Consider the following 113977-nt stretch of genomic DNA (forward strand, 5'->3'; position numbering starts at 1 on the left):
TACAGTCCGCAATGGTTGCACAGGACAGCAGTTCGCCCGCATTGGCGATAACCTGATGGCCCGCGTTCAGAATGCGGATCTTCATGGTTTCATAGGCGTGCACCGCATCGGTGAAGGTCGCACCCACCGCATCCCAATCGGGGCGGCCCGCGCAGAAATCATCCTCGATCACCCACTGGCGGTAGGGCTCATGCGTGACCGGCGCCGTGTCGGCAACACCCATCGCAGCAGCGCGGGCGATTTCGGCCGGGCCGGTCGCCGGCACGATGCAATCCACCATGGAATTGGGAAAGCTGCACTGCGCGTCGATCCAGTCGGCCAGGTCGGCGTTGATCGCGCGGGCAAGGCCAAGCACGGTCTGACGGGTGATGTCCCCGTTGCCTTGCAGGTTGTCGCAGCTCTGCACGGTGAAGGGGCCGTGGCCCGCCGCGCGCCGTTGGCCAAGCGCAGCGACGATCGCGCCAAAGGCGGTACGCGGCGTGGCCGGGTTGGCGATGTCATGCTGGATATCCGTGTGGCCAAGATCAAAACCGCCGGCGTCGGGCTCCTGATAATAGCCGCCTTCGGTCACGGTCAGGGCGACAATGCGGATCTCGGGGCGGGCCATGGCGGCGATCAGCGCGCCGTTGCCATCCTCGATCGGCAGGTAGTCGATCATCGAGCCCACAATCTCCGCCGAGGTGGCGTCGGGCGACAGTTCGATCAGCGTGGTCAGGCAATCCTGCGCCAGCAGGCGGTCGCGCATGGCGGCGTCATAGGGGCGCACGCCGGCACCCAGGATCGCCCAGTCATGGGCCGCCCCCTGCTGCATGAGCCGATGCAGGTACCAGCTCTGATGGGCGCGGTGAAAATTGCCGAGCCCGATGTGGACGATGCCGGGTGTCAGGGCCGTGCGGTCGTAGGTGGGGCGGGCGATGGCCTCGGGGAGGGAGGCCAGCGTTGCATTCGAAAGAGACAGGGCGTTCATTAGCTCATCCAGTTCCCACCGTCGACATTATAGGTCTGGGCCACCACGTAATCGGCGTCCTGACTGGCCAGAAAGATAGCCATGCCGGTCAGATCGTCTGCGGTGCCCATGCGGCCGAAGGGAACGGCGGCGCCGACCTCTTGCTTCTTCTGACCGGGGGCCTTGTTTTCATATTTGGCAAAGAAGGCATCGACGCCGTCCCAATGTTCGCCGTCCACCACGCCGGGGGCGATGGCGTTCACGTTGATGCCGTGCTGGATCAGGTTCAGCCCCGCCGATTGCGTCAGGCTGATGATCGCCGCCTTGGAGGCGCAATAGACCGCCACCAGCGGCTCTCCCCTGCGCCCGGCCTGGCTGGCCATATTGATGATCTTGCCGCCGCCGCCCCGGGCGATCATGTGTTTTGCCACCGCCTTCATCATGAACAGTGTGCCGGACACATTGATATCGAAGGTACGGGCAAAATCCGCGCGGGTGATCTCGATCAGGGGGGCAGCGGTGAAGATCGCCGCGTTGTTGACCAGAATGTCGATGCGCCCCAGCGCCTCCGTCGTCCGCGCGATACAGGCGTCGATGCTCTCCTGCCGGGTCACGTCAAGCTCTACCGCAACGGCCTTGTCGCCAAGCTCGGCGGCGGTCTCGCGGGCACGCGCGGTGTCGATATCGGCGATGGCGACCTCGGCGCCCTCGCGGAGGTAGGCCTCGGCAAAGGCGCGACCGATGCCACGCGCCGCGCCGGTGATCAGGGCTTTCTTGCCATTCAGCCTCATTGCGCGATCCTCAGACCCTGGGCGTCGAAACGATGGATCACGTCACTGCGCGGGGTCAGGCTGACCCGGTCACCGTGGCGAAAGCCCACTTCGCCATCGGCCCGCACGGTGATGGTTTCGGCCAGGCCCGTGTCGTGGATGTGAAAGAACGTGTCCGATCCCAGGTGCTCGGACACCGAGACCACACCGGACCAGGGCCCGTCCCCATCGCTGATGGAGATATGTTCGGGACGCACGCCGATGGTGTCGGCATCGTGTTTCGCCGCCTCGGGGCCGGTGATGAAGTTCATCTTGGGCGAGCCGATGAAGCCTGCGACAAAGAGGTTGCGCGGGCTGTGATAAAGCTCCAGCGGGCTGCCGACCTGTTCGATGTGACCGGCACGCAGCACCACGATCTTGTCGGCCATCGTCATCGCCTCCACCTGATCATGGGTCACGTAGATCATGGTGGTCTTAAGCCGCTCGTGCAGTTCGGAGATCTCCAGCCGCATGCCGACACGCAGTGCCGCATCGAGGTTGGAAAGCGGCTCGTCAAACAGGAACGCCGCAGGTTCGCGCACAATGGCACGGCCAATGGCGACGCGCTGGCGCTGACCACCCGAAAGCTGACCGGGTTTGCGTTCCAGATAGTCGGTGAGATTGAGCGCCTTGGCCGCGGACTCGATCCGGCGGTTCTGTTCGGCTTCGTCGATGCCTGCCATTTTCATCGGAAAGGCGATGTTCTTGCGCACCGACATATGCGGATAGAGCGCATAGGATTGAAACACCATGGCAAGGCCGCGTTTGGCGGGCGGCGTCATGGTGGCATCCTGACCGTCGATGCGGATCTGGCCGGAGGACACGTCCTCAAGCCCCGCAATCAGCCGCAGAAGCGTGGATTTACCGCAGCCCGAGGGGCCGACGAAAACTGTGAATTCGCCGTCTTCGATGGTCAGGTCCAGCGGCGGGATGACCTCTGTTGCACCAAAGCTCTTGGTGACTTTGTCGAGTGTAATACGTCCCATAGTTCGTCGTCCTTATTTCACAGCGCCAAAGGTCAGGCCGCGCACAAGTTGTTTCTGGCTGAACCAGCCAAGGATCAGGATCGGCGCGATGGCCATGGTGGAGGCCGCGCTGAGTTTTGCGTAAAACAGGCCCTCGGGGCTGGAGTAGCTGGCGATAAAGGCCGTAAGAGGCGCGGCTTTGGCGGCTGTCAGGTTCAGCGTCCAGAAGGCCTCGTTCCACGCGAGGATGATGTTCAACAACAGCGTGGAGGCGATGCCGGGGATCGCCATCGGCGTCAGCACATAGAGGATTTCTTCTTTGAGGCCTGCGCCATCCATCCGCGCCGCTTCGAGAATTTCGCCGGGGATTTCCTTGAAATAGGTGTAGAGCATCCAGACGATGATCGGCAGGTTGCACAGCATCAGCACGATGATGAGGCCGGTGCGGCTGTCGAGCATTCCGAGGCGGATGAAGATCAGATAGATCGGGTAGAGCACACCCACCGCAGGCAGCATCTTGGTCGAGAGCATCCACAGCAGGATATCCTTGGTGCGTTTGGAGGGCACAAAGGCCATCGACCACGCCGCCGGGATTGCGATGATGATGCCCAGCACGGTGGAGCCGCCCGCAATCGCGATCGAATTCCACAGAAAGCGCATGTAGTCGGAGCGCTCCTGCACCACGGCGTAGTTTTCCAGCGTCCAGTCAAAGAAGAAGAACAGCGGCGGGTCGTTGATCGCCTGCGCCTCGGTCTTGAAGGAGGTCAGGATGGTCCAGAGGATCGGGAAGAAGATCAAAAGACCAACCGCCCATGCGGCGACGGTGTTGATCGCCTTGCGTTGTTGGGTCACGGAACGTGCCATATCGGTGGTCCTCCCTTACGCGTCGAGGTTCTTGCCGACGATGCGCATCAGGAATGCGGCAACGACATTGGCAAGGATGATGGCATAGACACCGCCGGCAGAGCCGAGGCCGACGTTCTGGCTTTCCAGGACACGCTGGAAGATCAGATAGGTCAGGGTGCGGGTGCCAAAGGAGCCCTGGGTGGTCACAAAGATCTCGGCAAAGATCGACAACAGGAAGATCGTCTGGATCAGAACCACAACGGTGATCGCCCGGCCAAGGTGGGGCAGGATGATATAGCCAAAGCGGGCGAGGGGGCTTGCGCCATCCATCTCTGCCGCCTCAAGCTGCTCGCTGTCGAGCGACTGGATCGCGGTCAGCAGGATCAGGGTCGCAAAGGGCAGCCACTGCCAGCTGACGATCAGGATGATCGACTGCATCGACGCCTCGGAGAGCCAGGAGATCGGTTCCGCGCCGAAGAATGTCCAAAGATGCGCAAAGAGCCCGTTCACGGGGTCCATGAACATGTTCTTCCAGACCAGTGCCGACACGGTTGGCATCACGAAAAAGGGTGCAATTACAAGGATCCGCACGATCCCCTGTCCCCACATCGGCTGGTCCAGTAGCAGCGCCAGCAACACGCCAAAGACGACGGTGATGGCCAGAACGCCGCCGACGATCACAAGCGTCGCCTGCACGCTGGGCCAGAAGGCAGAGGACGAGACAAAACGAACGTAATTGTCAAAGCCGACCCAACCCAGATCGCCGCCCCGCAGGGGGAGATACTTCTTGAACGAGAAAACAAGGGTCATTGTCAGCGGAACGAGCATCCAGCCGAGCAGCAGGATGACGGCCGGGGCCATCATGATGCGCGCGGCAGAGCGGGAATGCTGGGTTGCCATGGGGGACTCCTCATCAGACAGGCGGCACCCGTCCGAAGACTGCGATAGAGAAAAAAAGGGCCAGGGTTCGCGGGGTGCGAAAGCCCTGGCCGAGGAGGAGTGACGTTAGTAGCCTGCGGCTTCCATTTCGTCGGTGGTGAGGGCCTGTGCTTTTTCAAGCGCCTCATCCACGGTTTGCTGACCGGCCAGCGCGGCAGAGAATTCCTGACCGACCTGCGTGCCGATGCCCGCAAATTCCGGGATCGCCACAAATTGCACGCCGGTATAGGGGACCGGGTCCACAGAGGGGTTGGTCGGGTCAGCGGCGTTGATCGAGTTCAGGGTCATCTCGGCAAAGGGTGCTGCGTCGAGATACTTCTGGTTCTCATAGAGCGAGGTGCGGGTGCCCGGAGGCACGTTGGCCCAGCCTTCCTTGGAGGCGACCAGCTCGGTGTAGCCCTTGGAGGTCGCCCATTCGATAAAGGTCTTGGCCTCATCGGTGGCGTCGGATCCGGCCGGAACCGCCAGCGTCCAGGCCCAGAGCCAGTTTCCGCGTTTGCCCAGGCCGTTGTCCGGTGCCAGTGCAAAACCGACCTTGTCGGCCACGGTGGAATCATTTGGGTTGGTCACAAAGGATGCCGCAACTGTAGCGTCGATCCACATGCCGCATTTGCCCTGCTGGAACAGCGACAGGTTTTCATTGAACCCGTTGGTGGACGCGCCCGGAGGGCCGTAGTTCGTCATCAGGTCCATGTAGAAATCGAGGGTCGCCTTCCACGGCTCGGAGTCGAACTGCGGGGTCCAGTTCTCGTCGAACCACTTGGCGCCAAAGGAGTTGGACATGGCGGTCAGGAAGGCCATGTTCTCGCCCCAGCCGGCCTTGCCGCGCAGGCAGATGCCGTAGATGCCTTCGGCCTCGTCGGTCATCCCGGCGGCGGCTTCCCTGATGAACTCCCACGTGGGGGCTTCGGGCATCTCGAGGCCCGCTTTTTCCATCAGGTCGGTGCGGTACATCACCATGGAGCTTTCGCCGTAGAACGGTGCCGCATACAGCTCGCCGTCAACGGTCAGACCACCGCGGATCGCGGGCAGGATGTCGTCGGCGTCCCAGTCCGATGGCATGTCGTTGAGCGAGACCAGCCAGTCATTCTTGGCCCAGATCGGAACCTCATAGGTGCCGATGGTCATCACATCGAACTGACCGCCCTTGGAGGCGATGTCCTGGGTGACACGTTGACGGAGCACGTTTTCCTCAAGCGTGACCCATTCCAGTTTGATATCGGGGTGTTGTGCGGTGAAATCGTCAGCCAGACCCTGCATGCGGATCATGTCGCCGTTGTTGACGGTGGCGATGGTCACCGTGGTTTCGGCCTGAACGGCGCCAGCCGCCATGACTGCAAGTGCAGATGCCGCACAAAGTGCGTTTCTCAGGTACATCCGTTTCCTCCCTAGTGTCTGGATGTTGTGCAGATACGGTAGGGGGAAGGTCCGGGTTTCGTCAATGAAATTTTTACGCGCGTAAAAATTAAGCGGTGAGGTCGATTTCTCAACAGCTTAGCGGCATGACTATGCTGAGCTGCGTTGGATCAGAGTACCGGAGAACAGGGTCGTGATCCGCGTTTCGGCCCGCTCGCCCGATTCGATCAGGTTCAGAATCGCCTCGACGCTGCGGGTCGCGATGGCGGCGTAATCCTGCGCGACGGTGGTCAGCGGCGGGCAGGTGAAACGTGCGTAGGGGTGGTCGTCGTGCCCGGCCACACGAAGCGCGCTGCCGTTGCCACGCCCGACCCGAAGCCCGCATTCATAAGCGGCCGCCAGGAAACCGATGGCCAGGCGGTCATTGGAGCAGAGCACGGTGTTGGTGCCCAGCTCGCGCCCTTGTATGGCCTGCAACCCGCCCTGATACCCGATGTCCTCAAAGTTCCAGGTGTCGCCAGCCACCTGCACCAGCTGTGGCGTCTCGCCGAGGCGTTCCATCGTTTCGACATATGTGTTGCGCCGTTTGTAGGCGTTTGGGTTCGTAGGGGTCCGCATCTCGAAGAACACCGGCGGCTCTCCGGTGTCGCACAGGTATTTCACCATCATTCCAACGCTCTGCGGATTGTCCAAGCCAAAAAAGGCCTCGCCGAGGTCCCCAATGGAGTTGTCAAAGAGAACGGTCGGAACATCGGCGCAAAAGCGTTCGATCGCCTCCGCGTCAGAGGTGCGGCCCAGCGGTGCCAGCAGCACACCCGCCGGGCGGATCGAGCGCAGCGACTCCAGGTTGTCGTTTTCCTGTTCGGTTTCGCCGTGCGAACTGAGCAGGATCGGGCGGAAGCCCCCCGCGATGACCAGATTCTCGATCACGCGGGCGATTTCGGCAAAAAACGGATCAGCGAGGAATGGCACCACAATGCCGATGTTCTTGGTCAGTCGGCGGTTCTGGTTCATGGCGTAGATGTTCGGACGGTAGTCGTGCTTTTCCAGCGCCGCCTCGATCTTTTTGCGCGTGGAGGGACGCACACTGTCGGGATCATTGAAGTACTTCGACAGGGTTGGGCGGGAAATGCCGCTGACCGTGGCGAATTCTTCCATATTGCGGATTTTGGACTCCGACATGACATCATCTCCCGCTGGACGCCGCACTTCTTTCGGGCAATTTTGTGCTGTATGCCCGTTTAAAGTGCCGACAAATATTTACGGGCGCAAACTTAAGTTGCGCATCTAGTATAAGGTGATGTCCCTTTCCTGCAAAAAGCGCAAGCCGCGCGTGACCCCGGAGGGTCAGGCGGTGCCGCTGCGCGTATCGGCGCCCGCCTCTGCGTCGTCTTCGTCTGCGGGGGGCGTTGCGACCTCTTCCCATGTGGCGGGGGCGTCCGCGCTCATGGGGGCGTCGATCTGGAAACGCGCTGTCACCTGGGTCAGCGTGTTGGCCTCGCTCTGCAGCAGCTGGCTGGCGGCCGAGGCCTCTTCGGCCATGGCGGTGTTCTGCTGGGTCACGGCGTCAAGCTCGCGCATGGCGCTGTTGATATCCTCGAGCCCCTGAGACTGGTGCTGGACACCGCCGGCGATCTCGGACACCAGGTCGCTCACATCCGTGACCTGCTGAATGATGCTGGTCAGGGCGTGGCCGGCGCGATCCACCATCGAGACCCCGTTGGCCACATGTTCTTCGCTGGCCGTGGTGAGGGCCTTGATCTCGCCTGCGGCTTCCGACGCGCGGCGCGCCAGATTGCGGACCTCGGAGGCCACAACCGCGAATCCCGCACCGGCAGATCCGGCCCGGGCGGCCTCCACCCCGGCGTTCAGTGCCAAGAGGTTGGTCTGAAAGGCAATATCGTCGATCATGTTGATGATCTTGGAGATCTCGGCAGAGGCCTGCTGGATCTGGTCCATGGCCGCAACGGCAGAGCGGACGACCTCGTTGCTCTGTTCCGCTTCGCGCCGGGTGCCGCGCATGGTGGTATCGACCTCGGTGGCCTTTTCCGCCGTGTCGCGCAGGCGCTTGGTCAGATCCTGCATTGCGGTTGCGGTCTTTTCCAGCGTCGCGCCCTGGCTTTCCGTGCGTTCTGCCATCTCATTGGCGGCGGCGCGCTGCTCCTGCGAGAACCGGTCCACGTGCTGCGCTGCCTCGACCACCTCCCGTAGGGAGTGGCGCAGGTTCTGCAGGCTGCGATTGTAGTTTTCCCGCAGGGTTTCATAATGGGCGGCAAAGGGACGCTGGATTTCACAGACAAGATTGCCGTCTTGCAGGTCCGACAGGGCCTGGCTCATTTCCTCGACAACAAAGTCGGTCTCCTGCCGGGCTTCGATCTCGCGCGCGCTGGCCTCGTCCGCCGATTTGAGCTTGTCCCGGAAGGTATCCAGGCTGCGGGCCAGATCCCCGAACTCATCGCCGCGTCGCAGGCCGGTGATGTCGACGTCATAATCCTCACTCGCTAGCGCGTTGGTGACGTCCCGCAGGCTGTGGATCGGCCGTGTGACCCGATTGGCAGCCGCCCAGGACACGCCAATGGACACCACGATCGAGGCACCAATCAGTGTCAGCACCAGGGTGCGGATGCGATTCACCATGGCAAAGGCGGTTTCCGCATCGGTCTCCATGACCAGGGACCAGTCAAACCCCTCGAGTTCCATGGGGATGACCACCGCAGTCGCATGCTCGCCGGAGGCGGTGATGACATCTTCGAACTGTCCGGCGGTTCCGGCGCGCGCAGCGGCGATATGCGGTGCGTCGGGCAGGGGGGCCAGCATCTCGAAGGCGTCCGGAACCACGCTTGGGCTGCGGGCGACGCCATCCGGACTGACCAGGAAAATATTCTCATGCCCGCGATCACTGAGGTTTGCGGTGAGTGCGGCTTGCACCATATCGGTGGCGATCCGAACCGCAATCACACCAACCGATGCCCCGCGTTTGTTCAGAACGGGCGAGGCCAGGAAGGCATCGCTGCTGCCCACCGGGCTGTAGGGTTCAAAATCTGCGGCCACCACGGTGCCGGGGTCGGCGTCCAGGGCCGCGGCCGCCACCCGGGCCAGCGCGCTTCCTGACAGCACGTCCCCCGTGATCTCTTCGGCAAAATCAGCCTGCTTGCGGGTCGAATAGACCACAAGCCCGGCGGGCGTGATCAGATAGATATCGGCATAGCCATTCAGCTCGGCGGTTTGCACAAAGGTCGGGTGATAGGTCACATGGGATTGCGTGTAATAGGAGCCATCGCCCGGATCGACCAGATCTGCCCGCTGCTCAATGGCATTGGGGTTGTCGGCAACATAGTGCTGCTTGAGGAAGCCGATCGGGTCGTCATCCTCGATCATGCCGATCACACGTTCGAAGTTGTTCATGGCCCGGAATGTCGTCGGCTGGGCGGCAAGGTTGGCGACATCCCGTTGCGCCGCGCCAATGCTGAAGGCCAGGGCCTGGGCCCCCGCTTGCGCCTTGGAGGCCTGCGCCGTTGCGACATTCTCGCGAATGCTGCGATCTGCCAGTGTGTAGATCAGAAAAGAGACCGTGATCACAAAGGCGACCGTCAGCGCCACCATCAACAAGGGCAGTTTCAGCTTCAGTGACACGGTTGAGAATTTAGGCACCACGTTGGGGTCTCCTTCGTAAAAGGCAGCGCACGACGCAACTATTAATGCCGGAAAAACGCTAATTTTGTGTTCGCAGAGCGTTTTGTATATATTTCAGCTGCTTATGGAGATTTGACGGAATGTCGGATGGGGCGACGTGCCATTTTGCGACAGGCAGACCTGGGCGGGGGGGGGCACGCAAGCCGGTGGCGATCACGAACAGCGGTGCCACACAGCGAGAGCAGCGCTTTATGCCAGCTTTGCTCGATGCAATGCGATCAGCGATACCGTAGCAGCGGGCCTGATGCTCAGGTCGATTCAGATCGAGGATGCACAGCCATAGCACTGTCGGCGCCGCTGCGCCTCTGTCGTACCATCTGTCTGGTAAGGTATATCCGGGAAGGGTGGTAGCGGAGGAGGGACTTGAACCCCCGACACGCGGATTATGATTCCGCTGCTCTAACCAACTGAGCTACTCCGCCGCTCGCTGTGTGGAGGCGATTTACGGAATGCCGCCGAGAGGGTCAAGGGCGAAATCAGCCAGAACCGGATTTTTGCAGGTTTTTTTTATTGCCGCTGTGTTTTGTTCATATTTTACAAAAGGATGGCTATGGGGCTGCGCGCAGTTGTTCTGTTGGTGGCAAGGGGTCTGCGGCCTCCAGATCACTCAGGTCCGGGCGGTCGAGCCGATCAAGGAGGGCAAAGACCTTCTGGCGGCAGGCCTCTCCGGCCCAATCGGCAGGATGAAAGCGCGGGGGCAGGCAGGGGTGGCGCAGGGCGATGCGGCGCCAGCGGTGTACGATCAGGGTGCGCAGGCAGGCGCGGCGCAGGGGGTCCAGCTCCGGCGGCTGGCCGAGCGGTGCAAGCGCCGCGTTCAGCGCCGCGCAGCTGCGGCGCAGGGGGGCAGGGAACAGGTCATCCTGAAGCCAGGCGGGCACCTGCGCAATGTCGGCCCGTACCACAAGCATGTCCGACGGGGACGCGGTGTCGGCGCCGGAAGCAAGGCCAACCTGCCGATTGACCCGGATCAGGTGGTCGGGCGAGGTTTCCGAGAGGTGGTCCAGATGCTCCAGCCCTTCGGAGGTGCCGGCCACCAGAAGGTGCCAGTCCTTTGCGCTGCAGGGGGTGCGTGCATAGATGCGCGGCGTGACGCGGGCGGATTGGGCGCGACCATGCGGTGTCAACGCATGGCGAGACCCGCGGCCCTTGCGCTCGCTGTCGGTCCAGCCATCCTTGCGCAAGCGGTGCAGGGCGACGCGGATGGCCTCAGGCTTGATGCCGAGCGGGGTGATCACCCGGGTCAGCGCGGCGCTGCTGATACCGGCGTCTTCATCCTGCGCCATGTCACCGAGAAAGGAGATGATGATGGACCAGACCCTCTGGCCCTGCGGCTCTGCAAGCGCCGACAGCGCAGTGGAAAACCAGTCATGTGCGTCCAATGTCATGGGATTACGATAGGGGCTGGCGCGGTGCAGCACCAGCCCCATCACAACATGGTGGCCTCACATGCGGGCGGGTGCGCTCAGAACGCAACCATCGTCAGCAGCTCATATTCCGCCACCAGTTCGTCGTCCTGATTGGTGAGCGTCACGTGCCAGCGGATCTCGCCATATTCCTCGTTGCGCGGGGTCTTGGCCTTGACGGTGAGGCGCACCTTGATGCTGTCGCCGGGGACCACCGGTTTCATGAAGCGCAGGTTGTCGAGGCCGGTGTTGGCCAGAACCGGACCCTCGTCCGGCTGCACGAACATGCCCGCCGCAAAGGACAACAAGAGATAACCATGTGCGACGCGGCCCGGGAAGAACGGGTTCCGTTCGGCGGCGGCGTCATCCATGTGGGCATAGAACGTATCACCCGTGAACTGCGCAAAATGGGCGATGTCGTCGCTGGTCACGGTGCGCGGTGCGGTGTGCAGCGTCTCGCCAATGGCCAAGTCGCCAAAGCGCCGGGTGAAGGGATGCGCCGGGCCGGTGGTCTCTGGGCTGCCGGGCACCCATTTACCGGTAATGGCCGACAGGATCTCGGGCGAGCCCTGCACCGCGGTGCGTTGCATGTAGTGTTTCACCGCACGCACACCGCCCAGTTCCTCACCACCGCCGGCGCGACCGGGGCCACCATGCACCATATGGGGCAGGGGAGAGCCGTGGCCGGTGGATTCCTTCATGGAGGTGGCGTTGTTGATATAGACCCGCCCATGGAAGGCCGCGATATTCAGTGTCACCTCACGCGCCACCGCCGGGTCGGCAGTGATGAGCGAGGCCACGAGGGAGCCTTGGCCGCGATTGGCCAGTTCAGCGGCATGCGCAAGGTCGCGATAGCCCATCACGGTGGAAACGGGGCCAAAGGCTTCGGTGTCGTGCACGTGGTGCGCGGCGTCTGGGTCCGCGCAATGAAACAGCATCGGCGGCACAAAAGCACCCTTGTCCCTGTCGGCGCCCTCAACGGTGAAGTCGTCGGGGTCGCCAAAGACGCGGGTGGCTTCGGTTGCGATCTTGGCGGCTTGCTCCAGCACATCACGTTTCTGCGCGGCCGAGACCAGCGCGCCCATGCGGGTGCTGTCGGCGCGCGGGTCGCCAATGGTGATTTTTGCCAGCGCGGTGCTTAGTCCCTCGATAACCGCGTCAACCTGTGCATCGGGCACGATGATGCGACGGATGGCGGTACATTTCTGTCCCGCCTTGGTGGTCATTTCGCGCTGCACTTCCTTGAGAAAAAGGTCGAATTCCGCGCTGCCGGGCGCCGCGTCAGGGCCGAGGATCGACGCATTGAGGCTGTCTTGTTCCGCCACGAACCGCACGGAGTTTTCTACGATTGCAGGCGTTTGGCGCAGCTTTAGCGCGGTGGCGGCAGAGCCGGTAAAGCTCACCACATCCTGACAGGTCAGCCGGTCCAGCATGTCGCCAATGCCACCGCTTACCAATTGTAGCGCGCCCTCGGGCAGAAGGCCGCTGTCCAGCATCAGGCGCACGGCGGCCTCGGTGACGTAGCAGGTGGCGGTTGCGGGTTTTACAATGGCCGGAACACCGGCGAGCAGGGTGGGGGCGAGCTTTTCCAGCATGCCCCAGACCGGGAAGTTAAAGGCGTTGATATGCACCGCAACACCGGGCAGCGAGGTGCAGATGTGCTGGCCCATAAAGCTGCCGTGGCGCGACAGTTGCTCGACCGCGCCGTCTGCATAGACCGTGCTGTCGGGCATCTCGCGCCGCCCCTTGGAGGCAAAGACAAACACCGTGCCGATGCCGCCGTCCACGTCAATCAGATGATCCTTCTGCGTCGCGCCAGTGTCAAAGCTCAGGTCATACAGGTCCTGTTTGTGGGCGTCCAAATGCTGCGCCAGTGCCTTGAGCATGCGGGCGCGGTCATGGAAGGTCATGGCGCGCAGGGCGGGGCCGCCTGTATCGCGGGCATAATCGAGCATCGCTTGCACATCGAGCGTGGCGTTGCCTGCGCGGGCGATCACCTCTCCGGTGATGGCTGAGGCAATCTCGCGTGCGCTGTTGTCCGGTGCGATCCATTCTCCGGCGGCAAAGCTCGCCACATCTTTCGGGCACATGTCTCGGGTCTCCCTGAAGTCTGTTGTGCAACGCGCCTGCGCCCGGTTTCGGGGCGGCCCATTTTCCTGATCAGATATATTGACCGTCCGGTCGGTTTATGCAAGTCTTTTCCCAATCGGGCGCTGGATCGCCCGCCGCTGCGAGGGGAGGCATCATGGAACAGAGCATTCTGACACAGGATCACGGGACGTGGTGCGAGATCACGCTGAACCGGCCGGATCGGCTCAATGCGTTTACCGACGAGATGCATCTGGCCCTGCGTGCCGCACTGGAAGAGGCGCGCGATTCTGGCAAGCGGGCGCTCTTGCTGACGGGCGCGGGGCGCGGTTTTTGCGCGGGGCAGGATCTGTCGGCGCGTAACCCGGATGCGGCGAGTGATCCGGTGGATCTGGGCTACACGGTGCGCACGTTTTATGCGCCGCTGGTGAACCTGATCCGCGCGTTGGAGTTTCCGGTGGTCTGCGCGGTGAATGGCGTGGCGGCAGGGGCGGGGGCAAACCTGTCGCTGGCCGCAGACATCGTGCTGGCAGCGCAGAGCGCGAAGTTTATCCAGTCCTTTGCCAAGGTCGGGCTGATCCCCGACACCGCTGGCAGCTATCACCTGCCGCGCCTGCTGGGCGAGGCCCGCGCCAAGGCGCTGGCGCTGACCGGAGAGCCTCTGAGCGCCGAACAGGCCGCCGACTGGGGGCTGATCTGGAAATGCGTCGCCGATGATGTGCTGATGACCGAGGCACGCGCCCTGACGGCCAAACTCGCGGATGGACCAACGCTGGGGCTGAGCCTGACCAAATCGCTGATCCAGACCTCGGGGGCCTATACGCTGGCCGAGCAGCTGGAGCGCGAGGCGGATGCCATGAAAACCTGTGGCGAGAGCGCGGATTACGCCGAAGGCGTGCGGGCATTTCTTGAAAAGCGCCAGCCGGTGTTTCGGGGGGAATAAGCCATGACCATGACCGCAAAGACCCGCGCCGAGAAATCCGCCGCCGCCATGTGGGCCGACGATCAGGCGTCCAAATGGGCCGGTATGGGCATCGAACGTGTCGACGAGGGCAGTGCTGCGCTGGCCCTGACCGTCGAGGCGCATCACTGTAACGGCCATGGGATCTGCCATGGCGGTGTGATTTTCATGCTTGCCGACAGCGCCTTTGCCTTTGCCTGTAACAGCCGCAATCAGGCGACGGTGGCGCAGCACAATATGATCAGCTTTATCGCGCCGGGGCGCAAAGGCGACCGGCTGCTGGCTGAGGCCCGCGAGGTCTCGCTCACCGGGCGCAGCGGTCTCTATGACGTGAGCGTCAAAAATCAGGACGGACAGCTGATCGCAGAAATGCGCGGCTGCTCGCGCGCCATCAAAGGGCATCTGTTTGAGGAAACCGATGCGCCTTTGCCCCGCGATTAAGCGGCACCAGGACTATCCCGCGACGGAGGACGCCAATGATAGATTTGACACCCAACCGGTCAGACCTTGACCCGATCGAGATCGCGTCCATCGACGAGATCCGCAGCCTGCAACTGGAGCGCCTGAAATGGTCGCTGCGCCACGCCTATGACAATGTGGCGATGTACAAGGCGCGGTTCGATGCGGCCGGGGTACACCCGGACGATTTGCAAGAGCTGTCGGATCTGGCAAAGTTTCCCTTCACCACCAAGGGCGATCTGCGCGATGCCTATCCTTTTGGCATGTTTGCCGTCCCGCGCGAGCAGATCCTCCGGGTGCATGCGTCTTCCGGCACCACGGGCAAGCCCACGGTGGTGGGATACACGCAAAAGGACATCGACACCTGGGCGGACCTTCTGGCGCGATCCTTGCGTGCGTCCGGGCTGCGGCGCGGCGATATGGTGCATAACGCCTATGGCTATGGGCTCTTTACTGGCGGGCTTGGTGCGCATTACGGCATTGAGCGCCTCGGCGCGACGGTGGTGCCGATGTCAGGCGGCCAGACCGAAAAGCAAGTGACGCTGATCGAGGATTTCCGCCCCGACGGCATTATGGTGACGCCGTCCTACATGCTGAACATCCTCGAGCAATATCACCGCATGGGGATCGACCCGCGCAGCTCTTCGCTGAAGGTTGGCGTCTTTGGCGCGGAACCCTGGACCGATGCGATGCGCCGCGAGGTCGAGGCGGCCTTTGATATGCATGCGGTCGATATCTACGGCCTCTCGGAAATCATGGGGCCGGGTGTTGCCAATGAATGTGTGGAGACCAAGGACGGGCCGGTCATCTGGGAGGATCATTTCCTGCCGGAAATCATTGATCCCGAAACCGGCGCGGTGCTGCCCGATGGCGAGTTGGGCGAGCTGGTCTTTACCACGCTCACCAAGGAAGGCCTGCCGATGGTGCGCTACCGCACCCGCGACCTGACCCGCCTGCTGCCGGGCACGGCGCGCTCGATGCGGCGGATGGCCAAGATCACCGGGCGGTCTGATGACATGATCATCCTGCGCGGCGTCAACGTCTTCCCTAGCCAGATCGAAGAACAGATGCTGACGGTGGAGGCGCTCGCGCCCTACTACCAGATCGAGCTTTACAGCAAGGGCCGCATGGACGCGATGCGCATCCATGTTGAGGTCTTGCCAGCGGCCACCGCGCCTGAACAGCGCGAGGCTTGCACCAAGCAGTTGGCCAAGCGGATCAAGGATATCGTTGGCATCTCGGCAGAGATTTCGGTAGGCGAGCCCGGCAGTGTCGAACGCTCGCAGGGCAAGGCGCGCCGCGTCGTCGACAATCGCGAGAAAGGATAGGCGCCCTTGGCCCGGACCATTGCCAAAGACCACGACCAGAAGCGCGCGCTGATCCTGTCGGCCTCGGCGCGGCTGTTTGCCGAAGAAGGCTATGACCGGGCCTCGATGACCCAGATCGCGCGCGCCTGCGGGATCTCCAAGGCCAATATCTACCACTATTACGAGGGCAAGGACGCGCTGCTGTTCGACCTGTTGGACAGCTACCTGCGCAGGCTGCGGGATCGGGTCTGTCAGATGGATCTGAGCGATCTGGACCCGGTAGCGCGGCTGAGACGTATCCTGACAGAGGTGCTCTTGGCTTATGAGGGCGCGGATCACGAGCACAAGGTGCAGCTCAACGCGATCTCAGCCCTGCCGGACCCACAACAGGAGCATCTGCGCGCCTATCAGCGTGAAATGGTGAAATTCATGAGCGCCGCCATCCGCGACGCCGCGCCCGAGACGCTTGGTGCCGACAAAGGCAAGCTGCGCGCGGTCACCATGTCCGTGTTTGGCATGTTGAACTGGCATTACATGTGGAATGCCGATGCCGACACCGAAGACCGCAAAGGCTATGCCGATCTGGTCGCGCGCCTGACGCTGGAAGGGGTTGCGGGGCTTTAGGCTGCCGGCGATGTACATCGGCAAGAGCTTGCTTGCGCCATGGCTCTTCTGGCCAAAAGCTTGGGAACATTCCGCGCCGCCCTACGTTTAGTCAAGGACGATTAACCATCACCGGGGTGGGGTTGAGGCGTATGTGGCGGCGATGGCCCTGCGTGGTTTCGGCTCTGTCTCCCCGGGAAATCAGAGAGGAGATGGGATTATGTCTAAGACTTCTGGCGTTCTTGCGGCGCTCTTTGCGGCCAGCGTGTTTGTGGCGGGCTGCTCCGACAATCAGGACATCAATGCGGTGACCGGCGCCTTGGCCGGTGCAGCAGTGGGCAACCAGGTCGGCTCTGGCAGCGGCAAGACCGCCGCGACCCTGATCGGCGGCGCCGTTGGCGCGCAGGTGGGGGCAAACGCGCCGCGTCAATGTACCTATCGTAACAGTGCAGGTCAGACCTACAAGGCCGCGTGCCCGTAACCTGTCTGGACCAAGAGCACATGACAGCAGCCGCTCCGACAGGGGCGGCTGTTTTTTGTCGCCCGCTGTGCGAAGGCCTTTGCAGCGGAACAGGATTGCAACAGAAAAAGCCCCGGCGCAGTGCCGGGGCAAATTGTTTTCGGGGCTGGCCATCGCGGCTTACTTCCGGGACGCCAGCAGCGGTGTAATGCGGCGCACGGTGACACGCCGGTTGGCCCGTTCGGCGTCCAGCACCGGCACCGCCAGATCGCTTTCGCCATAGCCCTGGATCACCATGTTTTCCGGCGGCACGTCAAAATACTCGGTCAGGGCCAGCGCCACGGTTTCCGCCCGGCGATCCGACAGCGCGAGGTTATAGGTCGCCGCCCCCACCGCATCGGTGTGGCCCTCGATCAGGAACACCTCGGTTGGATTTTGCTCGACCATCTGGCGCAGGGCATTGCCAAGGTCCGTCAGCTCTTCGGCCTGTTCCGGGCGGATCACCGAGGAGCCGGTCTCAAACGTCACCTTGTCGACGTTGATTTCCGGCACCAATCGGCGCACCGCATCGATGTTGCGCACCTGTGCCAGCGAGAAACGACGGTCAACGCCTTCGGGCTGTTGCGCCGCAAGCGCGGCGGCGAGATCCTCGGCGGAGATGCTGCCATCGGTTGCGAAGGCGCTCCGGCGCGGCGCCGCCTCGGGCAGTTCGGTCACCACGACCTTTTCAGCCTGTTGCGTGTCGTCGAACAACACCACCGTGCGGCCATCGGTCAGGGTCTTGCTGCGGCGCAACACACGGCCATCGGCGGCGCGGATGGTTTCGACCTCAATACCGTCGTCGCGCGTGACCACGGTGCGGGTGGAGCCGTCCTTGAACTGGTAGGTCTTCACGTTCGACCCCGGCTGGCGCAGCAGGGCGTCGTCATTCTTGATGACGCGGAACTGTCCGTCCTGTTCGACAACCGCGCGGTCCCCGCTGTTAGAGACCACGGTTTCACCGGATTTAAGCAATTGCCCAACCGCAAAGGCGCCAAGCCCCAAGAGCGCGGCCTTTTCCAGTTTGGACAGGCCATCATCGGAGTCTGCTTCGGCGCTCGGTGCGGCAGGGGCGGCGTCTTCGGTCGCGGCGGTCTCGTTCACCTTGGTGTCGAATTCCTCCGCAGAGCTGCGCGCGGTGTCCTCAGTCACGGTCTCTTCGATCACCTCAGCTTCGGCCTCCGCGTCATCCCCTGCGGCGGCGGCTGCGGTGGTTTCAGTCTGCGTTTCCGCCAATGCGTCGGCTTGTTCCTGACTGTTGCGTTCGGTGACTTCGGGGTTGTCAACAGGAGCACTCTCGGCCACCTCAGCCTCAGCCTCAGCCTCAGCCTCAGCCTCAGCCTCAGCCTCAGCCTCAGCCTCAGCCTCAGCCTCAGCCTCGGTGGTGGCGTCGGCGTTTTCCGCCGCCAGTTCCTCCGCTAGGGCCTCAGCGGCCTCATCGGTGGTTGGTTCTGCTTCATCGGCCGCGTCTGCGTCAGTCGCAGCGCCTTCTGCTTGATCGGCCTCGGCAGATTGCTCTGCCTCTGCGGGCTCTGTTTCAGCGGTGCTGTCAGTCGTCTCGGCGGGGGCGGTGGTGTCTTCAGCCTCCGCAGCAGCGGCCTCATCGAGGGGCGCTTCTTGCACCTCTTCCCCGGCGCCTGCTTCTGGTGCGGGTTCTGGTTCAGCATCTGCCGCCTCTTCCAGCTTCTGTTCGAGGTCGCTCACCTCCTCGGCGGCCGGTGCCAAGGCCGACAGGATGGAGCCGGACTGCAACTCAACCGGCAGCGCCTCATCATAGGTGCCTTCACCATATTCTGCGCAGAACGCGGCAATCGGGTCAGCCCCTTCGGCCTCTGCATCCGCCTCAGCGCCTTCGCGGCAACGCTCCACCAGCGCCGCGATTTCGGTCTCGCTCATCTGGCTGAGATCGAATGCTGCGTCGCCATCAGTTTGGGCCACGACCGGCATCGGTGCCGCCAGCGAGGTGATGACGGCCAATGCGGTGGCCGATCTGAAGAATCCCGGTTTCATTGCGCGTCCTTTCCTGTGTCAGCACATGACTGTGCCTGAAGAACGCAGAAACCGGACAAAAGTTGCATCACATAAACGTAAGGGCCACCCTTTGGGCGGCCCTTTGCGTGTTCGGACAGCAGTGTTGCGGGGTCAGATTTCGACCGGGGCAACCATGCCGACGATGTCGTAGGTCTTGCGCAGGATCGGTACGGTGATCTCGCGCGCGCGTTCGGAGCCTCGGGCGAGGATCTTGTCGATCTCGTCCTGATTTTCCATCAGCCGGGCCATTTCGGTGGTGATCGGCGCCATCTTTTCAACCGCAAGATCGGCCAGCATCGGCTTAAACTCCGAGAACTGCTTGCCACCCACATCCGCCAGCACCTGATCCACCGATTGGCCGGACATGGCCGCGTAGATGTTGACCAGGTTGCGGGCCTCCGGGCGATCCTCCAGCCCTTTGGCTTCCGAAGGCAGGGCCTCGGGGTCGGTCTTGGCCTTGCGGATCTTCTTGGCGATGGTGTCCGCATCATCGGTGAGGTTGATGCGGCTCGCATCAGAGGGGTCCGATTTCGACATCTTCTTGGACCCATCGCGCAGGGACATCACCCGGGTGGCCGCACCTTCGATCACCGGCTCGGTCTCGGGGAAGAAGTTCACACCGTAGTCGTGATTGAACTTGATCGCGATGTCGCGGGTCAGCTCAAGGTGCTGTTTCTGATCCTCGCCCACCGGCACATGGGTGGCGTGATAGACAAGGATATCCGCCGCCATCAGCGCGGGATAGGCCAGCAGGCCGAGCGAGGCATTCTGTTGGTTCTTGCCGGCCTTGTCCTTCCACTGGGTCATCCGCTGCATCCAGCCCATGCGGGCGACACAGTTGAAGATCCAGGCCAGTTGCGCGTGCTCCGGCACCTGGCTCTGGTTGATCAGAATGGATTTTTCCGGATCAAGCCCGGCGGCGATAAACCCGGCGCACAGCTCACGGGTGGCCTTTTTCAGATCAGCCGGGTCCTGCCAGACGGTGATCGCATGCAGGTCGACCATGCAGTAGATGGACTCCACGTCCCGCGCTTGCCAGTCGACGAACCGCTTCAATGCACCGAGGTAATTCCCCAGATGCAGATTGCCCGAAGGCTGGATGCCTGAAAAGACACGCGGGGTGAAGCTGGTTTCGCTCATCGTCGAAAACTCCCGTCTGGAATTATGCACCATCGTCGCTTACCCATGGCGCAGAGTATCGTCAACAGGCCTAGACCCGCAGAGAGCGCGAGAGAGCGCCGGAGAGCAGGACCAATGCAAGATCCAAACCAATCCCCCTTTAACGCGCTGCCACCGGTGGTGGTGGCTCTGGTGATCGTGATCCTCGGGATCGAAGTGGTGTTCTCGCTCGGCGCGCGCGGCCTGATCGGCGGGCCGGAGGCGGTCGGCTGGCGATTGAGCGCGCTGCAGGAATACGGCTTTGGCGCGCAGTATTTCTGGTGGATGTGGGAGAGCGGAACCTGGCCCTTTGACCTGCTAAAGCGCTTTGTCACCTACGCTTTTGTGCATGGGGTTTTTACCCAGACGATCTTTGTCTGCGTGTTCCTGCTGGCCATGGGCAAGATGGTCGGCGAAGCGATGGGAGAGATCGCCGTGGTGTTGATCTTTCTCGGCTCTGCCATCGGCGGGGCGCTGGCCTATGCGCTCTTGGTTGGGGGCAATGTGGCGTTGATCGGGGGCTTTCCGGCGGTCTACGGGCTGATTGGCGGATTTACCCATCTGTTGTGGCTGTCGCTTGCGACCGTGGGGGCGCAGCAATATCGGGCGTTCTCCCTGATCGCCTTCTTGATGGGCATTCAGCTGCTCTTTGGCCTGATCTTTGGCGGCAGCCCGGAGTGGGTGGCCGACCTTGCGGGCTTTGGCACCGGATTTATGATGTCGTTCTTTCTGGTGCCCGGCGGGTGGGCGCGGATCTTGCAGAAACTGCGTCAGGAACGGTGATGGGGTGGGTCCCTACGGTCAGGCTTTGCCGCGCCGCAGGGCCGATCTGAACTCCGACAGTCTGAAGGCCCCGATAATCTGGCCGATGGCGAAATAGGCCACCGCACCGATCACGATCAGCGCCAGCAGGGCGAGGTAGCGCCAATAGGCTGTCGCCAACGCCGGGCCGAGCAGCGCGGCGGCGGCGAACAGCACAGCGCCCATGGCGATAGCGGCCAGCACGATGCGCAAGCAGCGGCGTTGAAAGCGCGCGTCAAACTGCGCTGCCGCGCCCATGCGTCGTGCGCCAAGCCAGAGTTGAAGCACCATCACCCAGCCCGCCGCCGGGGCGGCGATGGCCGGGGCCAGCCAGCCAAAGACAGGTTGCAATCCCACCGCAAGAACCGCGTTCACAACCATCGCCACAAGCGCGTAGTGAAACGGGCTGCGGGTGTCTTCGCGCGCAAAATAAAGCGGTTGCAGCACTTTTTGCAGCACAAACGCCGGCAGCCCTGCACCGTAAATGGCCACGGCCATGGCAATGGCTGCTGCGTCCTGCGGCCCCGTTGCGCCACGCTCATAAAGGACAGAGACCAGCGGCACCGGAATGGCGATAAAGGCCACGGCGGACGGGATCGTCAGCAGCAGGGAAAACTCGCCCGCGCGCGACAGCGCATCCTGCGCGCCCTGATCGTCTCCGGCCCGCAGGCGGCGCGACAGGTCGGGCAGCAAGACGATGCCCACCGCGATGCCCACCACGCCAAGCGGCAATTGATAGAGCCGATCCGCCAGCGAAAGCCAGGAGACCGCACCGGCGTAGCTGGAGGCAACTGCCTGACCCACCACCAGATTGACTTGTGTCACCCCCATCGCGAGGGCGGCGGGCAGGGCGACGCGCACCAGTTGCTTCATCTCGGGGGTGAGGCGGGGCAATCCGGGACGCAGGGAGATACCCGCACGCGCGGCAGCGCTCCAGACCAGCGCCAATTGCGCGATGCCTGCAAAGGGGATCACCCAGACCAGCCAGTCGATCACCTCTTGTCCCAGCAAGGCGCCCGCGATCATTGCGGCGCAGGCGAGGATGTTCAACAGCACCGGCGCCGCCGCTGCGGCGGCAAAGCGCCCGGTGGCATTCAGAACGCCGGAAAACAGTGCGGCCAGCGACATGCAAAGGATGTAGGGAAAGACAATGCGGCCATAGCCGACGGTCAGATCAAACCGCGCATCCCCGTCAAAACCGCCGGCGGTCAGCAGCACCAGCGCTGGCATGAACACCATGCCCAATGCCGTCAGCAACAGAACCGAAGCGGCAAGGAGGTTGAACGCATCCTGAGCAAAGCCCTGCGGGTTCTCATCCGCCTCCCAGCGTTTGGCAAACATCGGCACGAAGGCCGCGTTGAACGCGCCCTCGGCAAAGAACCGGCGGAACATATTGGGCAGGCGGAAGGCGGCGTAAAACGCATCCCCCAGAACACCGGGGCCGATATAGGCGGCGATCAGGATTTCACGCATGAACCCCAGTATGCGGCTCGCCAGCGTCCAGAATCCGACTGTCATAAAGCCGGACATCAATTTGATCGGCTTCATGTATCGGCCCGCTTTGCACCGTCGATGATGGCTTCGCGCAGTTTTTTCTCAAGCGACTGCTGCTTGGCTGCGGAGTGGTATTTCAAACCGAACATGTCCTTGACGTAGAAACTGTCCACCACCTGTTCGCCATAGGTCGCAATGACCGCATTGGCGATATAGACGTTCGCCGCCGCCAAGGTGCGCGCCAGATCATAGAGCAGGCCGGGGCGGTCGCGGGTGTCGACCTCGATGATGGTGTAGATATCGGAACCATCGTTATCAAAGGTGATATGGGTCGGCACCCGGAAGGCACGCTCGCGCTTCTTGATCTTGTCGCGCGATTTCAACGCGTCACGGGCGATCACTTCACCATGCAGGGTTTTCTCGATCATGCTGCGCAGGCGGGGCAGGCGAGAGGCCTCGAACGGGTGACCGTCGGCATCCTGAATCCAGAAGGCATCGGTCACAAACCCGTCCTTGGTGGTGTAGCTGCGGGCATCGACCACATTGGCCCCCACCAGCGCCAGCGCGCCCGCGATACGGGCAAAAATGCCCGGGTGGTCCGGCATCACGAAACAGGCGCGGGTGGCGTCGCGGTCTTCGTCCGGGTGCAGACGCACCAGCATGGCCGAAGGGTCATCCAGCCTGTCGATCTCGCGCAGCATCTCGGCAAAATCCACATGCGCGGTGACATGCAACCCCTGCCAATAGGGCGGATAATGGCGGGCGGTTTCGCGTTTGACGGCGGATTTTTCCCAGTCGGGCAGGGCCTTGCGCAGGCGTTTCTTGGCCTCGGTGCCGCGATGCTCGCGGTTGAATGCCTCCAGCCCGTTTTCCATCGCGTCGCGGGTCTGGTTGTAAAGCGCGCGCAAGAGCACCGCTTTCCAGTTGTTCCAGGTATCGGGGCCAACGCCACGAATGTCGCAGACCGTCAGCAGCAGCAAGAGATCCAGCCGTTTGACCGTCTGCACCGCCTTGGCAAAATCGCGCACCGTGCGCGGGTCGGCAATGTCGCGTTTCTGTGCGGTGTCCGACATCAGCAGATGGTAGCGCACCAGCCATTCCACCGTCTCGGATTCGGATTTGTTGAGCCCCAGCCGAGGCGCGACCTTGCGGGCGATCTGCGCGCCAAGAATGGAGTGGTCCTGCGGGCGTCCCTTGCCGATGTCATGCAGCAGCATGGCGATGATCAGCACCTTGCGATTGACGCCCTGTTTGATCAGCGAGGACGACAGCGGCAGCTCATCCTCCAGCTCGCCCCGCTCAATGGCAGAGAAGTTGGAGATCACCTGGATCGTGTGCTCATCCACCGTGTAGGAGTGATACATGTTGAACTGCATCATCGCCACGATCGGCTCGAACTCCGGGATGAAGGTCGACAGAACCCCCAGTTCGTTCATGCGCCGCAGCACGCGCTCCGGGTTGCCGTGTTTCAGCAGCAGGTCGATGAAGATCCGCCGCGCATCCGGGTTGTTGCGCATCTCGTCATCAATCAGATGCAGGTTGCCGCGCACCAGTCGCATGCTGTCGGGATGCAAGAGCAGGCCGGTGCGCAGGGCTTCTTCGAACATGCGCAACAGGTTCAGCTTGTCCTGCAGGAAACTCTCGGGATCGGCAATTTCCAGACGGTTGTGATTGATCTTATAGCCGGCTTTGACGCGCGGTTTGCGCCGGAAGATGCGCTCCAGCAGCGGTTCGCTCTTGAGCTGGCTGTCTTCGAGTTTGGAGAGCAGGATGCGGGTCACATCGCCCACTTGCGTGGCGTGGCGGAAATAATCCTGCATGAAGACCTCGACCGCGCGCCGGCCGGAGGTGTCCTGATAGCCCATGCGCTCGGCGACTTGCACCTGCATGTCAAAGGTCAGTTGCTCGGTGGCGCGCCGCGCACTCAGATGCAGATGCGCCCGCACGGCCCAGAGGAAGTTTTCCGCCTTGGCAAAGAAATCAAATTCTTCGGGGCGGAACAGGCCGAGGGGCACCAGTTCGGCCACGTCCTGCACCTTGTAGAGATATTTGGCGATCCAGAACAGCGATTGCAGATCGCGCAAGCCGCCTTTGCCCTCCTTGACGTTGGGCTCCACCATGTAGCGTTCGCCCTGCTTCAGGTGGCGCGCATCGCGTTCGGCCAGCTTGGCGTCGATGAACTCGGCGGCGTCCTTGGCAAAGAGATCCTTTGCCAAACGCTCTTCCAGCTCTGCCGCGAGGGGGCCGTGACCGGCCAGAAACCGATGCTCCAGCATGGCGGTCCGGATGGTGAAATCCTCAGAGCCGAGGCGGATGCAGTCCTTGATGGTGCGGCTGGAATGGCCGACCTTCAGCCGCAGATCCCACAGGATGTAGAGCATGGACTCAATCACGCTCTCCGCCCAGGCGGTGATCTTGTAGGGCGTCAGGAACAGCAGATCGACGTCGGAAAACGGCGCCATCTCGCCCCGGCCATAGCCCCCGACCGCAAAGACAGAGATCCGTTCACCGGTGGTGGGGGTGGCGATCGGGTGCAGCACGTCCACCGCCGCAGTCAGTGCCGTCGTCACCAGCCCATCGGTCAGATAGGTATAGGACCGCGCGAGCTCCCGGGCGGCAAAGGGCTGGAGTTCAAAGGCCTCGGCAATGGCGCTGCGCCCGGCCTGGTTGGCCTCGCGCAACAGCGCCACCACGGCGGCGCGAAACTCGGCCCCCTGCACCTCCTGAGACAGTTCATGCACCCGGGCGCGGATCGCGTCGGTGTCAAAAATCGCACTGGGGTCGCAGATCAGCGACCCCAGAGGTTCAGGAAGGATTTTGGTGTTGGCGTCCGCCGGTTCAGGAACCGGCTCCGGGGAAACTTCTGGGCGCTGGGTCAATGATGACGACTTTCTGATCCTGGATCGTGGCAACGGCAAGGCCGCGTTCATTGGTGCCATCCGGGCGCAGGCGGAAAATACCACCGGTGCCCTGGAAGCCCGCGGGCTGGGTCAGGGCAGCGCCGGTGAGGGCACCGGAATTGCCGGCGCTGACAAGCGCGCCGATCGCGGCGATCCCGTCATAGGCGAGGCCGCCGATGGGGTGCGGGGCTGCACCATAGGTGGACTGGTAGCGCGCCCGGAAGGCTTCGGTCTTCTGCGGGTCGGGCAGGGCGAACCAGCCGTTCTGCACGCCGGGCAGCTCCAGCGTCTGGGCGGGAATGTCCCAACGGGTGAGGCCCATGTACTGCACGTCGGTGGTCTTCACGCCCGCCTCGGGCAGCAGCTGCGTCAGCAGCGGCAGCGCACCTGCGGTGGTGGCGGTCATGAACATGACATCCGCATTGGACTGGCGCACGCTGTTGGTAATGGTCGGAACCGCGTTGATGACGCCCTGCTGCGACAGGTCGTAGCTCACATTGCCGGCCAGCGTCATGCCGCTCTGAACGGCGGCCTGCTGGATGGCCGAGCGGCCCGCCTGGCCGGCGGCATTGTTGCCGGAGACCACGACCATGGTGCGTTTGCCCTGACGGGCTGCATATTGCGTCAGCCGGTTGGCGGAGTTGTCGAAGGTGGCGCCCATGACAAAGACATTACCGCCGGCGATCGAGGTGTTGTTGGAAAAGGCCAGCACGTTGACGCCGCGCTTGGCCGCCGCGATGCCCGCGGCATTGGCGGCTTCGGCGTAGACCGGGCCGAGGATGATGCGCGCCCCGTCCTGCACCGCCTGTGTCGCCACATTGGCGGCGGTCTGCGGGTTGCCGGCGGTGTCGTAGACGCGCAGGTCCACCTGCACACCGTTGAGGTCGGCGATTGCCAGACGCGCCGCGTTTTCCAGGCTTTTCGCCAGCACATCATCGCCGCGCTGCGCCGACCCGCGTGGCACCAGCAGAGCAACAGGGACAGGTTTCGAGGTGTTGATGGTCGGTCCCCCACCGGAAATCGCGCCGGGGTCACAGGCCGCCACAAGGGCGGAGGCCGCTACGGCGGTGGCGGTCAGGACAATCTTGCGGGCCCGATTGAAAACAGCAAACATAAAGCGCATAAACTCCCTGTTCCGGGCTGCGGCGTTATGCATCGCGCACCCGTTTTGGTTCGGGGCGATCATAGACGACCAGAAAAGCGGGTCCAGCGTGAATCATAAAATCGTCAGTTTACCGCCGGGGTTGTACTTCGTCGCAACGCCCATCGGCACCGCACGGGATATCACCCTGCGCGCGCTCGACGTCCTGGCCTCGGCCGACGTGATCGCGGCCGAGGATACGCGCTCCATGCGCAAGCTCCTCGACATCCACGGGGTGCCACTGGGGGACCGCCCCGTCGTGGCCTATCATGACCACTCCGGGGCCGGGGCACGCGCGCGTCTGATGGCGGATCTCGCGGCAGGAAAATCGGTGGCCTATGCGTCCGAGGCGGGCATGCCGATGATTGCCGACCCGGGCTATGACCTGAGCCGGGAGGCGGCGCAGGCAGGCCATCTGGTGACCGCGGCACCGGGGGCCTCTGCCGCGCTTTGCGCGCTCACGCTTGCAGGCTTGCCGACGGATGCGTTTTTCTTTGCCGGGTTCCTGCCCAATGCCAGCGGCGCGCGGCGCAAGCGCCTGGAAGAGGTGGCAAATATTCCCGGCACCCTGGTGTTTTACGAATCACCCAAACGCGTCGCGGCCTCGCTTGCGGATATGGCGGCAGTCCTTGGCGGGCGCGAGGCGGCCCTGTGCCGTGAGCTCACCAAAAAATTTGAAGAGGTCCGCCGCGGATCGCTCGCCGATCTTGCCGCGGGACTTGCCGACGCGCCGGTAAAGGGTGAAATCGTCATTCTCGTGGACCGTCAGCGGGCGGCCGCGGCCAGCGCCGCGGATCTGGAGGCCGACCTGCGCGCGGCGTTGCGGGACAACTCGGTCAAGGATGCAGCCGCCATTGTCGCCGAGGCGCATGGCGAGCCACGTCGCAAGATCTATCAACAAGCGCTTCAGATCGCGCGCGAGGACTGAGGGCGGACAGCAATGGGGCAGGGCAAACGGGCGACGGGACAACGGTCTCATATCGCAGGCGCTGCCGCCGAGGAGATCGCCATTCGCGCGTATCTCGCCCGTGGGTATGCGGTGGCCGAAACACGCTGGCGCGGCCCGCATGGCGAGATTGATCTGATCCTGCGGGACGGCGACGGCGTGATCTTTGCCGAGGTCAAGTCGAGCGCCACCCGCGACGCAGCCGCCGCCCGTATTCGCCCTGCGCAAATGCAGCGGGTGATGGCCAGCGCGGCCGCCTTTCTCGATGGCGAACCCAAGGGGCAACTCACCGACGCGCGGCTTGATGTGGTGCTGGTCTGGGGCGCGGGCGAGGTGGAGATTATCGAAAATGCCTATGGCCACGGCTGAGCCATTGAACATGGCCCGCGCCTGCGCCATGTATCGATGGTGAAACAAGGGACACATAGTATGAAAATCGCATTTCAGATGGACCCGATCATGGGCGTCGACATTAACGCCGACAGCAGCTTTCGCCTCGCCGAAGAAGCTCAGAAGCGCGGGCACGACCTGTTTTATTACGATCCCGATCAGCTGGCCTATCAGGAAGGGCGCATTACCGCGCGCGGTCAGGACATGGTGGTGCAGCGCGTCGCCGGCACCCCGGCCACGTTGGGAGAGATGCGCGAGGTCGATCTGGCGGATTTCGACGTGGTCTGGCTGCGCCAGGATCCGCCGTTCGACATGCACTACATCACCGCGACCCATCTGCTTGACCGGCTGAAGGACGTGACGCTGGTGGTGAATGATCCCTTCTGGGTGCGCAACTACCCGGAAAAACTGCTGGTTCTGGACTTCCCGGAGCTGACGCCGCCGACCACCATCGCCCGTGATCTGGACACCATCAAGGCGTTCAAGGCCAAACATGGCGATGTGATCCTGAAGCCGCTCTATGGCAATGGCGGGGCCGGCGTGTTCCGGCTGGATGCCAATGATCGCAACCTGTCGTCTCTGCACGAGCTGTTTACCGGCTTCAGCCGCGAGCCGCTGATCGTGCAGAAATTCCTGCCGGATGTGTCCAATGGCGACAAGCGGGTGATCCTTGTGGATGGCGAACCGGTGGGCGCGATCAACCGCGTGCCTGCGGCGGGGGAAACACGCTCCAACATGCATGTGGGCGGGCGGCCCGAAAAGATCGGCCTGACCGACCGGGACCTTGAAATCTGCGCCGCGATCGGCCCGCTGTTGAAAGAGCGCGGCCAGGTGTTTGTCGGCATCGACGTCATCGGCGACTACCTGACCGAGATCAACGTGACCTCGCCCACCGGCATTCAGGAGCTGGAGCGGTTCAACGGCGTCAATATCGCCGAAAAGGTCTGGGAGGCGATCGAGGCGCGCCTCGCGTGAGCCGCGCACTTGATCTGCTGGTGACCGGGTTGCGCCATGTGGCGCGGCCCCGTCTGCTGTCCGTAAAAGAGCCACAGGTGGCGCGCGCCGAGTTCGAGCGCATGGCGCGGCTGGCATTCCGATCGCCGCCCCATCTGTGCCATATCCAGGATCGCGCCGGGCTGGACCGCATCCAGTGTGGCCGCTGTGCGCCCGGCAAGATCGTGCTTTTTATCCATGGTGGCGGTTATATCGCCGGCAGCCCCAGAAGCTACGCCGCGATGCTGGGTCGGTTGTCGCTGCTTTCCGGGCTCGAGATCTGTGCCCCGGATTATCCGCTCGCACCGGAGCACCCCGCTCCGGCGGCCTTTGACGCCGCCGTTGCAGCCTGGGAGCATCTGATCGCATCGGGCTATGCGCCCGCTGATGTGGTGCTGGGCGGGGATTCCGCCGGGGGCGGCGCGGCGCTGGCACTGTTGTCGCATCTGTGCCGCAAGGGCACCCCGCCAGCGGCCCTGTTTGCCATGTCCCCCTGGTGTGATCTGACCCTGAGTGGCGATAGCCTGACCCGCAATGCGGATCGCGATCCCTTCCTGCCCGCCGCGCGCATCCGGGAACTGGTGGACTATGTCCTGCCCCCGGGGATGGAGGCCGCCGATCCGCGTATCTCGCCGCTGTTTTCGGACTTTCCGGACTGTCCGCCGGTGTTGCTGCACTATGGCGAGACCGAGATCCTGTTTGACGATTGCCGCCGCATGGCCGCGCAGCTGCGCGCATCTGGTGCGGAGGTTTCGGAGGATGTGCATCCCACAGCGCCCCATGTCTGGCACCTGTTTGATGGCTGGATACCGGAAGCCCGCAGATCGCTGTGCGATATCGCCTATTTTGCACGCATGTCGCTGTAACCCACGGGGTTAGCGCGGCAACCGGTAGGACAGCGCCTCGGCGACGTGATCGCGCGCGATGTCGGGCGTGGCATCGAGATCGGCAATGGTGCGCGCCACCCGCAACACCCGGTGATAGCCGCGTGCGCTGAGGCCAAAGCGCTCGGAGGCCTGCATCATCAGGGCGCGGCTGTCGGCGTCCAGACGGGCGATCTCTTCCAGTATTCGCCCTTCTGCATCGGCATTCACCGTGGCCCCGTCGCACCCCGCGTAGCGGTCGGCCTGAATGGCACGGGCCTGCGCGACGCGATCTGCGACGGTGGCAGAGCTTTCTCCGGGGCGGCTGCGCTCCAGATCGGCAAAGGCCACGGGCTCCACTTCGATCCGCAGATCGAACCTGTCCATCAGCGGGCCGGAGATGCGCCCCATGTAATCGGCGCCGCAGGCTGGGGCGCGCGGGCAGGCGCGGGTAGGATCGGTCATGTAGCCGCAGCGGCAGGGATTGGCGGCGGCCACCAGCATGAAACGGCTCGGATAGCGCACATGCGCATTGGCGCGGGCCACCATCACATCGCCGGTTTCCAGCGGTTGGCGCAGGGTTTCCAGAACCGCGCGGGCAAATTCGGGCAGCTCGTCCAGAAACAAGACGCCATTGTGCGCAAGGCTGATTTCACCCGGTTGGGCCCGCCGCCCGCCGCCGACGATGGCCGCCATCGAGGCGGTGTGATGCGGCGCGCGATAGGGGCGGGCGCGGCTGACGCCTCCGGCCTCGATCAGGCCACAGATGGAGTGGATCATCGACGTCTCCAACGCCTCTTGCGGGGTAAGCGGCGGCAGGATCGACGGCAGGCGGGCGGCCAGCATGGATTTCCCGGCCCCCGGCGGGCCGCTCATCAACAGGTGGTGCCGTCCGGCGGCGGCGATCTCCAGCGCCCGGCGCGCGACCTCCTGGCCTTTGACATCCGAGAGATCCTTGTCCGGAGGACCGTCGATCACCTCGCCGGGCTGTGCGGGCGTGATGACGCTCTGGCCGGTGAAATGGCGGATCACATCCGACAGGGACGCGGCCCCGATCACGGTTGTGGCCTCCACCCAGGCGGCTTCGGCGCTGGAGCCCCTGGGGCAGAGCAGGAGCCGATCCTGTTCCGCAGCCGCCAGCGCGGCGGGCAGGGCGCCGGTGATCGCGACCAGGGTGCCGTCCAGCGACAACTCGCCCAGAGACAGGGTTTCGTTCGCCGCTTCGGGAGGCAGGATTTCCAGCGCCGCCAGCAGGGCCACGGCGATCGGCAGATCAAAATGGCTGCCCTCCTTGGGCAGGTCCGCAGGCGACAGGTTGATGGTGATCCGTTTGGAGGGCAGGGCGATGGACATCACCGCCAGCGCCGAGCGCACCCGGTCGCGCGCCTCGCTCACCGCCTTGTCCGGCAGGCCGACGATGGAAAACGCCGGCAGTCCCGGTGCGACAGCGCATTGGACCTCGACCGGGCAGGCCTCAACCCCCTGAAATGCAACAGTTTGAGCGCGTGAAATCATAGCTGCCCCCAGAGACACCCCGAATGAGGTGCTCAGGGAGCAGCATTGGAAATCGTGGTTACTGATTGGTTAAAGGTGCCGTGAAGCCACCGCGAAATCGTGCGTGGCCCGGTTCAGAGCACCCAAGGCCTGCGGTCCAGGTCCAGCTGATAGGGCTCCGGATCATAGGTCACCTGGCGTGCGGCCTCTTGCCAGGATAGCACAGCCGGATCGCGCAGCAGTTCGACACAATAGGCGCGGGTTTCCGCCGAGACCGGCAGATCATAGCCGATGATCCGCGCCGCCACGGGGGTGTAGAACACATCCGCGAGGCTGTAGGTGCCAAACAGCGGGCCGCTGGCGTGGCCGGAAGTCTGGCGCGCGTGGGCAAACAGCGTCTCGATCCGCCGCAGATCCGTCAGCACCGCCTCCGAGGGCTGAAACCCCTGCCAGATATGGCTGAGCTGCATCGAGCAATCGCCGCGCAGGGCGGTGAACCCCGCGACCATCTCGGCACAGAGCCAGCGCGCGGTGGCCCGGTGTGCGGCCTCCCGGGGCCACAGGCCCGCGTCCGGGTGGCGCTCGGCCAGGGTTTCGGCCATCGCCAGGGTTTCGCCGACCACGGTGCCGTCGGGCAGGGTCAGGGTCGGCACCAGCCGCGCGGGCGCAAGCGCGGCCATGTCCTGTGCCATGGTTCCGGAATACAGTCCCACCATGCGCACCGCGTGCGGCAGAGAGAACTTTTCGAGCATGAGCCAGCCGCGCAAAGACCAACTGGAATACATGCGATCACCGATGTAGAGTGTGTATGTCATGGGGTGATCCTACGGGTCACGCGATACATCAGTAAAACGAATATTTGCGCGATAACATATCACAGAATTTGATTTATCGCCCCCAGTTGCCACCCCGCCGGAGTGTGGTCGATCCGGGTGACGGAGAGATTGTCGATCTTATGCGCAAAGGCTTCGGAGGCTGTTAGGCCGGCGGCGCGTTGCACCTGACACAGGATCTGGCCAAAGTGACCCACGACGATGATGTCCTGGCCGCGATGGGTCCGACACAGCGTATCGATCCGGTCAGACACGCGCTGCAACAGGGTGTTCCAGCTTTCGCCATTGGGTGGCGCAATGTCACCGGGCTGTTCCCAGAAGGCGCGGATGTGGTCCGGGGAGTGCGCATCAACCTCTGACCAGCGTTGCTGCTCCCAGTCACCGAAGTGCATCTCGCGCAGGTCTCGGGCATGTGGCAACCGGCGGCGGGGGCCCTGAATGGCATCCGCCGTGGTGACAGCTCGGCGCAGATCGGAGGAGACCACAACCGCATCCGCGGGCAGGGTCTCCGACAAACGTGCAAGCGCTGCGGTATCCGACAGGTCGGCAGGCAGGTCGGACCAGCCCACCATGCATTTTGCGTGGGTCGGCCCGTGGCGGACCATGTGAAATCGTGTGATCACAGCGCCCCCTTCAGTACCAGAGGCAACCCTGCCGCAACCAGGACGACGCACTCCGCCTGTTCGGCCAGGGCGATGTTCAATCGTCCCTGAGCCTCGCGGAAGCGGCGGGCAAGGGCGTTCTCCGGTACGATGCCAAGCCCGGTTTCATTGGTGACGATCACGACCTCGGCAGGGCAGTTGGCGATGGCCGCCAGCAGCGCCTCGGTTTCCTGCTCCAGATCATGCTCGGCCAGCAGGTGATTGGTCAGCCACATTGTTGCGCAATCCATCAGCAGGACATCCTCTGCCTGCACGCGCGGCATCACCCGGCTGGCATCAAAGGGTTCCTCGATCGTGGTCCAGTCCCCGCCTCTCTGGGTCAGATGGCGGGCGACCTTCTGTTGCATCTCGGGGTCAAGTATTTGTGATGTTGCCCAGTAGATCCGGTTTTTTCCTGTGTTCACACAGGCTTGCTCGGCGAAAGCGGATTTTCCGGATGCGGCGCCGCCGAGAATAACTGTGACTCTGCCCGACAAGATGGGTACCCTCAAAGTTGTAAGTGTGCTTCGCGTTGCGACAGGTCTCGCAACCGGCAAGACAATACGGCGCTGCTGCCGAACCCTTCAATGCCACGATCACTTTCGACAGTCAGCTAGACTATTTTTGAACCAAAGCCGGCCCTCACGCGTTGTCAACGTAGTTCTTAGAACAGGGAGTTTAAAATGGCACTGGACGAGACCACCGAAAACCCCCTCCCGAAGCGGGCGATGAAAGCCGAGCTTCTGGATGCTGAAACCGAGTTGGCGCTCGCCTATGCGTGGCGTGACGAAAAGGATGTGCAGGCGCTGCATCGCCTGATCACGGCGTATATGCGGCTTGCGGTGTCGATGGCCTCGAAGTTCCGTCGCTACGGTGCGCCCATGAACGACCTGATCCAGGAAGCGGGCTTGGGGCTGATGAAGGCAGCGGAGAAATTCGATCCGGACCGCGGCGTGCGATTTTCGACCTACGCGGTGTGGTGGATCAAGGCGTCGATCCAGGATTACGTGATGCGCAACTGGTCGATGGTGCGCACCGGCTCTACCTCGGCGCAGAAATCCCTGTTCTTCAACATGCGCCGGGTTCAGGCACAGCTGGAACGCGCCGCAGAGAGCGAAGGGGTCGAGCTGGACCGGCACAAGCTGCACCAGATGATCGCCGAGGAAATCGGCGTGCCGCTGCGCGATGTTGAAATGATGGATGGTCGCCTGGCCGGGGCGGATTTCTCGCTCAATGCCGTGCAATCCGCCGATGAGGACGGGCGGGAGTGGATCGACGCGCTGGAGGATGACCGCGAACAGGCGGCAGAGCTGGTCGAGGCCGATCATGACACGCGCAAGCTGCGCAACTGGCTGGTGACGGCGCTCAATGGGCTCAACGAGCGGGAGCGCTTTATCGTGCGCGAGCGCAAGCTGCGCGAAGATCCCCGCACGCTGGAAAGCCTCGGCACCGAGCTGGGCCTGTCCAAGGAACGGGTGCGGCAGCTGGAGGCGGCAGCCTTTGTGAAAATGCGCAAGACGCTTGAAGGTCAGTCCCGCGAGGTGCAGAACTTCCTCTTATGAGGAAGACGACTGGAACACGCAAAGCTGGCCTGTCGGGCCCGGCGCGCGCAATCGCCGGGCACCTGAAAGCCCTGACACAGCTGACACAGTTGACACTGGCAGGCTGGTTGGGGTTTTGGGTCCTGTGCCTTTTCGGGCCTGCGATGGCGCAATCGGAGGTTTCCCCGGATCTTTTGCGGCGTGCAACGCAGGCCGACATCGTCATTCTGGGCGAGGTGCATGACAACCCGGACCACCACAGGACGCAGGCTGCCCTGATTTCCGAGATCGCCCCTGCGGCGGTGGTGTGGGAAATGCTGACGCAGCAGCAGGCGGCGCGTTTGACGCCAGAGGTGCTGCGAGCGGCGGATGACCTGCCGCAGGTGCTGGCGTGGCAGCAGTCCGGGTGGCCCGAGTTTTCCCTGTACAGACCGGTCTTTGAAGCCGCCCGCGCGGCGCGTCACTGGGGCGCGGCGGTGTCGCGTGCCGACGCGCGGACGGCGATGCGCGCAGGTGTGGCCAGCTTCTTTGGGGCCGATGCCGGTCGGTTTGGTCTGGATAAGCCCCTTGCCGCGCCAGAACAGGCCCAACGCGAGGCCGACCAGCAGGCGGCCCATTGCAATGCGCTGCCAGAACATCTGCTGCCCGCAATGGTTGATATTCAACGTTTGCGGGATGCCACCCTTGCCCGGGCCGCGCTGGCGGCGCTGACTGAGACTGGGGGGCCGGTTGTGGTTATCACGGGCAATGGCCATGCGCGTCGCGATCGCGGGGTACCGGTCTATCTGCACAGGGCGTCCGACGAGGTGGCAGTGTTTGCCCTGGGTCAGGCTGAGGCCGGTCGGGTCGAGGGGGACTTCGATGCGGTTATCTCCGCCCCGCCGGTCGAACGCCCGGACCCCTGCGCGGCTTTCGACTGACCCATGTGACGGACCGGGGCCGGTCCTTTGTTCCAGGACCGGCGGCGCGGGCCTGTCCCGGAGACAGGAAACCGGTTTCCTCTCCCTCGCGGGCACAGTAGGGTGAAGGGCATCGGGCTGCGCGAGGGCACATCATGTTGTCAGGTAAACATATTCTCTTGATTATCGGCGGCGGCATTGCGGCCTATAAATCGCTGGAGCTGATCCGTCGCCTGCAGGACAAAGGCGCGCGGGTGACCCCGGTGTTGACCCGTGCGGGAGAGGAGTTCGTGACACCGCTGTCGGTCTCCGCTCTGGCCGGTACCGCGGTGCACAGGGATCTGTTCGACCTGACCGCAGAGGCGGAGATGGGGCATATCCAGCTGTCGCGCAGCGCCGATCTTCTGGTGGTGGCGCCGGCAACGGCGGATCTGATGGCAAAAATGGCGCAGGGCCACGCCAATGATCTGGCCTCGACGCTGCTTCTGGCGACCGATACGCCGATCCTGCTGGCGCCCGCGATGAACGTGCGGATGTGGCAGCACCCGGCCACCCGGCGCAATCTGGCGCAACTGATGGAGGACGGCGTTCAGGTCGTCGGGCCGGATGAAGGCGGCATGGCCTGTGGCGAATTCGGCCCGGGGCGGCTGGCAGAACCCGATGAGATCGTGCGCGCGATTGCCGCGCATTTCGACGCGGGCCCGCTCGCGGGTAAGCGGATCGTTGTCACCTCCGGCCCGACCCATGAACCGATCGATCCGGTGCGCTACATTGCCAACCGTTCTTCTGGCGCGCAGGGCACGGCGGTGGCCCGTGCTCTGCGGGCGTTGGGGGCGGAGGTCGTGTTTGTCACCGGCCCTGCAACGGTGCCCCCGCCGGAAGGGGTGGAGGTGGTGCCGGTGGAAACCGCACGTGAGATGGCTGCGGCCGTGGATGCGGCGTTGCCGGCGGATGCTGCCGTGTTTGCGGCGGCCGTGGCCGATTGGCGCGTCACGTCTGCCGGGGACCGCAAGCTGAAGAAGTCCAAGGACGGGCTGCCCACGCTCGACTTTGCCGAGAACCCTGACATCCTGAAAGGGGTGGCCCAGCGGCAATCCGGCCGCCCGGCGCTGGTTGTGGGATTTGCCGCGGAAACCAACGATGTGATCGAACACGCCACCGCCAAGCGGCTGCGCAAGGGGTGCGACTGGATCGTGGCCAATGATGTCTCGCCCGCCACGGGAATCATGGGCGGTCAGGAGAATTCCGTGACCGTCATTTCCGATTCCGGGGCAGAGGCCTGGCCGCGCATGGCCAAGGAGGCGGTGGCCGAAAAACTCGCCCGTAAAATCGCCGACGCGCTGGCCGCGCCAAAGCCGGTGACTTGACCCGGTGAAATTGCCTTTGATTTCAGGGTAGGGCGGACTGAACCGGACGCCCCCGGTCACGTTGTACATCCGGAAAACGGAATTTTTTACGGAAAGTCATCGGCAGCGTTTACCAATTTGTGAGTAGAACAGAACAGATTGAGCGCAATGGCGCCGTGTTGCGCGCTGTTGTGTCGTTTCAGGTGTGTCCGCGTCGTGTGTCCCGACGCGCTGTGTTAACAGGTGTGAATATGTCTCATGGTGTTGCAGGTGTGCCCCTGCCAGTCTGCCCGCAAACGGGGGGCTGTCCTCAATGGCCCGGTCTCGGGTCTCAGCGCGCGGCGGTGCCGTGATGCGGCGCGACATGAATGTTCTAGTGCTGGAGGAGGATGTCATGCTCGGGCAGGTCCTGTGTGACATGCTCCGGCTGCACCGGGTCGGATCCCTGCAGCTGGCGACAAGCGAAGTGGATGCCTGCCAGATGATGCAGGCGCAGAGCTTTGATATCTGCATCCTTGCGGCGCATATGCGCGGTCTGCCCAGTGCCGAGGCGGTCGCCATGGCGAATGCGCAGCGCCTGCCGGTTCTGTTGCTCACCAACGGGATCGAGGACACAAGCGGCGCGGTGCAGCCGGATCACGGCATCGCGGTGCAGAAACCGGCGCATGAGGAGGACATCCGCCGGGCCTTGGCCGAATTGATGCAAGACGCCTAGCGGTCCGCGCGGGCCTGTCCCGTTTCGCAGGATCGACCGGCGGTGATTTGCACCTGCCCCCCGCCGTGGTAAAGGGCGGCGGCCGGATGCGCTGGCAGTCATGGGTGTTCCACTCGTGCGTCGGCCGCTATCCTGACGCCAACCGAAGCTTGCACCGGGGCGGGGGCCCGTCCAAGTCGCATCCATGGGAACGGGCCGTATGAGCGATCACAGCATTCCATTTATCGTGGGGATCGCCGCATCCGCCGGTGGCCTGGAGGCTGTGTCGGACCTTGTTCAGGCGCTGGGGGATCGACATGGCGCCACCTTCGTGATCGCGCAGCACATGTCGCCCACACATACGAGCATGCTGAGCGCGCTGATTTCACGCGAAACGCAGCTGCCGGTGGCGGAGCTGACCGACGATCTGGACCTGCGCCCGGCGCCCGACACGATCTATGTGGCCATGCCCGGCTATGACGTGGTGGTGACCGAGCAGGGGTTGCTCGGGTTGCGCGCGCCGGAGGGACCGCCCGGCCGCCCGAAACCGCTGGCGGACCGGTTGTTCAAATCCATGGCAGAGCAGTGTGGCGACGCCTGCGCCGCCATCATCCTGTCGGGAACCGGCAGCGACGGCAGCTATGGGGTGCGCGCCATCCGCGAAGCGGGCGGGATCACCATCGCGCAGGACCCGGAGCGTTCGAAATATGCCGGCATGCCATCCTCGGCCCTGCATACCGGCTGCGTTGACCTGACCCTGTCCCCGGACGAGATCGGAACCCACCTTGGCAAGATCCTGTCCCGGCCACGCGATCTGGGCGCCTTGCAGGACTTGCACGGAAAGCCGAACAAGCTGTCAGACCTGCTTCAGGTGCTGTCGGCCCGCACCGGGGTGGATTTCCGCGAATACAAGGCCTCCACGATCAGTCGGCGTATCACCCGGCGCATGTTGGCCTTGGGGTTTGCGGACTACGGTGCCTATGTCGATTTTTGCCGCGGTGATCCGGCCGAGGTTGAGGCGCTCTACAAGGATCTGATGATCTCGGTGACGCGCTTTTTCCGCGACCCGCAGCAGTTCGACGCGCTGAAGGCAAGTCTTTGTGACATGCTGGAGAAGATGGACCACAGCGATCAGCGCACCATTCGGGTCTGGGTCGCAGGATGCGCTACCGGCGAAGAGGCCTATTCGGTTGCGATCCTGATCCTCGAAGCGATGGGCGGCATCGAGAAGGTTGCGCAGCGCCGGTTGCAGGTCTTTGCCACCGATATCGACCAACAGGCGCTGGATGTGGCGCGGCGTGGCGCTTATCCGATTTCCGCCATCAGCGATATTCCGGACGACCTGGTGGATCGGTATTTCCTGGTGCGCTCGGAGACGATCGAGGTCCGCAAATCCCTGCGCGCCTTTGTGCTGTTCTCGCGCCACAACGTGATCCAGGATCCGCCGTTCACCAATCTCGACTGCATCAGCCTGCGCAACCTGCTGATTTACTTCAGCAGCGCGTTGCAGGACAAGGTGCTGGCCCGGGCGGGATATGCGCTCGCGCCCCAGGGGCTGCTGTTCCTTGGTGCGGCAGAAACCATCGGGTCGATGGACAATGTGTTCGAGGCCACTCAGACCTCTGACCGGATCTTTCGCAAACGGGTGATGACACGCAAACCCGTGGTCGAGTCGTTTCTGCCACCGCCAGCCAGCGAGGACCCTCACACCCCGGACCCGACCCGGCGTGTTGCCGACACGGCGCGCAATCACGCCGCGTCGCAACAGTTCGACAGCCTGATCCGGGTCCTGGCTCCAAACGGGTTCCTGGCCAGCAGCACCGGTGCGATCCTGCGCGTCATCGGCGATATTTCCTTTGTGACCGCCCTGACCGAGAGCACGGGGTTGCAGGTGGACCTGAAGATCCTGCTGCCGCAGCTGCGCGGTGAGGCCGCAAGCCTGCTCAACGTGTCCCTGCGCTGCAATGCGATGCGCCGTGGCCAATGGCACCGCCTTGCCGACAGCGCGCAAGAAGAGGTGCGACTGACCTGCTACCCGATCACGACCGGCGGCGACAGCGATGGCGGTGGCGTTGTCCTGATCGCGGTGGAGACGCGCCCTCGGCAGGCACCCTCCGGCACGCCGGAAAACCTGGAGCCGGGCGAGCAGGAGCAATACATCCGCCAGATCGAGGACGAAGTGGTTTCCACCCGCGAGGCGCTGCAACAGACGATCGAGGAGTTGCAGACCGCCAACGAGGAATTGCAATCGGTGAACGAGGAAATGCAGGCCGCCAATGAGGAACTGCAATCCACCAACAAGGAACTGGAAAGCTCGAACGAGGAATTGCAGTCCACCAATGAGGAGCTGATCACCGTCAACGAGGAAATCCAGGTCAATTCTGCCGAGATCCAGCACCTCAGCGCGGAACTGGCGGCGGTGCTGCGTGCCAACCCCTTTGTGATGATCGTGGTGGACCACGCCTTGCAGGTCCGCCACGCCTCGCGCCAGGCGATGCGCTTGTTCGAACTGGACAGCCTGCCGAAAGCGGGGGTTCACATCAATCAATGCGCCGCCGTCGCCGGGATGCCGGATCTCACCAGCCGGATCAACCGGGTGTTCCGCTCCCGCTCAGCGCTGATCGAGACTGCGGAATTCCAGGGGGCGCGTCATGAACTGACCTTTACCCCGTTTCATCAGAAAGATGGCCGCGGTCTGATCGGCGTTGCGGTCACCATCGTGTGAACAAGCTCGCCCGGGTCTGTGTCAATTGCATATGTCATGTGGCAATTCGGGCCCGAACCGGGGCATAACCGGAGCGCGCCCGCCCGTGCTGCACGTCGGGTGCGACGGATGACGAAGAGGAAAGTCCCATGACATCAGCGCCCTTTGCTGTGGAAGTGAAGATTCTGGACCCGCGCATTCGCGAGTGGGGCATGCCCGCGTATCAGACCTCAGGGGCGGCGGCGATCGACCTGTTTGCCTGTATCGATGCCCCGATGGAGATTGCACCGCAGGCGCCGGCGGTGCTCGTCCCCTCGGGGCTGGCGTTCTACATGGGCGACACCAGCTGTGCCGCCCTGGTGCTGCCGCGCTCCGGTCTGGGACACAAGAAAGGCCTGGTGATGGGCAACAGCGTCGGGCTGATCGACGCGGATTATACCGGTCAGGTCTTTATCAGCACCTGGAACCGCAACCCGGCCGGGGCCGATCCCATCCGTATCGAGCCCGGAGAGCGCATTGCCCAGCTGATGTTTGTGCCGGTTCTGCATGCCGCCCTCGACGTGGTCGACACCTTCTCTGATGCGACCGAGCGTGGGGCGGGGGGCTTTGGCTCCACCGGCACAGGGGGCGGCGCATGATCCTGGTCTTTGGCCTGGCCGGGCTGATCTGGTGGGGCGGGCGCCTGCTTGGACTGGAGCGCAGCCTGCGGGCGGCGTTGCTGGGGGTGCTGTTCTGTGCGGTGCTGGCGATCCAGTTGACCCTGCCCGACGGCGCACCGCTGAGAGAGGCGACGGGAGGCTCTGCCAGCCTGTGGCTCCTCCTGGCAGGCGGGGGCGTTCTGGTTGCGCTCTATTCCGCGGTGTTGCGGCGGTTGCGCGCGCGCGCTGCGCCGACGCAGTCGGATTCGGACGAGGCCGGGCACGATGCGCCTGCCTTCTCCGATGCCGAACTCAATCGCTATGCCCGCCATATCGTCCTGCGTGAGGTCGGCGGCCTGGGCCAGAAACGGCTGAAGGACGCCCGGGTGCTGGTGATCGGGGCCGGCGGGCTTGGTGCGCCGGCACTTCAATATCTGGCCGCCGCCGGCGTCGGCACCATTGGTGTGGTGGATGATGACACGGTTGAAAACGCCAACCTGCAACGACAGGTGATCCACCGGGATCGCGACATCGGCCTGCCCAAGGTGTTTTCGGCCCAGGCCGCGATGGAGGCACAGAACCCCTTTGTCACCGTGCGCCCCTACCGGCGCCGCCTGACCGAGGACGTCGCGGCAGAGCTGTTTGCCGATTATGATCTGATCCTGGACGGCACCGACAATTTCGCCACCCGGTACCTCGCCAACCGCACCGCGGTTGCGCAGCAGAAACCGCTGATCTCCGGTGCGCTGTCGCAATGGGAAGGGCAGATTTCCGTCTTCGACCCGACACGCGGCGGCCCGTGCTATCAGTGCATCTTCCCCGAAGCCCCCGCCGAAGGGCTTGCACCAAGCTGCGCCGAAGCGGGCGTGATCGGTCCGTTGCCCGGTGTTTTGGGCACAATGATGGCTGTGGAGGCTGTGAAACAGATCACCGGCGCCGGAGAGGTCTTGCGTTCGCAGATGTTGATCTACGATGGTCTCTATGGTGAAACCCGCCGGATCGCGCTGAAAGCGCGTGCCGAGTGTCCGATTTGTGGACCCGATAACGGCACCCCGGCCCCGACAGGAGAAAACTGACCATGTCCCGCCCCTTTGCTTTGGCCGCCTTTGCGACGGCCGTCTTTGCCACCGGCGCTTTTGCCGCCGATCTGCCGGATCTTGACGGGCGTGAGGTCGTGGTCGCAAGCGAGAACACCTATCCGCCGTTGCAGTTCATCGACCCCAACAGCGCTGAGGCGATCGGCTGGGAATATGACGCGGTGGCCGAGATCGCAGACCGGCTGAACATGACGGTGGTGTATGAAAACACCAGTTGGGACGCGATGATCCCGGCGATCACCGCCAGCCAGTACGACATGGCGATGAATGGCATTACCATTCGCGACGACCGCAAGGAAAAGGTCGATTTTTCCGACAGTTACCTGACCTCGCAGATGCGCATGATCGTGGCGGGGGATGAGGACCGGTTTTCTGATGCAGCGGGCTTTGCCGCCGATCAGGATCTGCTGGCCGCGGCCCAGCCCGGCACCACGCCCTTTTATGTGACCGTCTATGACGTGCTGGATGGCGATGAGGCCAACCCGCGCATCAAGCTGTTTGAGACTTTCGGCGCCTCGTTGCAGGCGCTGCGCACGGGCGATGTTGATCTGGCTCTGTCCGACAGCACCGCGGCTGCGGGTGTGGTTGCGGCGTCGGATGGCGCGCTGAAGATCATTGGCGAACCGCTCGGCACCGAGGATTTTGGGTTCATCTTCCCCAAGGGCAGCGACCTGGTGGAGCCCGTGAATGCGGCGCTGGCGGAAATGAAGGCCGACGGCACGCTTGATGCGCTCAACAAGAAATGGTTCCTCGACTACAAGATGGGCCAATAAACGCCCCATACTTTGAACCTCAATTCCGCCCCGGCCAGTCCTCAGGCCGGGGTTTGTCGTGACAGGGCAAGCACATGACCAATCGCCACAAGCGCGAAGACAAAGAAGATTTCCCATGGTGGCTGGTGGCCGTCGGGCTCACGGCGCTCTATCTGGGCATCGAGGTCGCGCGCAGCGATGTCTACGCCCAGATCATGAACACGCTCTGGCGTGGGGTGGGGATCACCGTCTTTGTGACGGTTGTGAGCTTCTTTTCGGCCTCAGTTCTGGGCATGGCACTGGCGCTGGGCGCGGATTCACGCTGGCTTGTGCTGCGTCAGACCTGCCGGTTCTACGTCGAGGTGGTGCGCGGCGTGCCGATCATCGTGCTGTTGCTTTATGTGGCCTTTGTGCTGGCACCGGCCCTGGTGGATCTACGCAACTGGCTGGGCAGTTTCATCGGGCTGGAGGACATCCGCACGCGAAACTTCCCGTTGTTGTGGCGCGCCATTGTGGCGCTGATGATCGCCTATTCCGCCTTTATCGCTGAGGTGTTTCGCGCAGGCCTGCAATCGGTGCCCGAAGGTCAGGTCGAGGCAGCAAAGGCGCTGGGTCTCTCTGGCTGGCAGCGGTTCCGGTTCATCGTGTTTCCGCAGGCGATCCGCACGATCCTGCCGCCGCTTGGCAATGATTTTGTGGCGCTGGTCAAGGATTCCTCGCTGGTGTCCGTGCTCGGTGTTCTCGACATCACCCAGCTTGGCAAGGTCACGGCGGCCAGCAATTTCCGCTATTTCGAGACCTACAACATGGTGGCGCTGGTCTATTTGGCGATGACCATTTCCCTGTCGCTGGGCCTGCGCGCCCTGGAACGCCACCTGCGCAACAAGCAGGATCAGCAATAGCGCGTCAGGTCGTTTTGCGGGCGTAGAAAACCGTCGTGGTGCAGACAGATTGCAGGCCGGAGGGGAAGGCGCTAGCGTCGACCCAAAGGAGACCTCACATGACAAATCCGCTGCTGCGCGACTGGCAAACACCCTTTGGGATTGCGCCCTTCGATCAGATTTCTGACGATGATTTTGCCCCCGCGCTCGATCAGGCCCTTGCTGCCCATCAGGCGCAGATCGAGGCCATCGCCACCAACCCCGAGCCGCCCACATTTGCCAATGTGGTGGAGGCGCTGGAGACCCCCTGTCAGCCGCTTGAGCAGGTACTGTCGGTATTCTTCTCGGTCGCCGGGGCGGACAGCAACCCGGCGCGTGAGGCACTGCAACGGGAGTTTTCGCCCAAGCTGGCCGCGCATTTTTCAGCAATCACCGCCAACAAGGCGCTCTATGCCCGGGTGCAGGCGGTCTGGGAGCAGCGCGGTGACCTCGACCTGACGGATGAACAGGCCCGTGTGCTGATGCTCACGCACCGTGGGTTTGTGCGTGGTGGCGCGGCGCTTCAGGGTGCGGAAGATACGCGCATGCAGGAGATCAAATCGCGTCTTGCAACGCTTGGGACCAATTTCACCCAGAACCTGCTTGCGGATGAGCGGGAGTGGTTCATGGAGCTGACGGAGGGTGACCTCGAAGGCCTGCCCGAATTTGTGGTCAAAGCCGCGCACACGGCGGGCGAGGAAAAGGGCGCATCCGGTCCGGTGATTACGCTTGCGCGTTCGATCGTGACGCCCTTCCTACAATTTTCGCCCCGACGGGATCTGCGCGAAAAAGCATTCCGCGCCTGGGCGGCGCGTGGCGCGAATGGCGGTGACCATGATAACCGCGCAATTGCCGCTGAAATCCTGACCCTGCGCGAAGAGCGCGCCAAGCTGCTGGGGTATGAGAATTTCGCCGCCTACAAGCTGGAAACCGAAATGGCCAAGACGCCAGAGGCCGTGCGCGGTCTCTTGATGGATGTCTGGGGCCCGGCCAAGGCGCAGGCCGACAAGGACGCCGAGGTGCTGACGCGGATGATGCATGAGGATGGCATCAACGGCGATCTGGAGCCGTGGGACTGGCACTATTACGCAGAGAAACGCCGCAAGATCGAACATGACCTCGATGAGGCAGAACTGAAGCCCTACCTGCAGCTTGACCGGATGATCGAGGCGGCCTTTGCCTGTGCCAATCGTCTGTTTGGGCTGGAGTTCGCACCGCTTGATGTGCCGCTTTATCACAAGGATTGCCGCGCGTGGGAGGTGACCCGGAACGGCAAGCATCTGGCGGTGTTCATCGGCGATTATTTTGCCCGTGGCTCCAAACGCTCGGGCGCGTGGTGTTCGGCGATGCGGGCACAGGCGACGTTCCCCGAGGCGCAGACGCCCATCGTGGTCAATGTCTGCAATTTCGCCAAAGGGGACCCGGCGCTGCTGTCCTATGACGATGCGCGCACGCTGTTTCACGAGTTCGGCCACGCGCTGCACCAGATGCTGTCGGATGTGACCTACGAGAGTGTCTCGGGCACCTCCGTGGCGCGTGATTTTGTGGAATTGCCGAGCCAGCTTTATGAGCATTGGCTCGAAGTGCCCGAGGTGCTGCAAGAGTTTGCCACCCACGCCGAAACCGGCGAGCCGATGCCAAAGACAATGCTCGACAAGGTGTTGGGAGCGGCGACGTTTAACATGGGCTTTCAGACCGTGGAATATGTCGCTTCGGCATTGGTGGATCTGGAGTTCCACGATGGTGCCGCCCCCGCTGATCCGATGGCAAAACAGGCCGAAGTTCTGGCGGAGATTGGCATGCCCTCAGCCATTGTCATGCGCCACGCGACGCCGCAGTTTGCGCATGTGTTTTCGGGCGATGGCTATTCCTCGGGCTATTACAGCTACATGTGGTCCGAGGTGATGGACGCGGATGCCTTTGCCTCCTTTGAGGAGGCGGGTGGCGCGTTTGACCCCGAACGTGCCAAGGCACTGGAGGTGCATATCCTCTCCAGGGGTGGGTCTGAGGATGCGGCGGATCTCTATACGGCGTTCCGGGGACGGTTGCCCGGCGTTGAGGCGCTTTTGAAAGGGCGCGGGCTGGCAGCGACGTAAGCGCCCCCTGCGGGGACGCGGCCTCCGGCGGAGGTATTTTGGAAAAGATGAAGAGGGGCGCGATGCGGCGCCCTTCTTTGTCAGTAGCCGCGGGCGCGGTCCACCACATGCACAAAACCCTCGCCTGCCTCGCCGCGGCGTATGTTGTCTGCGATCACGCGCGATGCGGTGAGGGGCCGGGTTTCGGCGGCAATATGCGGTGTGACCGTGACGCGGGGATGTGCCCAGTAGGGATGGTCCTGGGGCAGGGGCTCCACCCGGAAGACATCCAGCGTCGCATGGTCGATCTGACCGCTGTCCAGCGCAGCCAGCAGGGCCGTGTCATCAATCAGCGGCCCACGCCCCGGATTGATGAGGCGCGCGCCTTGGGGCAGATACCCGAGGCTCTGTGCGTTCAGGATGTTTTCTGTCTGCGGGGTGTCTGGCAACAGCAGCACCACGATCTGTGCGTCTGCGAGCGCAGGCTTGAGACCGTCAGAGCCATGGTGACAGGTCACATCCGGCAGATCCTTGGCGGTGCGCGACCATCCCGATACCGGAAAGCCCAGCTTAGTCAGCGCCTTGGCGCAGGCTTGACCCAACGCGCCGAGGCCGAGGATGGTCACCGGGCGTTCCTCTGCCAATGGGGGCACATAGGGCAGCCAGCGGTCCTGCAACGCGACGGACCGGTCGATTTCCAGATGGTAGCGCAGCACGTGGCCAGTGACCCATTCGACCATGGATTGGGTGAGGCCCGGATCAACCATCCGGCACAGGGGCTGGGCCAGGGTTTCATTGCCGGTTATGTTTTCGACCCCGGCCCAGAGGTTCAACACCGCCTTGCAGCGCGTGTAGGGGCGAAAGTCCTGCACGTCGGAATTGGGCGCGTAGATGATGTAGTCCACCTCCTCCGGCGCAAAATCCTGACGCAGATCGACCTTCAGCCCTGCGTCCGCAAAGGCGGCTTTGAGCGGGGCCTCGTAGGTCTCCCAGCGTTCGGGGCGGGCGGCAAACAGGGCGTTGATCATGTGGCAAAGACCCCGTCCATATCGGCAAAGCCCTTGACCTCGATCGGATTGCCGGCCGGGTCGTAGAAGAACATCGTGCTCTGTTCGCCCGGTTCGCCCTTGAAGCGGGTGGTCGGGGGGATCTCAAATTCGACGCCCGCCTCGTGCAGACGCTCGGCGAGGCGTTCCCACTGGTCCTGTGGCAGGATCACCCCGAGATGCGGCATCGGCACCAGATGTTCGCCGACGCGCCCGGTCTTTGCTGTTGCAAACGGGGTGCCCTTGTGCAGCGAGATCTGGTGGCCGAAAAAGTCGAAGTCGATCCAGCTGTCGGTGCTGCGCCCGGCGCGGCAGCCGAGCGTTTCGGCATAGAAATGACGGGCGGCATCAAGGTCATCGACATGGTAGGCGAGGTGAAAGATGCTCATGCGGTGTCTCCTGCATCGGAAAATCGGGTGTGCCATCCATAGCCCCCGGGCCGGGGGCGGGGCCAGCCGGTTTTTGACCGGGTCCTGCGCAGCGGCGCCATCTGAGCGGTGTCAGCGCGGGCGGTGGACGTTGGCGCTCTGAACAATGCCAAAGGCAGCAAGCAAGACCATCATGGCCGATCCGCCATAGGACACCAGCGGCAGGGGGACACCGACAACCGGCGCCAGCCCCATGACCATCGACATATTGACCGCAAAGAACAAAAAGAAGTTCAGCGCAATGCCCAGGGTCACCAGCGACGAAAACCGGTCCTTGGTCGAGATCGCGGTGACGATGCAGAACAGGATGATCAGCATGTAGATCACCAGCAGGGTCACGCCGCCCACGAAGCCGAACTCCTCGGCCAGCGTTGTAAAGATGAAATCGGTCTGTTTTTCCGGCAGGAAGTTCAGCCGCGATTGGGTGCCCTGCATGAAGCCGCGACCGGACCAGCCACCCGATCCCAGCGCGATCTTGGACTGGGTGATGTGATAGCCGGCCCCCAGAGGATCCTGAGAGGGATCAAGAAAGGTATCAATCCGCCGGTACTGATAGTCCTTGAGCAGTTGCCAATCGCTGCCCCGGCTCTGGAACACCGCGGTGACCAGCCCGATCGTCGCGGCGATCACCGCCGCGAAATAGGCCCAGTGCACACCGGCGAGAAACATCACGCCGCCGCCTGCCGCCAGCAGCAGGATCGAGGTGCCAAGGTCCGGCTGCTTCAGCACCAGAAAGGTCGGCAGGACAATCAGCAGCACCGGCAGGATCACAAACAGCGGGCGCGAGGTGCGGTTGGCGGGCAACCAGTCGTAATAGGCCGCCAGCACCATCACCAGCGTGATCTTCATCAGTTCCGAGGGTTGCAGCCGGATCGGACCGATGTCGACCCAGCGCTGCGCGCCCATGCCGACAGAGCCGAACAGCTCAACCGCGACCAGCAAGAGGAGCGCGATCAGATAGGCGAGCACGGAGATATTGCGCCAGAACCAGATCGGGACCATCGCCACCACCAGCATGGCGCCCAGGCCGACCATGAAACGTTTGGCCTGTGGTTCGACCCAGGGCGTGAACGACCCGCCCGCCACCGAATACAGCATCAGGAACCCGATCCCCGCCGCCGCTGACAACAGCAGCACCAGCGGCCAGTTCAGGTAGAAGATCTTGCGCAGCCCGGTGGGGGTCGATTTGGCATGATATTCAAGATAGCTCATGCCTGATCGTTCCCGCCACTTTCAGCCCGTTTCAGCCGTTCGCGTTCCAGGCGGTCCTGCTGTGCTTCGATCTTGCGGCGATCTCCGGCCGGGTAGGCGTCCAGCGGCGGTGTGCCCCCATAGAGCGCCTGCAGCATCACGTCCCGCGCAATTGGTGCGGCCGCGGTCGAGCCGCCGCCGCCATGTTCGACGACAACCGAAACCGCGTATTTGGGATTGTCGAAGGGGGCAAAGCAGACAAACAGCGCGTGGTCGCGGCGCTCCCATGGCAGGTCCTCGTTGCGGATCACCCCCGCAGCGCGTTCGGCGGCGGTGATGTTGCGCACCTGGCTGGTGCCGGTCTTGCCCGCCATCCGCATGCCATCGGCGATGATGCGCGATCGGTAGCCGGTGCCGCGCCGGTCATTGCTGACCGCATACATGGCCTTGCGCACATGTCTCAGATGGGTTTCGCTGATGTCCAGGGGGGTGCCTGCGCCCGAAGGCTCCTCGACGCCATCGACAGATTTCACCAGCCGGGGGGTGACGCTGCGGCCAGAGGCGATCCGCGCGCTCATCACCGCCAGCTGCATCGGCGAGGCCAGCATGTAGCCCTGTCCGATCGAGGCGTTCACCGTATCGCCGACCAGCCAGTCCTGACCATAGGTGCGGGATTTCCACGCCCGGTCCGGCGCCAGCCCTGCGGCGACGGCGGACATCGGCAGGTCGTGACGGATGCCGAGCCCCAGTTTGTTGGCCATTTCCGAAATGCGGTCGATGCCGACCTTGATGGCCAGGTCATAGTAGTAGACGTCGCAGGAACTCTTGAGCGAATCCAGCAGGTTGACATGTCCGTGCCCGGCACGTTTCCAGCAGTGGAACCGCCGCCCGGACACTTCGAGGTGGCCCGGGCACCAGGTGGTTTCCTCCGGCGTGATGACACCGTTTTCCAGTCCCGCAAGCGCCGTCACCATCTTGAAGGTGGAGCCGGGCGGATAGGTGCCCTGCACGGTCTTGTTGGCGAGCGGCCGATAGGGGTCTTCGGTCAGCGCGCGATAATCGGCGACGGAAATGCCGCGCACGAACAGGTTCGGGTCGAAACTCGGGCTGGAGCAGATCGCGCGGATGTCTCCGTTTTCGATGTCAACCACCACGGCGGCGGCGCTTTCGCGTCCAAGGCGGGCCTGCACATAGCTCTGGAGCTCCGCATCCATGGTCAGCTGCATGTCGGCGCCCGCAACCCCCTCACGGCGGTCCAGCTCTCGCATGACGCGGCCGGCGGCGTTGACCTCCACCCGTTTGGTGCCCGCCTTGCCGCGCAGGGTTTCCTCCAGCTTGGATTCAAACCCGACCTTGCCGAACTGGAAGCGCGGGGTCAGCAGCACCGGGTCGGGATCTTCCATCTTGGAGAGGTCATAGTCCGACACCGGGCCGACATAGCCGACGACATGGGCAAAATCCTCGCCCTGCGGATAGACCCGCGACAGGCCGACCTCGGGGGTGATCCCGGGCAGGGCCGGAGCATTCACCGCCACTTTGGAAATATCATCCCAGGACAGCTGATCGGCCAGCGTGATCGGCAGAAACGGGCGCGAGCGGCGCATTTCCGTGCGGGCGCGCTCCAGGTCCTCTTCGTCCAGCGGCAACAAGCGGCTGAGGTTGGCAATCACCGCCTCAACGTCGCCTGCGTCCTCGGGCACCATGACGATCCGGTAGGAGGGGGAATTCTGGGCGATGATCATCCCGTTGCGGTCATAGATCTCGCCACGGCTGGGCGCGAGCAGGCGAATGTTGATCCGGTTCTCTTCCGCCAGCAAGCGGAACTGATCCGCCTGATCCACCTGCAGGAACCGCATCCGCATCGCCAGCGCACCGGCAAAGCCAAGCTGGAGCCCGCCCAGCACCAGCGTGCGGCGGGTCACGGTGCGATGGCTGTTGTCGAGCTCTTTCGGGTTGCGTTTCACGGGCGGGCTCCCAGGGTTTCGGCATCTGCCGCCGAAAGGCGCCGGACCCCGATCACGCTCTGGCTGAGAAGCACGACAAGAGGATAGGCGGCAATGGTCATGATGACTTGCACCAGTATCAGGGCAATATGGGCTTGTTCCACGGCAAGAATGCCAAGGATCACCCGATTGAGCAACGCCATGCCGATCACAATGACGGAGATCGCAAACCACTCGGCCAGAAACGGGGTCTCCCGATGCGGGGACAGACGCGAGCGCGCAAACTCGCAGGCCAGCAGCACCAGCAGTGCCCAGAGGCCGGGCGGGCGTTGAAACAGCAGGTCGGCGAGGAACATCACCGCCGCGATCAGCAGCGGCGGCACGAAATCCGGACGACGCACCGACCAGGCCAGCGACATCGCCAGCAGCAGATCCGGCGGGCTCCAGCGTCGCGGCAGCGTGTCCAGCGGCAGCAGGTGAAAAAACATGATCAGGAGCGCCAGGCCCACGTAAGCCGCGCGCATGAGCCAGATCGCCGTTGGCGTCGTCCTAGCCATTGTCGGCCTCACGGGCGGGGGCGGTTTCGGCGTCGCTGCCCTCCAGCAGGCTGTCCGGGCGGGGCAGGGGGATCATGTCCTCCGGCACGGGTGCGATCAGCGCGCCCGGGTCGGAAATCGGGGTGCTGCCCTGATGGCGCAGGACCCGCAGGAACTCCAGCCGTTCGTAATCGGCCGACAGGCGCACCCGCAGGCGGCCGGCCCGGTCCTGCGCAACCTGTCCGATCAGCAGACCGGGCGGGAACACATGCCCGTCCCCCGAGGTCACCACACGGTCGCCGGGGCGGATCAGCTCCGGGTTCTCGACAAAGTTCAGCAGCGGCGCGGCGGTGTTGTCGCCGCTGACCAGCGCGGTCTGGCCCGAGGGCTGCAAGGTGGCGGGCACGGCGCTGGCGGCATCGGTCAGCAGGATCACGCGGGCGGTATCAAGTCCGGTACCGGAGATACGCCCCACCAGGCCGATCCCGTCCATCGCAGCCCAGCCATCCTGGATGCCGTCCCGGGCGCCCACGTTCAGCAGCACCGACTGGCGGAACGGTGACCCCGAATCCGCCAGCACCACCCCGGTGACATAGGTCAGCTGCGGATCGAGGCGCACATTGTTGAGGTCCAGAAGCCGCGCGTTTTCCTGTTCCAGTTGCAGGGCTGCCTCTTTCCAGGCGCGCATCTGCCGCAACTCGGAGCGCAATTCCTGGTTCTGTTCCGACAGGCGCTGGTAGCTCTGAAAATCGCGCAGCAGGTTCACTACGCTGGTGACCGGCACCATGGCCCATTGCATGTTGGGCACCACTGCATCGACCACCTGGGCCCGGAACCGCTCCACGCGCGGGCTGTCGATGCGCCAGACCAGAAAGATGACCGCCAGCACCAACACCAGAAGCCCGACAAGCAGACGCTTGAGCGGGCCAGCATAATCATCGCGCTGTGACCGATCTTTGGCCAAGGCTCTCCTTCCAGACATGGTTCAATACCAGAGACATGCCCGATCAGGGCGCAGGCGTCAGCTTTCGTAGTCGATGGCGTGGCGCAGCTGCTTTTCGTATTCCAGCGCCTTGCCGGTGCCCAGGGCCACGCAGTTCAGGCTTTCGTCGGCGATCGACACCGCAAGGCCGGTCTGTTCGCGCAGGGCCAGATCGAGGTCGCCCAGCAGCGCACCGCCACCTGTGAGCATCACGCCACGATCAACGATGTCGGCGGCCAGATCCGGAGGCGTGGTTTCCAGCGCGGTCATCACCGCCTCGCAGATCTGCTGCACCGGTTCGGCCAGCGCTTCGGCGACCTGGGCCTGCGAAATCTCGATTTCCTTCGGCACCCCGTTCAGCAGGTCCCGGCCACGGATCTGCATCGACTGGCCGCGGCCATCGTCGGGCATGCGGGCGGTGCCGATGGAGGTCTTGATGCGCTCGGCCGTGGCCTCACCGATCAACAGGTTCTGCTGGCGGCGCAGGTAGGAAATGATCGCCTCGTCCATCCGGTCGCCACCGACACGCACGGAGCGCGCATAGACGATGTCGCCCAGCGACAGAACCGCCACTTCGGTGGTGCCGCCGCCGATGTCGACGACCATGTTGCCGGTCGGGTCGGTGATCGGCATGCCCGCCCCGATGGCGGCCGCGATCGGCTCTGCAATCAGCCCGGCACGGCGCGCGCCGGCAGCCAGCACCGACGAACGGATCGCCCGTTTTTCCACAGGGGTCGCGCCATGCGGGACGCAGACGATGACCTTCGGCTTGGAGAAGGTGGAGCGCTTGTGCACCTTGCGGATGAAATGCTTGATCATTTCTTCGGCGGTGTCGAAATCCGCGATCACGCCTTCGCGCATCGGGCGGATCGCCTCGATCGATCCGGGCGTCCGGCCCAGCATCAGTTTTGCGTCCTCGCCAACGGCGAGAACCTTCTTGACGCCATCCTTGACGTGATAGGCGACCACCGAGGGCTCCGACAGGATGACGCCTCGACCCTTGACGTAAACCAGCGTGTTCGCGGTGCCGAGGTCAATGGCCATGTCCGAGGTGAACAGACCGCCGAGATTTCCGAAGAGCGCCATGTAAGAGGGATCCTGTGAGTACTGCATTTATCTGACCGCGACTCTCTCGTCGGGCCGCAGACCTTGATCTTATAAGCAGGGCGGGCCTGCCGTAAAAGGGAGGAATCCGATCACCTAGCGTCTTTTCGCTTGTGAAACGGGTGGATTTCGATCTGTGCGGCCGGGATTCGCGATTTCGGTGCGCCTGCGCACCGCGCCGGCGCCCGAGCGGTGCCCTCAACCGGCAAAGATCGCATCCATCTGCGCCTTGTAGGTCGCCCAGGTCTTGGTGGCGCGGTTGCCGGCGTAGCCGTGATAATAGGATTTCCCGCTGGAGGTCGGCAGCCCGGCCCAGATCTTGGCCAGGTTGTTCATAAAGGCGGTCTGGGTGATCTCGCCCGCCTTGAAATCCGACAGGCCGGCCTCTTCGATCAGCTGATGGGCAAGCTGGTCCTGCAATTCGGGGCTGAAGCGGCGCCCCAGCGGCACGCCCTGGTGTTTGGCGAGACGGCGCAGGGTGGCCGGAATGAACTGATAGCGCCCGATAGCATGCGGCTGGCCCGGGGTGGCATCGATCCAGGCGTAGATCTCAAGCAGGGTCATGTCGGTGGGCGCAGCCGGGGGCTTGACCCGGGCGCCGTGCTGCACCGCATCATAGTCGGCCTGGCCCGCTTCGGCGCTGGCGATCACATTCATGATTTCGGCGACGTCCACACCCGCCTTTGGTGGCGGGCTGGCAAACAGGCTGCCACTCATGCGACCGCGAAACAGGCTCGCCGCGCCGGGGTTCATAGAGACCGCGCCGCGGCCGGTTTCATCATCGTTGAGGAGGACCGCGCCAGAGGCGGGGGCGGATGTCCGCATGAAGAAACCGCCATCGCCCACCAGCGAGAAACCGGCGGAATTTGCAGGGGCCGGACCGCTCCAGAGCGGCAATATCAGCATCAGCGCGGTGAGCGCACTGGCAAGGGAACTCGTTCTGAGGGGCATCTGGACCTGCTTCTGCGGGCGATTTCAGGGATCAGACTGCGCCATCGAGGTTGAGATTTCGTTTAGGCTGCGCCCTTTCGCAGCGGCGGGTTTGCGGCTATGGGATCTGCATGCTGTCGTATCAACATATCTATCACGCCGGGAACCTGGCGGACGTTCACAAACATGCCCTGCTGGCGTGGATGCTGGACTATATGACCCGCAAGGACAAACCGCTCAGCTATCTTGAGACCCACGCGGGGCGGGCGCTTTATGATCTCGGCTCTGCCGAAGCGGTGAAAACAGGCGAAGCCGCCAAGGGGATCGCGGCGGTGCGGGGCTGGTTCGACGCGGATCACCCCTACGCACGGGTCCTGGACCGGGTTGCCGGTGCGCATGGGCCGCAGGCCTATCCGGGCTCGCCCAGGATCGCGGCAGAGCTGTTGCGCGTGCAGGACCGCCTGCATCTGGCAGAGCTGCACCCGCAGGAGGCCGAGGCGCTGCGCGCGGCGATGCAGAGCACCGGCGCCCGGGTTCATGCGCAGGACGGGTTCGAGATGGCGCAGTCGCTGGCGCCACCGGACCCGCGTCGCGGGCTGCTGCTGATCGACCCCAGCTACGAAATCAAATCGGACTATGCCCGCCTTCCCGGCATCATCGGCAAGCTGCACCGCAAATGGAACGTGGGGGTCATCGCGCTGTGGTATCCGGTCCTGACAGACGGATCTCATGGTGCCATGCTGCGGGCACTGGAGGGGCAGGGCCTGTCCGGCACCCTGACGCATGAGGTGCGTTTCCCACCTGCGCGCAAGGGTCATCGCATGATCGGGTCGGGGCTGTTCGTGGTCAACGCGCCCTTCGGGCTTGCGGCAGAGGCGGCGCGGTTCGATCCGCTGTTCGCGGCGCTCTGACCCACCGCGGCGGGCTTCTCAGGCCGATTGGAGGGCGTCGTCGCGGGCCTGCCACTGCGCGATCCAGTCCCAGCCGCCGAGGGCGGCAATCAGCGGCGCAAGCTCCGCCTCGTATTGCCGCCATTTGCCAAGGCCGTCGGTATTGAGCCCCTGTCGCACCTGAAGGCTGGACGCGGTCAGGATCGCCGTGTCGCTCGCCTCGGGCATCAGGCAGCGCGGGTCCCAGGGCAGGCCCAGAAAGTCGAGAATGTCGCGCAATTGCGCCTCCGGCTGCGTCACCAGCGCCCGATAGGATTGCAGGCGCAGATCCGGCCCCAGTTTCGGGATGTAGTCCTCCAGGCTGTCGTAAGTGCGGCGCAGCATGTGGCCGATCCATGTCAGCTGTCGGGTGTAGGGATGGCGTTCGGCGAAATGGGTGGTGAACATCGAAAGCCCGACATCCAGCGGGTGGCGCAGCATGAAGATCGCGCGGCTCCCGGGCAGGATCATCCGCGCAAATCCGAGATAGAAGCTATCGGTCGGCATCTTGTCGAGCACAACCGGCTCTGGCGGCGGGGTCTGCAACCGCGCCTGCGCCATAAAGGTCGTGCGCCCCTGGTCGATCAGGGCCTCCGACGCGCCAGCGGTCCAGTCGTGCACATGCGGGATGGCCGCCGGATCGTTCGAGGCCGCGCGGCAGGCATAAAAGGCGGTCTGCAAGGCGGGGCTTTCGCCGATGCTGGCAATCTCAGGGTGTTGCAACAGCATGGTTTCCAGCAATGTGGTGCCGGATCGCGCCGGGCCAACCACAAACGCCAGCTTTGGCGCAGCATGGGGCGGCTGCGGTGCGGGGGCCGTATAGCAGCGGCGCTGCGAGGTCACCCGGCGGTCGATCTTGTCCGGGTCATGCCCGCCTGCCAGCAGGCTGTTGCTGGTGGCGAAATGCACAAAGGCGGCCTCCGCGTCGTGGGGGCGCAGCACTTTGGCCAGGGCGTTGTGCAAGGCGGCTCGCTCTGCAGCCGGGCGACTGTCATCGGTGCTCATGTCGCGCAACAGCTGCGCCTCGGGGCTGTCCGGCGCCGGACGGCGGAGCCCGCAGAGCCCCAGAACGGCGGCGCTGCACCCGCGGTCGCGGGCCAGGATGTCCTCAAACACGGCGCGCGCCTCGTCTTGGGCGCCCAACGTGGCGAGGCGGGCGGCAAAGCGCAGCGCGGCGGATTGCCGGGCCGGCCAGTGCTGGTGGAGGGTGCGCAGGATATGCACCGAGCGGTCCCTGCGTTCCAGATGCCAGTAACAATCCGACGCCGCCTCCAGCAGCGCCGGGTTCGCCGGATCGGCGGCCAGCAGCGGCTGGATCGCGCGCAGGGCTGTCACATAGCGCCCGGCGTCGATCAGCGCGTGGTGCCGGGCGATGTCGAACCGGCCCACTGCGGGGGTATGGCAAGGCTGAAGCGCGGACATGGGCGAGCCTCTCGTTTGGTGTTGCCACCAAGACTGGCCGCTCGAGCTTGAGAAACCATGAATGCCAAGTTCCACCACCGCGAAACCACCGGAAAACCAAGCGCTGTCCCGCTCCGGGTCTCCCATAGCCTCCGCGTCTTCCACGGAAAAAAAGGGGCACCCTTTGGTGCCCCTTCATCGTAATCCCGGGTGTGAATAGCTTCAGCCGATGTCCTTGTAGGAAATCTCGCGCGCGTCAGCGCCTTCGCCCATCTTGTCGCGGCGCACGATCAGGCGGTTGAGCGCATCGATATAGGCCATGGCGGAGGCCACCACCGTATCGGTATTGGCGCTGTCGCCGGTGGCGATGACGCCGTCCTCTTCGAGGCGCACGGACACCGTCGCCTGCGCATCGGTCCCCTCGGTCACCGCATGCACCTGATAGAGTTGCAGATGCGCGGAATTCGGATGGATCTTGCGGATCGCCTTGAAGGTCGCATCCACCGGACCGTCGCCCTCGGCGGTTTCGGTGACATCGGTGCCGTCGACTTCCATCTCGACGGTGGATTCCGCTGGACCACCGGTGCCGCAAACCACCTTCATCGAGACCAGTTTAAGATGATCGTCCTCATCGCCGCTGGTGCGCATGAGCGCGATAATGTCGTCGTCAAAGACCTCTTTCTTGCGGTCGGCCAGCTCCTTGAAGCGGACGAACAAGTCCTTGAGCTGGTTGTCGCCGACCTCATAGCCGAGGTTGGTGAGCTTGTCGCGCAGCGCCGCGCGGCCCGAATGTTTGCCAAGCGGAAGCGAGGTTCCCGCAAGGCCAACGTCCTCGGGGCGCATGATCTCAAAGGTTTCCTTGTTCTTGAGCATGCCATCCTGGTGGATGCCGCTCTCATGGGCAAAGGCGTTCTTGCCGACAATGGCCTTGTTGAACTGCACGTTGAAGCCCGAAACGGTGGCGACACGGCGCGAGATATGCATGATCTTGCGGGTGTCGATGCCGGTGGCAAATGGCATGATGTCATTGCGCACCTTCATCGCCATCACCACCTCTTCGAGCGCGGTATTGCCGGCGCGTTCGCCAAGACCGTTGATGGTGCACTCGATCTGGCGCGCGCCCGCCTCGACAGCCGCCAGCGAGTTCGCAGTCGCCATGCCAAGGTCGTTGTGGCAGTGGGTGGCAAAGACAATCTCATCCGCGCCGGGGACGGTTTCGATCAGGCGGCGGATCAGGTCGGCGCTCTCGCGCGGGGCGGTGTAGCCAACCGTGTCGGGGATGTTGATGGTGGTCGCACCCGCCTTGATGGCGATCTCGATCACCCGGCAGAGGTAATCCCATTCGGTGCGGGTCGCGTCCATCGGCGACCATTGCACATTGTCCACGAGGTTGCGGGCATGGGTCACGGTCTCGTGGATGCGCTCGGCCATCTCGTCCATGGTGAGGTTCGGAATCGCGCGGTGCAGCGGCGAGGTGCCAATAAACGTATGGATGCGCGGCTTGGCGGCCTTGCGCACGGCCTCGGCGCAGCGGTCGATATCCTTGAGGTTGGCGCGCGCCAGACCACAGATCACGGAATTCTTGGAGCGTTCTGCGATCTCGCTCACGGCCTTGAAATCGCCCTCAGAGGCGATCGGAAAGCCGGCTTCGATAATATCGACGCCCATGTCATCCAGAAGCTCGGCAATTTCGAGCTTCTCATCATGGGTCATGGTGGCGCCGGGGCTCTGCTCGCCATCACGCAGAGTGGTGTCGAAAATCAGAACGCGATCCTGCGGGTTCACGGTGTCGGTAATGCTGGTCATGTCAGATGTCTTTCTTGCTCGGGTCCCCGCGGCGCTGTGGCGTCCTGTTCGGGGGGAAGGGTCCAATCCATGGCGCGCATGCACATCCTCTGAGCGGGCGCGCCGGATGGCACGCTCAGAGGCGGATTAGGAGCAGTAGGCCACGCGAAAGCGCGCCGCGGGTCGCAGCGTCGGCAATCTGGATATCGGCACACGTGGTCATGGGCCGAGTTATACAGGCCATGCGGCGAATGGAAAGGGGCAAATGTCTCTGCGCCGCAGCACGGTGAAGATTTTGGCGCCACCCTGGGAAGTGGATATTTGTAAGAAGTTGAAAGTAAAGGGTGGAATTTTCCACGCAGCGCGCCAGTTAGGCCGGGCATGACACGGCTTGTATTGGTATTGGGCGACCAGCTGTCCGAAGGATTATCAGCGCTGACGGCGGCTGATCCCGCACGCGATGTGGTGGTCATGGCCGAAGTGATGGATGAGGGCACCTATGTGCCGCATCATCCCAAGAAGATCGCTCTGGTTCTGGCTGCGATGCGCAAGTTTGCGGCCCATTTGCGTGCGCAGGGCTGGCAGGTGGCCTATCGCCGTCTGGATGAGGAGGGCGCTGACAGCATCGTGGGGGAGTTGTTGCGACGGGCCGAGGAATTTGACGCCTCTGAGGTGTTGGCGACCACGCCCGGCGAATGGCGGCTGATCCGCGCGCTGAAATACGCCCCTCTCAAGGTCCATTTCCACGCGGATGACCGTTTCCTGGCGACGCGCGCGGATTTTGCCGACTGGGCAGCGGGGAAAAAACAGCTTCGGATGGAGTATTTCTATCGGCTGATGCGCAAGAAAACCGGCCTGTTGATGGAGGGGGACGCCCCGGCAGGCGGCAAGTGGAACTATGATTCCGAGAACCGCAAAGCGCCACCAAAGGAGATCGACCATGCTGGCCCGCCCCGGTTTGAGCCTGATGGTGACGTCAATGAGGTGCTGGATCTGGTCGAGGCTCGGTTTGGCACCCATTTTGGCGAATTGCGCCCGTTCTGGTTTGCCACCACCCGCGATCAGGCGCTGGAGGCACTGGCGCATTTCATCACCCATGCCCTGCCGCAGTTTGGTGATTTTCAGGACGCGATGATGACGGATGAGCGCTGGCTCTATCATTCGATCCTCTCGCCCTATCTGAACATCGGTCTTCTTTCACCGCTGGAGGTCTGCGAGGCCGCAGAGGCAGAATGGCAGGCGGGGCGCGCGCCGCTCAACGCGGTGGAGGGGTTCATTCGCCAGATCCTGGGCTGGCGCGAATTTGTCCGCGGCATCTATTTCATCGAGGGCGAGGATTACCCCAGCCGCAACGCGCTGGGTCAGACGCGCGCCTTGCCGCCGCTCTATTGGGGGGCGGAAACCGGGATGCAGTGCCTGTCGCAAGTGGTGCGGCAAACCCAGGAAGAGGCCTATGCCCACCATATCCAGCGGCTGATGGTGACCGGCAATTTTGCATTGCTGGCCGGGGTCGATCCCGCCGAGGTGCACGACTGGTATCTGGCGGTCTATGCGGATGCGTTTGAATGGGTGGAGGCCCCCAATACGGTCGGTATGAGCCAATTTGCCGACGGTGGCATCATTGCCTCCAAACCCTATGTGTCCAGCGGCGCCTATATCGACAGAATGTCCAACTATTGCGCCAGTTGCGCCTATAAGGTGAAGCAGAAAACCGGCGAGGGGGCCTGCCCGTTCAACTTGCTTTACTGGCATTTTCTGAACCGTCACCGGGATCGGTTCGAGGGCAATCCGCGCATGGGCAATATGTACCGCACATGGGATCGGATGGACGCTGACAAGCGGGATGTGATCTTGCAGGAGGCCGACGCCTTCCTTGCCAAACTGGAGGCGGGCGAAAAGGTTTAGCGGGTTATGTTCATCCAGAACGTGCGCCATCTGTCTTCTGTCTCGGGCGACAGCTCGGCCAGCGTCAGGGCATCCGGTGCCAGTCCGGGCAGATCCTTGGCGAGCTTATCGGGCGCGCGCGGCGAGCGTTCGATCATATCAAGCGCGATGTTGGCCCAGACGTTGCGTCCCTCGGGCGTTGGAGCGGCAAAGGCGCAGAGATAGGCGAGATAGCCAAACTCGGTACCGCGCCCAAGCCCGTGGCGCAGCGCGTAGGCCTTGGCTTTCAGGCGCAAATGCAACGGCTTGGGCGGCTCTTTTATCACGGGAAGGCGCTCCGCAAGCGCGGTGTTCACGGGGGCGCCGGGCGGGAACATCGCGTCAAAACGCCCGTGATACACATGGCGCATATAGGTCGAATACCGGCTGACCGTATCGTTGCCAAAGCGCACTTCACGCGCAGTTTGCGTAAGGAGTGCGCCAAGGCGGATTTGTTCTATATTTGATACTTTTGGATTGGTGTTCAGTGCTTCATGCGGCTTCAATGATTGATTTATGATATCGCTTTCGGCCTCTGTCAGGCCCAGAATGCCTGTGTCGAGCACCTCTGTACCGGTCTGGATCTGGTCTTCGAGCGCGGTGCCTTTGCAGGCGTCAATGATGGGCGCCCACTCCGGGCGTCCCGCCAGCCAGCCGTCGCGATCATAGAACAGCGGCACCTGCGCCGCGATGCGCTCGGTCATCTGCCGGGGCGGTGCCGTAAAGGCCGTGTCGGTCGCCACCCAGCAGACCGGGGTGGTGCGTTCTGAAAGGGCCAGTTGGAGTGCGTGAAGCTGTGCGCGGGCAGGTGCGCGCCCGGCGTCGGTCCACTGTGCAATTTGATCGACTGACAGGATCTGGTGGCGCACGGGCAGATCCGGGCGGCGGTTGGCCTCATCGCACATCAGCAGGATCTCCACCCCCTCCAGCCCCTGTTTCAGGGCGGAAAGGATGCTGTAGGAGAGCTGCTGTTGCTGGCGCGGCGCGCGCCCGTGGACGAGATAAAGGAGCGTGGCCATCTGGCGGTTTAGTTGCCGTCGTCCTCGGCCGCGTCCTCAGCCGGGGTTGTCAACGCGCCATTGTCCCATGTGCCCGAAGCCTCCTGCCCGGAGGCGTAGCGCATGGTGCCCGGTCCCTGCCGTTTGGAGTTCACGAAGCTGCCCTCGTAGACATCGCCATTGGCATAGGTGGCCGTGCCCTCACCGCTGATCTTGCCGTCGACCCAGTCGCCTTCATAGCTGAAGCCATCGACCATGGTGATCTTGCCGGTGCCATGGCGCTGACCGTTCTCGAATTGCCCTTCGTAGATCGACCCATCCGCATAGGTGACCGTGGCCTCCCCATGGCGCAGACCGTCCTTCCAGCCGCCCTCATAGCGGTAGCCGTCGGGGTAGGTCATGGTGCCCTGGCCATCGTTCTTGGCGTTCTTGAAGCTGCCCTCGTAGGTGACGCCATTGGGGTAGGTGGCCATCCCGTCGCCCTCGATCACGCCGGCCACCCATTCGCCCTCGTAGGTGGAGCCGTCGGGATAGGTGATTTTGCCGGTGCCATGGGCCAGGTCATCGCGGAATTCGCCCTCGTAGACCGATCCATCCGGGTAGGTGACCTTGCCGGTGCCCTCGATCTGGCCGGCCTGCCACAGGCCGGTGTAGACATAGCCATCGGTGCCGGTGAAGGTGCCTTCGCCCTGGCGCAGGTCGTCTTCGAACATGCCTTCGTAGACATCGCCGTTGGCATAGGTCAGCTTGCCCTTGCCCACCCGGCGCCCGTTCACCAGCGGGCCTTCGTAGACGTCACCGTTGGGCTGCGTCAGCGTGCCGTCGCCGTTCATCTGGTCGTCGGCCCATTCGCCGTCGTATTTGAGACCGTCGGGCATCACCAGCGTGCCGAGACCGTCGAGTTTGCCGTCCTTGACACCGCCCTGGTAGGTGGCGCCGTTGGGGTAGGTGATCTTGCCCAGACCTTCTTTGCGGCCTTCGACCCAATCGCCCTCGTAGGTATAGCCACCGGGGTTCTGCATGGTGCCGCGGCCGTGGTGCTGCGCATTGACGAAATCGCCCTCGTAGCGCACGCCATTGGCATAGACCGCGACGCCATGGCCATTGATGACCCCATCTTGCCATTCACCCTCGTAGGTGCCGCCGTCGGCAAAGGTGATCTTGCCGATGCCTTCGGGTTTTCCCTTGGCGAATTCGCCCTCGTAGACGGACCCGTTGGGAAAGCGCGCAACCCCCTGGCCGCGGATCTCGCCTTCGACCCATTGGCCGCTGTATTCGTACCCGTTCGGCAGCGTGTAGGTGCCCTGACCATGTTGCAGCCCGCCCTTGAACTCGCCTTCATAGACGCCGCCGATCTCGTCCTGGGTGGTCAGAACCTGATCCTCCTGCGCGAAGCCGGGGAGGGGCGCGCCCGCCGTCGCCAGCGCAAGCAGGGAGGTCAATACGATAGTGGAGCCGATGCGGGTCATGGAAACCTCAGTTGCCTCAGTGAATTGCGAGAGCTGCCTGTCATGGGGTGCTTGCCCGGAACTTATGCCAGCGGGGATGATGTCGCAACGGTTTTGCCCCATTGGTCTTTTCCTTCGGCGGGGATCTGATACATGGCGGGGGAGGATATGCATTCAAGGACCCGGACGATGGCTGACAGGTTTCGCATCACGCTTGCGCAATTGAACCCGACGGTGGGGGGGCTGGCTGGCAATGCCGCCAAGGCGCTGGACGCCTGGCAGACGGGACGCGACGCCGGGGCTGACCTGGTGGCGCTGCCGGAGATGTTCATCACCGGCTACAATACGCAGGATCTGGTGATGAAACCGGCCTTTCATCAGGCCGCGATCGCCGAGGTCGAGACACTGGCCGCGGCCACGGCAGAGGGTCCGGCGCTGGCGATCGGCAGCCCCTGGGTCGAAGGGGGCAAGCTCTATAACGCTTATCTGATCCTCAAGGGCGGCAAGATCGCGTCGAAATGCCTGAAACACCACCTGCCGAATGAAACGGTGTTTGACGAGGTGCGGATTTTTGATGCGGGGCCGTTGGGCGGGCCATACTCCGTTGGCAATACCCGTGTCGGCAGCCCGATCTGCGAGGACGGCTGGCATGAGGATGTCGCCGAAACGCTGGAAGAAACCGGTGCCGAGTTCCTGCTGATCCCCAATGGTTCGCCCTATTATCGCGGCAAGATGGAGACCCGCTACAACCACATGGTGGCCCGCGCGGTCGAAACCGGCCTGCCGGTGATCTACCTCAACATGGTGGGCGGTCAGGACGATCAGGTCTTTGACGGTGGGACATTTGCGCTCAACCCGCATGGCGCATTGGCGGTTCAGTTGCCGGTCTTTGACGAATGCATCGCGCAGCTCGATCTGGAGCGCACCGCCGATGGCTGGCGCATCAAGGAGGGCGAGAAGGCGCATCTGCCCGATGCGTGGGAGCAGGACTATCGCACCATGGTGCTGTCCTTGCGCGACTACATGGGCAAGACCGGGTTCAAGAAAGCGCTGCTGGGCCTCTCGGGTGGTGTGGATTCCGCCATCGTGGCCGCCATCGCGGTCGATGCGCTGGGCGCGGAGAACGTGCGCTGTGTCATGCTGCCCTCGGAATATACCTCCAGGGACTCGCTGGAGGATGCAGAGGCCGTCGCCAAGGCGCTGGGCGTGCACTATGACTATGTGCCGATTTCCGAAGGGCGCGAAGCAATCACCAACACGCTGGCACCGCTCTTTGCGGGGCGTGACGCGGATCTCACCGAGGAAAACATCCAGTCCCGCCTGCGCGGTCTGTTGTTGATGGCGATGTCCAACAAATTTGGCGAGATGCTGCTGACCACCGGCAATAAATCCGAGGTCGCGGTGGGCTATGCCACCATCTACGGCGATATGAACGGCGGCTATAACCCGATCAAGGATCTCTACAAGACACGGGTGTTTGAAACCTGCCGCTGGCGCAACGCCAATCACCGCGACTGGATGATGGGGCCGGAGGGCGAGGTGATCCGCCCCAACGTCATCGACAAGCCCCCCTCAGCCGAGTTGCGCGAAGACCAGAAGGACAGCGATTCCCTGCCGGACTATCCCGAGCTCGATGCGATTCTCGATATCCTTGTGGATCAGGACGGATCGATCGCGGATTGCGTCGCCGCGGGCTTTGATCGCGACGTGGCAAAACGGGTCGAGCACCTGCTTTATATCAGCGAATACAAACGCTTTCAGTCCGCACCCGGTGCCCGCCTGACCAAACGCGCCTTCTGGCTTGATCGGCGCTATCCGATTGTCAATCGCTGGCGTGACCCGAACTGAAAAACGCGGCGGCATCGTTCTGGAACAGGAGGGTTCCGGCCCTGATTGAGGCCGGAAGAACACAGGCCGCAGGAACTGGTCCCACGTGCCTCATGCGCGGCTGGACCCGCTCTTTGCCCACGGACTAGAACTGCCCCATGCCCGGACCTCAGCTGCCTCATTTCAATTCGGACCGCGCGCTGCCAAACGCGGTTGATGTCGTCGTGATCGGCGGTGGCATCGTGGGTGCGTCCACGGCGCTGGAACTGGCCGAACGGGGCCATTCGGTGCTGTTGTGCGAAAAGGGCCAGATCGCGGGCGAACAAAGCTCGCGCAATTGGGGCTGGGTGCGCATGTCGCAGCGCGACCCCCGCGAAATGGCGCTGATGACCCATTCCCAGCGCATCTGGGAAGGGCTGGACGCACGCACCGGCTACGCGACGGGCTATACCAAATGCGGCATCATGTTCACCGCAGGCAGCCGCAAGCGCGAGGCGGAGTTGCTGGCCTGGGCGGAACATCTCAAGGCGATCGGCGGCGAAGGCCACATGCTGCGCGGCGCGGCGCTGGAGGCGCTGACACCGGGCTATGGCCATCGGTTGCGTGCGGGCTTTCACACGCCGCAGGACGGCTGCGCCGAACCGCAGATGGCCACGCATGCGATTGCCTCTGCTGCGCGCGACAAAGGGGCCGTGGTGGTCACCGGCTGTGCCGTGCGCCGGCTGGACGTGGAAGCCGGGCGCATCCGTGGCGTGCTGACCGAGAAGGGCCGCGTCACCGCAACGGCCGTGGTGGTTGCGGGCGGGGCCTGGTCGCGCCTGTTCCTGCGCAACGAGGGCATCTTCCTGCCGCAACTCAAGGTGCTCAATTCCGTGATGCGGCTGTCGCCGGTCGAGGGCGTGCCGGAAACCGCGCTTTGGGCGGCGGGCTTTGGTCTGCGCAAACGCGCAGATGGCGGCTACACCGTTGCGTCGGGTGGCGAAAACACCTTTGACATCGTGCCCGACACCTTCCGCATCGGGCACCGCTTCATTCCGGCCTTTCTGCAGGATGTCACCGCCCTGCGATTCCGCCTGTCCAACCGCTGGGGCATCGAGACCCGCGAGGCCCGCCCCTGGACCGGCCAGGATCGCACCCCGTTTGAGGAAACCCGCGTGCTTGATCCGCAGCCCTCGCAAAAGGCCCTGCGCCGTGGGCTTGCGGCGGTACGCGATGCCTTCCCGGCGCTGGAAAAGGCCGATGTCACCCAAAGCTGGGGCGGCCTGATTGATGTGACCCCGGATGAGATTCCGGTGATCTCCGAAGTGCAGGCCCGCCCCGGCCTGTTTGTCTCCACGGGCTACAGCGGGCACGGCTTCGGCCTTGGTCCCGGTGCCGGGCGGCTCACTGCGGATCTGGTGACGGGGGACGCGCCCATTGTGGACCCGCGCCCCTTCCGCCTGAGCCGCTTCGGGTCTTACCCCATCATCTGATAGCTGACCGGGACAAACCTGAACCCGTCGCCCCGCGTCTCCACATAGCCCGCAGCCGGGAACGGCATATGGTAGCCGATCATCGGCGTGCGGCTGTCCGCCAGCATTGAGAGCACCCGCCGCCGCGTTGCCGAGGCCGCATCCTTGTCGGTGTCAAAGCTGGTCTGCCATTCGGGATGGGCAAAGGGGAACACATAGTGATTGGCCAGATCCGCCGTCAGCAGCAGCTTCTGCCCGCCGCTCTCGATCATGTAGACCATATGCCCCGGCGTATGCCCAAAGGCCGCCATGCCGGTCACGCCCGAGGCCACGGCGCCGCCATCCTCGATAAAACTCATCTTCTCGGCCTGCGGAGTTACCTTGGCCCGCACCCGATCCGCGCCGCCATTGCCCTCAGGCAGCCCGGTCCAGTGGTCGTATTCCGCCGCCGCCGTCACATAGCGCGCATTGGCAAAGGTGGCCGCGCCGCTGTCGTCGGTCATGCCGCCGATGTGGTCGCCATGCATATGAGTCAGCACCACCACATCGATCTCGTCGGGGGTCACACCCGCATCCGCCAGCGCCGAGGTGATGCCGCCCGCGTTGAGGCCGGTATCAAACAGGATTTTCTCTGACCCCGTATCAACCAGCGTCGGGGTAAAATAGAACTGCGCGCTGGTGTCGGAGATGAAATTCTCCTGAGCGACCTCTGCAAACGCCTCATCCGAGGCCCCGCCGCCAAAGATATCTTTCACCCCATCGCGCCCGGTGCTGCCCGCCAGCAGGCTGTGCACGGTATAATCGCCAACCTTGAAGGCTCGGGCATGCAAGGGTTTCATGGCACCCCCCTCGCCAGCGGCCTTCACGGGCGCAGCAACACTGGCGGCAATCGGGGCGGCGGCGGCACCGGCCAGCGCGGCACGGCGGGATAGCTTTACTGTCATCCTCTTGGTCTCCTTGTTGATTGATATGATCCAAGCCTAGCGCGCCAGCCCGCAAAGTCCCCCGAAGCCCGATCACGAATGCGTGGGAGCACCACACCGCCTTCAACTTCTCCCAAATATCCCCGCCGGAGGCCGCGCCCCGACAGGGGCGCTCTTGGCGGCGAGAGAGACGCGAAAACTGGACAATTCCGCGCGCCTGTGACAGAGCAACCCCAACAGGAGATATGCGATGACCACCACCCGTTTTGCGCCGTCGCCCACCGGCTATATCCACGTGGGCAACCTGCGCACCGCCTTGATGAACTATCTGATCGCCCGCAAGGCTGGCGGCACCTTCATCCTGCGCATCGACGACACCGATCCCGAGCGCTCGCGCGAGGAATATGTCGACGCGATCAAGCAGGATCTCGAATGGCTCGGCCTCACCTGGGACAAGGTCGAACGCCAGTCCGAGCGGCTCGACCGTTATGCCGAGGCCGCCGACAAGCTGCGCGAGATCAACCGGTTCTACGAGGCCTTCGAGACCCCGACCGAACTCGACCTCAAGCGCAAGAAACAGCTCAACATGGGCAAGCCGCCGGTCTATGACCGCGCCGCACTGGCGCTGTCGGATGCGGAAAAAGACGCCCTGCGCGCCGAGCGTGGCAATGGTGTGTGGCGCTTCAAGCTCGACCACGAGCGCATCGAATGGACCGACGGCATTCTTGGCGACATCTCAATTGATGCGGCGTCTGTCTCGGACCCGGTGCTGATCCGCGGTGACGGGCAGGTGCTTTATACCATCGCCTCGGTGGTGGATGACACCGATATGGGCGTCACCCATGTGGTGCGCGGCTCTGACCATGTGACCAATACCGCGACCCAGATCCAGATCATGGCGGCGCTGGGCTTTGGCCATCCCGAGTTTGCGCACCACTCGCTCCTGACCGGCCCGCAAGGGGAGGCGCTCTCGAAACGTCTCGGCACGCTGGCGCTGCGCGATCTGCGCGAAGCGGGTGTGAAGCCGATGGCGCTTTTGTCGTTGATGGCGCGTCTGGGGTCCTCTGATCCGGTGGAATTGCGCACCGATATGGCAGAGCTGATCGAGGGGTTTGACATCAACCGGTTCGGCTCTGCTCCGACCAAGTTCGATGCCGAAGACCTCTACCCGCTGACCGCGCGCTACCTGCAAACCCTGCCGGTGGAGACCGTCAAGGCAGAGCTGGATGCCATCGGGGTGCCAGCGGACAAGCAGGAGGCCTTCTGGGCGGTCGCAAAGGAAAACATCACCACGCTCAAGGATCTTGAGGGCTGGTGGAGCCTGTGCCGCGACGGGGCGGAGCCGCTGATCGCCGACGAGGACAAGGAATTTATCGCCGAGGCGATGACCCTGCTGCCCGAAGGCCCCTATGACAGCGAGAGCTGGGGCAAATGGACCGCCGCCGTGAAGGAAAAGACCGGCCGCAAGGGCAAAAGTCTGTTCATGCCGCTGCGCAAGGCCGTGACCGGCATGGAACGCGGTCCCGACATGTCGGCGCTGCTGGCCTTGATGCAGACCGTGCGCGCGCGCGACTGAACCGGGAAACACCGACGGATAAGACCGGGCAGGGCACAGGCTCTGCCCGTTTTTTATGGGCTATGCCGCGCCAAAATAGCCGCGGCGCATCTCTCCGGCGGCCCGGGTCATCGCGTCATTGGGGTGATGCTCCAGCGTCTTAAGGGCGGACTCCATCCAGTCCATGACCTCCGGTGCAGCATCCTCGGCGCAGCGGGCGATGGGCGGAAAGCTTGCCTTCAGCAGCGATGCGGCGGTGACCGGCGGCAGGTGGATCTGCGGAAACCTTGCGTCCGCCCTGGCGGTCTCGGTGTCTTCGGGCAGGGTTTCCCACAACAGGCGTTCGATGCGGCCCATGACTTCGATCGCGGTGCCGGGGTCGTTGATCCCCGGCGACAGGGCGCGCTGTGCGGTTTCCGCCAGCAGGGTCAGGCCAAAGGTCGGATCCTGCTCGAAGCTGCGGACATCGCCGATGTCTATGAGGCCGCTTGCGGCGTCACAAAAGGCGTCATCCGCCCCTTCAGCCACCGCGACGGGGCGACCGCGCAAGACAAATTCGCCGGGCAGGCGGGTCAGATAGAGCGTGGCGCCCGCTTCCTCGGCCCGTGTGTTCAGCGCGGCCATGTCGACAAAGCGCACAAAGCCGCTTCGGGCGGCGGCAATGGGACGTGCATCTGACGGCGGCTCGGTCTTGCCACAACAGCCGCCAAGGCAGGGCGTGTCCTTGCGGGCCCGAAGACTGGTGCGGGTGCGGGTCTCGATCAGGCGCAGCGTGTGATCCATGCTGCCCAGATCCGACAGGTGATCGATCCAGCGCAGAATGGCGATCACGATCAGCACCACCACCAGCACCGTCATCACAAAGACCACAAAGGCAGCGCCCGGCGGATAGATCTTCGCCCGAAACAGGATGATCGCGCTTAAGGAATAGACAAAACCGCCGGTAAAGGTCGCCAGCACGCTCTGGGTGACTGTGTCTTCCAGCAGCAGCCGGTAAACCCGCGGCGTCGCCATGGAGGAAGCCGTGCGATAGGCGCTGACCATGACGTTCAGCGAAAACGTCGTTACCGCCAGCATGCCGGAGGCCAGGATCGTCAGCACCGGCAGCACCGCATCGCGGCCAAAGCGGTCTTCCCATTCTTGTGGCAGCACAGGGGCCAGCAGCGGCGCAAGGGCCAGTGCCAGCAGAGAGAACAGCGAAATCGCAACCACCCGGAACCACAGCTGGCGCGTGATGCGCCGCAGCAGCAGGAGGCTGCGCGAGATCATGCGCTGCCCGCCATGATCCGTGCGCCTGCATCTGCAATCAGCCCGTCGTGAAACGCCTGCTCTGCGGGGGTCATCTCCTGATGGCGCGGATAGCGCGGGGTGGCGCGATCATCGAGGATCGGCGTGTCCCAGCCATCGGTCGTCGCCATGAAGGCGCGCGCACCGCCTTCGCCAAAGACCTGCGTATACCCCCGCAGCACCACATCCAGATAGCTGAGCAGAATGGCCTGACCGGCGGTGTTGTCCTGCGTGTCCTCCGGCACCTGATAGAGCGAGATCTGCGGTGCGGGCATCATGTCGTGGGCCACCTGGGCCGACACATCCACCCGGACGTAGCCGGTTTCCCGCTCGTCGAGCGCGGCCCAGTCGCCATTCGGCACAGCAGCCAGCAGCCCTTCGATCACGTGACCCGCCGCCGGGCGGACGCTGAGAAAGGCCAATGGGCGGTCCGGGGTCTGCACCCAGGTGCGGCGCCAGCCCTCCAGCCGGGCGGGGCGGGTGTTGCCGTAGATGTGGGTGGCGGTGTTCACGAGGCTGCCGAAGCCGAAGAAATGCGGGGTCATGGGGCCTTGTCGTTTTCTGAGCGAGCTTTGATGTATGTCAAACCGCTTTTTGTCCTGATTTGCAACAGTGGGCCATCATCCCCAATGGGAGAGGACCCCTGTCATGCGTATCACAAAGAGAACCAATATCGCGGTCCGTCTGCTGATGTATTGCGCCCTCAATGAGGGGCGCCTGGTTACAAAATCCGAAATCGCGGAGCGCTGCAACATCTCGGAGAACCATCTGGCGCAGGTGGTCAATCAGCTGAGCCAGCTTGGGTTCTTGAACACTCAGCGCGGGCGCAATGGCGGGCTTGCGCTCAGCCGCTCCGCCACCGACATCTGCATTGGCGATGTGTTCCGGCAGGTCGAGGGCGGTCTGCCGATGGTGGAGTGCTTTGCCGATGTCGACAACACCTGCCCGCTGGTGGATGCCTGCCGCCTGCGCGATGCGCTCACCCGCGCGGGGGAGGCCTTTTATGGCGCGCTCGACGGGGTCACATTGGAAAGCCTGACCTGCGATAACTTTGATCTGCAACGCATTCTGGCACCTGTGTCCTGTCCGGGGCCAGCGGTGGCCGCGCACGCCTAGAGGTCTGCGCCCCTAGTCGCGCGCGCGCAGCACCCGTGCGGGTCGGGCGGCCAGCGGGCGCAGCGCATAGGCCAGCCCGGCAAGGAGCGTCACCAAGATGCCGCCGCCGATCACCCCAAGCGCATTGGGCCAGATCACCACATAGTCGGTCTCCAGTACAAAATGGCTCACCGACCATGCGCCAAGGATGCCCGCCAACAGCGCCACGCCTCCCGCCGCCGCGCCCAGCAGGGCCGAGCGCAGCGCAAAGCTGCGCAGGATCTGACTGCGCGGCGCGCCCAGCGTTTTCAACAGCGCCGCCTCGTAGCGCCGCGCAGGTTCCGCCGCGGCCGCCGTGCCCAACAGAACCAGAAACCCCGTGAACAAGGTCGCCGCCGCGCCATAGGCGGTGGCGGTGGCCAGCTGGCCGAGGATTTCGGACACGCGGTTGATCGCGTCCCGCACCCGGATTGCGGTGATATTGGGCATGGCGCGGGCCACGTCGCGCAGGATGGCCGCCTCGGCCTCCTCTTCGGCATAGACGCTGGCGATATAGCTATGCGGCGCGCCGCGCAATGCGGCCTCGTTCATGGTCAGGATGAACCCCATGCCCGCGTTGGAAAAATCCACCTCGCGGAAGCTGGTGATGGTGCCGGTGATGTCGCGGCCCAACACATTGATGGTCATGGTGTCGCCGAGCTTCAGGCCCATTTCCTCGGCCTCTTCGGCGGCAAAGGAGATCTGCGGAGGGCCATTGTAATCCTCGGGCCACCATGTGCCTGCGGTCACTTTGGTGCTTGCGGGTTTGGCAGCCGCATAGGTCACGCCGCGATCGCCCCGGATCACCCAATGATCGCCCGCAACTTCCTTGGCCGGGCGGTCATTGATGCGGGTGATGATGCCGCGCAGCATCGGCGCATTGTCGACCTTGCTGACCTGTGGGTCCCCCTCGACGCGCTCCAGAAAGGCGGGCATCTGGTCGCGCTGAATATCGACAAAGAAATAGGACGGCGCCACATCCGGCAGGTTGCCCGCAATGGCGCGGCGCATGTTGCCGTCGATCTGGCCAATCGCGGCCAGCACCGTGAGGCCAAGCCCCAGCGCCAGAACCGCCGGCATTGCGCCCTCGCGGGTCGACGAGATGGACGCCAGCGCCCAGCGCAGGGCCGGTCGCCCCCGTGCCACCCTATTGCCCACCCGCGCCAGCGCGCCGATGGCGGCCCCGGCAATCAGCAGCACGATGAGCGCGCCGATCAACCCACTCGCAGTCCAGAGCGCCAGCCGGGGAGAGCCACTAAAAAACGCCGCAGCCGCGATCAGCAGGCCCATCGTCGCAAGCGTTGCGACGATGTACCGTGGCGCGGGCCAATGGATTTTCCCGCCCACCGCATCCCGGTAGAGCGCCGCCGCCCGAATGCGTTCCGCACGCGCCAGGGGCCAGAGGGTGAACAGCAATGCGGTCAAAACACCGTAAAGTGCCGATTCCGCCAGTGCGCCGGGATAGACCGAGAACACCGCCGGAAAGGGCAGTTGTGCCGCGATCAAAGGCCCCAGCAATAGCGGGCCAAGCCCGCCGAGCAGCAACCCGAGGGCAATCCCGCACAGCGACAGCACACCGATCTGCAGAAAATAGGTCAGAAAGATCACCCGCCGTTCGGCCCCGAGGGTGCGCAGGGTGGCGATGGTCTCTGTCTTGGTGGCGAGGTACGCGCGTACCGCCGTCGAGACCCCGACGCCCCCGACCGCCAGACCAGAGAGGCCGACCAGCACCAGAAACGCGCCCAGACGTTCGACAAAACGCGCAATTCCCGGCGCGCCGTTGCGGGCATCGCGCCAGCGCATGCCGCTGTCCTCAAACCGTGCGCGGGCGTCCTGTTCCATCGCCTGCAAGTCCGCCTCGGGGGGGAGGGTCAGGCGGTATTTGGTGGAATAGAGCGTCCCCGGTGCCAAAAGGCCCGATTGCGCCAAGGCCTCGGTGTGCACCAATGTGCGCGGCCCGATGGAAAACCCGGACCCGGCGGCATCCGGCTCCCACGCGAGGAGGCCGCTCAGGCGGAACTCCTGCGTGCCAAGGCGAAACCCGTCGCCCGCGCTCAGGCCCAGCCGGTCAGCCAGCACCTTTTCCATCACCGCGCCGGGGCGGCCATCGACCTCAGCCAATGCCGCGTGCAGGGGCTGGCCCGAGGTCAGGCGGACCTCGCCGCGCAGAGGGTAGGCGGCGTCCACCGATTTTACCTGGGTCAGCGCGCGTTCGTCCCCCACCACGGCCATGGAGCGAAACTCCACCACCTCGGAGCGATCACGGGCGATCTCTTCCATCCAGGCGGATTCATCCTCGGAAGCAAAGCGATAGGTGAATGTCAGTTCCGCATCGCCCCCCAAAAGACTCGCGCCTTCGCGCGCGAGCCCCGCCTCGATCGACGCCCGGATGGAGCCGATGGCGGCAATGACACCGACCCCCAGCGCAAGGCACGCAAGAAACAGACGAAAGCCGCGCAGGCCGCCGCGCAATTCGCGCAGGGCAAAACGCCACGCAAGGCGAAGCTGGCTCGGAGCCGCTGTCTCAGCACTCATTCCGCCGCCTCACGCTGGGCGCTTGTCAGGATGCGACCATCGCGCAAATGCACCGTGCGGTCGCAGCGCTCGGCCAGCTCAGGCGCATGCGTCACCATCACCAGCGTGGAGCCATGCCGGTCACGCAGATCAAACAGCAGATCCATCACCTGTGCACCATTGGCCTGATCGAGATTGCCCGTGGGTTCGTCCGCCAAGAGGATCTCGGGCCGCGTCACCACCGCACGGGCCAGCGCCACCCGCTGCTGTTCGCCGCCGGACATCTGTGCGGGCATATGATCGCAGCGATGGCCCAGCCCCACGGCCTTCAGTTCCTCGCGGGCGCGGTCAAACGCGTCACGCGCGCCGGCCAGTTCCAATGGTGTCGCCACATTTTCCAGCGCTGTCATCGTCGGGATCAGGTGAAAGCTCTGAAACACCACCCCCATATGGGCGCGGCGGAACCGGGCCAGGGCGTCCTCACTCAGCCGGGTCAGATCCTCGCCCATGGCGCGCACGCTGCCGCCGGTTGCCTGCTCCAGCCCGCCCATCACCATCAGGAGCGAGGACTTCCCGGACCCCGATGGCCCCACCAGCGCCAGCGTCTCGCCCGCCTCCACATCCAGAGTGATCTCTTCGAGGATACGCACCGGGCCGGTATTGCCATTGAGCGACAAATGCACATCTTGAAGCGTAAGAACGGGGCGGGCGTCGTTGCTCATTCGGGGCTACCTGTCTTTTTGATCTCAAATGGATATGGAGTGTCCGAGGCCATGCGCAAGTTTCTAAGGCAAATTGCAGCGAGTTTCGCCACGATCCTGGCTTTGACGCCATTCGTCTGGGCGGAGCCGATCCGGCTGACCGCCTTTGGCGACAGTCTTGTGCAGGGATACGGGCTGGCGCAGGAGGATGGTTTTGTGCCACAGCTCGAGGCGTGGCTGCGCGATCAGGGGCATGCGGTGAGCGTGAGCAATGCAGGCGTGTCCGGCGACACCACTACCGGCGGAGCCGCGCGCATCGACTGGTCGCTGGCGGATGACCCGGATGGGGTGATCGTGCTTCTGGGGGGCAATGACCTGTTGCGGGGGCTGCCGCCGCAGGAGACCCGCGCCAACCTGGCGCAGATCATCACGGCGTCACGGTCTGCCGGGGCAGAGGTTCTGCTGATCGGGATGCAGGCCCCGGGGAACTATGGCGCAGACTACAAAGAGGACTTTGATCGCATCTATTCGGAGCTGGCCGCCGCGCATGACGTTGTGCTGCATCCCTCGGCTTTTGCCGGCATCATGTCAGAAACGGACGCGGATCCCTCCCGCATCGCTGAATTCCTGCAAGCCGACGGTATTCATCCAAACGCGCGCGGGGTGGCGGTCAACATTGCGGCACTCGGGCCCAAGGTGCTGGACCTGATCGGACGGATCAACGCGTCCGACACCGGCGTAGATGGCTGATGTTGCGGCCCCTGTCGGGCGTGCAACTCTGGCGCGCGACCGCATGCGCGCCGCGCCCAGATCGCAGCGTTTTGCGCTGCCCGCGGCGGGTGTGGTGCGGCTTAGCCGACGACGGTTCTCTGGTCTTCTGCGGGAGAGCAGTCTGATCGGTGATCCTGCAGCACATAGCCAATGCAGATCACGCTGAGGGTCCCGAAGGCCCCCGCCCCGGAATAGATCAGGAGGCAAGTCCACAGCGGGAGGGAAAGCGCAAAAAAGGAAATGCCGGCGGTGACCAGCCCGGCAATCATCCCGAATAAGAAACCCGAAAAGGCCATCTGACCGAAGTCCTCCCTATCTGGCGTCCAGAAACAGAGAAAACCGCAATCCGGTTAAGGTCTTGCAGTGTTTCTCCTCGGCTGCACAGAAGCCTTACCAATTTCGGCTTAATAAATTTTTAACATATCTACCGCCGGCGCCAAAGCGCAAATATTTTGCAGATGGGAGCGCGGTTTGCCCCGGATATCCCGGCCTAGACGTGAACCAGCGCTGCTTCGGCCTCGTCCGGTTCGGGCTCGGGGGCAGCGGATGGGCCGCGCACCCATTGGCACAGACCAAAGATCCCGGTCACCAGCAGGGTGGTAACGCAGCCGCTCAGCATGTAGATCAACAGGCAGAGCCAGACCGGTGCGCCAAAGGCCAGCCCGGCTGTGACGGCCAGTACGCCACTTGTGATGATCGCAATCAAGACTGCTGCCACAATCATGGTTCACCTCCTGGTGTCATCCCCTCGGGGATGATCCGAGTCTCTCCCCAGGGAATTATTGGCAGAGGATTATGGTCAGAATATGGAAGTTTTTGCGGCAGGTAAACCTTAGGTTGTGAATGCTGACAAAACCGGCAGAGAATGACCGGCGGTGATCGAATGGCAGCGATTGCTCCTGACCGGCGCACAGGTTATCACCTCTGCCAACCTCATTCCCCTAATGACGGAGCAATCCCATGGCCTCCTACCAGTACGTTTACCACATGCAGGGCGTCTCCAAGACCTACCCGGGTGGCAAGAAATGCTTTGAGAACATTCACCTGTCCTTCCTGCCCGGCGTGAAAATCGGTGTCGTCGGCGTCAATGGCGCCGGTAAATCGACCCTGATGAAGATCATGGCCGGCCTCGACAAGGACTTCACCGGCGAGGCCTGGGCGGCCGAGGGCGCCAAGGTTGGCTACCTGCCGCAGGAGCCGCAGCTCGACGAGAGCCTCAGCGTGCGTGAAAACGTGATGCTGGGCGTGGCCGAGAAAAAGGCCAAGGTCGACCGCTTCAACCAGATCGCGGTGGAAATGGCGGAAAACTACTCCGACGAGCTGATGGAAGAGATGACCGCGCTGCAAGACGCCATCGATTCCGAGAACCTCTGGGATCTCGACAGTCAGGTCGACGTCTCCATGGAGGCGCTGCGCTGCCCGCCGGATGATGCGGCGATCAAGGATCTCTCGGGCGGTGAAAAACGCCGCGTGGCGCTCTGCAAACTGCTGCTTGAAGCGCCCGACATGCTGCTGCTCGACGAACCGACCAACCACCTGGACGCAGAAACCATCGCCTGGCTGCAACAGCACCTGATCGACTACAAGGGCACCATCCTCTGCGTCACCCACGACCGTTACTTCCTCGATGACATCACCGGCTGGATTTTGGAGCTCGACCGGGGGCGCGGCATTCCCTACGAGGGCAACTATTCCAGCTGGCTGGAGCAAAAGGCCAAACGTCTGGAGCAGGAAGCTCGCGAGGACAAGGCCAAGCAGAAAACGCTGGAGCGCGAACTCGAATGGATGCGTCAGGGTCAAAAGGCCCGTCAGGCCAAATCCAAGGCGCGGATTGCGGCCTATAACGAGATGGCCAGCACCTCCGAGCGGGAAAAGGTCGGCCGCGCCCAGATCGTCATCCCCAATGGCCCGCGCCTTGGCGGCAAGGTGATCGAGGTCGAAAACCTCGCCAAACACTACGGCGACAAGCAGCTGGTCGAAGGGCTGTCCTTCTCGCTGCCGCCCGGTGGCATCGTCGGCGTGATCGGCCCCAACGGCGCCGGTAAATCGACGCTGTTCCGGATGCTCACCGGCCAGGAGCAGCCCGATGAGGGCTCTGTCACCTATGGCGACACGGTGAAGCTCTCTTATGTTGACCAGTCTCGCGATGACCTCAACGACAACGATACCGTCTGGGAAGCGATTTCCGGTGGCGCCGAGATCATTGAGCTGGGCGATGCGCAGGTCAATTCGCGCGCCTATTGTTCCTCGTTCAACTTCAAGGGTGGCGACCAGCAGAAGAAGCTGAACCTCCTCTCTGGGGGGGAGCGCAACCGCGTCCACATGGCGCGCCTGCTCAAGGAAGGCGGCAACGTGCTGCTGCTCGATGAGCCGACCAACGACCTTGACGTGGAAACCCTGCGCGCGCTTGAGGATGCGCTGGTCGATTTTGCCGGCTGCGCGGTGGTGATCTCGCACGACCGTTTCTTCCTCGACCGGATCTGTACCCACATCCTCGCCTTTGAAGGCGACGCGCATGTGGAGTGGTTCGAGGGCAACTTCGAGGACTACGAAGAAGACAAGAAACGCCGTCTGGGTCCGGACGCACTGGAGCCCAAGCGCCTGAAGCACAAGAAGTTTGTGCGGTGAGGCTTGATGGATTGGCATCAGGTTAGACAACTGGAGGAAGATCTGAAGAAAGTTCGGATCTTCCTTTTTGAAGTTGCTATAAAACAGCCAGAAATCGAATTGTGGGGGTTGGGCCTTGTCAATCGGATAGTGGGAGCAGATGAAGCGCTTGCGCTCCTGAGGACTATTGAGACTAGATTGTCAGATTTCCAAAGTTCCGTGCGCTATGCTGCTCCAGAGATATTTCAGAAAGTTTCGGAGCTTCTTGATAATAGCCCACTGTATCACCGGGCGGCTGAATTCAGCGTATCAATCGAGCTTGAGAAACATAGCAAGCACCCGAGCATAGTCCTCCCTACCGCAATTCAAGCTATTTTTAGATATCTCAATATTCGACGCGAACGAATTTTGGATAACGACGAGGGTGTTCCGCTTCGCAAGATCATCGTTGATTTGGACAGGTTGCTTTCATTGGTAAGTTTAGCAGAAAAATACTTCTGGCGACGGTTGGAAGAGAATCGAGAGGTGCTCAAACCGTCCGGTGTTGATTTGACAGTTATCGGCAATCATGTCGAACGTGCAATATTTCTGATTTCCAACGACAGTCGTTTGAATAGCGACGATCGTGAGAGGATCGAAGAATACCTTTTGTCCGCGCAAGCCGAACTTGTCAAAGACGATCCTTCGTGGAGAAAAATAATTGGAGCGCTTGTTATCGTTTCAACTATTTTGGGAGGCCTTGCCGTTGCACCCGAAGCTGTTGAAAATGTGAATGCGGCGGTGAGGTACCTACTCGGAACGACATTTGATGGGGGGCCTTCAAGTCCACCCGAAAGCTTACCTTCTTTTTCTATGACAGTAGAAACATAAGGCCCGTGCCTGACCTTGGGGAGGTGCGAAAGCGCCTTCCCGGGGGGAAGGTCAGGCGCGGGCCGGGCGGCTACGCCTACCGGCCCAGAACTGTGACGAAACGCTTGGGGCTGCTATAAGCAATTCTCATGGCTGCAGTTGGGGCGTCGCTGCCTTTGGCACGCGGAAATCCTCCGGCGGCGGGTTTCGTCGTTGAACGCGGCGCGGCGGGTCCATATGGTTCCCGCACGGACGACAGACAAAGGACGCTCCAGATGACAGAAGAGACCATCCAGTTGCTGACCCCGCAGGACTGCCTCGTGGCGGTGATGGTGGCGGTGTCGGCGTCGGACGAGGACATCCGAACCGCCGAGCTGGTCAAGATCCAGAATGCGGTCAACATGTTGCCGATCTTTGCCGAGTATGACGCCGACCGCATTCCGGCGGTGTCGCGGACCGTCTTTGATCTCTTTGAACAGGAGGACGGGCTGGATGCGCTGTTCGGCCTGGTTTGCGATATTCTGCCCGAACGCCTGTTTGAGACCTGCTATGCGCTGGCCTGCGACGTGGCGGCGGCGGATGGGACGCTCAACGACAATGAGCTGCGCCTCTTGGAAGAGATCCGCTATGAGCTGAACGTGGAGCGCCTGCATGCGGCGGCCATCGAACGCGGCTCGCGGGCGCGCCATATGGTCTAGGAACTGCCCCGGCGCAGGGGGAAAGATCTCTGGTCGCGACACTGACCGGATCACTGCAAAGGGCGGCCCGCATCGGGACCGCCCTTTCTTGATGCTGTAGCTGTCTGGTGTCCGGCATCAGCTGCGCCCTTTCCACGGCACCAGGATGTCCTCGGCCTTGCGCATCAGGATGTCGATGCCGTAGCCGATGACGCCGATCAGGATGATCCCCATGATGACGATATCGGTCAGCTGGAACTTGGAGGCGGCGATAATCATCATGCCGGCGCCTTTTTGCGCCGCCACAAGCTCTGCCGCCACCACGGTGCCCCAGCAGACGCCCATCGCCACCCGCGCGCCGGTGAAGATCTCCGGCAGCGAGTTGGGCACGATCACATGCCGCAGGATCTGCGCCTTGGACGCGCCGAGGGAATAGGCGGCGTGCACCTTGGTGATGTTAACCCCGGACACGCCGGCCCGGGCGGCGATGGTCATGATCCAGAGCGCGGCCAGGAACAGCAGCACGATCTTGCCCGACTCCCAGATGCCGAACCAGATGATGACCAGCGGGATCAGCGCCAAGGGGGGCACCGGGCGCATGAACTCGACGATCGGGTCGAACCAGCCGCGCACCCAGGAGCTGAGCCCCATGGCGTAGCCGAGCGGAATGCCCACCAGCGCGCCGAGGGCGAACCCCGCCAGAACCCGCAGCAGCGACCAGCCGAGGTGCTCCCAGAGGGTAAAGTTCTGATAGCCCTCGGAGGCGATCTCGATGAAACGCGCCACCACCGCTTCGGGGCTCGGCATCCAGATCGGCTCCATCTGAAACCCCTTGTCGGGGGCAAAGTTCAGCGCGCCGCGGCGGGACATGGTGACCGTGCCGTTGGGCACCGAGACCGTGTCCCCCGGTTGCAGCGGCTGGCCCTCGACCGCGGTGACGGTGACATCATCGCCATCGTTGTTGGCGGCCTTGATCAGCACCGAGCGCCAGGCGGCGACCTTGTCGGCGTCGTCCTGGGCAAATCCGCTGCGCGGCGTGACCTCCGGCAGCTCGGCATCCGCGCCGAAGTCATGCACCCGCACATGCACGGTGGCCTCGGCGGTTTCGCCATCCGGGGCGGTTGCCGTGTAGGTGAAACTGGTCTCGCCCCGGAATGGTCCCGGCACATGCACCGGCACCAGCCTGGAGCCGGTGAACGCGCCCCAGATCAGGAAGATCACCAGGATCGAGATCACCGAGGCCGCCCGGTTGGGGGTGATCGCGCTTTCATCACCGAAGGTCACCGTCTTCAGGCTGGTGAAATTGACCCCGTTACGGCGGCGCTCCTGGATTGCGTTGACGATGAAATAGGTGACGGTGAACAGGGCCACATAGGCCAGCAGGATCAGAAGGCCGGTCATGCCGCGCTCTCCGTCCGGCCCATGATTTCCTCTTCCATCTCCCAGATCATCGACAGGATCTCGTCCCGGGTTTCGGCAAAGCCCGGCTGTTTCTTCACCTCGCGCAGGTCCATGTTCACCCCCTGATCGGCAAAGGGCAGGCGGTACTCCTTGTGGATACGGCCGGGGCGGGGGGCCATCACCAGAAGGCGTTCGCCCAGCAGCAGCGCCTCTTCGACCGAGTGGGTGATCAGGATCACGGTCTTGCCGCTTTCCTTCCAGAGCTTCAGCACCAGTGCCTGCATCTTCTCCCGGGTGAGCGCATCGAGTGCACCCAGCGGTTCGTCCATCAGGATCACATCCGGGTCATTGGCCAGGCAGCGCGCCAGGGCCACCCGTTGCTGCATGCCGCCCGATAGCTCATACACCGCCTTTTCGCCGAAATCCTGTAATCCGACGGTGTCCAGCAACTGATCGCAGATCTCGGTGCGACCCGCCGGCGGCATGCCCTTCATGCGCGGGCCGAATTCGACATTTTCACGCACGCTCATCCACTCGAACAGGGCGCCCTGCTGGAACACCATGCCGCGTTCCGGGGCAGGGCCCTTGACCTCGTGGTCATTCATGCGCACCGCGCCCTCGGTGGGGGCAAGGAAGCCCGCGACAATGTTCAAAAGCGTGGTCTTGCCACAGCCCGAGGGGCCAAGGACGGACATGATCTCGCCCTTGCCGATTTCGATGGAAACATCTTTCAACGCCTGGATGTGCGAACCGTTGGGCAAGTCAAATCGCATCGACAGGCGGTCGATATGGAGGCCGTCCATGGGCTGCTCCTGCTGTTAGGTGTGGATGGGGTGGGCCGGTGTGGCATCCGCAGATGCACGCCGGCCCCAAAGGCGATGCGCGCCCGGTCTATTCGGCAACCGCCGAAAGGAAGCTGGCGTCGACCGCAGAATCGTAGGTGTCGAGCGCCTGCGGAATCGATCCCGCCTCGGCAAAGACGCCAGCGACGCCGATCATGAATTCCTGCACGCCGCCACCAAGCCATTTGTCGCTCAGGGCCTCGTCCGTCGACGGGAAGGTGAAGGTGGCGATGGTGGCTTCGGTATCCGCCAGATCCATGCCCGCGTCCTTGGCGATCACTTCGAGCATCTTGTCCTTGTTGGTGCCGGCGTTCCACATGGCGTTGGCCTCTGCTGTCACCTTCAGGAAGGCGGACATCAGCTCGGCCTCTTCGGCGGCGAAATCCGACGGGGCGGAAATCACGTCAAACACCAGAATGCCCGCAGCCTCTTTTTCTGCGCCCGTCATCAGCACGTTGCCGTGTTCCTTCATGCGGCGCAGGGCGCCGCCCCAGCCACAGACCATGTCGAGCGAGCCCTGGGCAAAGGCGGCGGCCCCTTCCGGCGGCGCCATGTCGACGATTTCCATGGTCGAGAGATCGACGTCGAAATGCTCCATCTGTTTCAGGAAGCCGAAATGCGCGGCGGTGCCGATCGGAACGCCGACGCGTTTGCCTTCCAGCTCCTTGGCCGTGGAGGCATCGATCTCCAGCGTGTCGGCGACCACGCAGTTGTCATTCTCGGAATAGCTGACGGCAACGTCGGTGATCACCAGATCCTGACCGGCGGAGGCCGCAACCACAAACGGGGGCAGGCCTTGGCTGACGGCGATCTGGACGTCGCCGGAGGCCATCGCGGCCGACATTGCGGTGCCGGTGTCAAAGGACACCCAGTTGATGCCGACGCCCAGCTCCTCTTCATAGGTGCCCATGGCTTTGGCGTATTGGAACGGCATCGGCCATTCGAGGAAATAGGCGACGGTGATGTCCTCTGCGGCAGCAGCCGAGCCCAGCATCAGGGCGAGCGCGGCGGATGTGGCGCTGAGTTTGGTCTTAAGAGACATGGGGTTCCTCCGTGTTGAACCGGTTCGCGAGTGTGTCGCGTATGTGGGAGGTCGCTTTCTTTGCGAATTTTTATGCGGACCTTCGCAAATGGTTACGATCCATGTCCTCGCTGACAACTGTCACGAGTGCACTGGCCCCACCAAAACTGGATTCTGGGCTTATCCGGAGGGGTGGTCTGCCCCGGAAACCGGCAAACTGGTCTTATCCGGGGGTGCGGGCGCCGAGATTGGGGCCGCTGGGGGCGGTCAACTGCCGTAAACCTGCCCCCAGCGCGCCAGCAATGCCTGCTGCAACCGTTTGGCGCGCCGGTTCCAGCTGCGCCCGCCCGCCGGACGTTCGCGTTCTGCACGGCTGATGCGGGAGCGCGCCGACAGATCGGCGGAGAAAATCGCAAACGCCAACTCGCGCCCGTCCTCGGCGGTGACAAACCCGCCCAGCCCGGAGACGAAATTCAGGGTGCCGGTCTTGGCGGCGATCTGCACCGGATGGGTCTTCATCGGGCGCCCCTTGGCGTCCTGGAGGTAGATCCGTTTCAGCAGCGGTTTCAGCGCCCCGTCGCGATGGGCCAGGACCAGTGCGCGCAGCATGTCATTGGCGCTGAGCCGCGACTGATCGCCGAGGCCGGAATGATCCACCAGACGACAGGACTGCATGCCGAGGTTCGCGGTGGCCCAGCTGCTCATGCTGCGCCCTGAGGCCGCAAGCGAGCCCGGTCGCCCGTCCCGTTGCAGGCTTGCGCTCATGCCGATCATCTCGGCCATCAGGTTGTTGGAATACTTCAGCATGCCCTTCAGCAGCACCGGCAGCGGGTCGCTCTGATGCTGGGCGATCAGGCTGCCGGAGGGCATCCGTGCCACCTGCCTGGGGTTGGGCAGGGCGATGCCATGGGCGCGGGCGAGGGTCTGGAACACGTCGCCGGCATAGAGCGCGGGATTGCGCACCGGCAACCAGCGCGCCCCGCCATTGCCAAGCGCGCCGCTGGCCACCGTCCAGTGATCGACGCCGGATTTGTCCTGATAGGTGTAGACCGGCAGATCCCGCCGCACCACGGCCATCTTGGAGGTGAACACCTCCGGGCGGTATTTCTGGGTGCGGGCGTCCATGCTGACGGCCCAGCTGCCGCCGGCACGTTTCCATTCGAAATGGACGCGATTGAAGTTGAGGGCAATGCCGCTGACGGCGGGGCTGTAGCCCACATGATCCGGTTGACCGGGGTCGATGGATTTGACGAAGGGCAGCATGCCGTCCCAGACCAGAAACCGCCCCGAGACCTGACGCAGGCCCGCGGCCTTCATGCCTGCGGCGAGGTCGGCCAGCCCGTCAGTGCTGAGGGTCGGATCACCGCCGCCCACCAGCACCAGATCGCCCTGCAAGACGCCGTTCTGCACCGGGCCGGTTGCAATCAGCCGGGTGCGGAACCTGTGGCCGGCGCCCAGCGTATCGAGGGCATAGAGCGCCGTGACCACCTTGGCGACGCTTGCCGGTGGCAGCCCGCGGTCACCGTCGGCGCTTTCCAGCACCTGACCGTTCCGGGCATCGGCAACGGCGCAGACCACCTCGCCCGAAAGGCCGGCGTTTTTGAGGATCGCCTCCAGCCCGTCGCGCCCGGGGCTCAGCGGGTTGAGGCCGCGCATCCGGGGGCGCGGGGTGTAGCTGGGGGCATTGGCAAGCGCGGAGCTGGAGCCAAGCGTGGCAAGGGCGGTGGTTATGAAACGGCGACGTGAGATCATGTTGCGTATTTTGAATCAAATTCCCTGCCATTCGGCAAATGCTTTGAGGGTAATATGTCAAAGAAGTTTTTGTGACGCCTGCGTGCAATGCCCCGGGGGCCGTGGCGCGGGCGTCAGTCGGACCAGTCTCCCCGGCGGCGGATCTCGGTCGAGGAGGCATCCACCATCGGGACATTGACAAAACACCAGGCCGGGGCGTCGGCCCGGGCCAGCCGTTGGCTCTGCGATGCGGGAATGCGATCTGCCCGATAGCTGCGTGCGGCAGGCGACAGACGTGCGGAGATCCGTTCGCCGGGGCGCGCCAGCACCCCCACCGGCACCGTGTCGAGGATATTGCGCCAGTCCTTCCAGCGGTGGAAATGGGCCAGGTTGTCGGCACCCATCAACCAGACAAAGCGCACATGCGGGTAGGTCTTGCGCAGGTGGCGCAGGGTTTCGGCGGTGTAGCGCGTGCCCAGCCGGGCTTCGATGTCGGAAATCCGCACGCGGGGATGGTGCATGAGTTCGCGCGCCGCCCCCATCCGCCGCGCCATCGAGGCGGGCGGGTTTTCCTTGAGCGGATTGCCGGGGGTGACCAGCCACCACAGCTGATCGAGGTTGAACCGCTTGAGCGCCGCAAGCGAAATCTGCACATGCCCGTGATGGGGCGGATCAAAGGATCCACCCAACAGGCCCACCGTCATGCCCGGGCGCAAGAAGGGAAACGCGTTTCTCATCAGGGGAGTGGTGTACAGATTTGTCGGGGGATGGCAACGGCGGATGACATATGGCCAGTGCAGGCGGCAAAACCGCCGCGTGACGGGCAGGGCTTGTTGACTCTGGCGCTGCCTCTCTCATAAGGGGGTGCGTCCTGCCACATGGGGTGGCGGGCTGACCTCACAGACACCGATGGAGTCCCTCAATGTCTGATCTGCGCGAAGAAGCTCTGAAGAGCAAAGCCTGGCCGTTTGAAGAAGCACGCCGTGTTCTCAAACGTTACGCCAAGGGCGCGCCGGAGAAGGGCTTCGTCCTGTTCGAGACCGGCTACGGCCCCTCCGGTCTGCCCCATATCGGCACCTTCGGCGAGGTGGCCCGCACCACCATGATCAAGACCGCCTTCGAGGTGATCTCCGATATTCCGACCAAGCTGATCTGCTTTTCCGATGACCTCGACGGCATGCGCAAGGTGCCGGGCAACGTGCCCAATTCCGAGAGCCTGACCGAACATCTGCAAAAGCCGCTTACTTCGGTGCCGGACCCGTTTGGGACGCATGAGAGCTTTGGCCATCACAACAACGCCATGCTGCGCCGCTTCCTCGACACCTTCGGGTTCGAGTATGAGTTTTATTCCGCGACCGAGTTCTACGGCTCCGGCCAGTTCGACGAGGTGCTGAAGCGCGCGGTTGAAAAATACGACGACATCATGGCGATCATGCTGAAGTCGCTGCGCGAGGAACGCCGCCAGACCTATTCCATCTTCCTGCCGATCCACCCGGACACCGGCCGCGTGCTCTATGTGCCGATGAAGAAAGTCTGCGCCGAGACCTACACCATCACCTTTGATGATGAGGACGGTCGCGAATGGACCCTGCCGGTGACCGGCGGCAATGTGAAATTGCAGTGGAAGCCTGACTTTGGCGCACGCTGGGCCGCGCTTGGCGTCGATTTTGAGATGTACGGCAAGGACCACTCCACCAATACACCGATCTATGACGGCATCTGCCGGGTGCTGGGCCAGCGCGCGCCGGAGCATTTCACCTATGAATTGTTCCTCGATGAAAACGGCCAGAAGATCTCCAAGACCTCCGGCAACGGCGTCTCCATCGACGAGTGGCTGACCTACGCCTCGACCGAGAGCCTTGCGTATTTCATGTATCAAAAGCCCAAGACCGCCAAGCGGATGCATTTTGACGTGATCCCCAAGGCGGTGGATGAATATCACCAGCAATTGCGGGCTTATCACGGTCAGGACCTGAAGGCGCAGCTGAACAACCCGGTCTGGCACATCCACGGCGGCAATGTCCCGCAGTCGGATATGGTGGTGCCGTTCTCGATGCTGTTGAACATCGCCAGCGTATCCAACGCCGAGGACAAGGAAACCCTCTGGGGCTTCATCAACAAATACGCGCCCGACGCCACCGCCGAGACCCATCCCGGCATGGATCAGGCCGCAGGCCACGCAGTGCGCTATTTCAATGACTTCGTGAAGCCCGCAAAAACCTACCGCCTGCCCACCGATCAGGAGCGCGCAGCCCTCACGGATCTGGCCGATGCGCTGCGTTCGCCAGAGGCGGCACTGGCGGCCATCGCCAAGAAAAACGAGCTGGTCGGCAACGATGATCCGCTGCCCGAAGCCAATTTTGCCGACGACGAGTTCCTGCAGTCCGTGGTCTTTGCCATTGGCAAGATCCACGGGTTCGAGCCCCTTCGTGCGTGGTTCTCGGCGATCTACGAGGTGCTCTTGGGCGCGAGCCAGGGTCCGCGATTTGGCGGCTTCATCGCGCTTTATGGCGTTGAGGACAGCATCGCGCTGATCGAGAGCGCCTTGGCGGGCGAGCTGGTCTGACAGCCGATTTTGTCTATGTGACCTTGCAGCAGGCGCCCCGACGGGCGCCTGTTTTGTCTCCACCGGCGGGTTTTTCAAAAAACTTCTGCGACGGATCACTTCTTTTTGGCCGTTGAGGTGTTTATCTTCTACCCAAGGTTATTTCGGAGGACTTCATTATGATGCCAGCGGCGCGACTCTCGGATATGCATGTCTGCCCCATGGTGACGCCCGGCGTGCCGCCCATTCCGCATGTGGGCGGGCCGGTCTCCGGTCCCTGTGTGCCGACGGTGCTGACCTGCGGATTGCCGCAGGCGGTGATGGGCGACATGGCGGTCTGCGTCGGCCCGCCCGACACGCTGGCCAAAGGCTCCTCGACCGTGCTGGTCGGTGGCAAGCCCGCGGTGCGCATCGTCATCGACACCTGTGCCCATGGCGGCATGGTCAGCGTCGGGGCGCCGACCGTGATCATCGGCGGCTGAGCCCCCTGCATGGTCTGTTTCTGCAAGGATCTGGAACTGCCGATGGCGCTGCCATCGACCACGCGGGACAGCCTGCGGGTGGATGCGCCGCCGCCGCAGCTGTCCAATATGCTCAAGCTGATGAAGCTGAACGCCAACCTCAGCGCGCGCACCGATCTGAACCTGGCCGAAATGCTGCCGCAGGACCAGAACTGGATGGCGGCCAATATCGTGGCGCAGGCGCCGAATGGCACGCTGCCCAGCGATCTGCCGTCCGGCGGCGGGCCGGTGCTGGCCCTGGCAGCGCGGCTGGCGGTGCCCGCGGCACTGTTCCCGCTGGACGACCTCGAGGCGCTCAAGGAGGAACTGACGCAGGCGATCCTCAGCCTTGAGGAAAACGTGATGGCGCAGACCCGCTCGCTGCCGCCGCAGATGCCCCAGCCGAGCTATCAGCACCTTGCCCTTGGCGCCCATATGACGCTGGCGCTGCGGGCGCAGGGGCTCTGCCCCTTCGAGGTGATGGAGATGGAGCTGAACGAAAGCGCCGCGCTGGGCGATGGCGGCACCAGCCTCGCCAAGCAGAACGCGACGCTGCAATTTGCCTCCCGTCTGCCAAAGATGCGGCTTCCCGCTTTTGGCCTGCCCCCGGCGCAGTTGAAACTGGCGACCCAGCTGGCGGGGCTGGCCAGCAGCACCGCGGCGCTGAACAAGCCGCCGCTGACGCCTGCCTTCATCGAGCAGCTCAAGAGCCAGTACAAGGCGCTTCAGAGCTTTCCGGTGCCGCGCACCAAGACACCGCTGCCGATCCTGATGGCGCTGGCGGCAGAGATGGCCGATCTGGATGTCATCCACGAGGCCTTTGGCGAGGATGCGCTGACCCCGGCGGGCCAGTCACGGATCAATGCGATGTACACCCATTGGGCCAAGAAACGCATTGCCGTGCCGCTGCCGGCCGCCGAATTGCAAAGCCAGTTCGAGATGCTGCCGGAGGTCCAGGACGTGCTGGAAGGCGGGCGTGTCACCAAATCCTCCGGTCCGGGCCTGATGGCGTCGATGAGCACCCAGATGCCGCCGCCGCCCGTGACCCCGGTGCTTGAGGTGATCGCGGCGCTTGGTTCGGTCATGACCAAGCTGATGCGGCAAAAGCCCTTTGGCGCCTGTTCCGCCTGCGATTTCGCCGCCTGACCGCACTGCGCTGGGCGGGGCGCGTTTTGACTGTGCGGGCTGCCACGCTAGGTCCCCTTAGGACAGGATCTGTTCGGGAGGGAACGCAATGCGTACGGGCATGGCGATAGCACTGGCGGCGGGGATCACATGGGCAAGCTGGGGCGCGGTGGCGCAGGCACAGAAAGAGCCGATCACCAGCGTGATTGACGCGCAGATCGCGGCCTTCCTGTCCGATGACGCGCAGGCCGCCTTTGGGTTTGCATCGCCGGGCATCCGCCAGCTCTTTGGCACGCCGGAGCGCTTTGCCACCATGGTGGAGCAGGGCTATCCGATGGTCTGGCGCCCCGCCGAGGTGCGCTATCTGGAGCTGCGCGAGGTCGCCGGCAACCTGTGGCAACGGGTCATGGTGACCGATGCAGATGGCAGTATCCACATGCTGGATTACCAGATGGTCGAGACCGAAACAGGGTGGAAAATCAACGCGGTGCAGCTTCTGAAGGCACCCGGTGCAAACGTCTGAACCGGCCTGCGCGGCCGCCGGTGTTGCGGGTCCGGCGCACGCCGTCCTGAGCGGGATTTAAATCCGACCTGATAGAACCCTTTCCCAATCCCGGCGTGGTGGAACAGGAAAGGGTTTTTCATGAACAAGGCAATCACCGACGGTCTGCAACTGATGCCGCCCGCGTTTACCGACGGTCTGGACGTCTGGTCGAGCGGCAATGGCACACCCGGCTCCGACACCTATGACGGGGCGGCAAATGCCGCCGTGGTTGCGGGCGACGCGGATTTTGGCGGCTGTCTGGAGCTGCAAAAGACCGACAGCACCCAGCGGCTGCGGTACATGGGCGAAACGCCGATCCTGCCGGGCTGCTACCTGCGGGTCACCGCCCGCGTCAAAGCCATGAGCGGCGCTTTTCCCACCGTGCGCATCGCGGGCTGGGCCGGGGCGGCCAACAACTCCCATGTCTCCGGCGTGATCGAGAGCGGCCCCGGAACCACACTCAGCGCCTATGGCGAGGTGGTCGAGGTGCAGGCCATCGTCGGCACCGGCAGCCGCTCCGGGGTCGATATGCCCTGGGGGTTGGACGCCGCCTACGGGCACCTCGGGTTGAACCTGACCGGGGCCAATGGTGGTGTGATCCGCGTCGACGACATCGTGATCGAGGACATCACCAGCGTCTTTTTGCGCGATATGCTGAGCGTGGTGGATGTGACCGATTTTGGCGCCGTGGGCGATGGCACCACCAATTGCCACGCCGCGTTCGAGGCGGCGGATGACGCCGCCAATGGCCGTCGCATTCTGGTGCCCGAGGGCGAATTTCGGATCAACAACACGCTGTCGCTCAATCATGATGTGATCTTTGAGGGCACGTTGTCGATGCCCGACAGCGCCATGCTCCTGCTGACCAAGAGCTATGATTATCCGACCTATGCGGCGGCGTTTGGGGATGAGGAACTGGCCTTCAAGAAGGCGTTTCAGGCGCTGTTGAACAGTGTCGATCACGAAAGCCTTGATCTCGGCGGGCGCAGCATCGCCGTCAGCGGCCCCATCGACATGCAGGCGGCGGTGCCAAATCGCACCAGCTACGCCACCCGCCGCTATATCCGCAACGGCCAGTTCACGGCGCAGGCGGGCGCGAGTTGGGATCATGACGTGGTCACCGCGCAGGCGACCTATGACAGCTCTGACAAGAAGAAACTGACCAATGTGGCCAATATCTCGGCCATTCCGGTGGGCGCGCTGGTCGAGGGCGCTGGGGTCGGGCGCGAGGTCTATGTCACCGCAAAGAACGTCGGCGCGACCGAGCTGACCCTGAGCCAGCCCTTGTATGACGCAGAAGGGACGCAGAATTTCACCTTCACCGCGTTCAAATACATGCTGGATTTCTCCGGCTTCTCGGCGCTGAAAAAGTTCGGCATCTCCGGCGTGGAATTTCAGTGCAACGGCGTCGCCAGCGCGCTGCGTCTGGCGCCCGCAGGCACCGTCTTTGCGCTGCACGACTGTTTTTTCACCCGCCCCAAGGCGCGCGGGATCACCTCGATCGGCAGCGGCTGTCAGGGCATGCTGGTGGACAATTGCCAGTTCCTGTCGGACGAGGACGCCATGGATGTGGCGGAGCGCGAGAGTATTGCGCTCAACGTGAACTCCAACGATGTGAAGCTGCGCCACAACCGCGCCACGCGGTTCCTGCATTGGGCGGTGATGGCCGGGTCGAACCACACGGTCACCGGCAACCACTTCTTTCAGGGTGACAGTGTTGCAGGCGGCATTCGCACCGCCGGGATCGTGGTGACGGATACCTATGCCTCGCACACGATTTCGGAAAACTACATCGACAACTGCTTTATCGAGTGGACCAACGAATATGACGCAAACCCCGATTTCACCGGCGGGTTCTCCTTTGCGGCCATGTCGATCACCGACAATGTGTTCCTCAGCGGTGATGTGGCGAGCTGGTTCAGCTATATCGTGATAAAGCCTTACGGCAGCGGGCATTTCCTCAATGGGGTATCGGTGACCGGGAACAAGTTCCGATCGATCAACGGCACCATCGACCGGGCCGAGCGGGTCGATACCAGCTTTGCCACTCTCGATTTTTCGCGCGCAAAGGACGTGTTCTTTGACGCCAACAGCTTTCACAACGTCAGCACCCAGTGCCGCAATCCGCTGCGGGTGGAGTTTGACCAGAACACCGCTGCCAGCACCTGGACCATACCCACCGGCGGCACGCTGCCGTTTCAGGGATACAGCCGCGCGGTGGATGCGGTGATCGTTGAGGGATCACTGCGCGGCAGCAGCGGCGCGGTGGTGTATCCCGGCCACTATGTGCGCACGCAGGAAGGCAGCAACAATGACGAGATCGACATCGTCTGGGAACAGGCCGTGCGCGGCACCGTGCGGGCGCTGATCCGCATCGACCGCTAGGCGCTCAGGCCCAGATCGGCGGGGGTGAGTACATAGGCCTTGCCAAAACCGCCGTTCAAAAAGGCCTCATCAATCTGGAACCGCACGAAGTGGAAATCGGCAAAGCCGATGTAGAGCTTGGCCTTGGGGTGGCGGCGCAGATACTGCGCGGCCATCTCCTCATGCGCGGGGCAGGCGTTGGGCAGGATCTCGGCGCGTCCATTGAGCGTCAGGCGCGGATGCGTGAGCGGATCGCCCTTGTCGCCGGGCTCCCCGATCAGGAGCGACACCTGCGGGCGCGCGGCGATCGCCTGCGTGTGTTGCGCCAGGGTGGACACCAGAGAGATCGGCCGCCCCCCAGCATCCAGCGCAAAGGCCACGCGGCTCTGCACCGGGTGGCCTACCGCGCTGAGCGTGGCCAAGGCGGCAAATGTCGCGTTCTGCATCAGATCTGATGCGAGGCTGCGCGCTTCGTCATCAGTGGGGCGGATCGGCGAGGCGGGAGGGCGGTCTGTCATGTCTGGCTCCGGTGCGTGGGGACTGGCCGGGCGGGCAGGGTGGTGCTGGCAGGGCTCAGAACCTGTGCCACAGTTCCAGCTTGAGGCCAAGCCGGGCATCGCCGAAGGACCGCCATTCCAGCCCGGCGACCAGGTCGCGGTTCTCCGACAACTGCCAGCGGAGGGCCGGCAACAGCTTCTGGATCATCTCGCTATCATCCGGCTGGTAGAGTTCCAGCTGGATCATCGGTGCGGGGCCCTGCGCGCGATGGAACCCGAGCGTGCCGTCAAGCTTCCAGGCGCGTTGGGCGCCGCCCTGCCGCCATTCCCGCGACAGATCCACCGAGACCCAGCCGCCACCGGCGGACCAGTCCAGCCCGCGCCCGGCGGACAGGGTGACCCGTTGCATGCCGGCCCACTCCGCGCCCGTGCGCGCCACTCCCGCGCCCAGTTCCAGCGCCAGTTGCCAACCCTCGTCGCGCTGGCGCAGGGGCAGGCGGGCAAAGACCAGCGCATGGGCGGCGGGAAATCCGGCGTCCTCGCTGCGGTTGATGTCGATCCCGAAGGTCAGGTTCGGCGTCACCCCATAGGCCGCATATGCCCCGATCTCGCCTCCCGTCGGGCGGGCCCGCAGGCTGCTGGACAGGAACCCGCCGCCGTCGGGTTCCAGCCAGGCCCCGGCCTGCGCGACCGGCGCGCAGATCAACAGCCGCAAACACAGGGCAATCGCGATGGCGTGACGCACAGGCGGATCCTCCCAGAGCGGCTAACTCCACCCAGGGTAGAGCGAAATTCTGTCGACTTTCAAGTCAGGTGCCATAGTCTGAAAGAGAGGATGCCAGGGAGGATCTCATGCCGACGATAGCAAAATCCAACGACGTGCAGACGGTTATCACCACCTTCGAAGTGACGCCGGGCACGTGCCAGGACCTGATTGACGCATTGGAAGATGCCTATGCGTCCTTTATTTCCCACCAGCCCGGCTTTGTCGCGGCGGGGTTGCATGTGAATGATGCCCAGACACGGGTGGCGAATTATTCCCAGTGGCGCCACCGGGAGGATTTCATGGAGATGCTGCGCAGCGAAGAGATGCGCAAGCGCAACCGGGTGCTGAACACGCTATGCCGCAGCTTCGAGCCGGTGATGTATGATGTGGTGGCGACGTTCCGTCAGCCTGAGTAGCCGCGTCGGGCACCGGGCGCAGGGTTCGGGGCATCACGCCAGCTGCTGCCACCAGGTGATCCACGACCGGGCCGCGGCGCGCAGCAGCACCTTGGTGGAATCGAGCGCCTGGGCGATCTTCTGGAAATGCGGTTTCTGCCCCGCAGAGGGCGCGCGCAGCAGCACGGTTTTGGCCTCTTCCACCACATCCAGCGTGGTCTGGCGCAGGCGGGCGGAGGCGTCGGGGCGGATGGCGACATAGCTGACAAACCCGGCCCGCTTGCGCGGCAAATCGGCCGCCAGGTTGGCATCAACCGCGCGCCCGACGCGGGTCTCGCAGAGTTTCATCGCCGTATAGGCCGCCTCGTAATCCCGGTTGCCGCGCAGGGTCGATGCGGCACGGCGAAAGGTCTTGCGGTAGCAATCGTAGTAGTAGAGATCGCCCAGCTTGTAGCATGTGTAGAGATCCCGGTCGATTTGCCGGATCAGCCCGTCGGTGGTGCGGGTGGACAGGCCGCGCGGGGCATCGCGGCTGGCCCCGTCGTGATCCTGTGCCCGTGCCGCCTCGACCGGCAGCAGCAGGGCAGAGGTCAGGGGCGCAGCCAGGGCAAGAAGGGCGCAGGTCAGCAAGGCACGCATGAGGGGTCTCCTTGTGCTAACCGCGATGCGATAGGGGCGCGACCGGCCAGAGCCCAAGCGCCAGTCGATAGAGTTGCACCGGCCCGCGCAACAGGGCGGAGCGCAGCAGTACCTTGTTGGAATCGATCACCGCGGCGATTTTCTGGAAATGCGGTTTCTGATGCGGCGCGGGGGAGCGCAGCAGAACGGTGCTGGCGTCCTCCATGGCGCGGATGGTTTCGCGTTTGACCGCCGCAATGGCCGCGGGTTTGACGGCGCTGTAGCGCACCAGCCCCTTGCGGATGCGCTTGGCGGTGGGATCGGCATTGGCGTTTACCGCGGCTTCGACCCGTTTTTCCACGCTGCGCAGCGCCTCGTAGGCGGGTTGGTAGTCGATCCCGCCCTTGATCTTGCGGGCGGCAAATCCATAGGTCTTGCGGATGCAGTCAAAGCGGTAAGCCTCGAACAGTTGCAGGCACTCGCCGACGCCGCTCTCCAGCAGCCTGACCACCTCGCGGGTGGTGCGGTTGTTGACCGTATTGCTCGAATCGCGGCCGCCACCACCGCCGCCGTCGCCCCGGTTTCCGGCATGGGCGCCCGGCCCCGGGACAAAGGTGGCAAGGGTCAGAAGAAGAATGAGAAATCGCATGATCGACCTGCTCCGTCGTTGCTCGGTACAGGCAGCGTAGCACGGGTGATCCCGGTTTCCCTAGCGGCAGGTTCCGCCCCCCGGGCAAAAGCCGTGCGTGCCTAGCCGAGCGGCGCGAAGGCGGGCAGGGTTGCAAGCCTGCGCAAGGGCCCCGGCAGCCGCATCAGGGCGGAGCGCAGCAGCACCTTGTTGGACTGGATCACGGCGGCAACGCGCTGGAAATGCTTTTTCTGTTCGTTGTCCGGTGTGCGCAACAGGATCGTGGTGGCCTCTTCCATGGCTGCCAATGTGGCCTGTTTGATCGCGGGCACGGCGTCGGGTTTGACCGCACGGTGCTGCACAAAGATGTTCTCGCGCAGGTTGCGCTGGCTGGGGTCGAGGTTGGCCTCCACCGCGGCACCGATGCGCTGTTCCACCAGCGCGAGCGCCTGGGCAATCGGGGCGTATTCGCGGCTGCCGCGCAGGGCGTGGGCTCCGGTGCGGTAACTGCGACGGTAGCAGTCGTAGCGATAGACCTTGGGCGCGCCCTGGCAGCGGCGAAAATCAGTCCTGAGCTGGGTCGCGATCGCCTCGGTGCTGTCGTCGTTCAGGCGCAGTCCCCAGCCGGGGCGGCCACTGAACCCATCGCTGCCGCGTGCGCTCGTCGACAGCGCGGGCAGCAGCAGGAAGAACAGGGTGACGGCAGTCAGAAGGCGGAGCATGGGCGGTCCTTTGCGAACGGGCAGCGGAGGGCGGTGGCGCGCGTGGATGCAGCCGGGACTATTCGGGGTGCAGGATGCGGCATTGCGCGGCGGCTTCGGCGGCGCGGGTGCTGGCCCCTGGCAGCGCGTCCTTCAGACCGCGCAGCTTCTTGCGTTCTTCGGCAACATCGATGGCGACCGGTGTTTCGATGGTCCGGTAATAGGTCTCGGGGCAGGGGTAGTAGCCCACCACCTTGCCATCCCGTACCCGCCGACAGGTGTAGAACACGGTTTCCGGCACCGTCTGGCGGTGGATCGCATAGCCGCGGGAAATATTGTTCTCGGTCTCCTTGATCTCGTTCAGGAGCCGGGTCTGTTCGGCCGCGCCCTGGCGGATACAGCGTTCCTGCGGCGTGGCGCAGGCCGCAATCAGGGCAAGGGCGGGCAGGGCGAGAAAGAAGCGGGACATGGCGGGGCGTCCTTTGAATGGGGCGATCTGACAATCCGGATGCACATATAACACCGCAAAGCTGCCTGTTATTCGATAGCAGCGCAAGCACGCCTCGGCATCCGGTATCGCGGGCGTCTCACCGTGACGTGATGGGGGGCGGTGGTGTGGCCGCTGGCGTCAGGCAACACCCCACCAGCGCAGGGTTTGCGCGCAATGGGTCGAAATGGCCTGCACGGCGGCCTCGGCATCGCCCTGTTCCAGGGCATCGATGATGGCCAGATGCTCCTCCATCGCCGAGACGATGCGCACCTGAAGGAAGGGCCGGGCATTCTGGATAATGGCAATGCGCATCCGGTTGGCGCCATAGACCCGGGCCAGCTGTTCGTTTTCGAGCCCGTCTGACAGGTAGTCGTGCAACGACAGGTCGACCGCGATGGCCCGGGGCGGCTGGGCGTCGCTGTCGGAGGCACCGGCGGCGGCCAGCATGTCCTGATGCTGCTGACGCAGGTCATCAAGCCCGCTCAATGCGCCTTTGGCAATGCGGCGGCGGGCGCCTTCCTGATCCAGAACCATGCGGAAATCGAGACAGGCGCGGATGGTTTCCGGGCGCGCCTCCATCACCTGCACGCCGCGCTTGGGCACCGTGGTCAGCAGCCCCTGGGCACTGGCGTATTTCACCGCCTCGCGCACCGCGGCAAGCGGATAGCCGATCAGGTCGACCAGCTGCGGCATGGACACGAACTGCCCGTCGCGCAGGATCCCCTGGCGCAGCGCATCACAGAGCGCGGCCTGGGCCAGATCGGTCTGAAGTTGAGCGCCCTGTGCCTGGTTCATATCTCTCCCCCCGACCTGCATTAACAATGCAGGCCTTAAAGTCTTATCTGAATTTTCTTATAGCGTCCCATCTAGAATACTCTCTAACATGTTACGTGCAAGCTTTATAACGCGGCAATGTAAAAACTTTTCAAAAGAGCGCCGCGCGGGCCGTCACAGGGAGATTGACATGGCATCCACGGAACACACGCATCTGGCGGACAGCGGCACGCTGGACCCCACCGGCAACACCCTGAGCCCGGTGACGCCGGAGGAAAAAACTTGGGGGTGGTTCGCCATCTTCAACATCTGGGCCAATGACGTGCAGTCGCTGTTCGGCTACTCGCTGGTGGCGTCTCTGTTCATCTCCTATGGCGTCGGCGGCTGGACCGCCTTTGCGGCGCTGGTGGTGTCGGGCCTGTTCGTGATGTGGATGGTGAACCTCTCCGGCGCTGCGGGCGAGAAATACGGCATCCCCTATCCGGTGCTGGCCCGCGCCAGCCTCGGCACCGAGGGCGCCAAGCTGCCGGCGGTGCTGCGCGCCACGGTGGCGGTGTTCTGGTACGGGGTGCAGGTCTATTTCGCCTCCACCGCGCTGGCGCTGCTGATCCGGTCACTCACCGGGCTGAGCGGCGGGGCGGAGATCTTTGGCCTCACCGGCATCGACTGGCTGTCCTTCGTGCTGGTCTGGGGCTTTCACATCGTGATCTTCTGGCGCGGCATGAACTGGGTTGAGACCTTCCTCAATATCGCCGGACCCTTTGTCTATGTGGTGATGATCGGTCTCGTGGTGGTGTTGTGGCAACGCTCCGACGGGGAGCTGCTGTCGGCCACCGCCACCATCTTTGCCAACCCCGAGGGCACCTTCTGGACCGAGTTCAACGGCTTCATCGCCATCATCGGCACCATGGTGGCCTATTTCTCGGCGGTGATGATCAACTTCTCCGACTTCTCGCGCTATGCCAAGGACAAGCCGACGATGGTGAAGGGGAACCTGGCCGGTCTGCCGTTCAACATGATCCTGTTCTCGGCGCTGGCGCTTCTGACCACCGGTGGTGCGGCCGTGGTCTTTGGCGCGGAGATCATCAACCCGACCGAGATCGTCGAGCGCACGGACAGCGTGCTGCTGGGCATCATTGCCGCGATCACCTTCTTTGCGGCGACGGTGGGCATCAACCTGGTGGCCAATTTCATCCCGGCGGTGAATGGCATCGCCAACCTGTCGCCCGAGACCATCAGCTTTCGCAAGGCGGGGCTCATCACCTCGGTGTTTGCGCTGGTGATCGGCGGTTTCTGGACCAGCTTCATCAGCCAGTTCGGCATCAGCGGCTTTGTCAACACGCTGGGAGCGACGCTGGCGCCGATCTTCGGCATCATGATCGTGGACTACTACCTGCACCGCAAGGAGCAGCTGAACCTCGCCGATCTCTATGACACGCAAGGCGGCGCCTACCACTACAACAACGGCTGGAACGGCGCGGCGGTCAAGGCCTTTGCCCTGGCGGGGATCTTCTCGGTGGCCACCGTCTGGGTGCCGTGGTTCGGCTTCCTTTCCGGCTACAACTGGGTGATCGGCGCGCTGTTGGGCGGTGTCCTCTATCACGCACTGGCAAAGGGCAACGGCGCGCGCTGAGCACGGTCCCTGCCTCTGACATCATCAAAACGCCCGGCCGAGTGTCGGGCGTTTTTGCATTGGAACGGCCCTGGGCAGGCCGGGGGTTGCAATCGGTTTGCCGCTGCGGTTTGAGCAGTCCCGGACCCGCAGTCAACACGAGGCGCAGCCGATGACCAAACTTGCCCACAGCATGATCCGCGTTCTGAACGAGGAGGCCTCCGTGGCTTTCTACAAGGCCGCCTTTGCGATGGAGATCGCGGACCGGCTCGATTTCGACGACTTCACGCTGATTTACATGACCGCCCCCGAAGGTGCCTTCGAGCTGGAGCTGACCGTCAACAAATCCCGCACGGAGCCTTACGATCTGGGCGATGGCTATGGCCATATCGCGTTTGTGGTTGCGGATCTGGAAGCGGCCCGCGCCCGGGTCGAGGCCGCCGGTGGGGCGCCGCGCGACATCGTCGATTTCCGCCCCGGCGGCGAACGGGTGGCGCGGTTCTTCTTTGTCGCCGACCCGGATGGCTATCAGATCGAAGTGATCGAGCAGGGTGGCCGCTTCCGCTAGACGCTGGTGACGCGCCCGGAGCGGAGCTCGAACGGCGTCTGACCAAAGCGCAGGCGGAACTTCTTGGAGAAATGGCTGGGCGAGGCAAATCCGGTGGCCATGGCCACCTCGGTGATCGGCATCTCGCTCTGCAACAGCAGATTGCGCGCCCGGTCCAGCCGCAGATCGTCGTAGAACCGCTTGGGCGGCAGACCCACGTAGCGCAGGAACAGCCGTTCCACCTGCCGTTGCGAGATGCCGACCAGTTCGGAAAAACTCTGCATCGGCAGCGGGTATTCGACATTGTCGTCCATCGCCCGGATGATCCGGCGCAGGCGCGGATGGGTCACATGGGCGAAATGGGGCGAGATGTCGGAAGTCAGCGCCTGTAGCCGGTGCTGCTGGGTATAGCTCAGCTCATCCGCCACCTGATCGGCCAGCTCGCCCCCGAGCAGGCTGCGGATGAAACACAGCGCCAGGTCGATCGCCGCGGTGCCGGCCGCGCAGGAAAAACTGTCGTGCTCAAAGACAAAGGCAGACCGCGCCAGCACCACCTGCGGGTAGCCTTCGGCAAAGCTGCTCTGATGGCGCCAATGGGTGGTGGCGGTCTTGCCGGTCAACAGGCCGGCCATGGCCAGCACCTCGGCGCCGCGCTCCAGCCCGCCGCAGCGCACCCCGTGGCGCATGGCGCTGCGCAGGCCGCGGGTGACCGCATCCAGGGTGGCACGCGGGATGTCGGGCGTGCCGCAGAGCAACAGCAGATCGCCGCGCCGCAAATCCCGGAGGCTGCCGGAAACAGGCAGGGCGAGGCCGCAGGACGAGGTCACCGGCGCCCCGTCCAGCGTGACGCAGAGGCTTGTCAGGGGCTGCGCGCGGCAGAGCCGGTTGGCCAGCGCCAGCGTGTCCAGAAAACCACTGACCGACAGCAGCGAATGCCCCGGCAGCAGCATCAGAACAAAGCGCTGCACAGGCGCGCTCACCGGGCCTGTCGGGGCGGGCGCCGCGGGGGTGGCGGTCTCTTCCTCAGACATGTGCTGCGGTCTGTCCTGCAACATCGGTCACTCTCCGGTCAGCGGGTTCCGGTCTGGGGCTTGTGGAGGTTCAGGGCTCCCCCGCGCCGATTTCTTCGCGGCGGCGGATCACATAGGCATCAAGCGCCTCGGCCACGCCCGGGTCGAGCGCCGGTTCCTCGTATTCGCGCAGCGCCTGCTGCCACAGCGCGGTGGCGCGGGTCAGCGCATCCTTGGCACCGGCGGCCTCCCAATTCTCGTAGTTGGTCCAGTCCGACAACAACGGGCGATAGAACGCGGTCTCGTAACGCTCCATCGTATGCGCGGCGCCAAAGAAATGGCCGCCGGTGGGCACCGATTTGATCGCCTCCAGCCCCAGCTCATCCTCGCTGAAGCTGATCGGCTTCATGAATTCCTTCATGTTCTGGATGATCTCCACATCGAGGATGAATTTCTCCATCGACGCGGTCAGCCCCCCTTCGAGCCAGCCCGCCGCGTGGTAGATCAGGTTGGCCCCGCCCATGGTGGCCCCCCAGGTCGACATCATCGTTTCATAGGCGGCCTGGAGATCGACGCAGTTGGAGGCATTGGCGTTCGAGGTGCGGTAGGGCACCCGGTAGCGCCGCGCCAGCTGACCGGCGATGATATTGGCCTTGGTGTTTTCCGGCGTGCCAAAGGCCGGCGCGCCGGAGCGCATGTCCACATTCGACGTAAACGCCCCATAAAGCACCGGCGTGCCCGGGTTCACCAGTTGCGTCAGCACCACGCCGAACAGCGCCTCGGCATTCTGTTGCGCCATGGCGGCGGGCAGGGTCACCGGCGTCATCGCCCCCATCAGCGTAAAGGGCGTGATGCTGACCGGCTGGCCATGTTCGGCCATCGCCATCAGCCCGTCGGTCATCGCCTCGTCCAGCAGCCGCGGCGAGTTCACCGAGATCACCGTCACCACGCCGGGCACTTCGCGCATCTCCTCGACCGAGATGCCGCGGCTGATCGCCATCATGTTGATGCCGTCCAGCGCTCGTCCGCGCCCAATGGCGGTGCAGTGAAATGTCAAATCCGAGAGGGTGAGATTGGCCAGATAGGTGTCCAGGTGGCGGGTGTTGGCGGGCAGTTCCATCGGGGCCACCACCTGATTGCCGATGATGTTCACCGCGTTGAAGTGATGCGCCAGACGGATGAAATTGCAGTAATCCTCGTGGTTGCCCGCGCGTCTGCCGTTGATCATGTCGTGGGTGTTGGGCGGGCCTGCGACAAGGCCGAAGTTCATCGCGCGGCCACCCATGGTGATGCGCTTTTCGGGATTGCGCGCCACCATGTCAAAGCTTTGCGGCACGGTTTCCAGCGCCTGTGCGACGATGCTTTCGTCGATGCGGATGATCATCTCGTCCCGGTCCACGATGGCGCCCGCACGTTCGAACAGATCCATCACCGTCTCGCTCATCACCCGGATGCCGGCCTCCGACAGCACCCGCATGGAGGTGCGGTGGATCTGTTCCAGCTGCTCTTCGGTGACCACTTCCAGCGGCTGGTAGGGCAGGTGGGTCTGGCTCCAGGGGAGCTGTTCGATCTTGTTCTCCGCGCGGGCGGCCATACCGCCGCGTCCGCCCCGTCGTCCTGATCTGGCCATCTGGTCCAAGGTCCTTCATCTGCTGTTTTGTGCAAGCCTAACGCGCGGCGCGGCGCTTGACACATGGACAATCCGGCCCCTAAGACCACATGAAACCGGGGTCATGGGCCGCTGATGAGGTGGCTTGCATGCGGGAAAGGACGATGATGCAGGATCTGCCGCCGCTGAACTATCTGCGCTCCTTCGAGGCCGCGGCCCGGATGCTCAGCTTTACCGAGGCGGCGCGGGAGCTGCACCTGACCCAGGCCGCCGTCAGCGGCCACATCCGCGCGCTGGAGCAGCATATCGGCGGGCCGCTGTTCGTGCGCCATCCGCGCTCCCTGACGCTGACCTCGCTGGGCAATGCCTATCTGTCGGGGGTGCAGCAGGCCTTGCAACAGGTGCAACAGGCGACCCATGCGATCCTGCGGCGGCGCGGGGCGGAGCGGGTGGTGATTTCCTGCCCGGTCAGCCTGGTGGATCACTGGCTGGCGGATCTGGTGGCCCGGTTCGGCGTGCAGCATCCCGGCGCGGCGGTGACCATCCATGGTCGCGTCTGGGTGGACGAACCGCCGGAGATTGCCGACATCATCCTCACCAACGTGCATGAGGAAACCCTGGACCGCGCCAGCCTGCCGCTGTGGCGCGACCAGCTGGTGGCGGTCTGCGCGCCCTCCTATCAGGCGCAGGCCGGGGGGCTGAGCGGTCCGCAGGATCTGCCACGCGCCCGGCTGATCCACAGTCTCGGCCGGACGGATGTCTGGCCGCAGGTGTTCCGCTCCTTCGGGCTGCCCGTCGCTGCCGCCGACCCGGGCGCGGAGGGGGCTTGTCAGGCCAACACCTTCGGGTCGGTGATCGCCCTGGCGGAGGCCGGACAGGGCGTCGCGGTGGTGCCCGGGGTGTTTGCCCGCGCCGGGCTGGCAGCGGGGCGGCTGATGGCGCCGCTGGGGCAGGTGGGCCCGTGCCCCTGGGTCTGCACCCTGTCCGACAGCAGCCTGCTGACCTCGGATGCGGCGCGGGCATTGCACCGGTTCATCCAGGCGGAGGCCACCTCAGCGCCACCGGTTCTGAACATATAGGCCGCCGCCCCTTGCCAAGCCGGTCGGGCGCATGGTCTGTCTGCCTGCAAAGAGACAACAGACGAGATCCCGCATGACACTGGACCAGAGCCCCACCCATTCCACCCATGACGCCGAGGCCGATGACCGCAACGATCACATCAAGATCTATGTGAACGGCGAGATCCTGCCCAAGGCGGAGGCCAAGGTCTCGGTCTATGATTCCGGCTTCATGCTGGGCGATGGCATGTGGGAGGGGATGCGGCTCTATGATGGCGAGTGGGCGTTTTTCGACGCGCATATGGACCGGCTGTTCAATTCGCTGAAATCCGTGTCGCTGGAGATCGGCATGGGGCCGGAGGACATCCGCGACATCCTTGACCGGACCGCAGCGGCCAACGGGATGACCGGCGATGCCCATTGCCGGTTGATGATCACCCGCGGCCCCAAGGCCAAACCGTTCCAGCATCCGGCCCTGTCGAAATGGGGACCAACCGTGGTCGCCATCGTGGAGCATTCGAAGCCGGCCGAGAGCCTCTCGACCCATGGCATCCGCCTTGCAACTGTGCCGCAGGTGCGCGGGCTGCCGATGAGCCAGGATGCCAAATACAACAGCCACTCCAAGCTGAACTGCGTGATCGCCTGCCTGCAAGCGGAACAGGCGGGCGCGGACGAGGGGCTGATGCTGGACCCGCATGGGTTTGTGAACACCACCAATGCCTGCAATTTCTTTATCGTGCGCCGCGGCGAGGTTTGGACCTCGACCGGGGATTACTGCATGAACGGGGTCACCCGGCAGAATGTGATCGACCTGTGCCGTGCCAACGACATCCCGGTGTTTGAGAAGAATTTCTCGCTCTATGAAGCCTATGGCGCCGATGAGGCCTTTCTGACCGGCACCTTCGGCGCGCAGACGCCGGTGGCCTCGATCGACGGCAAGGAGATCGGCACTGGTGCGCGCCCGGTGACCGCACGTATCCGGGCGCTGTACAAGGATCTGGTGGCCCGGACGGTGGCAGAGCAGAAAGAGGCGCGCCGCTGACGGCGGCTGGCCTTAGCTCCGGGGTGCGTGCGTGCCCGCCTGCGCCGCCGCGCCCTCGTCGGCGGGCGGTGCGGTATGGGTGGTGATGCCCCATTCACGGAGCGCGGTGGCGAGCTCCGGATCGGGGTCCTGATCGGTGACAAAATCGCTCACCCGGTCGAGGGGGCAGGTCACGAAGGGCGCGCGCGTATCGCATTTGGAGTGATCGGCGACCACAATGACCCGATCCGCCCGGGCGGCGACGGCATGGGTGAGGTCCGCCTCCTGCGGATTGCTGGTGACAAAGCCGTGCCGCGGCGAGATACCGTCCGCCCCCACGATCACCGCGTCATAGGAAAACTGCTGCGCCTGCGTTTCCGCCATGCGGCCAAAGCTGCCACGTTCGCCGGACAGGACCTGACCGCCGGTCAGATAGACCCGGTTGCCGTTGTGGCCGACAAGGGCGGCCATTGCGGGCAGCGAATTGGTCACCACGGTGAGATCCCTGTGCTGGCGCAGGTGTTCGGCCACATAGGTGGTGGTGGACCCGACATTGACAAAGACCGTCATGCGGTCGCTGAGGAGCGCGGCGGCGGTGCGGGCAATGGCGGATTTTGCGGCGGTATTGGTGGCCAGCGGGGTGGAAAACACCGGCGCGCCATGCGCGGGCCGCAGGACGGTGCCGCCGTGCACCCGGTCGACCTTGCCCGCCCGGGCGAGGCTGCGCACCAGTCGGCGGACGGTCTCTTCGGAGACCCCCAGCGCATGGGCGATCTGCGCGTTGCGGGCGGAGCCGCCGAACCGGGCCAGGACCTCCAGAACCTCATGACCGCGGTGCGGGATCTTTTGGGAGTCCACCATGGGGCAGCGCCTTTGAACACGTGGCAGTGCGCCGATGAAACCATATTCAGATGACGGCCATGTGTCGGCGGAAATCCCGGCGCTTCATCGAGGTGGCTGGGGCGCCTGCACGATCCCCCGAGGGGCGCTGTCCTCGGCCCCCGCCGAACGGTCCGGCCTCCGCACCGGGCGCGCGGGTCTGTGTGCCGGTCTGTGTGTCGGTCTGTGTGTCGGTCTCTGTGCCCGGCTATTGGCACAGCCGGAAAGGGCGCTCCGGCCCGGCTCGGGTGCCTGTGTGCGAGACACCAAGAGGGCCGGGCGCCCGCGGTTGGTCGCGCGCGCCCGGCCCGTATTCGCCCAAGCTGGGGGCGGCCCGGGGTCAGGACGCCCGGCGCAGCGCAGTGGCGTCGTCGGCGTCCAGCTGGAACTTGCGCGCGTTCTGGGCCAGTGAACCGGCCTCGTCCCGCAGGCGTTGGGTCGCGGCCGAGGTTTCTTCGAACATCGCCGCGTTCTGCTGGGTCACCTGATCCAGCTGATCGGCGGCCGAGGTGATTTCCGACAGCCCGGTGGACTGTTCGCGGGCGGCCTCGGCAAGGGCCGAAACGGTTTCGTTGATGGCGGTGATGTGCTCGTTGATTTCATCGAGCGCGGTGCCCGAATCCCGGGCCAGCGTCACACCGGTTTCCACCTCGCGGCTGGCATTTGCGATCAGCTCCGCGATTTCGCGCGCCGCATCCGAGGATTTGCCCGCCAGGGCGCGCACTTCGCCGGCAACCACCGCAAAGCCACGGCCCGCTTCGCCTGCGCGCGCCGCCTCGACCCCGGCGTTCAGGGCCAGAAGGCTGGTCTGGAAGGCAATGTCGTCGATCAGCGATGTGATGGAGGAGATCTTCTGCGAGCTTTCCTCGATACCGCGCATGGCATCGATGGTCTGGCGCACCACCTGCGCGCCCCGGGCCGTGCGTTCGCTGGCCTGTTGCACCCGTTCGGAGGCCGAGCGGCTCTCTTCGGCGGAGTTCTTGACCGAGGCGGAGAGTTCGGTCAGCGCGGCAGAGGTTTCCTCCAGCGAGGCGGCCTGGGTTTCCGTGCGCATGCCGAGTTCGCGGGAAGAGGAGTCCAGCGATTCGCTTTCCTGTTCGATATGCATCACCCCGGCAAAGATCTGGCGCATCAGGTCGGAAATCCGGGTCACGGTGGTGTTGAAATCCTCGGCCACCTGACGGAATTCCTCCGGCATGTCGTCATCGACGCGCACTGTCAGGTCACCTTCGGCAAAGCGCGCCAGTCGCTGACCGAGAATGGCCACCACGCGCTGGCGGTCCTCATCCTTGATCTGGGCCTCGCGTTCCAGCGCCGCCTGCATCTGCAAACCGTCGCGGAAATTGGCCACCGCCTGCGCCATCTGGCCGATCTCGCTGCGGTCCTTGAGACCGGGCACATCGCTGTCGAGGTCCCCGTCCGACATCGTGGTCATGCGATCTTTCAGCGCGTTCAGCGGCGGCAGCGTGTGGCGCAGGATCAGCAGCGACACGCCGATCATCACCGCCAGCACGGCCGCGAGACCGCCCAAGGCCTCCATGCGCATCTGCGCAATGTCGGCCTCGATGTCGTTCACATAGGCGCCGGTTCCGAGATACCAGTCCCAGGGTTCGTAGTACTGGGCGTAGGTCAGCTTGGGTTCGACCTGTTCGGTGGCGGGGTTTTCAAAGAAGATGGTGGATTCGGACCGTCCGTTCTCATCCAGCGCACCAAGAATGGTGTCAAAGATCCGGTTGCCGTGCACATCCGTCAGGTCACGCTGGCTCTCGCCGCCGACCCATTGCGGGCGGAAGGGGTGCACCTTGTACATGATGTCACTGTCAAAGGCGTAGATATAGCCGTTTTCCCCGAACCGAAGGTCATTGAGAATTTCGGCAACGGCAGCCTGCGCCTCCTGGAGGGTGAGCTCCCCGGCCTTGACGCGGGCGTCATAGGCCTCGATGTGGCTGCGACCGATGTCGGTGACATGACGCAATTCGCCCATGCGCAGGGAGTAGGCCTCCTTTGAGGCGCGATCGAGAATGAAGAAGGTCAGGCTGGCTGCTGTGATGAGCGCGAGAGCCACGAGGGCATAGATCCGGGTGGACAATCCGTAGAAAGCGGCGGGCATGATGGGAAAGCCTTGCAAGTTGTCGTTTACACCCTGTTTGCGGCAAAATGACTAATGCGGGCTTTACAGACCCGCAGACTTTGCCCGGCGGCGCAGCGATGCGGCCAGAGATGCGGGATCAATTTGGCTAAAATGATACGCGCCCGGTCAGAGGGCGCGCGCGGTGCGCATGGGGCAGGGCGGGCGAACGAGCCCCTGAAGAGGTGCGCAGCGACCAGAAAAAACGCCCGGGACAATGCCCGGGCGTTTGTCATCACGTCGATGGTGGCTGGCTTAGCCGATGATGCCGTTCAGCGTTGCCGAGGGGCGCATCACTGCGGCCTTCTTGTCCACCGAGGGGTGGTAATAGCCGCCGATATCGGCCGGTTTGCCCTGCGCCGCGGCCAGTTCGGACAGGATCGCGGCCTCGCTGGCGACCAGCTGATCGGCGATCGGCTTGAAGTGTTCGGCCAGTTCCGCGTCTTCGGTCTGCGCCGCGAGCGCTTCGGCCCAGTAGCGGGCGAACCAGTAGTGGCTGTCGCGGTTGTCGGGCTGACCGACCTTGCGGTCCGGCGACTTGTTGTTGTCGAGGATGCCTTGGGTCGCGACCTCTGCTGCGGCCCCCAGAACGCCGGCCTTGTCGTTGCCCTTGACGTCCGCCAGGAACTTGAGGCTTTCACCCAGGGCACAGAATTCGCCCATCGAGTCCCAGCGCAGGTGGTTTTCTTCAACCAGCTGCTGCACGTGCTTGGGCGCGGAGCCACCGGCGCCGGTCTCAAACAGGCCGCCACCGTTCATCAGCTTCACGATCGACAGCATCTTGGCCGAGGTGCCCAGCTCCAGGATCGGGAACAGGTCGGTCAGGTAGTCGCGCAGCACGTTGCCGGTGATGGCGATGCTGTCCTTGCCTGCGGTGATGGTGTCCAGCGACTGACGGGTCGCTTCGCGCGGGGCGAGGATCTGGAACTTGTCCGCGACACCTGCGGCCTCCAGCGCGGGCGTCACGTATTTGATCAGCTCGGCGTCATGGGCGCGGTTGGCATCAAGCCAGAAGATCGCCTCCGACCCGGTCAGACGCTGACGGTCCAGCGCCAGCTGAATCCAGTTCTCGATCGGGGCTTTCTTCACGGTGCAGGCGCGCCAGATGTCGCCGGCCTCCACGTCATGGGAATGCAGCGTGTCGCCATTGGCCAGAACCACCCGGATCACCCCGTCTGCGGGCGCTTCGAATGTGGTCGGGTGGGAGCCGTATTCCTCAGCCTTTTGTGCCATCAGACCGACGTTGGCGACGGAACCCGCCTTGGTCACGTCCAGCGCGCCATTGGCTTTGAAGTAGTTGATGGTCTCGTCGTAGACGGTGGCATAGCAGTTGTCGGGAATGACGCAGTTCACGTCACCCTTGTTGCCCTGGGAATCCCAGCCCTTGCCGCCTGCACGGATCACAGCCGGCATGGAGGCGTCGATGATCACGTCGGACGGAACATGCAGGTTGGTGATGCCCTTGTCACTGTCGACCATGTACATTTCAGGACGCTCGGCGCGCACCGCTTCGACGGCTGCGAGGATCTCGGGCTTGTCCTTCACGCGCTCCAGGAGGTCGCCCATGCCGGAGTTTGCATTGACGCCCAGTGCCTTCAGCTCATCGCCGTATTTGTCGAACACCGGCTTCAGCCAGGCCTTCACCGCGTAACCAAAGATGATCGGGTCGGAGACCTTCATCATGGTGGCCTTCATGTGCAGCGAGAACATGGTGCCATCGGATTTGGTGTCTTCAATCGCGCCTTCGAGGAAGCTCGACAGCGCCTTGACGGACATGAAGGTCGCGTCGGCCACGGTGCCTTCGGCCAGCGGCCATGCGTCCTTCAGCACGGTGACAGAACCGTCCTTGGCGACAAATTCGATCTTTGCGTCGCCCGCCTGAGCGGCGGAGATGGTGGCGGATTCCTCGTTTGCATAGAAATCATTGCCCGGCATCGACGAGACTTTGGTTTTGCTGTCGGAAACCCATGCGCCCATCGAATGCGGGTTGTTCTGGGCGTAATTCTTCACCGCCTTGGCGGCGCGGCGGTCAGAGTTGCCTTCGCGCAGGACCGGGTTCACGGCAGAGCCCTTGATGCTGTCATACCGCGCCCGGATTTCCTTTTCCGCGTCGGTGGACGGCTCGTAGGGGTAGTCGGGCAGCTTGTAGCCCTGCGCCTGCAGTTCCTCGACCGCGGCCACCAGCTGCGGCACGGAGGCAGAGATGTTGGGCAGTTTGATGACATTGGCGTCGGGGGTCTTCACCAGCTCGCCCAGCGCGGCGAGGTCATCGCTCTGGCGCTGCTCTTCGGTCAGGTTCTCCGGGAAGGTCGCGATGATCCGCGCGGCCAGAGAAATATCCTTGGTGCCGACGCTGACACCAGCAGCATCCGCGAACTTGCGGATGATCGGCAGGAAGGAGGCCGAGGCCAGCTCCGGCGCTTCGTCTACGATGGTATACAAAATGTCCGGCGTTGAGTTTTCTGCCATGTTCCACAACCTTTCTACGAATACGGAAGTTGTTTTTGTCGTCTCTGCGGCGTGGCTGCCGCGTCACCTGGTGGCTGATCCGGAGCAACAGACGGTCTGCGCCTGGGTCCGGACATGCATCATGTCTACACGCCTCTCCTAGACCAGTGCATCGCGCAACGCAATTGGCTGGTTGCGCAAAGGCCGCTTTGTTGGCGCAAGTTTTCCGGTTTTGACTATCCATGCGCGGGTTTGCCTCGCCTTTTGCGCATCGGGACTATGCGGTCGCGTGCGTGCAGAGCACAACGGCGACGTGGTTAATCAGACCTGCGGCGTTATGGTAAACGCCTTGGCCCCGGTGCGGGCGTGGCCCGGGCGGGGGGGACCCGGGCTGCGCTCCCGGGGCCGCGCCGCCCGATAAATGAGAAGCAGAATTGCGCAAAGAGCGGTTTTGCGATAATATTCTTACATCTGAATGTGGGGGATCTGACAATGCGGGCCAGTTCAGGAGGGCATTTGGTTCTATATGCGCCCGTACCGGTGTTCCGGCAGGGGCCGGACCTCTATATCGAGCGTCAGGCCGTTAACGGTTTGCGGCTGTGGGCGCGGCATTTTGATCAGGTCACCGTGGTGATGCCGGAAAAGCCCGGGCCGCACCCCGAGGGCTGGATGCCGCTGGCCGAGGCCATGGCACCGCTGACGGGCGTTCGGCTGGAAACGGTGCCCTCGGCCTATAGCCCGCTGGAGTTCCTGCGCTGCTGGCCCCATCACCACCGGCGTTTGCGGGCCCTGATTGCGCAGGGGGATTACCTCAGTTTTGCCATCGGCGGCCTGTTTGGCGACTGGGGCGCGGTTTGCGCGATGGAGGCGTTGCGACTGGGCAAACGGTTTGCGATCTGGACCGACCGGGTCGAATCCGATGTGCTGCGCCAATCCCGCGAGTGGGGAAACTGGAAGCAGCAGCTGAAGTCCCGGCTTTACCGGCGGCCGATGGCCTGGCTGGAGCGCGCGCTGATTTCACGTGCGGACCTCGGCCTGTTTCACGGCCGCGAGACCTTTGACGCCTACGCGCGGTTCAGTCGGAACCCGCAATTGGTGCATGATATTCATATCTCCGATGCGGATCATATCACCCTGTCCCGCTTGCGGTACAAACGCGCCGTCGTGGCGCGGCGCCCCCTGCGCATCGTCTATGCCGGTCGCGCCGAGGGCATGAAAGGGCCGATGGACTGGCTGTCCGTGCTGGAACGGCTGGCGGTGCTGAATGTGCCCTTCGAGGCCGAATGGCTCGGGGATGGCAGCTGCCTTGCGGCGATGCGGGCGCGGGTTCTGCGCGCCGGGCTTCAGGATCGGGTGCGGTTGGCCGGATTTGTCGAAGACCACGCCGAGGTGCGGGCGCGCTTGCAGCATGCGGATCTGTTCCTGTTCTGTCACAAGACCGCGGAATCGCCACGCTGCCTGATTGAGGCGCTGACGGCGGGGACACCCATCATGGGCTATGACGGCGCTTATGCCCGGGATCTGATCTCGGCCCATGGGGGCGGGATTCTGGTGCCCCGGGGCGAGTCGCAGGCGCTGGCGCACAGCGTGGCGGCGCTGAATGCGGATCGCAGTGCGCTGGGCCATCTGATGACACGCGCACATGCGGATGCGGCGCCCTTTACCGATGAAAAGGTCTTTGCCCATCGCAGCGAGCTGATCCGCATCTATCTTGCGCCGCGCACGCCGGGCGCAGGGCCGCGGCGGGCCAAGCTACGGCCCGTGGCGGGTCACTGACAGCCCCGGCAGGCGGCGCGCGGACAGCGGTGCACGACCCGCGTGCCTATTCGCGCACTTCGTCAGGGGCCACGCCCCAGAGCTTGCTCTTCGGGGCCCAGCCGGAATGCCCACCGGCGGTGATTTCACACCAGTCGATCTCGCAGGCGCCAAGCTGGGCGACCACGCCCAGTTCAAAGGCCGCCATGACAGGCGCGTCCGGCGCGGGCTGGGCGCGCACCTGGAGCATGTCTTCCTCCACCAGCACGGTGCGAATGCCGGACAGCAGCGCATAATGCACCCAGCCGCCGGCGCCGTCGCGGTCGCGCACCCGGCGCCAATGGCCATATTCGGCGATGATCTCCAGCGGCATGCCACGGCGTTTGAACACCCAGTCGATCCGGTGGGTCAGGGACGGGCCGCGCCGCACGTTGCCCTCGGCCGCCTTCATGGAGACGAACCGCGGCAGCGGCAGATTGGTCACCGGACCGCGTTTCTGCGCGGTTGCGGCGGCCTGCGCGGCGACCTGCTCGGACGTCCCCAGCGAGAGCATCACCACCAGACACGCCGTCACGACCGCGCCAAGCAGCCTCTGCGCGGCCGTTCTGGTGCGCGGGCGTGGCCTGCGACCTTGTGATCCAAAGATGTTCTGCACGGCCTCGATGCCCATTCTTGTCCCGGGCGCCTTGTTTTTATGATCCTGACACCCGCTGATCCTGACCGCGTGCATAACGCAACGCAGGCTGGGGCGGAAGGGTGCTTGTGCCCGCAATTATCTTGCGACACGATGCCATGGAATGGATCGACTTGCATAGCCCGAGGGAGAAGGCACGTGCCCAGAGAACGCCTGAGTGTTGTTGTTACGCGACGGTTGCCAGAGCCGGTGGAAACCCGCCTGAGCGAATTGTTCGACGTGCGGTTGCGCACCGATGACACCCCGATGCGCCGCGAAGAGCTGGCCGCCGCCATGAAAGAGGCCGATGTGCTGGTGCCGACGGTCACCGACACGATTGATGCAAGCCTGCTGGGGCAGGCCGGAGAGCGGCTGCGGCTGATTGCGAACTATGGCGCCGGGGTCGACAACATCGACGTCGCCACCGCCCGCCAGCGCGGCATTCTGGTGTCCAACACCCCCGGCGTACTGACGGATGACACCGCCGATATGACCATGGCGCTGATCATGGCCGTGGTGCGCCGCATTCCCGAAGGTCTCGCCATCATGCAGCGCGGCGACTGGGAGGGCTGGTCCCCGACGGCCATGCTGGGGGGCCGTCTGGCGGGGCGTCGTCTTGGGATCCTTGGCATGGGGCGCATTGGTCAGGCGGTCGCCCGCCGCGCCCGCGCCTTCGGCATGCAGGTTCATTACAACAATCGCCGCCGCCTGCGCCCCGAAGTCGAAGAAGAGCTGGACGCCACCTGGTGGGAGAGCCTCGATCAGATGGTGGCGCGGATGGATGTGATCTCGATCCACTGCCCGTCGACGCCCTCGACCTTTCATCTGATGAACGCCCGTCGCCTGAAGCTGTTGAAACCGGATGCGGTGATCGTGAACACCTCCCGCGGTGAGGTGATCGACGAGAACGCCTTGACGCGCGGCCTGCGCGGTGGCGAGATCGCAGGCTGTGGCCTTGACGTCTATGAACACGGCACCACCATCAATCCGCGCCTGCGCGAGCTGCCCAATGTGGTGCTGCTGCCGCATATGGGGTCGGCGACGCTCGAGGGGCGGATCGAGATGGGCGAAAAGGTTCTGTTGAACATCAAGACATTTGAAGACGGGCACCGGCCACCGGATCAGGTGGTGCCCTCCATGTTGTAGGCGCCGTAGCCGGCCTTTTGCGGGCGGCGCGTTTTTGGGAGGACGATATGGAAAAGACATTTTTGACCGGGGCGCTGTTGGCGACCCTTGCAACACCTTTGATCGCCCAGCAGGCCGCGGATGCGGTTGCGCCTGAAACCGCAACCATCGGCCCCGGCGCGGCGGGCCTGGTGCTCTCTGATGCGGCATCTGCCGCGATGGCGTCCCGCAACGCGGGCGAGCCGGTGCTGGCGGATGACTGGATGGTCGCCGCTGCCAACCCGCTCGCGGTCGAGGCCGGTGCACGGGTGCTGCGCGACGGCGGCACGGCGGCAGATGCGATGGTTGCGGTGCAAACGGTTCTGGGGCTGGTGGAGCCGCAATCCTCCGGCCTCGGTGGCGGCGCGTTCCTTGTCTATTATGATGCCAAGACCGGCGCGCTCAGCACGCTGGACGGGCGCGAAACCGCACCGCTGGCGGCGACCCCGACCTTGTTTCAGGATCAAAACGGCGCGCCGCTGAAGTTCTTTGATGCGGTGGTTGGCGGTCGTTCCGTCGGCACGCCGGGCACACCGGCATTGATGGAGACCGCACATCGCAAATGGGGGGAATCCAACTGGGGTGGGTTGTTTACCGATGCGATCCGGCTGGCGGAAATGGGCTTTGCCGTGTCGCCAAGGATGGCGGAATCGATTGCAAACGATGCGGAGCGCCTGAGCCGGTTCCCCGAGACCGCAGCCTACTTCTTGCCCGAGGGTGCCCCGCTGGAGGCCGGACAGGTCATCACCAACCAGCCCTATGCCGATGTGCTGCGCCGCATCGCGATGGAGGGCACGGATGCGTTCTATACCGGCCCGGTAGCGGCGGACATCGTCCGCACGGTGCAAAGCGCCGCTGGCGATCCGGGCGTTCTGTCGGAGCTTGATCTGGCGCTCTATCAAGTGAAGGAGCGCCCGGCGGTCTGCGCCAGCTACCGCGCTTATGAAGCCTGCGGCATGGGGCCGCCATCCTCTGGCGCGCTCACCGTGGGGCAGATCCTTGGCATGCTTGAACCTTACGATCTGGCAGCGCTTGGGGCGGACAATCCGGTCAGCTGGCGCCTGATCGGCGATGCCTCGCGCCTCGCCTTCGCCGACCGGGGCCGCTACATGGCCGACAGTGATTTTGTGCCGATGCCCACCAAGGGTCTGGTGGATGCCGAGTATCTCGCAAAGCGCGCAAAGCTGCTGCAAGGCGACACGGCACTGGACAGCGTTGCCCCCGGTACGCCCACGTTTGACCACGCGCTGATCTGGGCCGATGACGAAAGCATCGAGTTCCCCTCGACCTCGCATATCTCCATCGTCGACCAATACGGCAACGTGCTGTCGATGACGACGACGATCGAGAACGGGTTTGGCTCGCGTCTGATGACCAACGGGTTCCTGTTGAATAACGAGCTGACCGATTTCTCCTTCCGCAGCCACAGCGATGGGGTGCCGATCGCGAACCGATTGGAGCCGGGCAAACGCCCTCGCTCCTCGATGGCGCCGACCATCGTGATGCAGGACGGCAAACCGGTTCTTGCGATCGGCTCTCCGGGCGGCAGCCGCATCATCGGTTATGTGGCCACGGCGATTGTGGGCTGGGCCGATTGGGGGCTCAACGTGCAGGAAGCACTATCGCTGCCACATGCGGTGAACCGCTTTGGCACCTATGATCTGGAGGCCGGCACAGAGGCCGAGACACTCGAGGCCGCGCTGACGGACATGGGGTTTGAGGTCAACATCCGCGACCTCAACTCCGGTCTGCATGCGATCGAGATCGGCGAGAGCCTCAAGGGCGGTGCAGATCCGCGCCGCGAAGGCATCGCGCTCGGCCGGTAGGCGGGCAGGGGCCTTGGCCCCTCCCGAACCGGGGCAATGCGTCATGGGCTTGAGCTGTGACGACCGGCGGCCTAGAGTGCGCCGACATGATCGTTAACAAGGCAAATGAAGCATCTGCCGTGTTGACCGTCCCGAGATTGTGAAAGGACACCACCATGGTTCAGGCCACCACCTTGCCCCGCAACGAAGGCGGGATCACAGCCGCGGTCGAGGCGCTGTCTGCGCAGTTTGGCGACCGGCTTCAGACCGGGCAGGCCCTGCGCGAACAGCACGGGCACACCACCACCTGGATCGAGAACCAGGCGCCGGACGCGGTTGTCTTCCCCACCTCGCGCGAGGAGGTCTCCGACATCGTGAAGGTCTGCGCGGAGTTTGGTGTTCCGGTCATTCCCTTTGGCACCGGCACGTCGCTGGAGGGGCACGTCAATGCGCCTGCCGGGGGGATTTGCGTTGATATGATGCGGATGGACAAGATCCTTGCCGTGCACCCGGAGGATCTGGATGTGGTGGTGCAGCCCGGCGTGACGCGTGAGCAGCTCAATACCTATCTGCGTGATCAGGGGCTGTTCTTTCCCATCGATCCCGGGGCCAATGCGTCGCTGGGCGGCATGGTGGCGACACGCGCCTCCGGCACCAATGCGGTGCGCTATGGCACCATGAAGGACAATGTTCTGAGCCTGGAGGCGGTGATGGCGGATGGCACCATCATCCGCACCGCATCGCGGGCGAAAAAATCCTCTGCGGGCTATGATATGACCCGCCTTCTGGTCGGCTCTGAGGGCACACTGGGGCTGATCACGGAAATCACCCTGCGCCTCCAGGGCATCCCCGAAGCGATCCGCTCGGCGCGCTGTTCGTTCCGGTCGGTGGATGAGGCCTGCCGCGCGGTGATGATGACCATCCAATACGGGATCCCCGTGGCCCGCATCGAACTGCTGGACGAGATGAGCGTGCGCGCCGCCAATCAGCACTCTGGCCTGAGCCTGCCCGAAGTGCCGTTGCTGCTGCTGGAGTTTCACGGTTCTGACACGGGTGTGGTGGAACAGGCCGATACCTTTGCCCAGATCGCCGAGGAATTTGGTGGTTTCGACATCGCCGCCACATCGACCGCCGAAGAGCGCAACAAGCTCTGGCAGGCGC

100 protein-coding genes and 1 tRNA gene (2 of these 101 only partly in view) are annotated in these 113977 nt (G+C 63.7%); 44 read left to right on the top strand and 57 right to left on the bottom strand.

The window, feature by feature from the left end:
* From MHM97_RS12895 to paaZ, 11 genes are all read right to left on the bottom strand, one after another.
* A protein-coding gene (locus MHM97_RS12895; protein ID WP_239322762.1) for a mannitol dehydrogenase family protein crosses the window boundary here: on the bottom strand, window positions 1-967 show its 5' portion. Its footprint begins 509 nt before the window's first position; only the first 967 of its 1476 coding nucleotides appear in the window; it begins with the start codon at window positions 965-967; the stop codon falls past the left edge of the window.
* Complete coding sequence (locus MHM97_RS12900) at window positions 967-1737, bottom strand: L-iditol 2-dehydrogenase (RefSeq protein ID WP_239322763.1); 771 nt, start codon at window positions 1735-1737, stop codon at window positions 967-969. The genes MHM97_RS12895 and MHM97_RS12900 overlap by 1 nt, the downstream gene beginning before the upstream one ends.
* Window positions 1734-2741, bottom strand: a complete 1008-nt coding sequence (locus MHM97_RS12905) for an ABC transporter ATP-binding protein (RefSeq protein WP_239322764.1) — start codon at window positions 2739-2741, stop codon at window positions 1734-1736. The genes MHM97_RS12900 and MHM97_RS12905 overlap by 4 nt, the downstream gene beginning before the upstream one ends.
* 12 nt (window positions 2742-2753) lie before the next feature.
* A complete protein-coding gene (locus tag MHM97_RS12910; protein WP_009176252.1) occupies window positions 2754-3584 on the bottom strand; it encodes a carbohydrate ABC transporter permease in 831 nt (276 codons plus the stop codon).
* A 15-nt stretch (window positions 3585-3599) separates the two neighbouring features.
* Entirely contained in the window at window positions 3600-4466 is an 867-nt protein-coding gene (locus MHM97_RS12915) for a carbohydrate ABC transporter permease (protein ID WP_239322765.1), read from the bottom strand.
* Between the two features lie 105 nt (window positions 4467-4571).
* Window positions 4572-5882 carry an ABC transporter substrate-binding protein gene (locus MHM97_RS12920; protein ID WP_239322766.1) on the bottom strand — a complete coding sequence of 437 codons (1311 nt, stop codon included), beginning with the start codon at window positions 5880-5882 and terminating at the stop codon, window positions 4572-4574.
* Between the two features lie 129 nt (window positions 5883-6011).
* A complete protein-coding gene (locus MHM97_RS12925; RefSeq protein WP_239322767.1) occupies window positions 6012-7043 on the bottom strand; it encodes a LacI family DNA-binding transcriptional regulator in 1032 nt (343 codons plus the stop codon).
* A gap of 165 nt (window positions 7044-7208) precedes the next feature.
* Window positions 7209-9464: a methyl-accepting chemotaxis protein gene (locus MHM97_RS12930; RefSeq protein WP_255729693.1), complete on the bottom strand. Its 2256-nt coding sequence runs from the start codon at window positions 9462-9464 to the stop codon at window positions 7209-7211.
* A gap of 435 nt (window positions 9465-9899) precedes the next feature.
* Window positions 9900-9976: transfer RNA gene (locus tag MHM97_RS12935), tRNA-Met, on the bottom strand.
* A 126-nt stretch (window positions 9977-10102) separates the two neighbouring features.
* On the bottom strand, window positions 10103-10939 hold the full coding sequence (locus MHM97_RS12940) for a PaaX family transcriptional regulator C-terminal domain-containing protein (RefSeq protein WP_239322769.1): 837 nt from the start codon (window positions 10937-10939) through the stop codon (window positions 10103-10105).
* A 77-nt stretch (window positions 10940-11016) separates the two neighbouring features.
* Window positions 11017-13047, bottom strand: a complete 2031-nt coding sequence (gene paaZ, locus MHM97_RS12945; protein WP_239322770.1) for a phenylacetic acid degradation bifunctional protein PaaZ — start codon at window positions 13045-13047, stop codon at window positions 11017-11019.
* Window positions 13048-13202: 155 nt separating this feature from the next.
* Between paaZ and paaG the strand changes: the two genes are divergently transcribed.
* The 5 genes from paaG to MHM97_RS12970 all read left to right on the top strand — a co-directional run bounded on the left by paaG (window position 13203) and on the right by MHM97_RS12970 (window position 16856).
* Window positions 13203-13988, top strand: a complete 786-nt coding sequence (gene paaG / locus MHM97_RS12950; protein WP_239322771.1) for a 2-(1,2-epoxy-1,2-dihydrophenyl)acetyl-CoA isomerase PaaG — start codon at window positions 13203-13205, stop codon at window positions 13986-13988.
* Window positions 13989-13997: 9 nt separating this feature from the next.
* On the top strand, window positions 13998-14447 hold the full coding sequence (gene paaI, locus MHM97_RS12955; RefSeq protein WP_239322887.1) for a hydroxyphenylacetyl-CoA thioesterase PaaI: 450 nt from the start codon (window positions 13998-14000) through the stop codon (window positions 14445-14447).
* Between the two features lie 35 nt (window positions 14448-14482).
* Window positions 14483-15793 (top strand): phenylacetate--CoA ligase PaaK, encoded by a 1311-nt coding sequence (gene paaK, locus MHM97_RS12960; protein ID WP_065324797.1) that lies wholly within the window; start codon window positions 14483-14485, stop codon window positions 15791-15793.
* 6 nt (window positions 15794-15799) lie between these two features.
* The gene (locus MHM97_RS12965; protein WP_239322772.1) at window positions 15800-16396 is read left to right on the top strand and encodes a TetR/AcrR family transcriptional regulator; all 597 of its coding nucleotides are present in this window, start codon (window positions 15800-15802) and stop codon (window positions 16394-16396) included.
* Between the two features lie 199 nt (window positions 16397-16595).
* Window positions 16596-16856 carry a glycine zipper 2TM domain-containing protein gene (locus tag MHM97_RS12970; protein ID WP_239322773.1) on the top strand — a complete coding sequence of 87 codons (261 nt, stop codon included), beginning with the start codon at window positions 16596-16598 and terminating at the stop codon, window positions 16854-16856.
* Between the two features lie 159 nt (window positions 16857-17015).
* Here the strand turns inward: MHM97_RS12970 and MHM97_RS12975 are convergent, their stop codons facing one another.
* Window positions 17016-18884, bottom strand: coding sequence for an OmpA family protein (locus MHM97_RS12975; RefSeq protein WP_239322774.1), 1869 nt, complete (start codon window positions 18882-18884; stop codon window positions 17016-17018).
* Between the two features lie 132 nt (window positions 18885-19016).
* Window positions 19017-20045 carry a tryptophan--tRNA ligase gene (gene trpS, locus MHM97_RS12980; protein WP_239322775.1) on the bottom strand — a complete coding sequence of 343 codons (1029 nt, stop codon included), beginning with the start codon at window positions 20043-20045 and terminating at the stop codon, window positions 19017-19019.
* A 114-nt stretch (window positions 20046-20159) separates the two neighbouring features.
* Between trpS and MHM97_RS12985 the strand changes: the two genes are divergently transcribed.
* Window positions 20160-20846 (top strand): rhomboid family intramembrane serine protease, encoded by a 687-nt coding sequence (locus MHM97_RS12985; RefSeq protein ID WP_239322776.1) that lies wholly within the window; start codon window positions 20160-20162, stop codon window positions 20844-20846.
* A gap of 18 nt (window positions 20847-20864) precedes the next feature.
* On the opposite strand, the gene murJ is transcribed toward MHM97_RS12985, so the two are convergent.
* From murJ to MHM97_RS13000, 3 genes are read right to left on the bottom strand one after another with little or no spacing between them, the layout of a single operon-like run.
* Window positions 20865-22412: a murein biosynthesis integral membrane protein MurJ gene (gene murJ, locus MHM97_RS12990; protein WP_239322777.1), complete on the bottom strand. Its 1548-nt coding sequence runs from the start codon at window positions 22410-22412 to the stop codon at window positions 20865-20867.
* Window positions 22409-25237 (bottom strand): [protein-PII] uridylyltransferase, encoded by a 2829-nt coding sequence (locus MHM97_RS12995; protein ID WP_370645729.1) that lies wholly within the window; start codon window positions 25235-25237, stop codon window positions 22409-22411. The genes murJ and MHM97_RS12995 overlap by 4 nt, the downstream gene beginning before the upstream one ends.
* A complete protein-coding gene (locus tag MHM97_RS13000) occupies window positions 25197-26372 on the bottom strand; it encodes a penicillin-binding protein activator (protein WP_370645730.1) in 1176 nt (391 codons plus the stop codon). Before MHM97_RS13000 ends, MHM97_RS12995 begins: the two co-directional genes overlap by 41 nt.
* A gap of 97 nt (window positions 26373-26469) precedes the next feature.
* Between MHM97_RS13000 and rsmI the strand changes: the two genes are divergently transcribed.
* Genes rsmI through MHM97_RS13020 form a run of 4 tightly spaced genes read left to right on the top strand, consistent with a single transcriptional unit; the run spans window position 26470 to window position 29594 of the window.
* Complete coding sequence (rsmI, locus tag MHM97_RS13005) at window positions 26470-27327, top strand: 16S rRNA (cytidine(1402)-2'-O)-methyltransferase (protein ID WP_239322779.1); 858 nt, start codon at window positions 26470-26472, stop codon at window positions 27325-27327.
* Between the two features lie 12 nt (window positions 27328-27339).
* On the top strand, window positions 27340-27714 hold the full coding sequence (locus MHM97_RS13010) for a YraN family protein (protein ID WP_239322780.1): 375 nt from the start codon (window positions 27340-27342) through the stop codon (window positions 27712-27714).
* Between the two features lie 60 nt (window positions 27715-27774).
* On the top strand, window positions 27775-28710 hold the full coding sequence (gene gshB, locus MHM97_RS13015; protein WP_239322781.1) for a glutathione synthase: 936 nt from the start codon (window positions 27775-27777) through the stop codon (window positions 28708-28710).
* Complete coding sequence (locus MHM97_RS13020; RefSeq protein ID WP_239322782.1) at window positions 28707-29594, top strand: alpha/beta hydrolase fold domain-containing protein; 888 nt, start codon at window positions 28707-28709, stop codon at window positions 29592-29594. The genes gshB and MHM97_RS13020 overlap by 4 nt, the downstream gene beginning before the upstream one ends.
* A 9-nt stretch (window positions 29595-29603) precedes the next feature.
* On the opposite strand, the gene MHM97_RS13025 is transcribed toward MHM97_RS13020, so the two are convergent.
* From MHM97_RS13025 to cobU, 4 genes are all read right to left on the bottom strand, one after another.
* Window positions 29604-31106, bottom strand: a complete 1503-nt coding sequence (locus MHM97_RS13025) for a YifB family Mg chelatase-like AAA ATPase (RefSeq protein WP_239322783.1) — start codon at window positions 31104-31106, stop codon at window positions 29604-29606.
* A gap of 113 nt (window positions 31107-31219) precedes the next feature.
* Window positions 31220-31900, bottom strand: coding sequence for a glutathione S-transferase (locus MHM97_RS13030; protein ID WP_239322784.1), 681 nt, complete (start codon window positions 31898-31900; stop codon window positions 31220-31222).
* A gap of 59 nt (window positions 31901-31959) precedes the next feature.
* Entirely contained in the window at window positions 31960-32541 is a 582-nt protein-coding gene (locus MHM97_RS13035) for a histidine phosphatase family protein (RefSeq protein WP_239322785.1), read from the bottom strand.
* On the bottom strand, window positions 32538-33116 hold the full coding sequence (cobU, locus tag MHM97_RS13040; RefSeq protein ID WP_370645731.1) for a bifunctional adenosylcobinamide kinase/adenosylcobinamide-phosphate guanylyltransferase: 579 nt from the start codon (window positions 33114-33116) through the stop codon (window positions 32538-32540). Before cobU ends, MHM97_RS13035 begins: the two co-directional genes overlap by 4 nt.
* Window positions 33117-33242: 126 nt before the next feature.
* Here cobU and MHM97_RS13045 point away from each other — a divergent pair, with 126 nt between their 5' ends.
* The 10 genes from MHM97_RS13045 to MHM97_RS13090 all read left to right on the top strand — a co-directional run bounded on the left by MHM97_RS13045 (window position 33243) and on the right by MHM97_RS13090 (window position 45246).
* Window positions 33243-34121, top strand: a complete 879-nt coding sequence (locus MHM97_RS13045; RefSeq protein WP_239322787.1) for an RNA polymerase factor sigma-32 — start codon at window positions 33243-33245, stop codon at window positions 34119-34121.
* The gene (locus MHM97_RS13050) at window positions 34118-35020 is read left to right on the top strand and encodes a ChaN family lipoprotein (RefSeq protein WP_239322788.1); all 903 of its coding nucleotides are present in this window, start codon (window positions 34118-34120) and stop codon (window positions 35018-35020) included. Before MHM97_RS13045 ends, MHM97_RS13050 begins: the two co-directional genes overlap by 4 nt.
* 134 nt (window positions 35021-35154) lie before the next feature.
* The gene (coaBC, locus tag MHM97_RS13055) at window positions 35155-36366 is read left to right on the top strand and encodes a bifunctional phosphopantothenoylcysteine decarboxylase/phosphopantothenate--cysteine ligase CoaBC (RefSeq protein ID WP_239322789.1); all 1212 of its coding nucleotides are present in this window, start codon (window positions 35155-35157) and stop codon (window positions 36364-36366) included.
* Window positions 36367-36709: 343 nt separating this feature from the next.
* Window positions 36710-37060 (top strand): hypothetical protein, encoded by a 351-nt coding sequence (locus MHM97_RS13060; protein WP_239322790.1) that lies wholly within the window; start codon window positions 36710-36712, stop codon window positions 37058-37060.
* Between the two features lie 199 nt (window positions 37061-37259).
* Complete coding sequence (locus MHM97_RS13065; RefSeq protein WP_239322791.1) at window positions 37260-39764, top strand: CheR family methyltransferase; 2505 nt, start codon at window positions 37260-37262, stop codon at window positions 39762-39764.
* Between the two features lie 128 nt (window positions 39765-39892).
* The gene (dut, locus tag MHM97_RS13070; RefSeq protein WP_239322792.1) at window positions 39893-40381 is read left to right on the top strand and encodes a dUTP diphosphatase; all 489 of its coding nucleotides are present in this window, start codon (window positions 39893-39895) and stop codon (window positions 40379-40381) included.
* A complete protein-coding gene (locus MHM97_RS13075; RefSeq protein ID WP_239322793.1) occupies window positions 40378-41457 on the top strand; it encodes a HesA/MoeB/ThiF family protein in 1080 nt (359 codons plus the stop codon). Before dut ends, MHM97_RS13075 begins: the two co-directional genes overlap by 4 nt.
* A gap of 2 nt (window positions 41458-41459) precedes the next feature.
* Entirely contained in the window at window positions 41460-42251 is a 792-nt protein-coding gene (locus MHM97_RS13080; RefSeq protein WP_239322794.1) for a transporter substrate-binding domain-containing protein, read from the top strand.
* 74 nt (window positions 42252-42325) lie between these two features.
* On the top strand, window positions 42326-43132 hold the full coding sequence (locus MHM97_RS13085) for an amino acid ABC transporter permease (RefSeq protein ID WP_239322795.1): 807 nt from the start codon (window positions 42326-42328) through the stop codon (window positions 43130-43132).
* Between the two features lie 98 nt (window positions 43133-43230).
* Entirely contained in the window at window positions 43231-45246 is a 2016-nt protein-coding gene (locus MHM97_RS13090; protein WP_239322796.1) for a M3 family metallopeptidase, read from the top strand.
* Between the two features lie 80 nt (window positions 45247-45326).
* Here the strand turns inward: MHM97_RS13090 and MHM97_RS13095 are convergent, their stop codons facing one another.
* The 8 genes from MHM97_RS13095 to MHM97_RS13130 form a co-directional block, all read right to left on the bottom strand.
* Window positions 45327-46253: a 2-hydroxyacid dehydrogenase gene (locus tag MHM97_RS13095; RefSeq protein ID WP_239322797.1), complete on the bottom strand. Its 927-nt coding sequence runs from the start codon at window positions 46251-46253 to the stop codon at window positions 45327-45329.
* On the bottom strand, window positions 46250-46660 hold the full coding sequence (locus MHM97_RS13100) for a VOC family protein (protein WP_239322798.1): 411 nt from the start codon (window positions 46658-46660) through the stop codon (window positions 46250-46252). The genes MHM97_RS13095 and MHM97_RS13100 overlap by 4 nt, the downstream gene beginning before the upstream one ends.
* Before the next feature lie 111 nt (window positions 46661-46771).
* Window positions 46772-47911, bottom strand: a complete 1140-nt coding sequence (rodA, locus tag MHM97_RS13105; protein WP_239322799.1) for a rod shape-determining protein RodA — start codon at window positions 47909-47911, stop codon at window positions 46772-46774.
* Entirely contained in the window at window positions 47908-49854 is a 1947-nt protein-coding gene (gene mrdA / locus MHM97_RS13110) for a penicillin-binding protein 2 (protein ID WP_239322800.1), read from the bottom strand. The genes rodA and mrdA overlap by 4 nt, the downstream gene beginning before the upstream one ends.
* Window positions 49851-50390, bottom strand: coding sequence for a rod shape-determining protein MreD (locus tag MHM97_RS13115; protein WP_239322801.1), 540 nt, complete (start codon window positions 50388-50390; stop codon window positions 49851-49853). Before MHM97_RS13115 ends, mrdA begins: the two co-directional genes overlap by 4 nt.
* Window positions 50383-51333: a rod shape-determining protein MreC gene (mreC, locus tag MHM97_RS13120; protein ID WP_239322802.1), complete on the bottom strand. Its 951-nt coding sequence runs from the start codon at window positions 51331-51333 to the stop codon at window positions 50383-50385. Before mreC ends, MHM97_RS13115 begins: the two co-directional genes overlap by 8 nt.
* Window positions 51334-51390: 57 nt before the next feature.
* Window positions 51391-52437 carry a rod shape-determining protein gene (locus tag MHM97_RS13125; protein WP_239322803.1) on the bottom strand — a complete coding sequence of 349 codons (1047 nt, stop codon included), beginning with the start codon at window positions 52435-52437 and terminating at the stop codon, window positions 51391-51393.
* 216 nt (window positions 52438-52653) lie between these two features.
* Window positions 52654-53406, bottom strand: a complete 753-nt coding sequence (locus MHM97_RS13130; protein WP_239322804.1) for a hypothetical protein — start codon at window positions 53404-53406, stop codon at window positions 52654-52656.
* Window positions 53407-53516: 110 nt separating this feature from the next.
* On the opposite strand from MHM97_RS13130, the gene MHM97_RS13135 reads away from it, so the two are divergent.
* Window positions 53517-54296 carry a 23S rRNA (adenine(2030)-N(6))-methyltransferase RlmJ gene (locus MHM97_RS13135; RefSeq protein WP_239322805.1) on the top strand — a complete coding sequence of 260 codons (780 nt, stop codon included), beginning with the start codon at window positions 53517-53519 and terminating at the stop codon, window positions 54294-54296.
* A gap of 18 nt (window positions 54297-54314) precedes the next feature.
* On the opposite strand, the gene MHM97_RS13140 is transcribed toward MHM97_RS13135, so the two are convergent.
* Window positions 54315-55736: a tetratricopeptide repeat-containing sulfotransferase family protein gene (locus MHM97_RS13140; protein WP_239322806.1), complete on the bottom strand. Its 1422-nt coding sequence runs from the start codon at window positions 55734-55736 to the stop codon at window positions 54315-54317.
* Window positions 55737-55937: 201 nt separating this feature from the next.
* A complete protein-coding gene (locus MHM97_RS13145) occupies window positions 55938-57521 on the bottom strand; it encodes a 2-isopropylmalate synthase (RefSeq protein ID WP_239322807.1) in 1584 nt (527 codons plus the stop codon).
* Between the two features lie 360 nt (window positions 57522-57881).
* Here MHM97_RS13145 and MHM97_RS13150 point away from each other — a divergent pair, with 360 nt between their 5' ends.
* Window positions 57882-59405 carry a cryptochrome/photolyase family protein gene (locus MHM97_RS13150; RefSeq protein WP_239322808.1) on the top strand — a complete coding sequence of 508 codons (1524 nt, stop codon included), beginning with the start codon at window positions 57882-57884 and terminating at the stop codon, window positions 59403-59405.
* Here the strand turns inward: MHM97_RS13150 and MHM97_RS13155 are convergent.
* On the bottom strand, window positions 59402-60442 hold the full coding sequence (locus MHM97_RS13155; protein WP_239322809.1) for a hypothetical protein: 1041 nt from the start codon (window positions 60440-60442) through the stop codon (window positions 59402-59404). The genes MHM97_RS13150 and MHM97_RS13155 overlap by 4 nt on opposite strands.
* A gap of 8 nt (window positions 60443-60450) precedes the next feature.
* The gene (locus tag MHM97_RS13160; protein WP_239322810.1) at window positions 60451-61890 is read right to left on the bottom strand and encodes an MORN repeat-containing protein; all 1440 of its coding nucleotides are present in this window, start codon (window positions 61888-61890) and stop codon (window positions 60451-60453) included.
* Window positions 61891-62058: 168 nt separating this feature from the next.
* On the opposite strand from MHM97_RS13160, the gene MHM97_RS13165 reads away from it, so the two are divergent.
* Together MHM97_RS13165 and MHM97_RS13170 are read left to right on the top strand one after the other, a co-directional pair.
* A complete protein-coding gene (locus MHM97_RS13165; protein ID WP_239322811.1) occupies window positions 62059-63717 on the top strand; it encodes an NAD+ synthase in 1659 nt (552 codons plus the stop codon).
* A gap of 137 nt (window positions 63718-63854) precedes the next feature.
* Window positions 63855-65168: an NAD(P)/FAD-dependent oxidoreductase gene (locus MHM97_RS13170; protein ID WP_239322812.1), complete on the top strand. Its 1314-nt coding sequence runs from the start codon at window positions 63855-63857 to the stop codon at window positions 65166-65168.
* Here the strand turns inward: MHM97_RS13170 and MHM97_RS13175 are convergent.
* Entirely contained in the window at window positions 65153-66091 is a 939-nt protein-coding gene (locus MHM97_RS13175) for an MBL fold metallo-hydrolase (RefSeq protein ID WP_239322813.1), read from the bottom strand. The genes MHM97_RS13170 and MHM97_RS13175 overlap by 16 nt on opposite strands.
* Before the next feature lie 229 nt (window positions 66092-66320).
* Here MHM97_RS13175 and gltX point away from each other — a divergent pair, with 229 nt between their 5' ends.
* On the top strand, window positions 66321-67646 hold the full coding sequence (gene gltX / locus MHM97_RS13180; protein ID WP_239322814.1) for a glutamate--tRNA ligase: 1326 nt from the start codon (window positions 66321-66323) through the stop codon (window positions 67644-67646).
* Window positions 67647-67706: 60 nt separating this feature from the next.
* On the opposite strand, the gene MHM97_RS13185 is transcribed toward gltX, so the two are convergent.
* Entirely contained in the window at window positions 67707-68894 is a 1188-nt protein-coding gene (locus MHM97_RS13185; RefSeq protein WP_239322815.1) for a DUF2254 domain-containing protein, read from the bottom strand.
* Window positions 68891-69457 (bottom strand): gamma-glutamylcyclotransferase family protein, encoded by a 567-nt coding sequence (locus tag MHM97_RS13190; RefSeq protein ID WP_239322816.1) that lies wholly within the window; start codon window positions 69455-69457, stop codon window positions 68891-68893. The genes MHM97_RS13185 and MHM97_RS13190 overlap by 4 nt, the downstream gene beginning before the upstream one ends.
* A gap of 103 nt (window positions 69458-69560) precedes the next feature.
* Between MHM97_RS13190 and MHM97_RS13195 the strand changes: the two genes are divergently transcribed.
* A complete protein-coding gene (locus tag MHM97_RS13195) occupies window positions 69561-70028 on the top strand; it encodes an RrF2 family transcriptional regulator (protein ID WP_239322817.1) in 468 nt (155 codons plus the stop codon).
* 12 nt (window positions 70029-70040) lie between these two features.
* On the opposite strand, the gene MHM97_RS13200 is transcribed toward MHM97_RS13195, so the two are convergent.
* Window positions 70041-72581: an ABC transporter permease gene (locus tag MHM97_RS13200; protein WP_239322818.1), complete on the bottom strand. Its 2541-nt coding sequence runs from the start codon at window positions 72579-72581 to the stop codon at window positions 70041-70043.
* A complete protein-coding gene (locus MHM97_RS13205) occupies window positions 72578-73282 on the bottom strand; it encodes an ABC transporter ATP-binding protein (protein ID WP_239322819.1) in 705 nt (234 codons plus the stop codon). The genes MHM97_RS13200 and MHM97_RS13205 overlap by 4 nt, the downstream gene beginning before the upstream one ends.
* Window positions 73283-73333: 51 nt before the next feature.
* Here MHM97_RS13205 and MHM97_RS13210 point away from each other — a divergent pair, with 51 nt between their 5' ends.
* A complete protein-coding gene (locus tag MHM97_RS13210; RefSeq protein WP_239322820.1) occupies window positions 73334-74011 on the top strand; it encodes an arylesterase in 678 nt (225 codons plus the stop codon).
* Window positions 74012-74112: 101 nt separating this feature from the next.
* On the opposite strand, the gene MHM97_RS13215 is transcribed toward MHM97_RS13210, so the two are convergent.
* Window positions 74113-74328, bottom strand: a complete 216-nt coding sequence (locus MHM97_RS13215) for a hypothetical protein (RefSeq protein ID WP_239322821.1) — start codon at window positions 74326-74328, stop codon at window positions 74113-74115.
* Window positions 74329-74522: 194 nt separating this feature from the next.
* Entirely contained in the window at window positions 74523-74756 is a 234-nt protein-coding gene (locus MHM97_RS13220) for a hypothetical protein (RefSeq protein WP_239322822.1), read from the bottom strand.
* A 236-nt stretch (window positions 74757-74992) separates the two neighbouring features.
* Between MHM97_RS13220 and ettA the strand changes: the two genes are divergently transcribed.
* From ettA to MHM97_RS13235, 3 genes are all read left to right on the top strand, one after another.
* Complete coding sequence (gene ettA, locus MHM97_RS13225) at window positions 74993-76660, top strand: energy-dependent translational throttle protein EttA (RefSeq protein WP_239322823.1); 1668 nt, start codon at window positions 74993-74995, stop codon at window positions 76658-76660.
* A 6-nt stretch (window positions 76661-76666) separates the two neighbouring features.
* Window positions 76667-77509 (top strand): hypothetical protein, encoded by an 843-nt coding sequence (locus tag MHM97_RS13230; protein WP_239322824.1) that lies wholly within the window; start codon window positions 76667-76669, stop codon window positions 77507-77509.
* A 254-nt stretch (window positions 77510-77763) separates the two neighbouring features.
* Window positions 77764-78186 carry a tellurite resistance TerB family protein gene (locus MHM97_RS13235; protein WP_239322825.1) on the top strand — a complete coding sequence of 141 codons (423 nt, stop codon included), beginning with the start codon at window positions 77764-77766 and terminating at the stop codon, window positions 78184-78186.
* Between the two features lie 117 nt (window positions 78187-78303).
* On the opposite strand, the gene MHM97_RS13240 is transcribed toward MHM97_RS13235, so the two are convergent.
* From MHM97_RS13240 to MHM97_RS13260, 5 genes are all read right to left on the bottom strand, one after another.
* Window positions 78304-79566, bottom strand: coding sequence for an ABC transporter permease subunit (locus MHM97_RS13240; protein WP_239322826.1), 1263 nt, complete (start codon window positions 79564-79566; stop codon window positions 78304-78306).
* Entirely contained in the window at window positions 79563-80369 is an 807-nt protein-coding gene (locus tag MHM97_RS13245) for an ATP-binding cassette domain-containing protein (protein WP_239322827.1), read from the bottom strand. Before MHM97_RS13245 ends, MHM97_RS13240 begins: the two co-directional genes overlap by 4 nt.
* Window positions 80370-80457: 88 nt before the next feature.
* On the bottom strand, window positions 80458-81450 hold the full coding sequence (locus MHM97_RS13250) for a taurine ABC transporter substrate-binding protein (RefSeq protein WP_239322828.1): 993 nt from the start codon (window positions 81448-81450) through the stop codon (window positions 80458-80460).
* Window positions 81451-81696: 246 nt separating this feature from the next.
* Window positions 81697-83181, bottom strand: a complete 1485-nt coding sequence (dacB, locus tag MHM97_RS13255; protein WP_239322829.1) for a D-alanyl-D-alanine carboxypeptidase/D-alanyl-D-alanine endopeptidase — start codon at window positions 83179-83181, stop codon at window positions 81697-81699.
* 113 nt (window positions 83182-83294) lie between these two features.
* Window positions 83295-83897, bottom strand: coding sequence for a nicotinate-nucleotide adenylyltransferase (locus MHM97_RS13260; protein WP_239322830.1), 603 nt, complete (start codon window positions 83895-83897; stop codon window positions 83295-83297).
* 185 nt (window positions 83898-84082) lie between these two features.
* On the opposite strand from MHM97_RS13260, the gene MHM97_RS13265 reads away from it, so the two are divergent.
* From MHM97_RS13265 to MHM97_RS13285, 5 genes are all read left to right on the top strand, one after another.
* Complete coding sequence (locus MHM97_RS13265; RefSeq protein WP_239322831.1) at window positions 84083-85726, top strand: lysine--tRNA ligase; 1644 nt, start codon at window positions 84083-84085, stop codon at window positions 85724-85726.
* 158 nt (window positions 85727-85884) lie between these two features.
* A complete protein-coding gene (locus MHM97_RS13270) occupies window positions 85885-86187 on the top strand; it encodes a PAAR domain-containing protein (RefSeq protein ID WP_239322832.1) in 303 nt (100 codons plus the stop codon).
* A gap of 9 nt (window positions 86188-86196) precedes the next feature.
* Window positions 86197-87351, top strand: coding sequence for a hypothetical protein (locus tag MHM97_RS13275; RefSeq protein ID WP_239322833.1), 1155 nt, complete (start codon window positions 86197-86199; stop codon window positions 87349-87351).
* Window positions 87352-87439: 88 nt separating this feature from the next.
* Window positions 87440-87853: a DUF4864 domain-containing protein gene (locus MHM97_RS13280; RefSeq protein WP_239322834.1), complete on the top strand. Its 414-nt coding sequence runs from the start codon at window positions 87440-87442 to the stop codon at window positions 87851-87853.
* 120 nt (window positions 87854-87973) lie between these two features.
* Entirely contained in the window at window positions 87974-90259 is a 2286-nt protein-coding gene (locus MHM97_RS13285; protein WP_239322835.1) for a glycosyl hydrolase family 28-related protein, read from the top strand.
* On the opposite strand, the gene MHM97_RS13290 is transcribed toward MHM97_RS13285, so the two are convergent.
* Complete coding sequence (locus MHM97_RS13290; protein ID WP_239322836.1) at window positions 90256-90756, bottom strand: HugZ family pyridoxamine 5'-phosphate oxidase; 501 nt, start codon at window positions 90754-90756, stop codon at window positions 90256-90258. The genes MHM97_RS13285 and MHM97_RS13290 overlap by 4 nt on opposite strands.
* A gap of 55 nt (window positions 90757-90811) precedes the next feature.
* Window positions 90812-91480, bottom strand: coding sequence for a hypothetical protein (locus tag MHM97_RS13295; protein ID WP_239322837.1), 669 nt, complete (start codon window positions 91478-91480; stop codon window positions 90812-90814).
* A 107-nt stretch (window positions 91481-91587) separates the two neighbouring features.
* On the opposite strand from MHM97_RS13295, the gene MHM97_RS13300 reads away from it, so the two are divergent.
* The gene (locus MHM97_RS13300) at window positions 91588-91917 is read left to right on the top strand and encodes an antibiotic biosynthesis monooxygenase family protein (RefSeq protein ID WP_239322838.1); all 330 of its coding nucleotides are present in this window, start codon (window positions 91588-91590) and stop codon (window positions 91915-91917) included.
* Between the two features lie 33 nt (window positions 91918-91950).
* Here the strand turns inward: MHM97_RS13300 and MHM97_RS13305 are convergent, their stop codons facing one another.
* The 5 genes from MHM97_RS13305 to MHM97_RS13325 form a co-directional block, all read right to left on the bottom strand.
* Window positions 91951-92535: a hypothetical protein gene (locus MHM97_RS13305; RefSeq protein WP_239322839.1), complete on the bottom strand. Its 585-nt coding sequence runs from the start codon at window positions 92533-92535 to the stop codon at window positions 91951-91953.
* Window positions 92536-92551: 16 nt separating this feature from the next.
* A complete protein-coding gene (locus tag MHM97_RS13310) occupies window positions 92552-93163 on the bottom strand; it encodes a hypothetical protein (RefSeq protein WP_239322840.1) in 612 nt (203 codons plus the stop codon).
* A 101-nt stretch (window positions 93164-93264) separates the two neighbouring features.
* Window positions 93265-93864 carry a hypothetical protein gene (locus tag MHM97_RS13315; RefSeq protein ID WP_239322841.1) on the bottom strand — a complete coding sequence of 200 codons (600 nt, stop codon included), beginning with the start codon at window positions 93862-93864 and terminating at the stop codon, window positions 93265-93267.
* A gap of 58 nt (window positions 93865-93922) precedes the next feature.
* Window positions 93923-94312 (bottom strand): hypothetical protein, encoded by a 390-nt coding sequence (locus MHM97_RS13320; RefSeq protein WP_239322842.1) that lies wholly within the window; start codon window positions 94310-94312, stop codon window positions 93923-93925.
* Window positions 94313-94471: 159 nt separating this feature from the next.
* Window positions 94472-95128, bottom strand: coding sequence for a GntR family transcriptional regulator (locus MHM97_RS13325; protein WP_239322843.1), 657 nt, complete (start codon window positions 95126-95128; stop codon window positions 94472-94474).
* Window positions 95129-95297: 169 nt separating this feature from the next.
* On the opposite strand from MHM97_RS13325, the gene MHM97_RS13330 reads away from it, so the two are divergent.
* Together MHM97_RS13330 and MHM97_RS13335 are read left to right on the top strand one after the other, a co-directional pair.
* The gene (locus MHM97_RS13330; RefSeq protein WP_239322844.1) at window positions 95298-96740 is read left to right on the top strand and encodes an NCS1 family nucleobase:cation symporter-1; all 1443 of its coding nucleotides are present in this window, start codon (window positions 95298-95300) and stop codon (window positions 96738-96740) included.
* A gap of 151 nt (window positions 96741-96891) precedes the next feature.
* The gene (locus MHM97_RS13335; protein ID WP_239322845.1) at window positions 96892-97287 is read left to right on the top strand and encodes a VOC family protein; all 396 of its coding nucleotides are present in this window, start codon (window positions 96892-96894) and stop codon (window positions 97285-97287) included.
* Here MHM97_RS13335 and MHM97_RS13340 read toward each other — a convergent pair.
* Together MHM97_RS13340 and MHM97_RS13345 are read right to left on the bottom strand one after the other, a co-directional pair.
* The gene (locus tag MHM97_RS13340) at window positions 97284-98297 is read right to left on the bottom strand and encodes a GlxA family transcriptional regulator (protein WP_239322846.1); all 1014 of its coding nucleotides are present in this window, start codon (window positions 98295-98297) and stop codon (window positions 97284-97286) included. The two genes, MHM97_RS13335 and MHM97_RS13340, sit on opposite strands and share 4 nt — an antisense overlap.
* 70 nt (window positions 98298-98367) lie before the next feature.
* Window positions 98368-99906, bottom strand: a complete 1539-nt coding sequence (locus MHM97_RS13345) for a trimethylamine methyltransferase family protein (protein ID WP_239322847.1) — start codon at window positions 99904-99906, stop codon at window positions 98368-98370.
* A gap of 128 nt (window positions 99907-100034) precedes the next feature.
* On the opposite strand from MHM97_RS13345, the gene MHM97_RS13350 reads away from it, so the two are divergent.
* Both MHM97_RS13350 and MHM97_RS13355 read left to right on the top strand, forming a co-directional pair.
* Complete coding sequence (locus tag MHM97_RS13350; RefSeq protein WP_239322848.1) at window positions 100035-100964, top strand: LysR family transcriptional regulator; 930 nt, start codon at window positions 100035-100037, stop codon at window positions 100962-100964.
* A 73-nt stretch (window positions 100965-101037) separates the two neighbouring features.
* The gene (locus MHM97_RS13355) at window positions 101038-101985 is read left to right on the top strand and encodes an aminotransferase class IV (RefSeq protein ID WP_239322849.1); all 948 of its coding nucleotides are present in this window, start codon (window positions 101038-101040) and stop codon (window positions 101983-101985) included.
* Window positions 101986-101997: 12 nt separating this feature from the next.
* Here MHM97_RS13355 and MHM97_RS13360 read toward each other — a convergent pair whose 3' ends face one another.
* From MHM97_RS13360 to MHM97_RS13370, 3 genes are all read right to left on the bottom strand, one after another.
* Window positions 101998-102825, bottom strand: coding sequence for a DeoR/GlpR family DNA-binding transcription regulator (locus MHM97_RS13360; RefSeq protein WP_239322850.1), 828 nt, complete (start codon window positions 102823-102825; stop codon window positions 101998-102000).
* A gap of 358 nt (window positions 102826-103183) precedes the next feature.
* Entirely contained in the window at window positions 103184-104953 is a 1770-nt protein-coding gene (locus tag MHM97_RS13365; RefSeq protein WP_239322851.1) for a methyl-accepting chemotaxis protein, read from the bottom strand.
* Window positions 104954-105226: 273 nt separating this feature from the next.
* Window positions 105227-107440 (bottom strand): NADP-dependent isocitrate dehydrogenase, encoded by a 2214-nt coding sequence (locus MHM97_RS13370; RefSeq protein WP_239322852.1) that lies wholly within the window; start codon window positions 107438-107440, stop codon window positions 105227-105229.
* A gap of 495 nt (window positions 107441-107935) precedes the next feature.
* Here MHM97_RS13370 and MHM97_RS13375 point away from each other — a divergent pair, with 495 nt between their 5' ends.
* Complete coding sequence (locus MHM97_RS13375; RefSeq protein WP_239322853.1) at window positions 107936-109195, top strand: glycosyltransferase; 1260 nt, start codon at window positions 107936-107938, stop codon at window positions 109193-109195.
* Window positions 109196-109241: 46 nt separating this feature from the next.
* Here MHM97_RS13375 and MHM97_RS13380 read toward each other — a convergent pair whose 3' ends face one another.
* Window positions 109242-109727: an SH3 domain-containing protein gene (locus tag MHM97_RS13380; RefSeq protein ID WP_239322889.1), complete on the bottom strand. Its 486-nt coding sequence runs from the start codon at window positions 109725-109727 to the stop codon at window positions 109242-109244.
* Between the two features lie 279 nt (window positions 109728-110006).
* Between MHM97_RS13380 and MHM97_RS13385 the strand changes: the two genes are divergently transcribed.
* The 3 genes from MHM97_RS13385 to MHM97_RS13395 all read left to right on the top strand — a co-directional run.
* A complete protein-coding gene (locus MHM97_RS13385) occupies window positions 110007-110993 on the top strand; it encodes a 2-hydroxyacid dehydrogenase (protein WP_239322854.1) in 987 nt (328 codons plus the stop codon).
* Between the two features lie 47 nt (window positions 110994-111040).
* The gene (gene ggt, locus MHM97_RS13390) at window positions 111041-112837 is read left to right on the top strand and encodes a gamma-glutamyltransferase (RefSeq protein ID WP_239322855.1); all 1797 of its coding nucleotides are present in this window, start codon (window positions 111041-111043) and stop codon (window positions 112835-112837) included.
* A gap of 155 nt (window positions 112838-112992) precedes the next feature.
* Window positions 112993-113977 carry the 5' portion of an FAD-binding oxidoreductase gene (locus MHM97_RS13395; protein WP_239322856.1) on the top strand. Its footprint extends 419 nt past the window's final position, so only the first 985 of its 1404 coding nucleotides appear in the window; the start codon lies at window positions 112993-112995; its stop codon lies beyond the right edge, outside the window.

Source organism: Epibacterium sp. Ofav1-8, assembly GCF_022348185.1.
Classification (GTDB): domain Bacteria; phylum Pseudomonadota; class Alphaproteobacteria; order Rhodobacterales; family Rhodobacteraceae; genus Epibacterium.

Excerpts from the sequence above, each read along its gene's own strand:
- MHM97_RS13235 (WP_239322825.1), top strand. The coding sequence starts at position 77,764 with ATGACAGAAGAGACCATCCAGTTGCTGACCCCGCAGGACTGCCTCGTG.
- MHM97_RS13195 (WP_239322817.1), top strand. The coding sequence starts at position 69,561 with ATGCGTATCACAAAGAGAACCAATATCGCGGTCCGTCTGCTGATGTAT.
- MHM97_RS13090 (WP_239322796.1), top strand. The coding sequence starts at position 43,231 with ATGACAAATCCGCTGCTGCGCGACTGGCAAACACCCTTTGGGATTGCG.
- MHM97_RS13370 (WP_239322852.1), bottom strand. The coding sequence starts at position 107,440 with ATGGCAGAAAACTCAACGCCGGACATTTTGTATACCATCGTAGACGAA.
- paaG (WP_239322771.1), top strand. The coding sequence starts at position 13,203 with ATGGAACAGAGCATTCTGACACAGGATCACGGGACGTGGTGCGAGATC.
- MHM97_RS13290 (WP_239322836.1), bottom strand. The coding sequence starts at position 90,756 with ATGACAGACCGCCCTCCCGCCTCGCCGATCCGCCCCACTGATGACGAA.
- MHM97_RS13095 (WP_239322797.1), bottom strand. The coding sequence starts at position 46,253 with ATGATCAACGCCCTGTTTGCCGCCCGCCCCGAACGCTGGGAGACCTAC.
- MHM97_RS13115 (WP_239322801.1), bottom strand. The coding sequence starts at position 50,390 with ATGGCTAGGACGACGCCAACGGCGATCTGGCTCATGCGCGCGGCTTAC.
- ggt (WP_239322855.1), top strand. The coding sequence starts at position 111,041 with ATGGAAAAGACATTTTTGACCGGGGCGCTGTTGGCGACCCTTGCAACA.
- MHM97_RS12905 (WP_239322764.1), bottom strand. The coding sequence starts at position 2,741 with ATGGGACGTATTACACTCGACAAAGTCACCAAGAGCTTTGGTGCAACA.
- MHM97_RS13000 (WP_370645730.1), bottom strand. The coding sequence starts at position 26,372 with ATGTTTGCTGTTTTCAATCGGGCCCGCAAGATTGTCCTGACCGCCACC.
- MHM97_RS13240 (WP_239322826.1), bottom strand. The coding sequence starts at position 79,566 with ATGACCGGCCTTCTGATCCTGCTGGCCTATGTGGCCCTGTTCACCGTC.
- trpS (WP_239322775.1), bottom strand. The coding sequence starts at position 20,045 with ATGAGCGAAACCAGCTTCACCCCGCGTGTCTTTTCAGGCATCCAGCCT.
- MHM97_RS13230 (WP_239322824.1), top strand. The coding sequence starts at position 76,667 with ATGGATTGGCATCAGGTTAGACAACTGGAGGAAGATCTGAAGAAAGTT.
- paaZ (WP_239322770.1), bottom strand. The coding sequence starts at position 13,047 with ATGTGCCCGAAAGATGTGGCGAGCTTTGCCGCCGGAGAATGGATCGCA.
- MHM97_RS13245 (WP_239322827.1), bottom strand. The coding sequence starts at position 80,369 with ATGGACGGCCTCCATATCGACCGCCTGTCGATGCGATTTGACTTGCCC.
- MHM97_RS13315 (WP_239322841.1), bottom strand. The coding sequence starts at position 93,864 with ATGCTCCGCCTTCTGACTGCCGTCACCCTGTTCTTCCTGCTGCTGCCC.
- MHM97_RS13085 (WP_239322795.1), top strand. The coding sequence starts at position 42,326 with ATGACCAATCGCCACAAGCGCGAAGACAAAGAAGATTTCCCATGGTGG.
- MHM97_RS13320 (WP_239322842.1), bottom strand. The coding sequence starts at position 94,312 with ATGTCCCGCTTCTTTCTCGCCCTGCCCGCCCTTGCCCTGATTGCGGCC.
- MHM97_RS13030 (WP_239322784.1), bottom strand. The coding sequence starts at position 31,900 with ATGACATACACACTCTACATCGGTGATCGCATGTATTCCAGTTGGTCT.
- MHM97_RS13310 (WP_239322840.1), bottom strand. The coding sequence starts at position 93,163 with ATGCGATTTCTCATTCTTCTTCTGACCCTTGCCACCTTTGTCCCGGGG.
- MHM97_RS13185 (WP_239322815.1), bottom strand. The coding sequence starts at position 68,894 with ATGATCTCGCGCAGCCTCCTGCTGCTGCGGCGCATCACGCGCCAGCTG.
- MHM97_RS13330 (WP_239322844.1), top strand. The coding sequence starts at position 95,298 with ATGGCATCCACGGAACACACGCATCTGGCGGACAGCGGCACGCTGGAC.
- MHM97_RS13340 (WP_239322846.1), bottom strand. The coding sequence starts at position 98,297 with ATGTCTGAGGAAGAGACCGCCACCCCCGCGGCGCCCGCCCCGACAGGC.
- MHM97_RS13155 (WP_239322809.1), bottom strand. The coding sequence starts at position 60,442 with ATGGCCACGCTCCTTTATCTCGTCCACGGGCGCGCGCCGCGCCAGCAA.
- gshB (WP_239322781.1), top strand. The coding sequence starts at position 27,775 with ATGAAAATCGCATTTCAGATGGACCCGATCATGGGCGTCGACATTAAC.
- MHM97_RS13335 (WP_239322845.1), top strand. The coding sequence starts at position 96,892 with ATGACCAAACTTGCCCACAGCATGATCCGCGTTCTGAACGAGGAGGCC.
- MHM97_RS12985 (WP_239322776.1), top strand. The coding sequence starts at position 20,160 with ATGCAAGATCCAAACCAATCCCCCTTTAACGCGCTGCCACCGGTGGTG.
- MHM97_RS13190 (WP_239322816.1), bottom strand. The coding sequence starts at position 69,457 with ATGACCCCGCATTTCTTCGGCTTCGGCAGCCTCGTGAACACCGCCACC.
- MHM97_RS13080 (WP_239322794.1), top strand. The coding sequence starts at position 41,460 with ATGTCCCGCCCCTTTGCTTTGGCCGCCTTTGCGACGGCCGTCTTTGCC.
- MHM97_RS13380 (WP_239322889.1), bottom strand. The coding sequence starts at position 109,727 with ATGCTCTCGCTGGGGACGTCCGAGCAGGTCGCCGCGCAGGCCGCCGCA.
- dut (WP_239322792.1), top strand. The coding sequence starts at position 39,893 with ATGACATCAGCGCCCTTTGCTGTGGAAGTGAAGATTCTGGACCCGCGC.
- MHM97_RS13075 (WP_239322793.1), top strand. The coding sequence starts at position 40,378 with ATGATCCTGGTCTTTGGCCTGGCCGGGCTGATCTGGTGGGGCGGGCGC.
- MHM97_RS13025 (WP_239322783.1), bottom strand. The coding sequence starts at position 31,106 with ATGATTTCACGCGCTCAAACTGTTGCATTTCAGGGGGTTGAGGCCTGC.
- MHM97_RS13125 (WP_239322803.1), bottom strand. The coding sequence starts at position 52,437 with ATGGCGCTCTTCGGAAATCTCGGCGGTCTGTTCACCTCGGACATGGCC.
- MHM97_RS13365 (WP_239322851.1), bottom strand. The coding sequence starts at position 104,953 with ATGCCCGCCGCTTTCTACGGATTGTCCACCCGGATCTATGCCCTCGTG.
- MHM97_RS13200 (WP_239322818.1), bottom strand. The coding sequence starts at position 72,581 with ATGAGTGCTGAGACAGCGGCTCCGAGCCAGCTTCGCCTTGCGTGGCGT.
- MHM97_RS13160 (WP_239322810.1), bottom strand. The coding sequence starts at position 61,890 with ATGACCCGCATCGGCTCCACTATCGTATTGACCTCCCTGCTTGCGCTG.
- MHM97_RS13305 (WP_239322839.1), bottom strand. The coding sequence starts at position 92,535 with ATGCGTGCCTTGCTGACCTGCGCCCTTCTTGCCCTGGCTGCGCCCCTG.
- MHM97_RS13060 (WP_239322790.1), top strand. The coding sequence starts at position 36,710 with ATGAATGTTCTAGTGCTGGAGGAGGATGTCATGCTCGGGCAGGTCCTG.
- murJ (WP_239322777.1), bottom strand. The coding sequence starts at position 22,412 with ATGAAGCCGATCAAATTGATGTCCGGCTTTATGACAGTCGGATTCTGG.
- MHM97_RS13100 (WP_239322798.1), bottom strand. The coding sequence starts at position 46,660 with ATGAGCATCTTTCACCTCGCCTACCATGTCGATGACCTTGATGCCGCC.
- MHM97_RS13210 (WP_239322820.1), top strand. The coding sequence starts at position 73,334 with ATGCGCAAGTTTCTAAGGCAAATTGCAGCGAGTTTCGCCACGATCCTG.
- MHM97_RS13300 (WP_239322838.1), top strand. The coding sequence starts at position 91,588 with ATGCCGACGATAGCAAAATCCAACGACGTGCAGACGGTTATCACCACC.
- MHM97_RS13150 (WP_239322808.1), top strand. The coding sequence starts at position 57,882 with ATGACACGGCTTGTATTGGTATTGGGCGACCAGCTGTCCGAAGGATTA.
- MHM97_RS12910 (WP_009176252.1), bottom strand. The coding sequence starts at position 3,584 with ATGGCACGTTCCGTGACCCAACAACGCAAGGCGATCAACACCGTCGCC.
- MHM97_RS12930 (WP_255729693.1), bottom strand. The coding sequence starts at position 9,464 with ATGGTGGCGCTGACGGTCGCCTTTGTGATCACGGTCTCTTTTCTGATC.
- MHM97_RS13270 (WP_239322832.1), top strand. The coding sequence starts at position 85,885 with ATGATGCCAGCGGCGCGACTCTCGGATATGCATGTCTGCCCCATGGTG.
- MHM97_RS13350 (WP_239322848.1), top strand. The coding sequence starts at position 100,035 with ATGCGGGAAAGGACGATGATGCAGGATCTGCCGCCGCTGAACTATCTG.
- MHM97_RS13220 (WP_239322822.1), bottom strand. The coding sequence starts at position 74,756 with ATGATTGTGGCAGCAGTCTTGATTGCGATCATCACAAGTGGCGTACTG.
- MHM97_RS13265 (WP_239322831.1), top strand. The coding sequence starts at position 84,083 with ATGTCTGATCTGCGCGAAGAAGCTCTGAAGAGCAAAGCCTGGCCGTTT.
- MHM97_RS12900 (WP_239322763.1), bottom strand. The coding sequence starts at position 1,737 with ATGAGGCTGAATGGCAAGAAAGCCCTGATCACCGGCGCGGCGCGTGGC.
- MHM97_RS13010 (WP_239322780.1), top strand. The coding sequence starts at position 27,340 with ATGGGGCAGGGCAAACGGGCGACGGGACAACGGTCTCATATCGCAGGC.
- MHM97_RS13145 (WP_239322807.1), bottom strand. The coding sequence starts at position 57,521 with ATGACCAGCATTACCGACACCGTGAACCCGCAGGATCGCGTTCTGATT.
- MHM97_RS13165 (WP_239322811.1), top strand. The coding sequence starts at position 62,059 with ATGGCTGACAGGTTTCGCATCACGCTTGCGCAATTGAACCCGACGGTG.
- MHM97_RS13050 (WP_239322788.1), top strand. The coding sequence starts at position 34,118 with ATGAGGAAGACGACTGGAACACGCAAAGCTGGCCTGTCGGGCCCGGCG.
- MHM97_RS13280 (WP_239322834.1), top strand. The coding sequence starts at position 87,440 with ATGCGTACGGGCATGGCGATAGCACTGGCGGCGGGGATCACATGGGCA.
- MHM97_RS13130 (WP_239322804.1), bottom strand. The coding sequence starts at position 53,406 with ATGCCCCTCAGAACGAGTTCCCTTGCCAGTGCGCTCACCGCGCTGATG.
- MHM97_RS13135 (WP_239322805.1), top strand. The coding sequence starts at position 53,517 with ATGCTGTCGTATCAACATATCTATCACGCCGGGAACCTGGCGGACGTT.
- MHM97_RS13285 (WP_239322835.1), top strand. The coding sequence starts at position 87,974 with ATGAACAAGGCAATCACCGACGGTCTGCAACTGATGCCGCCCGCGTTT.
- paaI (WP_239322887.1), top strand. The coding sequence starts at position 13,998 with ATGACCGCAAAGACCCGCGCCGAGAAATCCGCCGCCGCCATGTGGGCC.
- MHM97_RS13065 (WP_239322791.1), top strand. The coding sequence starts at position 37,260 with ATGAGCGATCACAGCATTCCATTTATCGTGGGGATCGCCGCATCCGCC.
- MHM97_RS13175 (WP_239322813.1), bottom strand. The coding sequence starts at position 66,091 with ATGACAGTAAAGCTATCCCGCCGTGCCGCGCTGGCCGGTGCCGCCGCC.
- MHM97_RS13355 (WP_239322849.1), top strand. The coding sequence starts at position 101,038 with ATGACACTGGACCAGAGCCCCACCCATTCCACCCATGACGCCGAGGCC.
- ettA (WP_239322823.1), top strand. The coding sequence starts at position 74,993 with ATGGCCTCCTACCAGTACGTTTACCACATGCAGGGCGTCTCCAAGACC.
- MHM97_RS13170 (WP_239322812.1), top strand. The coding sequence starts at position 63,855 with ATGCCCGGACCTCAGCTGCCTCATTTCAATTCGGACCGCGCGCTGCCA.
- MHM97_RS12940 (WP_239322769.1), bottom strand. The coding sequence starts at position 10,939 with ATGACATTGGACGCACATGACTGGTTTTCCACTGCGCTGTCGGCGCTT.
- MHM97_RS13345 (WP_239322847.1), bottom strand. The coding sequence starts at position 99,906 with ATGGCCAGATCAGGACGACGGGGCGGACGCGGCGGTATGGCCGCCCGC.
- MHM97_RS12975 (WP_239322774.1), bottom strand. The coding sequence starts at position 18,884 with ATGAAACCGGGATTCTTCAGATCGGCCACCGCATTGGCCGTCATCACC.
- MHM97_RS13140 (WP_239322806.1), bottom strand. The coding sequence starts at position 55,736 with ATGTCCGCGCTTCAGCCTTGCCATACCCCCGCAGTGGGCCGGTTCGAC.
- MHM97_RS13205 (WP_239322819.1), bottom strand. The coding sequence starts at position 73,282 with ATGAGCAACGACGCCCGCCCCGTTCTTACGCTTCAAGATGTGCATTTG.
- rodA (WP_239322799.1), bottom strand. The coding sequence starts at position 47,911 with ATGAGCTATCTTGAATATCATGCCAAATCGACCCCCACCGGGCTGCGC.
- MHM97_RS13360 (WP_239322850.1), bottom strand. The coding sequence starts at position 102,825 with ATGGTGGACTCCCAAAAGATCCCGCACCGCGGTCATGAGGTTCTGGAG.
- MHM97_RS13325 (WP_239322843.1), bottom strand. The coding sequence starts at position 95,128 with ATGAACCAGGCACAGGGCGCTCAACTTCAGACCGATCTGGCCCAGGCC.
- MHM97_RS12915 (WP_239322765.1), bottom strand. The coding sequence starts at position 4,466 with ATGGCAACCCAGCATTCCCGCTCTGCCGCGCGCATCATGATGGCCCCG.
- MHM97_RS13275 (WP_239322833.1), top strand. The coding sequence starts at position 86,197 with ATGGTCTGTTTCTGCAAGGATCTGGAACTGCCGATGGCGCTGCCATCG.
- MHM97_RS13260 (WP_239322830.1), bottom strand. The coding sequence starts at position 83,897 with ATGAGAAACGCGTTTCCCTTCTTGCGCCCGGGCATGACGGTGGGCCTG.
- gltX (WP_239322814.1), top strand. The coding sequence starts at position 66,321 with ATGACCACCACCCGTTTTGCGCCGTCGCCCACCGGCTATATCCACGTG.
- coaBC (WP_239322789.1), top strand. The coding sequence starts at position 35,155 with ATGTTGTCAGGTAAACATATTCTCTTGATTATCGGCGGCGGCATTGCG.
- MHM97_RS13045 (WP_239322787.1), top strand. The coding sequence starts at position 33,243 with ATGGCACTGGACGAGACCACCGAAAACCCCCTCCCGAAGCGGGCGATG.
- MHM97_RS12925 (WP_239322767.1), bottom strand. The coding sequence starts at position 7,043 with ATGTCGGAGTCCAAAATCCGCAATATGGAAGAATTCGCCACGGTCAGC.
- MHM97_RS13215 (WP_239322821.1), bottom strand. The coding sequence starts at position 74,328 with ATGGCCTTTTCGGGTTTCTTATTCGGGATGATTGCCGGGCTGGTCACC.
- MHM97_RS13250 (WP_239322828.1), bottom strand. The coding sequence starts at position 81,450 with ATGTCTCTTAAGACCAAACTCAGCGCCACATCCGCCGCGCTCGCCCTG.
- paaK (WP_065324797.1), top strand. The coding sequence starts at position 14,483 with ATGATAGATTTGACACCCAACCGGTCAGACCTTGACCCGATCGAGATC.
- MHM97_RS12920 (WP_239322766.1), bottom strand. The coding sequence starts at position 5,882 with ATGTACCTGAGAAACGCACTTTGTGCGGCATCTGCACTTGCAGTCATG.
- MHM97_RS12970 (WP_239322773.1), top strand. The coding sequence starts at position 16,596 with ATGTCTAAGACTTCTGGCGTTCTTGCGGCGCTCTTTGCGGCCAGCGTG.
- dacB (WP_239322829.1), bottom strand. The coding sequence starts at position 83,181 with ATGATCTCACGTCGCCGTTTCATAACCACCGCCCTTGCCACGCTTGGC.